This window comes from Afifella marina DSM 2698 (assembly GCF_900102695.1).
Classification (GTDB): Bacteria; Pseudomonadota; Alphaproteobacteria; order Rhizobiales; family Afifellaceae; genus Afifella; species Afifella marina.
On sequence record NZ_FMVW01000003.1, the window covers coordinates 1 to 112,097 of the forward strand.

Here is a 112,097-nt window from a genome sequence, read left to right on the forward strand (position 1 = left end):
CCCTGGGGCAAAGCGATCTACAAGCGGCGCAAGGAGACGGTGGAACGCTCCTTTGCCGATGCAAAGCAGCTCCATGGCCACCGCTACGCCCGGTTCCGAAGTCTGAGCCGCGTCTCCAGCCAGTGCCTGCTCGCCGCCGCCGCTCAGAACATCAAGAAGATGGCCATCGCACTCAGCCGGATGCCGGCTCCGAGCCCCGCATGAGGGCCCCCAGCATCCGCTTCGACGTAGACAGACAAAATCGAGCAGCGATCCGCATCACCACAAAAAACAAACCCCGCCAAAAATGACGGGGTTCGTCAGCAGTCTGACGGGCGCCCGCGGGCGCCCGTTTTTCTTTGTCGGTTATGGCGAACGCGTTCAGAGCCCGAGATAGGCCTCGCGCACCTTCGGATCGTCATGCAGCGCCTTGGCGGATTCAGCCAGAACGATCTCGCCGGATTCCAGCACATAGCCGCGCGAGGCGACCGAGAGGGCGAGCGATGTGTTCTGTTCCACGAGCAGGATGGAGGTTCCCGCTTCGTGGATCTTGACGAGAGCATCGTGGACTTCGTCGACGACGATTGGCGCCAAGCCGTGGCTCGGCTCGTCGAGGATGAGAAGGCGCAGATTGAGCATCATGGCACGGCCGAGGACGACCATCTGCTGCTCACCGCCAGACAAGGTTCCGGCCCATTGCCGCCGCCGCTCCTTGAGGCGCGGAAACAGCGTGAAGGCCTTCTCCAAGCGTTCCTTGTAAACGGGGTCCTGGCGCAGGGTGTAGGCACCGAGCAGCAGGTTCTCCTCCACCGTCATGTCCGGAAAGACATGGCGCCCCTCCGGCACATGGGCGATGCCGAGCTTCGGGATCTCATGCGCCTTCAGCGACATCAGATCCGTGCCGTCGAAGGTGATACGTCCGCGCGACTTCGGCACGAGCCGCGAAATGGTGCGCAGGAGCGTGCTCTTGCCAGCCGTATTCGCGCCGATGACGCAGACGAACTCGCCGGCATGCACGTCGAGGCTGACGCCGTGCAAAACGTCGGAGCCGTCGTAGCCGGCATACACATCCTCAACCGACAGGAGAGTGGGTGTCGTGTCGCTCATTCTGGCGGCCTCATTCATATTCCTGTCCGAGATAGGCCCGCACGACCTCCGGATGTCTCGCAATTTCTTCGGGTGAGCCTTCGGCGATCTTCTTGCCGAAGTTCAAAACGACGATGCGCTCGCACAGCGTCATGATGGCGTGCATGTGATGCTCGACGACGACGACGGCGAGGCCGTCGCGGCTCAAGGAACGGATGAGGTCCATGATCTCTTCCATCTCCACACGGTTGAGCGCCGCCATCACCTCATCGAGAAGGAGCCCTTTCGGCTTCGTCGCCAGAGCCCGCGCCACCTCCACCCGCGCCCTTTCGGGAAAGGATAGGTCTGCCGCCTTCTTGCCGGCGATGTCGGCGAGGCCCACCCGCGCGAGGCAGGTTTTTGCGAGCTCGCGCGCATCGTGGACATTGGCGCGCAGAAGGCCGCCGATCAGCACGTTGTCGAGCACGGTCGCCTCCATGAAGAGGGCGACGTTCTGAAAGGTCTTGGTGAGACCGCGCGCTGCCACCTTGTGCGGCTTCAGACCGGTGATGTCCTCGCCTTCGAGGCGCACCGTGCCGTCCGTCGGCTTGTGTAGGCCAACGAGCGTGCTGAAGAGCGTCGATTTTCCGGCGCCGTTCGGACCGATCAGGCCGACGATCTCGCCGGGAGCGACATCGAAGGACACGCTGTCGAGGGCCGCCAGGCCACCGAAATGCTTGCTGATGCCATCGACTTCGAGGATCGCCTGTCTCATGACGACTTCCTCCTGCGAAGGCGAGAGACGCCGTTGGTGATCAACGCGAGGATGCCGCGCGGTTCGATCAGGATGATGGCGATCAGCATGACCCCGAAAGCGAGCTGCGACAGGCCGGCGCCGCGCGAGGAGAGAAGCACATTCGCCATCTCCTCCATCGGCACGATCAGGAAGGCTCCAATGATCGGCCCGACCACCGTTCCGGCGCCGCCCAGAATGGCGATGATCGCGGCCCGCACCGAGATCGGGATGATGCCGAAAACGGCCTCCGGATCGAAGAAATACGTGAACTGAGCGTAGAGCGTGCCGAGCGTCGCCGTGAGCGCGGCGGAAATGACGGCCGCTGAGATCTTCACCTGCGTGGTGTTGACGCCGACCACTTCGGCGGCCTCCGGATTTTCCTTCAACGCGCGCAGCCGGTAGCCGAGGCTGCTGTGGCGGATCCAAACGAAGACGCCGGAGATGACGACGAGCGCGCCCAGCATGATGTAATAATAGGGCATCGTGCTTTTGAACTGCAGAAGCCAGAAGCTGTCTGGAGAGAACGGCACGGAAAGACCGACAGGCCCGCCCGTCACCGATGTCCAGGAGCCCGCAATCACGCGCAGCACCTCGCTGAAGGCGAGCGTCGCAAGGGCAAAATAATGCCCACGCAGCTTCATCGTCGGAAAGCTCAAGAGATAGGCGGCAACCGCGGCGATCGCCGCGCCCGCCAGCATGCCGATCCACGGCGACAGGCCGAAATTGATCAGAAGGATCGTTGAGGTGTAGGCCCCGAGCCCGAAGAAGGCAGCGTGGCCGAGCGAAATCTGATTGGCGAGACCGCCGACGATGTTCCAGGCCTGACCGAGCGCCGCAAAGAGGAGCGCGAGCGTCAGGACACGGATCGCATAACCGGTCGGATCGAGAAACGTCGGGACAATGGCGGCGGCCACAAGGACCACCGCACCGGTAATCCACCACTTCATCGTGCCGCTCCAATCAATCCGGTCGGCCGCACCGCCAACACCGTCAGGAAGACGATGAACAGGACGAGGTTTTGCAGCTGGATCGGGAAGAACAGGGTGGAGACGGACTGGATGACGCCGACGGCGAAGCCGCCGACGACCGCACCCGCCACGCTGCCGAGGCCGCCCAGCACCACGACCGTGAACATGAGCACGACGAATTGGTGGCCGACGGTCGGATGTACGGTGAAGTAAGGCAGGATCACCGCGCCTCCGAAGGCCGTCATGCCGACGCCGAGGCCGAAAGCGATCTGACGCATGCGATCAGCGTTGATGCCCATCAGGTTCGCCGCCATCGGATCCTGGGCGGTGGCACGCATCGCCCGCCCGTACCAGGTCTTGTTGGTGAAGAGCCAGAGAGCTGCAGCCGACAGAAGCGCCATCAGGAAGGCCGCGAGATAGGGAATGCCGATGAACAGGGGCCCAATCCGCAAGGTCGAGGTCTGATAGCTCGTCGTCACCGAATGGAAGTCGGACCCGAAAACGATCAGCGTCAGGTTCTCAATGACGATGAGCAGGCCGACCGTGACAAAGATCTGTGCCACTGGCGGGGCGTTCAACACCCGTTGGATGAGCGTCATCTGGACGACGACGCCGAGCCCGAAGATCACCACGAAGGATAGAAACGAGCCGATCAGAGGATCGAGCCCCAGGAACTTCCAGGCGAAGTACGCAACGAACATGCCAAGGGTCAAAAACTCCGCCTGCGCGAAGTTGACGATGCCCATGACGCCGAAGACCAGGGTCAGCCCGATGGAGATGACGGCGTAAACGCCGCCGATCATCAACCCATCGAGCACGGCTTGGATGAAGGCCATGCAGCTCTCTAGCGAAATGTTGAACGTTCGGGGCGGAGCCGGCTATTTGCCGGCCCACACAGCATCTTTCGTGGCGACATCGTCCGGCCAGACCGTCGTCAGATCCTCGCCGCGCCATTGCACGATGATCGGCTTGGCGAGCGTGTTGAGGCCGGTTTCGTCGAAATCGACCCCGCCGCCAGGGATGATGCCCGCCCATCCGCCTTCGAAACGGTTGTTGCGCAAGGCCTCGCGCAGCGCATCGGAATCGGTGTCGCCCGAGATCTCGAGAGCCTTCGCAAGCACGTCGAGGCAAACGGCGTGCTCGATCGCTTCGTGCACCATGAAGTAGCCAAAGCGCTCCTTGAACGGGTCCGTCAGTTCGGGGGCGAGATCGTAATTGCTCGGCGCCACCGAGAAGACGTTTTCGGCATATTCGCCGAGTGCCGCCCGGAAGTCCGGGATGACATAGCCGCCGGCCCCGCCGATCACCGGCATGTCGATACCCTGCTGGCGCATCGTGCGGATGATCTGCACGCCATCGTTGAGATAGGAACAGGGGAAGACCGCGTCGGCATTTGTGCCGCGCAACTGGTTGATCAACGGCGTGACATCGGTGATGCCGAGAGGATAGGCCTCATCCATCACCACCTCGATGCCGAGCTCGGCCGCGGTCTCGCGGAGACCGCCGGCCTGCGACGTGCCGAAGGCGGTGTCCTCGTACATGATGGCAATCGACTTCAACGGCTTGCCGGCCTTCTCGGCCACGCCCGCCGGACCCTGCAACTGCGCCGCGCCCATCGTCGTCGCCTTGGAGATCACCTGGAAGACGTTCTTGAAGCCGCGGCCCGTGATCATGTCGGAAAACGACATGGTGAGAAGCGGCACGTCGCGCCGTTCCGTCGCCTCCGACAGAGCGAGAGACAGCGACGACGCATAGGCGCCGAGGATCGCCACGACATTCTGCTGGGCGATCAGGCGCTGGCCGACGGTCGCCGCATTGGTTGGCGTTGAGGTCGAATCGGCGATGATCAGGTTGATCTTGGCGCCACCGAGAGCCTTGATGCCGCCATTGTCGTTGATCTGGTCGGCGGCGAGCTGAATGCCGTTGCGCGAGTTCACACCGAATTGCGCATTGGCGCCCGACAGCGGCACCACCACGCCGACATTGACGTCGGAACCCTGGGCGCGAGCGATCTTCGAAAGATAGGGGGTCGCAAGCGTCGCCGCGCCTGCGGCCAGAAAATGTCGCCGGTTGAGAGCGAAGCGCGAAGGCCCCTTCGCCGAGCTGGCCGGGCTCTTCGTCTCGCACGTCTTCGAAACCGAGTTCTCAAGCGATCCCTGCCTTGCGTCGGCGAAATCGATCGGTCCCTTGCCTTTCCGGTCCATACTTTCCTCCCACTCTATGATTGTCTTATTGAATGAAGTGTTGCGGCATCAAACGCGCTCGTCAAGTTAAAACTGCTCATACAATCATACGTGGACGTTGGCATCGGTTTCTGCCAATTTCGCCGCCAACGATGACACGACGACATGGGAGGTCAGCATGCAGCGCTACGGGCATTTCATCGGCGGGAGCTTTGTCGATCCGGCCGAAGGCGAATGGTTTGAGACGAAAAACCCCTATACGGGAGAGGCCTGGGCGGAGATCGCTCGAGGGACGAAGTCCGATATCGAAAAGGCCGTCGCGGCGGCCGAAGCCGGCTTCGAAGAGTGGAGCGCCATAAAACCCTCGGCACGCGGCAAGGCACTTTACCGGCTCGCAGAACACATCGAAGCGGACGCCGAGCGGCTGGCGGAAATCGAGGTCCGCGACAACGGCAAGCTCTATGCGGAGATGTTCTCGCAGACGAAATATCTCGCCGAATGGTACCGCTATTACGGCGGGCTCGCCGACAAGATCGAGGGCGCCGTCATCCCGACGGACAAGGGCGGGATCTTCAACTTCACCCGCTATGAGCCTCTCGGCGTCGTCGGCATGATCACGCCCTGGAACTCGCCGCTCCTGCTGCTCGCATGGAAGCTCGCGGCGGCGCTTGCCGCGGGCAATACGGCGGTGATCAAGCCGTCGGAATTCACCTCTGCCTCGACACTCGAATTCATGACGCTCTTCGAAAAGGCCGGTTTCCCGGCGGGCGTCGTCAACACGGTCACAGGCTTCGGCGTCGAAGCGGGGGCGCCGCTCGTGGAGCATCCGCGCGTCTCCAAGATCGCTTTCACCGGGTCCGATATTGGCGGGCAGAAGGTCTATGAGACGGCCGCAAAACAGATCAAACACGTCTCGCTCGAACTCGGCGGCAAATCCCCCAACGTCGTGTTCGAAGACGCGGAGATCGACGCCGCGGTGATGGGGGCGATCTCCGGCATCTTCGCCGCCACGGGCCAGACCTGCATCGCGGGTTCGAGGCTTCTTTTGCAGCGCTCGATCCACGATCGCTTCGTGGAGCGGCTCCTGGAGGTGGCCCGCGAGGCGAAGATTGGCGACCCAATGCTGGCAGACACCAATGTCGGCCCGGTCACCACCCCGGCGCAATATCGCAAGGTTCTGGACTACATCGAAATCGCCCGGGCCGAAGGCGCGAAATGCGTCCTCGGCGGCAAACCGGTCGAGGATCAGCCGGGCGGGCAGTTCGTCGAGCCGACGGTCTTCACCGGCGTCAGCAACGAGATGCGCATCGCCCAGGAGGAGGTGTTCGGCCCGGTCCTCGCCGTCATCCCGTTCGAGGATGAAGACGATGCGGTGCGGATCGCCAATGCCGTCGATTTCGGCCTCGCGGCCGGCGTGTGGACGAAGGATATGGGCCGCGCCCTGCGTATGTCGGAGCGGCTGCGCGCCGGCACGGTCTGGGTCAACACCTATCGCGCCATCAGCTACACCTCACCCTTCGGCGGCTTCAAACGCAGCGGTATCGGCCGCGAAAGCGGTCTCGAAGCCATCAAGGAATACCTCCAGGTGAAGTCGGTGTGGATCGCCACGGAAACCTCCGTCGCCAATCCCTTCATCATCCGCTGAGGTCGAAAATCGCTTCGTTTGGATGCGGATCGATTTTCCGTGATTGACCCCATCAGTTATGATTGTATGATCATCATAATAAGAAAATGAGCGGAGGCGCTCTCTGTGAGCGTCTTCGTCACCTCATAGGGAGGAAAGATGGACCGTTCGGCGGCAGCCGCGTTGGAAGACGCGCGGCACGTGTCGAGCCCGCGCGGCGATGCCGCAAAGGCGCGAACCTTCCGGCCGGCGCAATCCGGCGGATCTGCCCGGCAGCATCACTCCCGCACATCAAGACCTGCCCTCACCCAGCGACCAGTCAAGTCGCCGGCGATGAGGCGGGGTCACCATGGCCAAATCTAAAGAGAGCTCAGGAAAGAAGGGACCTTAAAGATGGATCAGAAGATGTTCGAGAAGGGGCTCGCCAAGCGCAAGGGGACGCTCGGGGCGGAATATGTGGAGCGCAACCTCGCCGCGGCCGACGATTTCAGCCTGCCCTTTCAGGAGGCCATGACCGCCTGGTGCTGGGGCTTCGGCTGGGGCGATGAGGCCATCCCGCCGAAAACCCGCAGCCTCATGAATCTCGCCATGCTTGGCGCCCTCGGCCGCTGGCACGAATGGGAAACGCATTGCCGTGGCGCCCTGACGAACGGCGTCTCCAAGGAAGAGATCCGCGCCGCCGTCCATGTCGTGGCGATTTATGCGGGCGTGCCATGCGGTGTGGAATGCTTCCGCATCGCACGCCGCGTTTTGGAAGAAGCCGGCGAACTCTGAGCCCAACGTTGCGGCCCGATCGTGCCCTCAAAGGCGCGGATCGGGCGGTGCCCGCACCCGCCGCCACAAGCGGCTCAGACGAAAATCGCCATGATGATCGACGAGGCCGTCCGTGACACGGGCCGCCTCGTTTCGCATCTCCCTTGAGTGTCAGCCCGCGATCGGCGGATTAAGCCGCGCAAAACCTTCCTGCCGGCGGTAAGGGAAATGCGGATAGGGCGCGATCACGGCACTCGCTTCGTCCAGCGTCGCGATCTGCGCCTCCGTCAGGCTCCAGCCGACGGCGCCGAGATTCTGGCGAAGCTGTTCTTCGTTACGTGCCCCGATGATGACCGAGGAAACGGTCGGGCGCTGCAGCAACCAGTTGAGCGCAATCTGAGGCACCGTCCTGCCGGTCTCCTCGGCGATGGCGTCGAGGGCATCGACGACGCGGTAGAGATGCTCTTCCTCCACCGGCGGCCCGAAGCTCGCGGTCTCATGCAAGCGGCTTCCCTCCGGCAGCGGCGCGCCGCGGCGGACCTTGCCGGTGAGCCGGCCCCAGCCGAGCGGGCTCCAGACCATCGCCCCCAGCCCCTGATCGAGGCTGAGCGGCATCAGATCCCATTCGTAGTCGCGCCCGACCAGGGAGTAATAGACCTGGTTGGCGACATAGCGCGGCCAGCCATGGCGGTCGGCGATGGCGAGCGATTTCATGATCTGCCAGCCGGCGAAGTTGGAGACGCCGACATAGCGGACCTTGCCGGCGCGAACGAGCGTATCGAGCGTCGATAGGACTTCCTCGACCGGGGTGCCGGCATCGAAAGCGTGAAGCTGCAGGAGATCGATATAATCGGTCTGCAAGCGCCGCAGCGCATCCTCCACGGCCCGGATGAGCCGGAAGCGCGAGGAGCCTGCATCATTTGGCCCCTCGCCCATGGGAAGGCTCGTCTTCGTCGAGATCAGCACCTTGTCGCGCCGGCCCTTCAGCGCCTCGCCGAGCACGGTTTCCGACGCGCCGTCGGAATAGACATCGGCCGTATCGAAGAGGTTGACGCACGCCTCCAGGCAGATGTCCACGAGGCGGCGGGCTTCGGTCGCGTCGGAAGTGCCCCAATTGCCGAACAGCGGGCCGGTGCCGCCAAAAGTGCCTGCGCCGAAGCTGAGGACCGGTACCTTGAGGCCGGATTTGCCGAGGGGTCGATATTCCATGCGATTGGTCCTTAATGAACGGGATTGCAGGAAGGCGTCAGAGCCGTGCTCTTGCTTGCCCTGACGGCGGTCAGCGCCGCGGCGATGGCGAGAAGCGGAAACAGAGCGGCGGTCATCGGCACCAGGGCAAGGCCCGGCCGATGTTCGATGACCAGGCCGCCCGCCCAGGCGCCGATGACGTTGCCGAGATTAAAGGCCCCGATATTGAAGCTCGAGGCGAGGCTCTGGCCGGCGCCTTCCGCCTTCGACAGCACCCACATCTGCAAGGGCGCGACCGTGGCAAAACCCGCAGCACCGAGGAGACCGGTGAAGACGATCGTCGCAATCGGGCTGTCGAGGGCAAAGGTCATCGCCGCCAGAACGAGGGCGAGCGCCGCCAGCGTGGCGAGCATGGCGCGGACCAGGTCGCTGTCGGCCAGCCTGCCGCCGAGCAGGTTGCCGACGACCAGCCCGCCGCCGAAGACCAACAAGATCGGCGAAACCGCGGCCTCATGGAAATCGCCGATCTGCGTCAAGAGCGGCGCGATATAAGTGAAGACGGCGAAGACGCCGGCATAGCCGAGAACGGTCGTCAGGAGACCGAGCAGCACGGGACGGCGGACGATGGCGCGCAGATCGGAGCTCCAGCTGGAGGTTTCCGGTCGCGCCCGGTCCTGCGGAACCAGGGCGGCAAGCACGACAAGCGCGACCAGACCCACAAGCGTCACCGCCCAGAAGGTCGCGCGCCAGCCATAATGCTGACCGAGCCAGGTGCCGAAGGGCACCCCGAGAACGGTTGCGACGGTCAGGCCCGTGAACATGATCGAAATAGCGGAACCGCGCTTGTCCTCGGCCACCAGCCCGGTCGCGACCACGGCACCGACGCCGAAGAAGGTGCCGTGCGTCAGCGCGGTCAACACGCGCGCGGCCATCAGCAAGCCATAAGTCGGCGCGAGCGCGCAGGCGGCGTTGCCCAGAACGAAAATGACCATCAGACCGACGAGCACATGCTTGCGCGGCCAGCCCCCGGAAAAAACGGTCAGAACCGGCGCGCCGATGGTCACACCGAGGGCATAGCCGGATATCAAGAGACCGCTCGCAGCGATCGTGACGTCGAGCTCTCGGCCGATCTCAAGCAGGAGGCCCATAATGACGAATTCTGTGACGCCGCTGCCGAAGGCTCCGACCGTCAGGGCGTAGAGCGCCAGCGGCATGACGCGATCTCCATCTTCATCCGCAACGATTTCCCGCAAGGTAGAGATTCAGCGTTGGATGAAATAGAATGCGCCTGAGAACATCACTTATGAGATGAATTCATCGTGGGGCGGCTGGAGGTCAATCGGTCCGGGGAGATGGAGGTGTTCGTCCGCGTGGTCGAGCTCGGCGGCTTCTCGCCCGCTGCGCGCGCCGCAGGGATGACGCCTTCGGCGGTGAGCAAGCTCATGAGCCGCCTGGAAAGCCGGCTCGGCACGAGATTGCTCAACCGCTCGACGCGCCAACACCAGCTCACGCCGGAAGGCTGCGCATTCTATGAACGGGCGACGCGCCTCCTCGCCGATCTGGAGGATGCCGAGAGGGTGGCCGGTCTCGGCGAGCAGGCGGTCGGTCGCGTGCGCCTCAATACCAGCGCCTCCTATGCCCATCACATCCTCGCGCCGCTGCTGCCGGCGTTCCTTCAGCGCTATCCGGGGGTGACGCTCGACCTCGTCCAGACCGATGCGGTCATCGATCTGCTGGCCGAGCGCACTGATGTCGCGATCCGGGCCGGACCGATGAAAAGCTCCCGCCTCGTCGCGCGCAAGCTCGGGGAGACGCCGCTCACCATCGTCGCCGCGCCCTCCTATCTGGCACGCTGCGGCGAGCCACATTCGATCGCCGATCTCGACGCGCACACTTGCATCGACTTCGGCTATCCGCGCGCCGTCGATGGATGGTCATTGCGGGAAAACGGCAAAACCGTCGTGGTGCCGGCGACGGGCCGCGTGCAGGCCAGCGACGGCGAGAGCCTGCGCCGGCTTGCTTTAGCCGGTGTCGGCATCACCCGCCTCGCCGCCTTCACCGTGCGCGAAGACATGAGCGCCGGCCGCCTCGTGCCGGTCCTCGCCCATCTCGATGCAGGCGAGAAGGAAGCCTTCCACGCCGTCTATCTCGGCCAGGGCGGCCCGCTGCCATCGCGGGTGCGGGCACTGCTCGATTTCCTGGCGGAACACGGCAGGGTGACATGAGCGGTGGCGACCAATGTCGTGAGATGGCCGTGTCATGCAACACCTGCGCCCGGTCAGCGGACGAAGGTGCCCTATCAGCCGCCTTGTAGAGCCGCAGGCTCAGACAGAAAAGAAAGGCCGATTCTGAGGCATCTCAGTAATGCCACCGGCTTAGCGTGCATGATCGAGAGGGGAAATGGCGCGCCTCGAAGGAGAGACTTCGAACGCGCTTTTCGAAACGCTGGAGGATTGGAACACTCAACTCAAGCACCGAAGCTATGATCTCCGGGGGCCAAAACCATGACGGCCCGGAAGATCAGCAAATCTGCCGCCTCAAAGCCGTTTCCCGTCCGTTTGACGGATACCGAGCGCGCGGATCTTGAGCACCGCTCCGGCAGCACTCCCGTCGGCACCTACGTCAAGCAGGTTCTCTTCGACGGTTCCGATACGAAGCGCCGCAGCGTTCGTGCTCCTGTTAAAGACCATGCCGCGCTAGCGTCAATGCTGGCGCGTATGGGGGCAAGCCGCTCGGCGGAATGGCTGGCGACGCTTGCGCACGCTGCCGAAAGCGGCACGCTTCCCGTCGACAAGGAAACGACAGAGAAGCTGCGGCAAGCCTGCCATGATGTGCTGGTGATCCGGATGCTGCTCATGCAGGCACTCGGGATGCATGCCGACCATGATGATCATCATCATGACGATGATCGCGATGATGATGGTCAGCGCCCAGGCGGTCCGTTTACTCGTGCCAGCCATCATCGTCGGCGGGACGACGATCAATGATCCTCAAGGGTTCGCAGCGCGGCGGGGCGAAGCAGCTATCGCTGCATCTGATGAATGACCGCGACAACGATCACGTCACGGTGCAAGAGCTGCGCGGCTTTATTGCCCGCGACCTGCATGGTGCGCTTGCCGAGAGCCACGCGATCTCCAAGGGCACGAAATGCGTGCAGTTCATGTTCTCGCTCAGTCTCAATCCACCGAAAGAGGTTGTTGCTGGCGAGGATGATTTCCGGCGCGCCGCCGATGAAGCGGAAAAGCGTCTCGGACTGGAAGGTCAGCCGCGCGCCATTGTCCTTCACGAGAAGGAAGGGCGTCGCCATGCGCACGTCGTATGGTCGCGGATCAATCCGGAGACGATGACGGCGATCAACCTGCCGCACTTCAAGCGCAAGCTGAACGATCTCGCTCGCGAGCTGTACCTCGAACATGACTGGACGTTGCCGGAAGGATTGCGCCGCGACGGCGGCAAGAGCCCGCTCAATTTTACCCTGGCCGAGTGGCAGCAGGCCAAGCGGCTGAAGCTCGATCCACGCGAGATCAAGCAGTCGTTTCAGGACGCGTGGCAGCGTTCCGACGATGCGAAGTCCTTTGCCGCAGCCCTGCGCGAGCGCGGCTATTTCCTCGCACGGGGAGACCGGCGCGGCTTCGTGGCCCTCGACGTCCACGGCGAAGTCTTTGCCGTGGCGAGGTGGGCAGGAGTGCGGACCAAAGAGGTCCGGGAGCGGCTCGGCGACGAGAACGCCCTGCGCCCCCTCCCCGAGGTGCGGGACCGGACCAAAACCCTCGTCTCGGACAAGTTGCAGGAGTTCATCGACGATGTGGATCAGCGGCACATCGAGGAGTTCCACCCTCTTGCCGAAGAGCGGACGCGGATGGTTCGGGCGCATAGAGTCGAACGTCAAAGCCTGCGGGACAGGCAGAAATTGCGCTGGCAAGACGAACAGAAGGAGCGGTCCAACCGCTTCGCCACAGGCCTGCGCGGCTTGTGGGGCCGTCTGACCGGAACGACGGCGGCTGTTCGCAAGCAGAACGAAGCCGAACGATGGCAATGCGTCATCCGGGATCGGGATCAGCGAGACGGTCTGATCATGACGCAGATGAATGAGCGTCGGAATCTGCAGAAGAGGATCGACTCGCTGCGCAGGCGGCACGCTCAGAACCGCCGCATCCTCGCCCGCGAAATCACCCAGGCACTGCACCGGATCGAACAGGAACAGGATCGCAGTGCGCGCGACCAGACGCGCCGCCGCGACCGGTCACTGTCGCCTCCGCGATAGCCGGATTTGGCCATGACCTGACCGGAGATCTACCCTCGGCCTGCCCAATAGATTGCGCCTCCTGATCAACACTTATCTGGAGGTATTTCATGCCACGCTATCTGGTTCAGACCCTGGCTGTCACCGGAACATTGTTCCTGCACTTCATCTTGCTGAATTCCGGGGCCTATACGCCGCACAATGACTACTTTCCAGACCTGACGCCTGCGCGTTTCTTCGCCATCGCCCTGTCGGGCGGGACCGGCTTCGCGATCGGCTGGTTCTTTTCGCCTGGAATGCGCACTGTGCGCCTGTCGATCCTTGCCGCGGCCGGGAGCCTGACGGTGCTGGCCGCCTTGTCTGACCATGGCAGTCTCGGATGGAGTTTGACCGCTCTCGCATCCGCAGCCGCATTTTTCGGTGGGCTGGGCTACTGGGCCGGGACCGCCTTCAAAGCATTGGCCAAACTGCCCAATACCTTTGGTTCGTCCGAATGGGCCGACCTCGATCACCTGCTCGACAACAACATGGTTGGCGATGACGGCTTGCGCCTTGGAGCGTTCGGCGCGGACGCCGCGGCTCACACACTCACCTATCATGGCGATCGCCATCTTCTGACATCGGCTCCGACACGGTCCGGCAAGGGAACGTCGGCGATCATTCCCAACCTGCTCACCTATGAAGGGTCAATGCTGGTCATCGACCCCAAGGGTGAAAATGCCCTGATCACCGCCAAACACCGTGAAGCCATGGGGCAGCGCGTTTTCGTCGTTGATCCGTGGCTGATCTGTCATGCCGCGGGACTGGAACCGGCAAGGTTCAATCCGCTCGACTGGCTGGTCAACGGTGATGTCGACATCACCGAAAACGCCATGCTCCTGGCCGACGCCCTGATCGTGCCGACAGGCGAGCACGACCAGTTCTGGGTCGAGGAAGCCAGATCAATCCTGCAGGGGCTGATCCTGTTTGTCGCCACCGACAAGTCGGAGGCACGGAACCGGCATCTCGGTCGCGTCCGCGATCTGCTGCTGCTCGATGGCGAGGACATGCGCAAGCTGTTTGAGCGCATGTTGCGGTCCCCGCACCATATCGTCGCCAGCACCGGCGCGCGCTGCCTGCAGAAAGAAGAACGTCTCCTCGCGAATGTCATCGCCTCGGCCCAGGCACAGACCCATTTTCTGGACAGTGCCCGTATTCGCGAGAGCCTGTCCGCTTCGGACTTCAGGTTCGAGGATCTGAAAACGACGCCGACGACGATCTATCTGGTTCTGCCCTCCGACCGGTTGAACGCTTTCGGTCGGTGGCTTCGGCTGCTCATTCAGCAGGCCATCACCGTCAATGCCCGCAATATCGAGGTCAGGCCAGCGAAGCCTGTGCTTTTCATCCTCGACGAGATGCCGGCCCTGGGTCGCCTTGCGATGGTCGAGCAGGCCTTCGGCCTGATGGCGGGTTATGGCTTTCAGCTCTGGGGCATTGTTCAGGACCTGAGCCAGCTCAAGCGCATTTATGGCGATGGCTGGGAGACCTTCATCAGCAATGCCGGCGTGCTCCAGTATTTCGGCAGCCGCGATACGATCACGGCGGACTACTTCTCGGCGCTGTGCGGCGTCACGACGGTCTGGAATTTCAGCAGCGCGGTAGCGCGGGTGTTCGGCAGCAGCAGCGGCCAGGGTGGTGGTGGCTCGTCAAGCTCCATCAGCAACACCGACACCACGGCGGCTGCGCAGCGCAAGCTTGCCTATCCGGACGAGTTGATGCGCCTGCCGAAGAGCGAGCAGCTCCTGCTGATTGAAAATCTGAACCCAATCATCGGCCGCAAGCGGCCGTGGTTCGAGGATGACGATTTAAAACCTCTCGGCCGCAATCTGCACGAGTCCGGCTAAACCGCATGGCCGGCACTGTCCGGCCATGCCTTCCATTTGAGCGATAGGAGCGTTCCCGATGAATGAGCGGGAGGTGAAGAAGCGTTTTGCCCTGGCCGCCGACAATCAACGCAAGACCGTCATTCGCGACAAAGACAATGCCTCGCTGCAACCGCGACCGCCGGCACAAGCCAAACGTCCCGCGCCCAACCTCGCCCCGCCGGGGATGTCGGGTATCAAACCGGCCTCAAGGATCGGGCGCTCTCCGGCCCCGCCAAAGCCAAAACGGTTCACACTGGGCAAGGGAAATGATCTGACAGGCACATTCAAGCCGTTGGCAAGGCCGGGCAAGGACAAGAGCCGCGACCACAACCGGTGAGTCGTGTGACGTGCGGCCATCCGAGTACCGGTAAACGCGGTACCTGCTAAAACTGGCTGGATTCCGGAGAATGTCTGCTACCGACTGAGGGCTGCTCTCCAATTCGCGCAAACGCTGCCAGTCTGACCAGACCACTAGAATTGTTCAACCTTGCCCCAGACAATCGGCCATGTTTCACCGAACGCCTTCAAGCCGAGCCATCTATGGCCGGCATAGTCAGTCTCCGTATAGGCAGGATAACCGCGCCCCCGTTCCAATTCCTCAACGACGGGAGCATCAGTCAAGGGAGCTGCATATAGGAGAACCTTCTCCTCTTGGGCGAAACGATTGCCTTCTCGCGTTTTCCAAAGCTGGAGCGGTTCCCTGACGGCAGCCAGAAGTTCCGGCGTCGGCGTTGGCCGATCAAGGCCACTGTCGATAGACGCAACCAACGCCGCCATATCAGGCGGCAAGCCTGTGACAGCTTTGATCCTGCCCTGGGACTTGTAGATGATCGTCGGATAGCCCCATCCGAAGCCTGTCGATGAGCCGCCGCCGCCGGACACGAAAGGTCTGATATATGGCCCGACCGAGGAAATCGTCGTTTCGTTGATACCCGACGTCAGATCAAGCTGTGCCGTCGACACGCCTTCAGTTTTCGGTTCGTTGTTCTGATATGGGATCAGCTGATTGTCGCCATCATGGAAATAGGTGCTGTAGGCAATCTTGATCTGCAATTCCGACCGATCGTTTTGCCAAACAAAACGAAAATCGCAGTCGGGCGCCTGTTCCCGAATGGCCTGATAGAGCGCTCTACAAACGCCGCACCACGGCGCGGCGATCACATAGGCGGCCTTCTGACTCTGACGGTTGGTTGATGCCCAAAGAGCGCGGGAGAGATTGTCATAGACGCTCTCCGGCGAGTGCTTCAGGTCGAACGCGTAGCCGGAGCTGGCGCCCATCATGGTGGCAACGGCCGCACCACCCGATGAAAGGAGAAAATCTCGTCTGTTCATGTTTGCACCCCTTGCAGCGTGAGCGAATCCTGTAGGAATGGCGAGCGGGACGCAAACGCTACTGATGACGCCGTGTGATTTCGTCGTGCCTGCTTCCGCCTATAGCTTGGGGGCTTCACCGACGGCACCGGCTACGCTCTGATAAAGGGCGGCAAGCGTCTGATGCTCGCCGATTGACCAGGTGCGCCAGAAGTTGTCCCATATTTCATCGGGATCCGCGATCCATTGTAAGAGATTGGACGCTAGGCCAGTATTCGGCTTTGTGCCGATGCGCATATTGGTTAATGGGCCGCAATAGAGGTTAATCGTGCTCCTATAGGTTTGACCTTTCTGTAGCCATTCAAACTGTATCTCCTGTAATGACCGGCTTTTACAGGCTCGTCTACGTTCTCTGCTGTCAGTTAGATTATTCCCCTGACGATCATAGGCGCGTTCTTCACTGTTGGATGTTAGGGGCGAACCGTATTTGTCGAGCAACGCCTGTTTGAGCGTCAATTCGCTTAGCTTGGCCGATTCTGGAATCTTCCAGTCTCGGCCGACAATCATCACCTTCGCCGTCTCGGTTTCGGAATAGGCTATGCTTATTGTATCACTCTCGTCGTCTCCCGCGCCTTTGTCGAAATAGTGGGTTTCCAGCGTCCACCCTTCCGAGCCGGTCGCAACGCGCGTCGACTCTTCATCATGCTCGTATCCGGCATCTTTGAGAACGGCTTCCACATCGGCACGGCTCATACCTGTTTTGATGCCGAGGATATCAAGGTTGTCGATTGTCACCCGGCGATCCTCGTCCCGCAGCGGGCGTAATCCCGCGACCAATTCGGCCTCAGCTAGGGGTGTTCCGCCCGTGAAAGTCACTTTCATACTGTCAGGTCCGGCACGTTCCATCTGAAAGGAAAGTGCAGAGGGACATTTATCAGGGGTGCCGTACGAACCGTTCAGATGAACATCATCGACGGCCGGGTTCGGATATTGATAGACATATTGACATCTGCCGTATCCGATTGGCTCCCATCCCTTTAAGTCAACTTCGAGACGGCCGACACCTTCGATATTTGTGAGCTGCAAATTGATCGAATCACGACCCTGCTTGTATCCTCCGAACCAAACACCGCCGGCATTCTGTGCGTGGGCAGACACCCCGCAGATTAAGTATGCCGCAAACGCGCAGACAGTCGTTCGCATGGTTGTCTGCATATCTTGCTTCTCCTAACCGCGGATGCCTGCGCCAAGGCCACTCGGATTCTCTGCTTTGCCCTTCTGTTGGCCCTTCTTGTATGCCTCCACCTGCGCGCGGGTTTGTGCGTTCAGGTATTTGATGAGTCCGGTGTCTTCGGCATGAGCAGAATCGGAGAACACCGCACCAAGTGAAAAAGACGCGGCCAGGGCGAGAACGATCGATCGGATGGGTTTGGGCATAATCTTTCCTCTCATCAACCGCGAATGCCTGCGCCCATGCCGCTCGGATTAGACGACTTCTCCGACTTGTTCTTACCAAGGCTCTTCTTATACGCCTCGACCTGCGCACGGGTTTGAGCATTCAGGTAGTTGACGAGGCCCGCGTCTTCTGCAAAGGCAGGCGCAGCGAACATGCCGCTGATCGCCACGACCACCGCGGCGCGAATGATGATTTGCTTCATTGTCGCCCCCTATTTCAGCGCCAGACGGCGGGTATCGCTGACGGCCTTCTCGACGGTCAGGTCGATGTACTCCTGATTGCTCGCGGCCTGCCGATGGTTGTTAAAGGTCTTGGGGTGCTTGAAAGCCGCAACCCGAACCGCATTGGCAAAGCGGGTGCGATGTGACGTGCAGGAAGCGTCCGAACCGCTTTCGAGCAGGCAGGCGACGTAAGAGTGCCGTGCCTGATCAACCACCGTATCGTCGGGTGCATAGGCTACCGTGCTCGTTCCATCTCCCGTCGTGGAGCAAGCAGCCAGGAACATCATTGCCGCGCCGACGACGGTCAGCATGATAATCTGCTTCATTGCGGGCATGCTCCGCCTTTCTCTTTCTGCCGAATGGAAGAATGGGCCTGGCTGGAGGGCCAGGCCCCTATGATTTGCGCTACTTCCTCTGGCCGTCGCGCAAGCCGGAATTGAACTGCTCCCGCTGCTGATAATTCGGAATCTGCTGCGGCGTGGCCTGCTGCTGGTGCGGGTTCTGCTGACCAACCTGCTTGCCTTGATCGTACGTGCTCATCTGCTTCTCCTGCATCTGGGTTCACGCGATATAAACCCTTGGATTCATTATATATTTCCATATTGATATTCGCGTAGGGGTTGCCTCGCGGGAATCCGGGTGATTCAATGAAAGTGAGCGCGCCGAGACGGCTGTCACGGCTGCGTTCACAAAGGAACCTTTATGAACACATCGACGGCCTTGATTGGCTCCATCAAACAGTTCCGATGTTGGCAGCATTCGAAGTGACGAGAGTTTTCTACCGTGCTTTGTGGGAGTCGGTCAGCGTGGTGCGGCGGAAAAAGCCGAAACGTCCGGAAAAATTTTCCTGTTTGCCTCGTCTTTTCAATACGATGGCGGCAGGATGCACCGCACTCGATTGGTGCCGCTAGAGGACGGAGATGAACGAACAACGCGACTGGTCTGGCTGCCTGACGTGGCATGAGTTGCTGGACGCACTCTGTGCTCGGCAAGGTTATCTCGACAATTTGGCGCTGGCTGATGATTTGTGCGCCGCGAATGGCATCCAAACGCAGGCAGCATTCAATGCCACGTTGAAGAATTTGCAGAACTGGCGCCGGGGCGCCCATATCCCGCAACGTCGAAATTTCGTACTGCTGGGCAAGATCCTGAAGGTCGACCAATTTGATGGTCTGCGAGAGCGCTGGAATCGCCTTTACTCAGAAGCCAAGACGCAACGTACGAACGTCTCTGCCAAGAATGTGGAGGTACCGCCGTCCTCTGACCCGACAGCCATTGCGCCTGCTGCCCGGCTTTCAGTTGCGATTGCGGTGGCGGTTCTCGTTGTCGGTTCGGTAGCCGCCTTCTTTGTCTTGGTGTGGCCGGAGTCAGATATCGCCGATACAAACGTGGTCGTAAGCCCTGAAGAGCTTCGTGCGGACTATGTTCGCAATGTCACGGCAACGGTTGGTGATGCGCTGGTCATTCATGGCGCGCGCGGCACAAATTGCGGGCCGGCGCCTGATTGGGATGACGCGAAAAAGAAACTACCCGAACTCGAAACCGGTATCTTATCTGATGGAGACGTCGGGACGCGGTTCAGCCGCCAATGCGGTAGGCGTGTCCCGGCGCGCGCGATCCTGTTTACGGCCACATCGCCGGGCACCGAGCAGACTGCCCTGTTCGGAGATCGGATTAGCATCACGGTGCAGTGAAAGGCGGCCTATGCGGCCGCCTCCATGGCTTCGAGCGATGCGAGGTAATTGGCGGCCTTGCTCGCCTGACTCGCGGCGGTGAAAATCGCCTTACGGTCGTTTTTCAGGACGGTCAGCCAGTTGGCGATATAGGCGGCGTGATCCTTCCGCGGCTCCTGCGTGATACCGAGGTCACTGCAGATGAAGGCAGCACCAAGCTCGGCGACCAGCTCTTCCATCGCATAGTGCTTGGAACCGAACCGGCCGGAAAGGTCACGGTCGAGTCTCGCTTTCACACCCGACCAGTGCACCAGCTCATGGCAGAGCGTTGAATAGAAGCCTTCGGCCGGCGTTGTGGTGTCGGTACCGACGAAGCGGCGACGCTCCGGCATGCGGATCATGTCGAGTGCTGGGACGTAGCAGGCGCGATCGCCGTCTTCGGTGATTTTGGCGCCGGTAGCAGTGGCAAAGGCCTCGGCTCTGGCGATCGGATCGAATGTCGGTCCTTCGGGCAGGTCTTCGGACGGAAGCCCGTAACCTTCGACCTGGGCGGCGTTGAACACCCAGCTGGCCTTGGCGATCATGCGCTCAGCCTGATCGGTTTCGCCGGTGTCGGGATCGGTCTCGTCATAAGCGACGGTCTTGTAGAAGACGACGAGCGAGGATTTCTCGCCCTTGCGGACCTGGCAGCCACTCTGCTGCCACTGGCGGTACGTGCCCCAGACATTGGACGGGAATTCGGATGCGAGGGCGGACACCCAGAGCGAGACGATATTGATCCCGTTATAGGGGTTGCCCGAGCTGATATTGACCGGACGGGCGAAGCTCCCGCCCTTGGCCTTGATCCAGGGAAGCCGGAACTCCCCTGCGGTTTCGATCGCATCGACGATGCGGTTTGTGATCTCCTGATGGACATCGAATTGTGATGTGCGCGACATGGCTCTTTCTCCTCTTGCCGTTGCCGGCCGCGACCATCGCGGCCTGATGGCGTCCGGAGAGGCGGGGAAAGAGCGACCTTGCACCCCGAAGGGGCGGGCAAAGCGGAAAGACGGCGATGCCGTTGCAAGGGCGCGAACGCCCTGCCAGGACAGCCAATCAATCAGGCCGTGTGTGACGCGGTGGCTTCTGTCGGGAAGAGATGAGAGTCTGTTGCGCTACGGAGATTGATGGCTGAGAGGCCGTCACCGCCTTCGATCCTGCGCTCGCTACGGCGCTATGGGGAAGCGCGCTTCGCTTAGGATCAGTGCGGAACTGGTGGCGGCAGTCTGGCGCGCGGCTATCACAATCGAGCCTCGGATACGTCCGGTTTGCAGCCATATCGAAAAGACGTTTGATGTGACGGCGGCGCGGTGTGGGTGCCACTCAGGTCGGCTCCGGCCACCGCCACATCAAACATCCCCGATGCATTCATCTATTCTGCCTCTTCTGCATCCACAGCCGAACACAGCGCAAAAAATTGTTAACCATCTTTTTTCTTCCGAATACAATATCGTGACGAACTAAATGGTATAGCCGCGCCTGCGCCGGTCGCTGTTGACGTCCAGTACCATATTCCGCCGGACGAAAACCAACCGATCTGAGCGGGATTTTTCTGAAGAAGAAGAAATTCGCTCATGGCAGGCAAATACCACTAAGGACCTTTGGCGTGGCACGCCGCCGCTGCTGTATATCGCCCGCTTGCGCGCTCGAACGACAGAATCTGATCCATGTATTCTTGCCGTCAATGCAGGAATTCGCTCTAGTAAAATGCCGGCTTGACGACTCCTCATACCAGGGAAGAGGTTCCGGCTCTTCTACTGACGCCACATAGATTCGGCGCGCCGGAACTGACCCAGCATAGACGGAGTCATCAACGCATATTGATCCGATATCGTCCATTTCGCGTGAAACGGACTCAATCTCTGAGTGCGCCATCGTCGCGAACAATAAGATAAAAATATTCACAGATAGTGTTATCAAATATTTCTTCATTAGAAACAATTACTATTTTTCATAACACCAGCAATATGCAGTCCAGCCAGTTCCCAGGTGATCGTGTCTCGTACACGTTGTATCCCACGGCTGAGTGTGTCCACCGTTACATGTTGCACACATGCTCGATCCGCAATAGGCTCGGCAACCAGGGCCCCCCGCAGTCATGGCCTCGGCTTGAGAAAAGTTTTCATTATAGAAATTTGAATTCGGACACGTCCCCACTGCTGTACAACTTTGGTTCATGTATGTACCCGAGAGCGTGCCATCAAAACAGCCTCTCGTCTGCGTGTTGCCGCAGGATTGATCTGCATATTGATAAGCCGTCACACCGGATCCATGGCTGATGGTGCCGCCCCATGGCAGGGTACAGGACGCTCCCGGTGCAACAGTGCAGGACGAGTTCGAATAGCTTCCTGAAAGAGTGCCGTTTGAACACGTCCGAATCTGGCTAACACAGTTATTTCCAAACGGGACTGTTGGAGATTGATAAGCCGTCACACTCGATCCATGGCTGATGGTACCGCCCCATGGCAGGGTGCAGTTGGAAGGAGCTTCGGCATTACAGGTCTGATGTGTATAGCTGCCGCTCAGTTCGCCGCCGGTACAGCTTCGCGTCTCGCTAACGCAATTGCTGCCAAATGGCACGGATGCGGTCTGATAGGCGGTGACGTTCTGTCCGTCACTCAGCGTGCTGCCCCATGGCAGATCACAGGCCCAGCCGCTGGCATTGCCGCTAATCGTCGTGACTGCTATCGGTCCACTGGCCGAAGTGCTCAGATGGCCGGTGAACGATCCTGTGCCCGATGCCTTCGGCCGCACTTCCAATACGCACACGTCATCATAGCCGAGCACTACCCCCTGACAGGCGTCGCCGTCGCCGGTAAACTCAAAATTGGTTAGATTATCAAGCATGGCCGCGCTCAATGCAGAGGTCGATTTTTCCCCGGTATTGCGAACGATAAACACCATTGCATCGCCATAGGCCGGATCGCCTGGCCCGGTCACATTCATATCACTCTTGCTTTCCGGCGTAATCGTGAGCTCTGGCGGTGTGCGGTCACGCGTCGTGATCGACCATTGGCGACTGATCGCGCTGACCGAAAGAACAAAACTCGAAACATTTTCCGGTGTCGATGCCGAATACGCGCGAAGACTGATAGTGTCCCCGGCGCTGATTGATGCCATTTCACCCTGGGCGATTCCATTGACCAGAATGGTTGCGCCGCCGGTGACGGTGGCTGTCCGCTCACCGAGAAAGCCGTCAAAGGCAATGGTGTTGGACGTATATTGCGTCGACAATGACGCGTCAGTTACCGGTTCAAACGTGCCTGTGGCAGTAAACGAATCGCCGCTGACTTCGCTCCATTCTTCGCCGTTGCAAATCTGCAGCGTCTCCATGTCATAACGCATCAGGCCGGTTGTGTTTTCGGTGCAGGCCTCATCCGGCAGTTCGCCGATACGGGAAGACGAGGCCGCCGCTTCGTAAGTGAACATACGCACACGGTCATCGCCACCGCCGGACGCTTTTGGGCCGATGATGGTGTTGATATCCTCCGGATCAACACCGGCCTCATTATAGGCATGGCAGCTGGTTTCAAAGATTTTGTCAGCGCCGGCTGAAAGAACAGCGATTAATGGGCCTGACGTCGTGGCTGTCCCGATTAACCGGCCATCCGATCCGGTCGTGTCACCGTGGTCCCATGCACAGTAGCCGTATGGCGTACCCCACGGGTCGGCCTGTGTGGCGCCTATCGTCTGAGGAAGACAGCCGCCACCGGACGGTGCACCAGCGCAATTCACGATGGCGACAGGCTCAACAAAACGATCGAAATCCAAATCGCCGCCATTCGCCTGTTGTCGAATGGCCTGGCCGACCAGATTGGCATTCATCAGCAGATCGTTCTCGGCCATGTTCTGATGCGTCACCTTGGTGACGGTCGTCGCCGGACCGATCACCAGATTCATCATCGACACGCCCAGCACGCCCATCAACGCCGTCGCGGCGAAGATCATTGTAAAGACGTTGCCCGAGCGGTCGGAAAAGAATGCGCGTATCCAGCCTGTCACCGGGAGTCGCCCTCGCGCCGGTGCTTCAACTCCTGCCAGGCCAATGTGCCGAGAGCGCCGACAAAAACACCTGACGCTATGCAGGCGACAAGAACACCTGCGGCAATAAAATCATATCCCGGACACCAGCCGAGATTGCTACACATACTATGATAGTCCATGCTCCAATAACCGTCCTTTGATTATATATCAACATAGACGGATGATTAGTTGCAATCTGATAATATTATTACATCAATACATAGGAGTATATTGCGAAAAGAATCGAAAATGCCGCGCTTCACGATCGTTCAAAAAGGACGCTTTATGAACTTTATTGTGGGTAAAAAGGGAGGCGGCCACGAATGACCATAGCCGCCCAACCAGCGACTCATCACACTGCGCTCATGAAAATCGGTTATGCGCGCGTTTCCACGGATGAACAGAATCTCGACCTGCAATTGCAGGCGCTTGAGGCCGTGGCTTGCGACCGCGTGTTCAAGGATCAGGGCATATCGGGATCGGTGGCCGACCGGCGCGGGTTGAACCGTGCGATCAAGGCGCTCAAGCCCGGCGACGTGTTGGTGGTGTGGAAACTCGACCGTCTGGGACGGTCTTTGCCGCATCTGATTGATACGATCACCGCCCTGCGTGATCGCGGCGTCGGGTTTTTATCACTCCAGGAACAGATCGACACCACAAGCGCCGGTGGGCGGTTCTACCTCCATATCCTCGCCGCACTGGCCGAATTCGAGCGCGAGATGATCCGCGAACGCACCAAGGCCGGCATGGCCGCCGCCAGGAAACGCGGTGTGCAGTTGGGCCGCCCGTTCAAGCTCAGCCACGATGAAATCATGGAAGCCATCCGCATGGTCAAGGACGGCCAGACGCGCAACGCCATCGCGAAGCACTTCAAGGTCAGCGCTTTGACCCTGCGCCGCGCCCTTCATGCCAACGGCATGACCGACTGACCAGAACTCCGGAGCAAGCTCATGACCGCGACGTCCCGTGTCGCCGCCCTGATCGAAGAGCGCATCAACCGCAATAGAGAACTGCCCGATGAGGAGTTTGACGGCAACGAGTGGTGGCAGGTCAATGCGCGAGAAGAACTCGTGTTCGATTTGGCACCCGACCGGGTGCGGCGGCTCGGAGTGGTGTGGGGCGCCTATGAACACGTGGCCGGCGTTGATGAGCATTTTGACGAGCTCGACGGAGATCTGATCGCGGCGTTCTGCCAGGAGCATCCATTCATGGCGCAGGCACGTGGCGGTGATATGCCGGAAATCAGCTGGCGCGACTTTGTCGCCTTCGGCGCGCTGTTCGGATGCCGCCACCGCGATTGTGTCGCGTGGTACTGGAAAAACTTCTTCTGGCACGACCGCCAAGGCCACTACGATTAGCGGCGGCCTGCCTGATGTCGTTGCTGATCGGCCAGACGCCCAATCCCCACCCGATGACTCGGATGGGCTGTGAGGCGAGACGATGCCGACGCTTACTGTTTGTAGGCCGTTGCCGGAAAGGTCATGTAGCGCGGCATCCAGTTGGCTACCTGCGCCTCGCGTGTGCCGTCCAGACAGGCGGCGATGATTGATTTTTGCACCTTGGCGGTCGCCGTCACATAGGCCTTGGCCGTGGTGTCGCCTGCCAGTTCCGCAACCATGGCGTTGATCGCTTCTTTTTCGCGCAGAAGATCAAAGAAGGTCTGATCGGCTGTCCACCAGTCGCGCATGTCGGTGCCGAACTGCGCGCCGAGCGCCTCGATCATCGGCGTGTGCGCCTCAAGGGTTTCGGCCATGACGAAGGCCAGAACCCGCACCACCGCCGCATCGTCCAGTTCCATCAAGACGGCGAAGGTGTCGGACAGCGAATGCCGTGACCTATAGTCCTGACGGCTCGGCACGATGGTGCTGTCGGTTGCTTCGTCATCATCGGTGTTCTCGATGCCAAGCAAACTCCGAACAGCCTGACGCTCGGTGGCAAAGGCCTCATTGGCTTTGGCGGTGGTGACGCTCTCGGCAATCGCTTCGCTGCTGCCGCGCTGCGGCTCGGCTTCGACGTTCCATAGGCCTGACCCTGCAATCATGTGGGCAACCGACAAGCGCAGGGCGATATCGGGACGGGACAGCAATTCCGTCCGCACGGGACCGTGGCGGTGCAAGCCCAGATAGTTCTGCATGGCCTTGGTCAGTTCAGACCGCTCGGCTTTGGCTTCGCCCGTCTCAGCCTGTTTGTCGCGACGGTCGGCTTCCTTGATGGTGAGGTAGCCTTCATGGAAAGTGACCTCGCCGTCTCTGGTGCAGGTGATGAACACCTTGCCGCCGTCCTCCTTGGCGACATTGCGATAATCCCATGACGTCCAATAATTGCCGACCTCCATCAGCACGACATCCGTCCAACCATCCCGCTTGAACGCTTCGCGCGCTTCGGCAACGGCGGTGCTTTGCATCTGCCAGAACAGGTCGCTGTCGCTGAAATACCGATCCTCGCCGAACAAATCGGAGACGATGGGCGCGGTGTAATCGGCAATATCGAACAGGGCATTACTGAGCGGAATATGGGTGCCGCCAAACAGCCAGTCCTTAAGCGCACGGCCAAGCGGTGCGTAGTCGTCATCGCTCTTGTGGAGCCTCCACCATGCTTTCTGCTGGCGCGGTGTCGCCATGGTCAGAATGCGGAGCGTGTCGGGTCTGATTTCGTCACGCCGATAGGCATTGAGGATCGGGTCGATGATGTTGGCAATCGCCAGACGCTGATTGACCAGTCTCTCGGTGACACCAAACCGCGTGGCGATATCGTCAACCGTCTCGCCTTTGGCGGCCAGTGCGGCAAAGGCCTTGTACTGGTCGATTTCATCCATCGGTAGACGGGCAATGTTTTCGGCCAGTGAGGCCTCGATGGCCTTGGCGTCGTCGCCATCATCCATGACGATACAGGGGACGGGATCGATCTCGCCGTCTTCGGCCAAAACGGTCAGCGCGTGATAGCGCCGTTGTCCGGCGACGATCTCATAGCCTTCGCAGTTGGGTCGAACGAGAAGCGGTTGCAGGATGCCGAGACTGCGGATCGAGGGCAGAAGATCGCCGACCGCCTTGCCGTCCTTCTTCCTCACATTGACGGATGAGGGTTTGAGGTCATTGAGATTGAGATGTGTGAGTTGCATGGGCTTATCCTTTCGTGAGCCGTTGAAGTGAACAGGCGAAGCCCTCCAGACGGAGAGCCGCGCTTGCACCTCTGGCCAGCGCCGAGCGTCCATTTTCAAAGCCCGCCGCCTCGCATGACCCCGAAAAGTGGGAACCGGTATTCGCTTCGCGGACCTTCGGTGCGGATCAGGTCATGCGCAAGAAAAGAGGCGGGCATGGACGGAAGGTGCCGAAAGTCCGGGGACGCCAAAGCCCTGCCGCTTGCGGCGGCGCAGCCGGTCCGGCCAACACGGGAGCTGAGCAAAGCGAGAAGCGAACGGAGCGGGCCGGCCGGATCAGGGCTATTGGGTCACGGCCCCGGCGTCGGTGTAAGCTGGACAAAAAGGTGCCAAGCGCGCCCTCGGCGCGCCAACATCAGACCGGGCGGGTGACCTTCAGCCGCCGCCTTGTTCTTTCTGCAAGGGATCGTCACCCGAATGGGCCGAAATCCTGCAAGACAGGAGTTCGGTGGCAACGCCATAGAGCCCGTCCGGCATGGCCGGGGCAGCACGCTGAATGCTTCGCAGCTATGATTGCTGCTTTCAATGCTGGCTTAGGATTCGAGCCGCAGCTTCTTTTCCCACAGGTTAGCCCTCGGCACCGCGCAATTATGAAATTCTAGATAGACTCACCTGAGTCTATCGAGTTGGATTGAGTTATAACTTGATTTCTTAACGTGAAACGAGCATACTGAAGGTATGGCTTCGTATTTGCCCATTTAGGGCGCTTGCGAGGCGCAGAGTAAAGGTATCGTTTAATGACACTTAGAAGCGCTAATATCTTGTTCAAGGATGAATCCGCCGGCACGTTGGTCGAGACGGCTAACGGCGGAACGCGCTTTGCCTATCATCCGGATTGGAACAAGGGCGATATCGCCTGCTGCTTCCCCTCAACCCAACGCGAACATGAATGGAAGGTCGGCCTGCACCCGTTCTTTCAGCACCTTGGTCCGGAAGGATGGCTGCGCGAACAGCAGGCTCGGTCGGCGCATGTCGTTGAAGAAGACGATCTTGGACTGCTCCTTCGCTACGGCGCGGACTGCATCGGCGCTGTTAGCATCCGCCCGCCGGATGATGCCGCCCAGCTTCCGGAAATCACCGAAGCGACGGCCAGCCCCGGACGTACGGTTTCAGGAGTGCAGAAGAAACTGCTCGTCACCAAGGATGACGAAAACAGGTATGTTCCCGCAAATGCGACGGGATTGGCGCCTTATATCGCCAAATTCAACTCCGACCGGATAGACAATCTTGTTAGGAATGAACTCCTGAGCCTGCGATGGACCGCCGCCGTCCTTGGCGAAAGGGAAGTGACGGAATTCACCACCTCGTTCATTGCAGCTGTTGATGAAGCCGCGCTGATCGTAACCCGCTTCGACCGAAAACCGAACGGCGAGAAACTGCGCCTCGAAGATTGCGCTCAGATCCTCCGCAAGCCCAAGGGTCAGGACTACGCAGGCAAATACGATGCGGCCTTTGAGGATATTGCCCTGATCATTCGGCAGCATTCATCGCGCGCGCCAATCGACCTCTTGCGGTTTTTCCATCGCCTGATCGTCTTCACACTGATCGGGAATTGCGATGCTCATTTGAAAAACTTCTCCCTTCTGGAAACACCGACGGGGCTACGGCTATCTCCCGCCTATGATGTGGTGAACACCGCATTTTATGATGGGTTCGACCAGACGCTGGCGTTGTCAATCGGCGGTGAGAGAATCCATCTTGAGGCAGCCAACCAGCCGATTTTCCGTGCCTTCGGTAAGGAAATCGGTCTGCCGGACAGGGCCATCGACCAGACATTCAAACAGCTAAAGCGGCAGGTGGAAAAAGCTGCTCCGATCATCCGGCCGCCCGACGCGGAGCCGCCGGACGGCTTCGTACATAAATTCAAAGAGATCGTGGATAACTCATGCCTGAGAATACTGGAAACATAGCTCCGCTCGCGTGGCAACGGTACGTGGAAGAAGCCTTGCGCCGTCGTAAGGCGGAAGGTCTTACGCAAAAGGATCATTCCGCTTTGGCGGGTGTCAGCCATCCGACAATGGCGGCGTTCGAGCGCGGCGAAACGACCCTGACCTTGGCAAAGGCGCTCGATATCCTGCGTGTCGTGGGTTTGGTAGATGAGCCTGCCGAGCGGGACACGCAAGCCCGGTTCGTGCGCGATGCATTCGAGCGCTGGCGTAATCTGGTTGCGCCGCTTCCGGATGACTCTCCCGCGCGGTTTCCGAATGGCTGGTATCGGTTCGATTACTGGCTTGAGGGCGATTTTAAGACGCCGGAGCTGGCCGCCTTTGAGCGCATTCTGGGAAAGGCAGTCGTTCGCAAAACGGGTTGGCCGCCGTTCTGGCTTCCGACACGCGAAGCTATTCAGCCACATGAAGTTGACGGCCTGATCGAATGTTGGCTCGCGCCGCAAGGCGAGGAAGTTGAGCGCGGCTTCAACGATCCTGCACATTGTGACTTCTGGCGCGGGGCACCTTCGGGGCGCATGTTCCTGATCCGCGGCTATCAGGAGGACGGCGAAGAAACATTCCCTGCCGGAACGATTCTCGACACGACACTTCCCCTATGGCGGATGGGCGAGGTTCTGTTGCACGCGGAAAAGCTCGCATCGCTTTTACACAGAGATGCCGATGCAGCCGTGACGATTCATTTCCGCGCTATGTTCACCGGGCTTCGGGGACGCGTGCTTCGGTCATGGGCGAACCCGTTGAGCGATTTACTCTTGGAAGGCTACGCGGCACGAAGTGATGAAGCTGTGTTGGAAGCAAAGTTTCCCGCCGATGGTGTCGAAAGTCGATTGGCGGAATTTCTGCTGCCGTTGCTCACGTCGCTCTATGACAGGTTTGGTGTGGCGGGGCTTTCGCTCAATCGCGTCGAGGCAGAAGTGCAACGGTTGCTCAACAGCGCGATCAACAAAGAACGCCGCCAGCGCCGATAGCGGTTCCACGAGCTTTTTGCACCGAGCGTAACGCTCCGTCAAAGGCCTGTTGCACTTGATGCGTTCGCTACCTGGTTAAGGAATTGCCTTCACCGTCTGCGGACGGATGCTGCACGGCGCGGGCAGATCGGGCGACCACCGACAGCGCGCTTCGGAAATAATGCTCATTAAGCATCTTACGAAGCGAGGCATTCCTCGCCTGATCGGCATACTCCTTGAGCGCCGTTCCATCGCGCCAGCCCACACTGTAGCCGTGTAAATCGTATGGTTGCCTTTTCAGCCAATCGATCGCGCTGTCAGTGAATGAACCATTTGTCCACAGCTCGTATCGAAAGGGTTTCGAGTCGGTTCGGCCCGCCGTAAGCAATTCGTGAATACGCGGCACACGGTTCTCATACCACCGCTTCACATCCTTTTCACTGACTCTTGCTCCCGGCGCTTTCGATTTGCACTCGATGACGAGCATTCCGGCCTCATCGCCGCGATCAAGCTGAACATCAATCTCCACATCCAGACGCCGCTCCCCTGTCTTCAGAAAGCCGCCTTCGACGTCCTTGACGAGGCTGCCGATGATCAATTCAAACAATGCTCCGCGAAGATTGTCTGCTGCCCCTTCAATCTTCGTAAGACGGGACATCACTTCCATCAGATAATCGGGGTTCGCCGCGGCCGTAGCGCCCGCATCGGTCAGCATCTGGATCAGGGCGCGCATGGACTTCGCGAGCTCGCTGCCAAAAAGATTCTCAAGCGTTACTGCAAGAATTCCCTTCTTCTTGGCTAGTTCCAGACCGGATGCAGAAAAGACATATCCAACCAACATCGGCATGATGGCACCCACTCCGGCAGGAGCTGAGGCCATATCGCATTTCCGAACGAAGGCATCGACCTCGTCAATGTCAACGACGCTCCTCAGATTGATATCGCAAACCAGGAACCCGGGCTTGACCTTACCGCCCGTTGCATTGACCAGAGGACGAAAATAGGACGGAGCCGTCAGATCCCATGAAATCCCCGAGACGATCGGTTGCGGGTCTTCGAGCCGAAGCGCGAACTTGCCGTAACTCCCGAAGCCAATCCGACGAGCCCACTCCTTGATCCCTTGCAAAGCAACGTATTCGGCCAACATAACGGCATTGGTGACTGCAATCGGCTCCTTTGGATAAATGTGAGGCAGAAACTCGACGAATCCGGTTTCGTCCTCACTTTCACTCACTTCGACGAGCAGATTGATTTCCGAAAGACGTTGCAGAATTCGGGTGGGTGAGAGCTGCCTTTGCCGTGCAGCCGGCATTCCTGTTATCCGGGGGAAAAGTGCAATCGGGCAGCGTCCGCCATGCGCTTTCAGGGTAACGATTGTACCCCAGTAGGCTTTTCCTGCCTTGTGGCACGCCTTTTCCAGGCCATCCCAGAAGCTCCTGCCTCCATAATCATCCTGCCGGTAGATGAAGCGTGCATTCTTGTGAAACCTGATTCCGGCAAGCCGCCCCAGGTCGGGAAGTGCCCGCTGGACTCGCTTCCGCGCTGCGCTCTCGGACAGGCCGCGAGAAACCATCACCTCGATCACGTCGGATGTCAGGCAGGGGCCTGTCTGGGCAAGAATGCTGGATACTTCGTTTGGCAAATTAGGGCTCTCAGAGCAATGTCACACTGCTCTATTTATAACATCTTCTCTGTCTCGGCGCTTCCGTTTTCGCTTCTGATCGAATTCCGAAAATTTTACGTTTTAAAACAAATATTTAAAACTTCCCGTCGTGAGCTTCCTGAATACAGAGTGTCCTGTCACAGGATCAACATTGCGTCCTCTCAGCGATATCGAATGCTCAATCTTGCGGCCGGAGGATGGCATTGGACGAGATGACCGTCAGCGTGCGCGCACCGCGCGTGAGCGCCACATAAAGCTCTTTTCTGGGGAGGGATGTCGCATCCAGAACGATAGCGTGATCGAATTCCAGGCCTTTGACCAGAAGCGTCGTGCCAATCAGTCTGCGTCGCCCGACAGGCCGGCCTTTATGCCGAAATTCCCCCTGATATTTTTCGGTAGCCTCTGCCAATGATAGTTCCGGGTGCAGAACATTCTTGGCCAGCACACCCAATGCCCGGTTGAACAGATCGGCACGGACGACCTCAATTCCGGCTGTAGCCTTTAGCGCCAACAAAAATCCGGCCATGGCGCCGCTTGTTGGAGCGGCAAGGTATCCGTTGGCTTTGCGCGCCGCTTCCGGGTTGCGAGTGTTGCCGCGAATATTGACATGCTCCCCACGGACAGTACCGGCGGGAAGGTGCGTCTCAACGGCGGTCATGCATGTCTTCGCAAAGGCTATAACAGCCTCAAGACGAGCAGCATCCGTGCGTGCTTGTTCAATTTTCCCGATGAATGAAAAGAGGGCTTTCCCCTCGACTTCCTCGATTGACGAGAATTTGCCGGAAAGCCCGCGTGACAGCGAGTGGCACTTCGCCTTGTATTCCTGACTGCCTTTGTGAATGGCAATCACCGTGTGGGAGCTGTCGCACTGGAAATATCGGCAGGAATTACCCTGGCATTGAAAAAGCACCTGTGGGTCGGCGTCAGTTCGGACAAACCGTACGGCAGCTGGCCGATCTGCGTTCAGATCAATGGGCTGATCCCGCTCAAGGCGTGTACGGACATTCCGTAGCCATGTGCCGAGCTCGCCGGCACCTGCCTGTATCCAGCGGTGCGGCACGTCGAGAGCGCCAAGGCGCTCAAATGGCCCTTCGACGTCGCGCGTCCAGTCCACCGGATTTTGGCCGCCAAAATCAAAGATGCCTTGCAACGGATCGCCGAGTATCCTGCAAGGCAGGTCACGTGCAAGTTTAAGAATGATAGCATGCTGGGCGGTCGAACAGTCCTGGTACTCATCGACGTAAAGACCATCGTAGGAAACCCCGACGATCCTGCGGATGAATTCCTGATCGAGCAGGCGAGCACAAACTTCGTACAACGCACACCATCGTTCGTTATTGGCGGGACGCTCCTCCCGCCAACCGGATGTGTCCGAATAAGAAAGGGAAAGCCGCAGCGCCCAGCTTGCGATCGTATCAATGCGATAGAGTCTGTCACTCACGCCGAGGGTGCGCATTTTGCGCCGAAGGGCGTTTACGCCCGCATAGGTGTGGGTCAGGATCAATTGCCGCCCAGCGCTTAGGCCCGTGGATTCCGCAATCAGATGTGTTTTGCCGAATCCAGCAGGCGCGACGACATATCCTGCTCCTTCATACCCAGCGAGCCTTGCAGCAAGCTCACACATTGTCGATCCAGTTCCGCAAGCTGGTGAGCTGACGGACCAGATCGCTTTCACGGATTGCATCGTTGCCAAGATGGCCGGAAATCGCCGCCGCCCACTCACGGCCCCAGCTTTGCCGCTTGAACCAGCCGCTGTTGTTGTTCCTGCTTTCCTTTGCAGCTCGACCAAGTGCTGTACGCAGCTCTTGCGAGTCGATCCACACCACGAAATCGCGGTCAAAGCCCGGCCCGAACTGACTTTGCACCTGATCCAAAAGGCGCGCATCGTCGTTCCAGATAGCACGCGCGGCGTCAAAAGATGCCAAAACGCCTTCCCATGGAATATCCGCAAACACGCGTTCTTCTATGGATAGCTCCCCGCCCCACTTGGCGACGGTGATACCGGCTTCGCGCAAAGCCCGCGCATGCGCATCTGAAAATTGTTCGGGTTCGTCGGAATCGACGAGAACCGCAACGTCGTACCCGAGAGCTTTCAGGTTCTCGGCAATTTCTTTGATCTTACTCGCACCGTTCGCATCAAACAGGGAAACGCCGCGATAGGCCAAGCTATCCTCACCTTCGGACTCGACCCAGTGGTCATCTAGTCCGCGCAGAAAACCAACCTCGGTCGCGCCTTCGCAAACGATAATCTTGGGTGCCAAAAAAGCCTCGGCACCCGATCGAATTTTGCCCTGAATCGAGTCGGCAATCGCTGGCTTGTTCGCCGTCACGACGTCGATATGCCCGCTGTCGCAGTGGACGATGTTCAGATCGGCCACGGTCAGCTCGCGCAGCACGACTGGCGAATGGGTAGTCAGGAAGTATTGCCCGGTTCCGTCCTCTTTCAGATGTTGCAGGAGCCGTGCAATGCGATGGGGTTCAAGCCCAATTTCTACCTCATCAAACAGGGTGATATGCGGTGTGCGCAGTGCCTGCTTCTGCAATCCGGTGGTGAGCATACGCCTGGAACCCAATCCGAGCTGCCGTAGCGGCATATCGCCATCATGCAAGGCCAGACCTGCCATCCGTACGTTTATGGCGTCCGTATCCAGATGAGCCTTGTAGGCGGCACCAACATTCACGCCAAGTGCGCGAGCGGTCGTCTCTGCCACGCCCGCAACTTCATCAAAGCCAGTCAAGTCCTCCGCGCGACGGGATTCCAGAGCCGCTTTGGCTGCGCGGGCCGCGCCTGCCAAAGAAGAGCTGATATTCTCAGTCTCGGTGAGCTGACTTAGAATCGACCCGCGTGACCAGGTAAGATGTCGGTCGGACACCGCACCGATAAGGCTGACAGCCACCTTCGCCCGATCGGTTGCCTTGAATGAGACACCCTCATCCTCATCATTCTTGATAACAGACCATGATGGTTCCAAATCGTCGGACACGGCAAGGCGGATGCGCAGCGCATCTTCCAGACCCTCGCCAGGATCATTCGTGCGGGCAAGTGTCCGGGCATTCCAGCCGCAAAGCCAATGGCCATACTTTTCAAGATCGCGGAATGTATCCGGAAGATCGCCCAGAACGACTTCGATCGTGATCGTATTTGCCGGATTACAATGGTAAAAATCGGCGTCATCGAAGGACTGATTCCATTGCGGATGGAACACGCGGCGGAGGGCTTCAAGAATTGTCGATTTGGTAGAATCACCTCGGCCTATTAAGCAAAGGATGCGGCAATCCGGAACCGGCCAATCAAGCTCGCGGATACCCCGAAAATTTCTCACCGAAAGATGACGTATCCGCATGGCGCTGCCTCAACTTCCCGCAGCTTCGGCGCCGATATGTCCAGCGAAGATTGTGATGAAGGTTTTCAGGCTGGCAATGTCGGACCCCGGAGCATTGGCTCCCAGTTTTTCAAATCGCACGACATATCCAGCAACAATCATGTTTTTCGAATCCATGAACAAATTAGGAACCAACGCCCAATTGTAGTCAACCAACAATTGCCTTTCGTGTGTCGGCGGCCTCCCGGAGAATTTTCGGTATTCATTTGGCTTCAATAGGTGAGCAAAACGCTCTGTGACAATGACGGCGGTGCAGCGGCCGGACGCTGCGAGTGATTGAACGGCGATACGTGCCAATGGCGATGCGAGGCTCGATGCCGATGCGCCGCCACACAAGCAGGGTGATCCAACGACCCGATGTTGGCCGGGATGAAACGCCGGACCGTTTCACTGGCGCTGTGCAGGCTCAATGCCTGGGCGGTGCCACAGGCCGGGAGGGATGCAACGGGAGGCGCGCAGCGGGCCTCCCTTGCCAGGATGGTGCTGTATTACAGCACACATCTTGCGGAACGACTTAAGTGAACGGTGCCATGTAATTCCAGGGTCACCAACGGTGCAATTTGAATGCACCGGATCAGCCCTCTCCTTCAATGGTGCGAGCCGGCCACCTTATCTGTCGCCAGCAATCTGTCGATCGCCGCGACGGCTGCTGCCAGCTCGGCTCGCGCATGTACAAGGTCGAGGTCGACGACAACCTGTTCCCGTGCCGCCATCACCAGGAAGGCCTTCAAGACCGCATCTGAGTGGTGCGCCAGCATCACAAGGTGCGGTCCGCTTGGTCCGTTATTGGCAGCAAGCCAGTTGACGGCGGTGCGCTCTCCGGCGCCTGTCCAGCGCCGGATCGTTTTCAAAGCACGGTGGGTACTGCCAAGCTCACCGTGAAGCGCTGCTGCGATCACCGCCGCATAGGCTGCAGCGTCGTATCGACCGGTCAGTCCATCATGCAAAGTCATGCCGGTTTTCGGCAACATGTTGCATCCTCCTAACAGCTATAGTCACGGCCGTCTTCCGTTGCCCGGCGCGAGACTTCGCGACGGGTTTCTGTGCTTCAAGCGCGTCGAATTGATGGCTGGACGAGGTGGTACATCGAAGTGGTGAGCAACAGTTCGATCGCGAACGTGCCGGTTCCCTCCGGGCGGCAGAATACGTGCGCATGTCGACGGAGCATCAACGCTATTCCACCGAGAACCAGTCTGATGTCATCCGGCGCTATGCTGCACACCGCGGTATCGAAATCGTCCGCACCTATGTTGACGCCGGCCGTAGCGGATTGAACATCGAAGGCCGTTCCGGCCTTCAGCAGCTCATCGCCGATATCGAAAGTGGCACTGCCGATTTCTCGGTCGTGCTGGTCTACGACATCAGCCGCTGGGGGCGTTTTCAGGATGCGGATGAAAGCGCCTTTTACGAGTACCGCTGCCGCCGCGCTGGCGTTCGCGTCGAATACTGCGCCGAGCAGTTCGACAATGACGGCAGCATCGGCTCCGACGTGCAAAAGGTCGTCAAGCGGCGGATGGCGGCCGAGTACAGCCGCGAGCTATCGGTCAAGGTGTTTCAGGGACAGTGCCGGCTGATCGAACTCGGGTTTCGTCAGGGCGGGCCGGCAGGATTCGGTCTGCGTCGCGAATTGCGTGACGAGCATGGCCGTCCAAAAGGCCTGCTCGGTGCGGGCGAACATAAAAGCATCCAGACCGATCGCGTCGTTCTCGTTCCGGGTCCGCCGGAGGAAGTGGCGATCGTCCGCTGGATTTATCGGCGCTTCGTCAATGATCGGAAGGATGAGAGTGCAATCGCGGCTGAGTTGAACGCGCGCAGCGTCGTCACCGATCTCGGCCGTCGGTGGACGAAGGGCACGGTCCACCAGATCCTGATTAACGAGAAATATCTCGGCAACAATGTCTGGAACCGCGTCTCATCCAAGCTGAAGCAACGGCGGACTTCGAATGATCCGTCGATGTGGGTTCGGGCTGACGGCGTTTTCGAAGGCATTGTCGACCAGGTGCTCTTCGCTGCCGCGCGCGAAATCATCGATGCGCGATCGCGTCATCTCTCCGATGACGAGATGCTGACGCTCCTCTGCGCCCTGTTCGAAGCCAACGGCCTTCTCTCCGGTCTCATCATTGATGAGGCCGAGAACTGCCCGTCAAGCAGCGCTTTCCGGAGCCGTTTCAGCGGATTGCTCAAGGCCTATGCGCTGGTAGGCTTCTCGCCGGATCGTGACTATCGCTATGTCGAGGTGAACCGGGCATTGCGTCGTCGGCATCCGCAGGTTGTGGCCGATACCATCGCCGGCATCGAACGGATCGGCGGGCGCGTCGAGAAAGACCCGCTCACGGAACTGCTGACCATCAATCGCGAGTTCACGGCGTCCCTGACGATCGTCCGGTGCTTTGAAACCGGAGCCGGATCACTGCGATGGAAGGTGCGACTGGACCGCAGCCTGCTCCCCGACATCACGATCGCCGTGCGCATGAATCGGATGAACAATGAGCCGCAGGATTACCTGCTGCTTCCGAGCCTCGATATGGATGCCGACGTGCTGCGCCTCGGCGAAGAGAACGGCATCTGGATCGACGCCTATCGCTTCGACTCGCTCGCGCCGCTGTTCGAACTGGCAGAGCGGGTTCCCATCCAGGAGGTGGCCTGATGAGTACCGCCCAACACTCACGGCATGTCGAGCTGGTTCCCGTCGATCGGATTACCGTCCTTAATCCGCGTGCCCGCAACAAGAAGATATTTCGGGAAATCGTCGCGAATATCGCAGCGGTCGGTCTCAAGCGCCCGATCACCGTGACGCGGCGCGACGGTCCGGAAGGCCTGCATTACGATCTGGTCTGCGGGCAAGGACGCCTCGAAGCGTTTCAGCAGTTGGGGCAACGCGAAATCCCGGCCTTTGTCATCGAAGCCGACCAGCAGGCCTGTCTGGTCAAGAGCCTGGTCGAGAATTGCGCGCGGCGCCAGCATCGCGCCATCGATCTTGTCCATGACATTGGCGGCATGAAAGAGCGCGGCTATGCCGACGCGGATATCGCGCGCAAAACGGGACTCTCGCTTGAATATGTGAAGGGCGTTGCGCGACTGCTCTCACGCGGCGAACAACGACTACTGCGGGCCGTTGAGTCCGGGCACATTCCTGTCAGCGTTGCGGTCGAGATCGCCGACGCCAATGATGAAGGCGTACAGGAAGCCCTGCATCAGGCTTATGAGAAGAACCTCCTTCGTGGCCGGAAGCTGATTGCCGCGAAGCGCCTTGTCGAGAGCCGTCGGCGTCGCGGCAAGGGTCTCTCCAACAACGCCAAGGCGCGACCGCGGATGTCATCTGACGCTCTGGTCAAGGCGTACCAGGAAGATACCGACCGCAAACGCTTTCTGATCCGCAAGGCCGATGCAACGCGCAGCCGTCTCATCTTCATCGCGCATGCGATGCGGGAGTTGCTGCATGACGATCGCTTTGCCGATCTTCTGAAAACCGAAGGGCTCGACAGTCTGCCGAAAAAGCTTGCGGCGCGGATGGATCGGCAGGAGCTGGCGAGATGAACCGCATGTCGCCGCCGCAGCCAGTCGCGATGGCCTTCGAGCGGAAGACGCGCGTGATCCCGCTGGCGGACATCACGCCGCTACGGCTTGTATCGGACGATCTAAAGAAGACGCAGAAATTCGGCCAGATCCGTTCATCGATCCAGCAGTCCGGTCTCGTTGAGCCGCCCGTCGTTGCGCCGGAACGCGGTAGCGCCGGCAAATACCTTTTGCTCGACGGACACCTTCGGCTGGCGGTGCTGGCCGAAATGGGTACGACGGAGGTGAACTGTCTGATCGCCACCGACGACGAGGCCTACACCTATAACAAGCGCATCAGCCGTCTCGCCATCGTTCAGGAACATCAGATGATCCTCAACGCTATCGAGCGAGGCGTATCGGAAGAGGTCATCGCCAAGGTGCTGAACGTCAATGTCCAGCACATCCGGCTCAAGCGTCGGCTGCTCTCCGGCATATGTCCGGAAGCGATCGAGATGCTGAAAGACAAGCATGTGCCGATCAACACGTTCACCGAACTGCGCAAAATGAAGCCGCTGCGCCAGATCGAGGCGGCGCAGCTGATGGTCGCGATGAACAAATACTCGGTGTCCTACGCAAAATCGCTGCTCGGCGCGACGCCACAGTCACAGTTGATCGATACCGCCAAGCCCAAAAAGATTGATGGGCTGAGCGACGAACAGATCGCGCTGATGGAACAGGAATCGGCCAATCTCGACCGCGAATTCCGGCTGCTCGAAGAGACCTATGGTGACGATCACCTCGATCTGGTTCTCGCGACCGGTTACGTCAAGCGGCTCATTGAGAATGCTCGGCTTGTGCGCTTTCTCGCGCAGCATTATCCGGAGTTGCTGATGGAATTCCAGAAAATCACCGACAGCCCTCAGGCACATAGCTGAACCGTGGCGCCGGCGAGATGCCGCGCCCAGCCCGGCCTCAAGAGCTGTGTGTACCGGCGCGTGAGTCGGGTTCGGAGCCGTCATCGGTGATCGCATTAGTATTCCTCGGCCAGCATGATGGTCAGGACACGGCGCGTAACCGCAGGTTCAGCCGGGTCGGGGCTGAGGTACTGATAATCGGCGTCGTAGTAGTCGATCTTCCAGAAGACCGTCCCGACCTCCTCGATCTCGAACGCCCCGAAATCGTGCTCGCCGTAAGGGTCATCGCCTTCGGTAAAGGCGGAGAATGTGCGCACGGCGGTGATGACCGCCTCGCGCTTGTCGTCCGGCAAGGCCCTGATCCCTTCGGTGAACACCACCCTCCCCGTAAGGAAGGTGGTGCGCAACAGATCATTTAGCTCGGCGATCCGGGCGCTCATTGCGCGCCTCCATCATCATCGCCATTGACTGGAAGGACGAAGATGACGCCCTGGCGCTGGGTCAATTCGACGGGAATGATGTCGAGGCTGAGGATGCCGCCCGTCTTACCGTTCTTGCGAGGCCAGACGGCGCCGATCTCTTTTGGGCGGCCGAGAATGTCGCTGCCCCTCTGATCCTGTCCGACGATGCGGGAGAACGTCACCCGGAATAGCGGACGGTCGTGTTTTTGGTTTCTGTCAGTCATGGTTTTTCCTTTCTGTTGCGGTCGCGCCTATCGCGACCTGATGGCGTCCGACCGACAGGGCGACACAACCCACGCACCCCGAAGGGGCGGGCGAAGCGGAAAGACGGCGCATGCCGTTGCGTGCGGATGGGGCGTTCTGTCAGGACAGCCGGGTAATCAGGTCGCTGCCGGCGTGACCGTTTGAACAGACAAGGATGTGATTGACCGGAAGCCTTCCGGCCGCCGGTTTCGGAAAGTCTGGACCGCCATCCGACACTGATCGGAAAGCTGTTCGATCGGCCGCTCCGGCAATCGGAATGCCTGATCGCGTGAATCGGAAAAGCCCGATGGAGGCCTTCCCTCAACTTGATCATCCCGGTTCGGCCTGTACCCTGACCGGAACCTACTGAAGCTCATTTCCGATCGGGGGATTGATGATCGACCGCAAAGCCGCTGACCACGCTGTGAATGCTCGCACGGCATCTGATCGCTTACGGCTGGAGGTTCTGGCTGAAGGGTTGGGATTGCGGATATTGCCGGCGGCGGTCGGTTCGCAGAACCTGCTCTCGTACATTCTCAACGATCGCGGTGTGATCGCGCGGATCGAGACATGCCAGGTTGGCGGTCTGCGATGGCTCGGCCACTGGATCGCCGGAACCAACGCCGGATGCGGCACGACAGAGGAAGAGCTGCTTCGCGACATTGCACGTCAGTTCGACCGGGCGACGCGACGGACACCGTGGCGATCTCTGGCCTGGCCTGCAGAGATGATCGGGGAATCGGTGTGAGCGCCGCCGCACGTCTGGACGACGCACTCGACCGTGCACTCCGCCACGTCGTGGATGTGATGGAAGAGCCTTACGCGCCTGAAGTCCGATTGAGCGTCGATGACGACGAAGCATTTTGGGCCGTGGCCGAACCGGACGGTGATGGCCTGCATCTCACCATCAGCACCGGGGTTGTCAGCGGTCTGGACGATTTATGGTCGGCGGCCTTTCAGGATGACGGGCTGCTGGTGATCGACGGCAGGCGGATCACCGACGATATCGCGTTCATGACTCAGGTCAGCCTGGTGTTTCTGCTGCTGCATGAAATGGCCCATTCCGATCTCGACCATTTCGGGTTCACCGGTGGCGGGATTACCGAAGCGGGTACATCGCGCGCACGCGGATTGCTGTCACGCACGCCACAAGCGGCCGCACCTGTCGATGAGCTCGGCCACGGGAACCGCTCGGCGGCTGAACGCTGTCTCGAATTGCAAGCCGACCACGAGGCGATTGAATTTCTGCTCGAAGGCTATTCGAACGAACAGTGGGACGTCCTGCGCGTGCGCAGCGCCGCCGTCATGGCGGTGATGGTGCTGATCGAACGCGAGGATGAGGCAAGCGGCTCGGACGGCGCGACACATCCGAGTGCGGCGACACGGATCTTCCAGCTGCTCGGCCACTTGGCGAGCCTGTGGTCGGTCCCGGCACAGACCAAGGCGCAGGAACTCGGCCTTTCAGAAGTGCGCGAAGAAGACCTGCCCTCCGACGCCGAGAGCGAAGCCTATCAAAGCGAGGTCATCATCCCGGCCTTTGCCGATGCCGCAGCGCTGGCGCGAGCCGCGAAGGCGGATAGCGTCGCACGCGAACTTGGCGATCCGGCTGACTTCTTCGCCGATATCGGAACTGTCCAGGAAGGCACGGCAGAGACCGAAGCGGATTTGCGAACGGCAGGCGCGAAGGAACTTTTGGCCCTCATGCCGCTCAATGCTGCGATCATGGCGATGATGGGAGAGCGCGGGCTGTCGCTGTGAGCCACGATGCGTCGCTGCACCACTCAGACCGTCGATCTGCTCGCTCGCCTCAATGAGAGCGGAAGGAAGCAGTCGATTTCTTCAGGGCTGAACGTCAGGTCTTCCTTGTTCTTCAACCGATCCTGAGCGGCCTTGTAGGCCTTGCCGTTGGTTTGCGGCGCCGATTGGTAGATGGCCGCGAGCATCGTCTGCAGTTCGTCGCGCCGGGCTATCGCTGTCCCAGGATTTAGAATTGGGAGATCCGTCAGCAATGACAGATAGCACTCGCGCACGTTCCAGAGCTTCGACGCCGCATCACGATGCTTTTGCGCAATTGCACCCAGATCAAAATTCTTAAGATAGGTGGATACGAAAAGCGTCGAAAAGGAAAGCACGACCGTGCTGATCTCGACCCACAATGCGGTGGTGAATATGACACCCACGGCGCCGGTACTCGTTAGCGCCGTCAGGACAATCTGGGCCACCTTGAACTGGTTGAGCCGTGCTGTGCATTGATCAGCCATCTGCTCGTGCGTCTTATGGGAATAGACAACACGTCCGAAGCACTCGCGAATTTGCTCTTCCAGCGTGACAGTATTTTCCAAGCCAGCCTCCTACGCAGCTGCCGCAACTTCGGCGCTGATCGGAACGAGGACGCTGTCGCGCGCCACGACGACGCCGTTTTGCACGGCGTAGCACTCGACAAGATGGTTGCCACGGAAACTGGTGCGCTCCTGGCGTTCCCAGTGACCGTCGTCTTTTAGAATTTGCCCCCGAATCTCATCGCGCCGCTCTGCCTCTTCGCCACGGTTCAATACCTTCCAATACAGGGCGGCGTCCTCCGGAAGATCGCTTCCATCGGCAACGAAAAAGCGGAGGCTTTTCCTTCGCAGAAGAATGCCGTGCCGCCCGAGGAGATCGAGCAGCATGGTCGGGCGAAAACCATTCTGGGTGACTTCACAGTTGATCTGAAGATCGTAGCGGATATCGATCGGAAAGCGGTTCTCGACAAACTCCTCGGTGTATCGGAATTCCGCCTTGGCTACCGATGTCGCGACCGCATCTTCCGACACTGCTTCGGGAGCAGGATAGCCGTTGCCGAACACTGCCCGCCATTTCTGGCGTTCGTTCTTTTGCCCGCTTGCAGCGATCGCTTTTTTGCAAAGCTCATACGCCTCGGCTGCCTTCTTTTCGAAGCGCTTCTTTACGCGGACGCGTTGACGGCTCCCAAGGGCAGCATATTCAGACTGCTTCGGCTGATCCGCCAGATACTTGAAGAAATCCCGGCACAAATAATCGTACCAGAAATAGCTTTTTGTATCATATTCCTCGGTCGATTCGAGGAAGTTGTAGGCCAGAGTATCGATGAGCAACCCGCCCATCGCGACGCCATGCTTGTTCTTCCAGGCGCGGGTCATTTTGCAGAGGCGGCGGAGGTTTCGGTTCTTCCGCACATTAGCCGCGCGCATTTCATCGAGTTCGGCCTGGGGTTTTGTGATCTTCCACGATCCGCCGCTATTCGTGTCCGGATACTTGTAGCTGCCGTCGTTCTCCCTGAACGCCGGCATCACCTCGATGTGGAAATCCTTGTAGAGCACCCGGACGACAAGACGGTCCACCTTGACGGTGGTGGCAGGGTAACGCGCCTTGATCGCGTCTTTGGTGTCACGCAGAAGCGCATATTGCCCCCCGTTCTTATACGTCTCCCACTTCGATGCAGGTACGATGTAGATCATATCCAGATCAGATATGCCCTTGATAGCCGTCCAACGACCGTAAGAGCCGACTTGCAGGCTGTTGGCCGTCTTCGACTCCGTGTCGCGAAATTCCTTGTTCAATACCGCTGTGATTTCGCCGTACCGCAAAGCGATGGTGTCGGCGTTGGCAACCTGAATATTGCTAAGAAGCGTCTTGAAGTCGTCTGCAATGCTCATCGAAAACACCGTCTGCCAAGCGGGATGACCACCTAACAGAGATTCGATGGCTGGAGTCAATGAATGTTCCGGTTTTGTCCACGGGGCGAAAAGCCGAACAGCCGACATTCAGCCGTTTACAAAGATGATGTTCAACCGGTGCACGGCCATCGTCCCAGCATCCGATTCTATGAAGTCGTGGGCGATCGCGTCCAGGGTTTCGGGCAAGATGGCATGGCCAAGCGTTAGCTGACGCTCGAAGGGTCGGACCAGGCTCTCCGGCCCGACGAGAAATGCAAAGCCGTGTAGTCCAGCATCAGCTCGTTCGCTGAGCATGACCGGCTGCCCCGTATCGATGTTGTACGGTAGCGGCTGCTTTCCGGCCGGACATGGAACCGCCATCGTGACGTCGTCATGCGCGAGCGCCATCGGAAACCAGTCGCCCTCGTATTCCTCCAGCCCCAGAACAAAGCCATCGATCGCGTTGCGGATCAGGAACCAGAAGCTCTGGCCGAGGGGGACGGGGTTGTCGGCGACGGGGTTCTTGTCGGCGCGCTCGACGAGGTTGCGACCATGCTGTGGTCGTACGAGCTGGGCGTCACCATAACGGCCTTGGCTTCCGAGAAAGTGCTGCCAGTCGCTCTTGAGCGACGGATCGAACAGTCTGGGGTCAAGCCGGACCGCCAGATCGAGGTGGTTGGCGACGATCCAGTTGTAGATGCGCAAGGCGCGGCCTCTGGCGATCGTGCCCTTGGCGAAATTGCTCTGATGATACGTGTCCGCGACATGCAGTGGCGGTTTGAGCTCATCGAGAAAGAACTGCTGCCAGCCTAGGCCCTCAGTTTTGAGGATTGCGCTGGTGACGCGGTGTAGCGCCTTGCGCTCTCCGGTCGTCGCCTTCAGCCAGTCCACCGCCAAATTCCTACCCCCTGCCAATCTACCCAGTCTATCCGCCGATCCGCCGTATTTCGACCCGGCGAGGCTCACCTAGAATGAGTCACAAGCAATAGGCGGCGAGCCGACTGCATGCGAAACTGCATGCATATGCACGTCGTTGCCAAAAAGAGACCGGCACCAAAACGAAGCGGCGGCGCCTGAAATATAACGGCTATCGCAAATCTTTGAGGCTGCACTGCACAATTTGCATACCACATGGAAGCCGATTTTATGGAGGGTATCTCTTCATATTTTCTGAAGTTCCGAGAGAATTATTCTGACAATTACGGATGACCTATCCAGAAAGGTAAAGTCAAAAAATGGCTGAGATCGAAGAGAACACCTGCGTCAATAGCGAAAAAGCACCGCGTCTTTCTGTTGACTGGCAGTTATATGCAGACGCTCTCGATAAATCCGACCTCACCGATGACGAAAAGCGTGAATTCATCGAAACGCTCTGGTATATTGTTGTGTCCTTCGTTGATCTCGGCTTTGGCATCGACTCCGTGAGCCATGCCATCGATAGCCAGTCCCGATCGGAACCCTGCGCTCAGGTTCTGCGGTTGGAGAAGGATTCGCCGCTCCGCCAGCGGTTCAAAGGCGCGAACGACCAATCGAATGAAAAGGAGAGACTCCAGAAAGGCAGGAAAGCATGAGATTTGACAACGGGCCAAGCCATAACGTCACGCAGGCGGTTATCTATTGCCGCGTATCGAGCAAGGCCCAAACCAAGCGCGGCGACGGGCTGAACTCGCAGGAAACACGCTGCCGCGAATACGCGAAATACCGCGCCTATGATGTGGTGCGTGTCTTCACCGACGACCTGACAGGGCAGCGCGCCGACCGGCCCGGCCTTCTGTCCATGCTCGCCTTTCTCAAAGCCGACCGCAAAAATCCGCATGTCGTCATCATCGATGATCTGACGCGGTTTGCCCGTAATGTCCGCATTCACTTCGATCTGCGCCAGGCCATCATCGCGGCCGGCGGCATCCTGGAATCGCCCTCCGTCGAACTGCGCGACGATGCTGACGGCGAACTGCACGAATATATCCTCGCTTCGGTCTCCCAGCACCAAAGCCGCAAGAATGCCGAGCAGACGCTGAACCGGATGCAGTCGCGCTGTCTCAACGGCTACTGGGTGTTCCAGCCACCCATCGGCTACCGCTACCAGAAGGCCGACGGGCACGGGAAACTGCTTATCCGCAACGAGCCGCTAGCCTCGATCGTTCAGGAAGCGTTGGAAGGCTACGCCTCGGGACGCTTCGACACACAGGTCGAAGTGAAGCGCTTCCTGGAAGCCCAACCCGACTTTCCCACAGACCTGCCTGATGGACAGATTCGCAATCAGCGGATCACCGACATTCTGACGCGCGTCACCTATGCCGGATATCTCGAAGTGCCCAAATGGGACATTCCCCTGCGCAAGGCGCGGCACGAAGGCCTGATCACCCTGGAGACACACCAGAAGATCCTCGACCGCCTCAAGGGTGGTGCGCGGGTGCCGGCGCGCAAGGACATCAACGCCGATTTTCCGCTTCGCGGCTTCGTCTTGTGCGGCGATTGCGAGCAACCGCTGACCGCGTGCTGGTCAACCAGCAAGACCGGCGTGAAGCACCCGTACTATCTCTGCTACAATCGCGCCTGCGAGAGCCATCGCAAGTCGATCCCGCGCGATCGGCTCGAAGGCGAGTTCGAATCGCTGCTGTGCCGCCTGCAGCCCTCGCCAACGCTGTTCGACATCACCAAGGCGATGTTCCGCAGGGCATGGGACGCGCGTCTGGCGCAGTCTGAAACGCTCAAGGCCACGCTACAGCGCGATATCATCAAGGTGGAAAAGCAGATCGAGCAGCTGGTCGACCGCATCGTCGATTCTGATAGCGCGACAGCCGTCTCGGCCTATGAGCGCCGTATCGCAAAGTTGGAGAAGGATAAGCTGCTGGCCACCGAAAAGCTGGCCAAAGGGGGCGGACCGAAGCGCAGCTTTGAGGATTTGTTCGAACTCGCGATGGCGTTCTTGTCAAACCCCTGGAATCTTTGGGCTTCCGAGCGGCTTGAGGACAAGCGGACTGCCCTCAAACTCACCTTTGCCGACCGTTTGCCGTATCATCGCGCAAGCGGTTTTCGAACCCCGAAAACCACTATACCTTTCAATGTGTTAGGAGGCCTAACTATGCAGAAATGTGAGTTGGCGCACCGGAGAGGATTCGAACCCCTGACCCCCAGATTCGTAGTCTGGTGCTCTATCCAGCTGAGCTACCGGTGCTTGCCGCTGTCGTCGCAAGCCTATCGGCTGCGGCGCGGAGCGACACACCTAATCGCTCAGAAGACGGATTGCAAGCACCTCTCGCAGCCTCTTTCACGGCTTTTATGCTTTGCGGCGATCGCGCATATCGGCCAGCCGCGCTGGACGGTCGGGGATCTCGATCTGAAAGACGGTTCCGGCCCCTGCCCGCTCCAGAAGCGCGATTTCTCCGCCATGAGCGGCCACGATCTCCTGCGCGATCGCCAAACCGAGCCCGACACCGCCGGGCCGCGTGGAGCCCTGGAAGGGCTCGAAAAGCGCCTCGCGCGCCCGCTTCGGAAGGCCCGGTCCCGTGTCACAAACACGCAGGCGCGCAACCGCACCCGTGCGTTCCCCCTCGACCCAAAGACGGCGGATGACGGAGGCATTTTCATCCGACACGAGCGCCTCCTGGGCGTTGCGGCAGAGGTTGAGCATGACGCGGAAGAACTGGTCGGGGTCGGCGTCGATCTCCAGATCGCCCGGGACCCTGTTTTCGAAAACGACCGTGCCGTCCGGCGTCAGGCTCAAGATTTCCGCCACTTCCTCCACCAGCCGCCGTGCGGAGACGAGCCGGCGCACTGGCTCCGCCTCTTCGGCGCGGCCATAGGCGAGAACCGAGCGGGTGTAGCCGATCGCCCGATCGATGGTGCCCACAAGTTTTGGCGCGATGCGGCGCACGAGCGGATCTTGCGCTTCGCCGAGATGGTCTGAGAAGAGCTGGGCGGAGGCCAGGATGTTTCGCAGGTCGTGGTTGATCTTGGAGACCGCGAGACCGAGATTGGCGAGATGCCGGCGCTGATGCAACATGTCGCGCAAGGCCGCCTGCATTTCGGCGAAACGCTCCTCGGCACGGCCGATCTCGTCATGGCGGCCGGTCGGCGTGACCTCACAGCGCACATCCTCCGGATCGGCGGAAAAGTCCTGCATGCTGGCGGCGAGCTTTTGAATGGGCCGCACGATCATGCGTCTCAGCGCCAGATAGACGAAGGAGGCGGTGATGACGGAAATCGCCATGGAGAGGAGCAGGATATTGCGTGAGTAACGCAGCATCGCCTGACGCAGACCATCCTCGCGCAGCACGATTTCGAACATCGCCATGCCGGCCGGAGGTTCTCCCGAAACCCGGATGAGCCGGTCCCCGCCCCCCAAAAAGAGCGTACCGAACGCCGCCGCAATCGCCTCCGCAGGCCCCAGCTCGCGCAGATCCTGATGAACTGCCACTTCCTCCGGCATGTTGCCGGCCGCGATCAGGATATGCTGGCCGTTCTCCATCATCGCGATCGCTTCCATGCCGATCGCCTGCAAGAGACGCTTCTGCAGATCTTCCGGGAAAGGGGTTGCGCCAGGGCTCGACGCGGCAAGGGCCGCGATCGACGCCGCCTCGAGCTTCTCATCGAGCCACATATTGCGGAAATTGGCGATCGAAGGCACGTAGATCAGCACCTCCGCGACCATGACGAAGGTGATCGTCAGCACGAGAAGCTTGCCGGACAGCCCTCGCACCGGCCACAGCTCGGCAAGCCGCGACTTTCTCGTCATCTCCTCCGGGGGCTTTTCCTCAAGCGCCACCAAACACTCCTCAGACGCCTTGCGGGCCTCGCACGCGCCGCATCACAACCGGCCGCCTTCCGCCCTGCCCCGGCCTTTCAGCCAAACCGGCGCAGAAAACGTGCGAGCGCCTTCGCCTTGTTCGGGATCGGGGCATAGAAGCTCGTCGCCGCGCGCTTTCCCACCTCCGAAACGGTCGGATAAGGCAGGATCATACCCATCATATCGCGCACATTGAGGCGTTTCGAGAGCGCCAGCGCATAAGGGGCAATCATCTCGCCCGCATTGCGGGCAACGATGTCGACACCAAGAAGACGACCTCGACGCGTCGTGACGAGGCGGATCAGCCCCTCCGTTTGCCGTTCCGCCCTGGCGCGATCGTTTTCCGCAACGGGCCAGCGCAAGACCCGCACATGGCGATGGCGCCGCTCCGCCTCCTGAAGCGTCAAGCCGACATGGGCGAGTTCCGGATCCGTGTAGGTGACCCAGGGCAGAAGGTCGGGCTTCGGCCGCGCGCCGATACGAAACAGCAGCGGGCGCAGCACGAGCCCCGCCTCATAGCCCGCCCAATGGGTGAAATTGGGTCCGCCCGTCACGTCGCCGACGGCATAGACGCGACGATTGCGGGTGCGCAGGTCGGCGCCCACCTTGATGCCCGTCTCGTCGAAATCGACCCCGGCCTTGTCGAGATCGAGCCGTCCGACATTCGGCCTCCGACCCGTCGCGATCAGGATCTGCGTCCCGTCGACGGCCTCTTCGCTGCCGTCAGCCTTTCTAATATGCACGCGCACACCGTATCGGCCGCGTCGGGCCACGCGCGAAATCTCCGTCTCTTCATGGATGGTGACGCCTTCGGCGACGAGGCGGCGGCGAACGTGATCGGAAAGCTCCGGATCGTCATGAGAAAGGACGTGGCCCCTCTCCAGGACGCTCACCTCCGAGCCCAGACGACGAAACGCCTGCGCCATTTCCATACCGACGGGCCCGCCACCGATGACGATGAGATGGGTCGGCAGTTTCGTCAGATCGAAGAGGCTTTCATTGGTCAGGTAATCGAGACCATCGAGCCCTTCGATGTCGGGCACCTGCGGCGACGAACCCGTGGCGATAACGAAACGGCGCGCGCTGATGCGTGTCTCGCCGGCAATCACGGCGCGCCGGTCCAGGAACGACGCCCTTTCGCGAATGACACGCACGCCGAGGCCGGTGAAACGCTCCTGCGAATCATTGGGCGCGATCGCTGCAATGACGGAGCGAATATGGGCGTGAACGGCCGCAAAATCGACGTCGGCGGACCCCGCTTTGATGCCGAAAGCCGGCGCCTCGCGCAAATGCGCCACGTGGCGCGCCGCCGCAATCAGCGCCTTCGAAGGAACGCAGCCATAGTTCAGACAATCGCCGCCCATCCTGCCGGTTTCGATCAGAACCGTCGGAACGTCGAAAGCGGATGCGGCCGCCGCGAGCGTCAGGCCGGCGGAGCCTGCGCCGATCACGCAAATGTCGGTCTTGATCTCTTCTGTCACGTCAAACGGTCACGTCTTTTCACCGACATTTCGGGCTCTCCAGCGCTTCAACATGATGGGAAGAAGCGCGGCAAGGGCAAGGACGGCGAAGCCGAGAAGAAGCTGCGTCGAAAAGACCGGCCCCTCTTCGTCGAGAGCCGTGCCCACGCCCTCGCCGAAATAGGAATATGCGAAGGTGCCCGGAAGAATGCCGAGGAAGGTCGCAAGCGCATAGGGCCCGAGACGCATGGCGAACAGCGCCGGGGCGAGATTGATCACCCAGAACGGAAAGATCGGCGCGAGGCGCAAAAACAGAAGATAATGAAAGGCGTCTTCCTGGAAGCCCGACTGCAGCCGCTTCAGGCGCGGGCCGGCACGGCGTGCGAGGACCGTGCCGAACGACGTGCGGGCGATGAGAAAGATAATGCAAGCGCCGATCGTGGCGCCCACGGCCGACAATGCTCCGCCCAGGATCCAGCCAAAGAGCAGCCCGCCCGCAATCGTGACGATGCTCGCCCCCGGAAAGGAGACGGCGACGAGGGTTATATAGACAATGACATAGAGGAGACCGGCAAGCGCGAGCCGGTCGTCAACAAAGCCCTTGAGGGCCTCGCTTTCTTCTTGAAGCGCACCCAGGGAGAGAAACTCCTGAAAGCCCCCCGCATAGAACAGGAGGAGCAGGAGCACGACAATCCCGACCGGCAGGAAACGCAGCCAAAGCGCGCGCGGCACTTCACTGGGGGTCGGGTCCTCTATGTTCTCCCCCACCCAGCCTTCGGTTTCGTCTCCAGCATCCGCGCTTTGTTCCCTGACTTCCGTCCCGGCATTATTCTCGGCCATTCGCCTGCGATCCTTCGGCGCTGCCTTGTGCGTGCTCCTCGCCCGCTCGACACCATATTTGATCTCGCGCGCGAAGGAGCCCTCTCCCAGACCCCAGGTAAGCATTCAAGCCGGGAGAAGGTGAGCTTCACTCGGAATTGAACATCACGCGATCGTTCTCTCATACCAACATGACCTTTGGAACGCGCGTTGACTTCGGCCAGGCATTGCCACTATATCGCGCACGCGAAAAGCACCGTGCCGCAATGGCGCACGGTCCGAATTCCGAACATCGAAGCAGCATTTCGGTCAAAGGTGCCGGCTGACTTCCGTTCACCAGCTTGAGGGCTGCCGCAGCCGGCAGAACGATTATGAAACGGACTTTTCAACCGAGCCGCCTCGTGCGCAAGCGTCGCCATGGCTTCCGTGCTCGCATGGCCACCAAGAACGGCCGCAAGGTTCTCGCCCGCAGACGTGCGAAGGGACGCAAGCGCCTGTCTGCGTAAGCTTCGGCGCCATGCAGCGCCTCAAAAAACGAAGGGACTTCCTGGCAGCTCGCAAGGGCTTTCGCCGGGCGGGTCCCTATTTCGTTCTGGAAAGCCGTGATCGCGGCGATTCAGATGAGGGGCGCATTGGCTTTACGGTGTCCAAACGCGTGGCCCGCCAGGCGGTGGTGCGTAACCGTATCCGCAGGCGCCTGAAAGAGGCCGCACGGGAGGCTGTCAGCGATCGACAGCAGACCGGGCGCGACCTCGTCGTTATCACACGTTTGCCGGCACTTCGAGCCGATTTCGCCGATTTGGTCGGCGCATTCTCCACGGCGCTCACAGCCTCGAGCGAGACGGCTCACCACGACCATTCGAGCCGTTCGCGCAGAAAGCGCCGCGGCCCCCATAAAATTCCGCCCGAGCGCGGAGGACGGGACGCTGATGGACAACAACCGTAACGTCATTATCGCCATCGCACTGTCGCTGGCGATCCTGCTCGGCTGGCAGTACTTCGTCGCCGGACCGCGCATCGAAGCGCAGCGCCAGCAACAGCAGGCAGAGGTGCAGCAGGCGACGGACCAGGACACGTCGGTTGCCGGCACGCCAGGTGCGACCGCGCCCGGAGGTGCCGATGCCCCAGCTGGCGCGGCCCCGCAAATTCCGCCGTCCGCGAGCGAGACGGCGCCTGCGACGGGCGGCACGGCCGAGCCTGCCGCCGACACGCCCCGGCTTGCCGTCGACACACCGGCACTTCAAGGCTCCATCAGCCTCGTCGGCGGACGCATCGACGAACTCGACCTGAAGCGCTACCACGCGACGCCCCATCCGAAGAGCCCGATGATCGAGCTCTTCTCGCCGATCGGCAGCGCCGACCCTTATTATGCCGATTTTGGGTGGGTGGCCTCTGCGGGTGGGCCGGCCGTTCCGGACGCCAATACGGTTTGGCAGACCGACGCGGAGACGCTGACGCCGGATAAGCCGGTCACCCTCACCTGGGACAACGGCCAGGGTCTCGTCTTCAAGCGCCAGATCGCGGTCGACGACAATTACATGTTCACGGTGTCGCAAAGCGTGGAGAACTCCTCCGGCGCGCCCGTGACGCTTTATCCTTATGGCCTGATCAGCCGGCACGGCACGCCGGGCGGGCGCAGCTTCTATATTCTTCATGAAGGCCCGATCGGCGTCTTCGGCGACGAGGGCCTCAAGGAAGTCAAATATAGCGATCTCGAAGACGAATCCGTCACGCCAGCAAAGACGAATGACGGCTGGCTCGGCATCACCGACAAATACTGGGCGTCCGCCCTCATCCCACGGGGCGAGTCGCCGTTCCAGGGCCGCTTCCTCAGAACCGAGGACGGAACTGTTCCGACCTATCAGGCGGATTTTCTGGGTGATGCCGTCACCGTCCAGCCCGGCGCTTCGGCCAATCACGAGACGCTGCTTTTTGCCGGCGCCAAGGTCGTCACGCTCCTGAAGCAGTACGAGCAGAGCTTCGATATCGACCGCCTCGACCTCCTGATCGACTGGGGCTGGTTCTATTTCCTGACGAAGCCGATGTTCTTCGTCATCGACTTCCTGTTCCACTTCCTCGGCAATTTCGGCCTCGCCATCCTGGCTGTCACGGTCATCGTCAAAGCCATCTTCTTCCCGCTGGCGAACAAGTCCTACGCCTCGATGTCGAAGATGAAGAAAATGCAGCCGCAGATCAAAAAGCTGCAGGAGCGCTACAAAGACGACAAGCCGGCGATGCAGAAGGAGATGATGGAGCTCTACAGGCGGGAGAAGATCAATCCGCTTGCCGGCTGCTGGCCGGTGCTCATTCAGATCCCGGTGTTCTTCTCGCTGTATAAGGTGCTCTTCGTCACCATCGAGATGCGGCACGCGCCGTTCTTCGGCTGGATTCACGACCTGTCGGCGCCGGATCCCACGAACATCTTCAACCTGTTCGGGCTCCTGCCTTTCGAAGCGAGCTTCCTGCATCTTGGCGTGTGGCCGCTCATCATGGGTCTGACGATGTTCGTGCAGATGCGCATGAACCCGCAGCCACCCGACAAGACCCAGGCGATGATCTTCAACTGGATGCCCTTGATCTTCATGTTCATGCTGGCATCGTTCCCTGCCGGTCTCGTCATCTATTGGGCTTGGAACAACTTCCTCTCGGTCCTCCAGCAGGGCATCATCATGCGGCGCAACGGCGTGAAGATCGAGCTGTGGGACAATGTGAAGGGTCTGTTCGGCCGCAAGTCCGACACGCCCGCCGAATAGTCAAAAGCGGCCGGCAGGGTGCCGGCCGCCCCCGAACAGGTGAGATCAAGCAATGCCGCATGAGCCGCCTGAGGGCCAAAGTGACAGCCAGCGGGACAGCCGCCAGGGCAATCCCTGGGGCTCTCCCTGGCGTTATGTCGCCTCCGCGCCCAACCTCGCGGCGCTTCCTCCGGAAGGCCCCGTGGAGATCGCCTTCGCCGGCCGCTCGAATGTCGGCAAATCGAGCCTGATCAACGCGCTCACGCGGCAGAAAGATCTCGCCCGCACCTCCAAGACGCCGGGGCGTACCCAAGCGCTCAATTTCTTCGTCCCGGACAAACCCGGCGACAGCGGCGAAGAACCTCTCATCGCCCTCGTCGACATGCCGGGCTACGGCTTCGCCAAGGCGCCGAAGGACAAGGTGGAGGACTGGACGAAGCTCATCCACGACTACCTCAAGGGCCGGGCGACGCTTCGGCGCGTCTTCCTTCTCATCGACGCCCGCCATGGGCTGAAAGCGGCGGATCTCACCGTGATGAAGGAACTCGATACGGCGGCCGTCACCTACCAGATCGTGCTGACGAAGGCCGACAAGCCGAAGCCCGGAGAGCTTGCCCGACTGATCGAGGCGACCGCCGAAGCAATCCGCAAACGCCCAGCCGCCTTTCCGGAAATTCTCGCCACATCGAGCTTCAAAGATAGCGGCCTCGACGCCGTGCGCACGACTGCCGCCGCGCTCATTGATTGGCAAGGCGGGCGAGACTTGCTAGACACCGCGCCCTGAAGCGCCGGTTGCCGACGCCCTCCAGATCCTCTCCCTCGGCCGCGCGTCAAAGACGCCTTCCGGCCCTTGATCTTCGGAGCACTCGATGAGCGAAGCCAGCAAGAGCGAAGCGTACGACCAGGCGAGACTTCTGTCTGAGGCCCTGCCCTATATGCAGCGCTACGAGGGGCGAACGGTGGTCGTCAAATATGGTGGCCATGCCATGGGCGATCAGCATCTCGCCACGGCCTTCGCCCGCGATATCGCTCTCTTGAAGCAATCCGGGGTCAACCCCATCGTCGTCCATGGCGGCGGCCCGCAAATCGGCGGCATGCTGGAAAAGATGGGCATCGTCTCGGAATTCAAGGGCGGCCTGCGCGTGACCGATCGCAAGACCGTCGAAGTGGTCGAGATGGTGCTGGCGGGCTCCATCAACAAAGAGATCGTCGCGCTCATCAACGCGCAGGGCGAATGGGCCATCGGGCTTTGCGGCAAGGACGGCAATATGGTCTTCGCCGAAAAGCTGAAGCGCACCGTCGTCGACCCCGATTCCAATATCGAGAAGGTTGTCGATCTCGGCTTCGTCGGCGAGCCGGTGGAAGTCGACCGGACGCTGCTCGACCTTCTGGCGCGCTCCGAGATGATCCCGGTGATCGCCCCGGTGGCACCCGGCCGCGACGGCGAGACCTACAACATCAACGCCGATACCTTTGCCGGCGCCATCGCCGGCGCGCTCGAGGCCAAGCGCCTCCTCTTCCTCACCGACGTCTCCGGCGTGCTCGACAAATCGGGAAAACTGATCGACGAGCTCACCGTCGCCGAAGCGCGCGCCCTCATCGCCGACGGCACCATCAGCGGCGGCATGATCCCGAAGGTGGAAACCTGCATCGAGGCGGTGGAGCGGGGCGTCGAAAGCGTCGTCATCGTCGACGGCAAGGCCCCCCATTCGGTGCTTCTGGAGCTCTTCACGGTGCACGGCGCCGGAACGCGCATCCGCCCCGACGGAGCCCCGGAACGCACGACCTAACCTTCGGCCCTGCACATTGCGCGAAAAGCCCTCCGACGGAGCGCGTCCGTCGGTTCCCCGGTGCGGCCACGGGAGCGTGATCGCGCGCATCGCAGACATGTCAGCCTCAACAAAGCAAGTCGTGCACATGTTTACGAAATCGCGTAAGCAGACGTCATGAACGCACTTGCAGCAGAAGACATTGCGCCCCACAGCCTTGAAGATCTCAGCGTCTTCGCGGCTGTCGAGGCATGGATCTTCGATCTCGACAACACGCTTTATCCGCGTGACTCGAACCTCTTCGTGCAGATCGACGAGCGCATCCGCCGCTATGTCGGTGATCTCTTGAATGTCGACGAGACTGAAGCCCACCGCATCCAGAAAGAATTCTACGAACGGCACGGCACATCGCTGCGCGGGCTGATGCTGGAGCACGATGTCGACGTCGACAGCTTCCTCGAGTTCGTGCACGACATCGACCGCTCCGCGCTCGCCCCGGCCCCCGAACTTGCGGCGGCGATCGCCCGTCTGCCCGGCCGCAAATTCATCTTCACCAACGGCTCGCGCGCGCATGCGGAGCAAACGGCGACGCAGCTCGGTCTCTCGGATCATTTCGAGGACATCTTCGACATCGTCGCCGCCGACCTTCTGCCGAAGCCGCGCGAGGAGACCTATCGGCGCTTCATCGAGCGTTACGATATCGCGCCTTCGAAGGCGGCCATGTTCGAAGATCTGTCGCGCAACCTCCTGGTTCCGAAAGACCTCGGCATGCGCACCGTTCTCGTCGTACCGTCGGGTACGCGCGAAGTCTTCCATGCCGAATGGGAGATGGAGGGTCATGACGGGGCGGAGCATGTCGATTTCGTCACCGACAACCTCGCCGCCTTCGTCTCGGAGATCGTCACAGCACGCGGCGCCTAGAGGCCGCGCCGCCCGTCTTCCGCCTCGGACAAAGCGCCCCATCGTGCAAGTCGTGCGCTCCCCTTGCGGGCGCGGCGCAAAATCGTCATATAGGCACCGGGAGGCTGGCGACGGGCGCGTCCTTCGCCAATCGGGTCAGGTCCGGAAGGAAGCAGCCCCAACGAATTCGGCGCGGGTCGTCGTCCAGTCTCCTTCTTCAATCAGGCCGCCATGCAAGGCGGCCTTTTCGTTGGCGCGGCATCAAAGGGAACATCGTTTGGATCGCTTATCGCGTCCGGCATTCAACCCAAGCCGATCATGCTCTAAAACAGCACAATGAGCGCTGCGCCCGGCTACCAGGTTCTCGCCCGCAAATACCGCCCCTCCGGCTTCGACGATCTGATCGGCCAGGAGGCGATGGTGCGCACCCTGAAGAACGCCTTCAGGGCCGGCCGCATTCCCCATGCCTGGATGCTGACCGGCGTCAGGGGCATCGGCAAAACCACGACGGCGCGCATTCTCGCCCGCGGCCTCAACTATCAGCCCAAAGAGGGCGAAGGCGCGCCGACGGTGGAGTTTTCCGAAGAGGGCGTGCATTGCCGCGCCATCATGGAAGGGCGCCATCCGGACGTCATGGAGATGGATGCCGCCTCCCATACCGGTATCGACGACATCCGCGACATCATCGATTCGGCCCGCTACGCGCCCACCTCGGCGCGCTACAAGGTCTACATCATCGACGAGGTGCACATGCTGTCGAAGGCGGCCTTCAACGGGCTGCTGAAGACGCTCGAAGAGCCGCCTCCGCATGTGAAGTTCATTTTTGCCACGACCGAGATCCGCAAGGTGCCGGTGACGGTGCTGTCGCGCTGCCAGCGTTTCGACCTGAAGCGCGTCGATGCCGCCGAACTCATCGCACATCTCAATTCCATCGCCGGCAAGGAAGGCTTCGAGGTCGAAGCCGAGGCGCTGCGGATGGTTGCCCGCGCCGCCGAAGGCTCGGTGCGCGATGCGCTTTCCATCCTCGATCAGGCGGTCGCCCATGGCGCCGGCCGGGTCGGCGCGGACACTGTGCATGACATGCTGGGTCTGGCGGACCGCGCCCGCATCGTCGACCTTTTCGAAGAGGTGATGAAGGGCGATACGGCCTCGGCACTCGCCGAATTGCGGCTGCAGCACGAGCGCGGCGCCGATCCCGTCACCGTCCTCACCGATCTTGCGGAATTCTGCCATTACGTGACCGTCTCCAAGCTCGCACCTGGGACCGCGCCTTCGAGCGCCATTTCGGAGACGGAGCGGGTACGCGGCGAAGCGCTTGCCGGCACGCTCGCCGTGTCCGTTCTCTCGCGGGCCTGGCAGATCCTCCTGAAAGGCATCCAGGAAGCGCAGCTTGCGGCCCATCCCGAACAGGCCGCCGACATGGTGATCGTGCGGCTCTGCCACGCGGCCAATCTGCCGACACCGGAAGAGGCGCTGAAGGCGCTCGCCGACGAGCAGGACAGGCCCGGCGGCGGAGCACGCCCGGCCGGCAGTGGCGGCAGTGGCGGCTCCGCCCCGCCGCCCCCGCCACAGGCGCGGCTCGTGCAGTCCGGCAATGGTGGGGCACGAACACGCCCGGAGCCCAGCCCCCAAACCGCCGCCGCGGCCCGAGCGGCAGAGGTCCAGGCCGGGCCGCGATTGCAAAGTTTCGCCGACATCGTTGCCGAAGGGCGCGCCCGGCGCGATATCCGCCTCGTCAACGCGCTCGAACGCTTCGTGCGGCCGGTCAAGGTCGAAGACGGGCGGGTGGAGATCGCCCTTGATGAGGGCGCGCTGGCGGATTTGCCGCAACGGCTTTCTGCGGCCCTGTCGCAATGGACCGGCCAGCGCTGGGTCGTGATCGTCAGTCAGGCAAGCGGCGCGCAAACGTTGCGCGAAGTGAAGCAGGCTGAAGATGCACGGCTGATGGCGGAGGCGGAAGCCGACCCCATCGTGCAGAAGGTTCTGGAACGGTTTCCGGGCGCAGAGATCGTCGCCGTACGCTCCCGCCCCGAAGACGACGACAATGACGACGAGGCGGGTGAGGCGCCCGACCCATCAAGAGAGGATGAATGACGCCATGCGCGATCTCATGGGTATGATGAAGCAAGCCAAAGAGCTTCAGGGAAAAATGCAGGAGCTGCAGGAGGAGGTGGCCGCGATGGAGGTCGCGGGCGCTTCCGGCGGTGGGCTCGTTTCCGTCGTGGTCGACGGCAAGGGTATGCTCAAATCGGTCAAGATCGACCCCTCGCTCATGAAAGAGGACGAGACGGAGATTTTGGAAGACCTCATCGTCGCGGCAGTCGCCGACGCACGCGGCAAGGCCGACCAGGTCACGCAGGAGAAAATGTCTGAGCTCACCTCCGGGCTGCCGCTGCCTCCGGGCATGAAGCTGCCGTTCTAGGTCGGGCTTCTCGAAGGATATCATGGCCGCTTCCACTGTCGGGCCCGAGATCGAGAAACTGATCCAGGCCCTCTCTCGCCTGCCGGGGCTCGGGCCGCGTTCGGCCCGACGTGCCGCGCTCGTGCTCATCAAGAAGAAAGAGACGCTGCTCGTGCCGCTCGCCAATGCGGCACGCGAAGCGGCGGAGGCGGCAAAGGTGTGCTCCGTTTGCGGCAATATCGACAGCCGCGACCCCTGCTCGGTGTGCGCCGATCCGGCGCGTGATCCCTCCACCATCGTGGTCGTCGAAGACGTCGGCGACCTCTGGGCGCTGGAACGCGCCGCCGCCACCAAGGCGCGCTATCACGTGCTCGGCGGCGTGCTCGCCCCGCTCGACGGGATCGGGCCGGACGATCTTGCCATCGACAGCCTTCTCGGCCGCGCGGCGGCGCCTGAGGTCACGGAGATCATCCTTGCCGTCAACGCCACGGTGGAGGGCCAGACGACGGCGCATTACCTCACCGACGAGCTCGCCTCGTGTCACGTCAAGGTCACGCGGCTCGCCCATGGCGTGCCCGTCGGCGGCGAGCTCGATTATCTCGACGACGGCACGCTCGCAGCCGCGATGCGGGCGAGAACGGCGTTTTAGCCCCCATTTCAGAAATCTCCTGCAGGAGCCACCATGACGCCTTCGTCCTCGCGCACGCGTATCGCGGTCCTTTTTGGAGGCCGTTCGGCCGAACACGATGTTTCAATCATGTCGGCGACCAACGTCATGCGGGCGCTCGACCCCGAGACTTACGATCTCGTGCCGATCTTCATCACGCGTGACGGACGCTGGATTGAAAGCCGTTTCGAAGCCAGTCGCCCGACGACGCCGGAGACAGGGACAGAGCTCGCCCTTCTGCCTGGCGGCAAAGGCCGCATGCTCGCACTGCCAGCCGAAGGACCGGCCGGAGAGATCGCTGCTATCGACATCCTCTTTCCCGTCCTGCACGGCCTCTTCGGTGAGGACGGCTCGGTTCAGGGTCTGGCGGAGGCGGCGGGCGTTGCCTTCGTCGGCTGCGGCATCCTTGGCTCGGCAACCGCGATCGACAAGGACATCGCCAAACGCCTCCTGACGGAAGCCGGTCTGCCGGTCGCGCGGGCGGTGACGATCGCAGCGGGAGAGGCCCCTTCCTTTGCCGACATCGAAGGCGCACTCGGCCTTCCCCTCTTCCTCAAGCCGGCACGGCAGGGCTCGTCGGTCGGGGTGAGCAAAGTGACGAGCGAAGCAGGCTTTGCCGCCGCCCTCGCGGAGGGCTTTCGGCACGATACCAGGCTTCTAGCCGAGGAATTCATCGCCGGCCGCGAGATCGAATGCGCCGTCCTTGAAGACCCGAAAGGCGAGCTTTTCGTCTCGCGTCCGGGCGAGATCGTGCCGGCGGAACGCCACGGCTTCTACAGCTACGACGCCAAATATATCGACGAGACCGGTGCCGCCTTGAAGGTCCCAGCCGACTTGCCGGCTCATCTCGAAGCCGAGATCCGCACCCTTGCCGCAAAGGCGTTCCGGGCGCTCGGCTGCGACGGCATGGCCCGCGTCGACTTCTTCGTCACGGGCGAAGGCCGCATCCTCGTCAACGAGCTCAACACCATCCCGGGCTTCACAGATATCAGCATGTACTCCAAGGCAATGGCGGCAAGCGGCGTCGGCTACGCCGAGGTCATCGACCGGCTCGTCCAACACGGGCTCGCACGCGCGGCGCGCTCGGCATGATGAGGTGACCTGTGAGATCTTCGGCAGAGCGTCCGCGACACGCGAAAGGATCGGCCTGGATGACCCCCAAAGTCAGGGCCTTCTGAGTCGCGGCTCGACCCGCCGCTCTTCAGGCGGCCACGCTGGACCGGCGACGTTCGTCCTTCGCGACTGAGATCAATGCGCATCTGAGGGATTGGGGGTCGCTCCGCGGGATGATCAGCAACGCCCGGTTGGCCAGGCTGATGATACGTGCTTCGACCGATGCGTCTGGATCCGAGAGCTTGTGGCAGCGGCGCAACCAACCCGCGACATCTCCCCAATCCCAAAGCGGGTTATCGCTCGAAACGCGGGCAAGCGGGGACGGGAAGGGAGGAAAGTTCCCGAGCCGCATGCCCTTGGCGTAATTGGAGATAGCGGCGCGCGTGAGGTTGGTTCGGCGGGCAATGTCGGAAGCGCTCACCAGCGGATCCGGCTCAATCCGCTCGATCCGAGCGCCGGCTGCCTCCGCGCTCTCGACCGCAGAGGCAAGGGCCTGGATGAAGTTCTTTTCCTCGCGTGCAAAGTCGAGAACGACGCGCCCTCTCGAAACGGAAATTGTCGCATCGTCGCAACCCGCGGCGAACAGCCCTTCCTCGAAATCATCGTCTTCGGGAGACAATCCCGATGCGATGAGCGTGAAGTGATGCTCAGCCATTGCGATTGGTCTCCTCGTCATCCCGTTCCGCCGCCTGGTGGGGACAACGCAGGACAGCGCGCCTGATCCCCTCGGCATGGTTGCGCGGATTTCTCGGGGTCGACCAAACCGACACGATGCATCCCTCTCGGCTGGCGAAGGCGCAGAACAACCGGCCCCAACAATGACCCTGTCGCTTCTCGACGCGCCAGCCGCGGACTTCAGCGAAGTGAACCGCAGCCTCGATCTCTCTGTTCGGATGGCGGGGCAGCTGGGTCACTCATTTCCTCAAAATGAGGCGCTCGTTGACATATGTCAACAGATGTAGCGCCCACGTCTTCGGATGGGAAAATGCACCCTGAGCGCCCAGCGCACAAACTCAGGGTTGTCACATCGGATCAACGACGGTTTTTCACGGCCTCTCGCCTCCCGCCGCGAGTTTTTCCTCTTCCGCCTCTTCGCCGAAGCCCAGCCCCTCGATCCGGGCACCGCGCTTTTGCAGCTTGTCGCTCGAAATCAGGATCTGCTCGATGTCGCGGCTCGTCTGACCGAAATGCGTAGCGAGTTTTCGGACACGCTCGTCGAGGCGCCCAAGATCCTCCATCAGCGACATCACCTCTTCCTGGATGACATGTGCCTGCTCGCGCAGCCGCGCATCACGCAGGACGGCCTGCATCACCTGGATCGACAGCATCAGGAGTGAGGGCGAGACGATGACGACGCGCGCCCGGTAGGCGCGCTGCACCACCTCTTCGAAGCGTTCGTGGATTTCGGCGAAGACCGTCTCCGAAGGCACGAACATGAAGGCCGTGTCCTGCGTCTCACCGGGGGTCAGATACCGCTCCTGAATGTCGCGGATATGCTTCAGGAGATCGGTGCGGAACTGCGCCTGCGCCGCCTTCCTGGTCTCCGCCGTCTCCGCGTCCTTGAGGGCGTTGTAACCTTCGAGCGGAAACTTGGCGTCGACGACGAGCGGTGGCACGCCGTTCGGCATGAAAATCAAGCAATCGGGCCGGGCGCCGGATTTCAGGGTCGCCTGGAAGCGGTAGGCGCCCTTCGGCAGACCGTCGGCGACGATCGCCTCCATGCGCGCCTGGCCGAAAGCGCCGCGCGTCTGCTTGTTGCCCAGGATGTTCGACAGGGTCGTCACCTGGCCGGCGAGCTCGGTGATGTTCTTCTGCGCACGGTCGAGCACGGCAAGCCGCTCGTGCAGCTGGCGCAGATTTTCGCCCGTATTCTGCGCCGCCTCACCGACGGAGCGGTTGAGACGGTGGCCGATCCCATCGAGACGCTCAGACAGATGTCGGTTGAGCTCCGATTGGCGGCTGCCGAAAATCTCCGCCATCGACTGCATGCGCCCTGACATTTCGGCCTGGGTCTTGAGAAGAGCCGAAAGCTCGCCACGCATTTCCGCCGCCTGTGCGCTCGCCTCAGCCGCGACCCGGCGGTTCTTCGCGCCGGCACGCAGAGTGATGATGAGCACGAAGAGAAGCACGAGCCCGCCGAAGCCGGCCGCCGAGAGCACAAGCGGGTCGGCGTTTGCAAGTCTGGCAAGCGAATCGGCAAAGACGGGCGACCATGAGTCCATTTCATGAACATAGCTGATTCGCCGCGCGCACTCGGCCGTCACTCGACATTGACCGCAGCCCCCGGAAACCCTAAGTCGCGAGGGCTATGGCCAAACTCGACATCGTCACCCTTCCCGACCCCGTCCTGCGCAAGCTCAGCGATCCCGTGGAGGGAATGAGCGAGCCGATCCAGAAGCTCCTCGACGACATGCTGGAGACGATGTACGAGGCGCCCGGCATCGGCCTTGCCGCCATCCAGGTCGGCGTGCCGAAGCGGATCATTACCATCGATGTCAGCCGCGAAGAGGATAAGCGGGAGCCGCTGTTTCTCGTCAATCCGCAGATCGTTTGGCGTTCCGACGATCCGAACGTGCACGAGGAAGGCTGTCTGTCGATCCCGGAGTATTTCGCCGATGTGGAACGCCCGGCACGGGTGAAGGTCACGTACCGCGACTATGACGGCAAGGAACAGGAGCTCGAGGCCGACGGTCTTCTCGCCACCTGCATCCAGCACGAGGTCGACCATTTGAACGGCGTCCTCTTTATCGATTATCTCTCCAAGCTGAAGCGCGACATGGTCATCCGCCGTTTCACCAAGGCGGCGCGCGAGAAAGAACGCAGCGCCAGTTCGGCCATGTAGCCGTCCCCGGAACGGGGCAAAGGACAGGCGATGACACTCAAAGTGATTTTCATGGGCACGCCGGATTTCGCCGTGCCAACTTTCCTCGAACTCGTCGGCCAGGGCCACGAGGTGGCGGCCGTCTATACGCAACCGCCGCGTCCGGCCGGCCGCGGGATGGCGGAACGCAAAAGCCCGATCCATCTCCACGCCGAACGTTTCGGCATTCCCGTGCGCACGCCCAAAAGCCTCAAGAATGAGGAGGCGCAGGCGGAATTCGCAGCGCTCGAGGCCGACGTCGCCGTCGTTGTCGCGTATGGGCTCATCCTGCCGAAGCCGGTCCTGGATGCGCCGAAAGACGGCTGCCTCAATCTCCACGGCTCGCTTCTGCCGCGCTGGCGCGGAGCGGCACCGATCCAGCGCGCCGTCATGGCGGGCGATCCGGAGACCGGCGTCATGGTCATGCGCATGGACGAAGGTCTCGACACAGGCCCGGTCTGCCTTGCCGAAAAGACGCCAATCGGCCCCGACGAGACGACCGGGCAGCTGCACGACCGGCTCGCGCGCCTCGGCGCCGATTTGATGGTGCGGGCGCTCGGCGCGTTGGAGCGCGGGGCGCTGACCGCCACGCCTCAGGCCGAAGAGGGCATTACCTACGCCTCCAAGATCGACAAGAGTGAAGCGAAGATCGACTGGTCGCATCCCGCTGGCGAGGTGCACAATCTCATCCGCGGGCTTTCGCCTTTCCCCGGCGCCTGGTTCGAGATCGAGGCGGGCGGCAAGCGCGAACGCGTGAAGGTGCTGCGCTCGGAAAAAGCCGAGGGCTCCGGCCAACCGGGCGAACTCCTCGACGGCATGACGATCGCCTGCGGCGAAGGTGCCGTTCGCCTCGTCGAGGTGCAGCGCGCCGGCAAGCAGGCGATGGATGCCAACGCGGCACTGCGCGGCCTGCCCGCCGATTTCCGCATTATCGTCGCGTAAATAGACCGCGCCTCGGCGCCTTTCGGCAGAGCCTCGTGATGCCCCGCTACCGCCTCCTGATCGAATATGACGGCGGCCCTTTCGTCGGCTGGCAACGGCAGACGACGGGTCCGTCCGTGCAGGCGGCGATCGAAGATGCGATTTTTGCCTTCACCGGCGAAGAGATCAGCATTCGCGGCGCCGGCCGCACCGACACCGGCGTCCATGCGCTCGGACAGGTGGCGCATTGCGATCTTCAGAAGGACTGGCGCGACGACACGGTGCGCGACGCCCTCAATGCCCATTTGAGGCCCGCGCCGGTTGCGATCCTCGCCGCAAGTCGAGTGGCCGCCGATTTCGATGCGCGGTTTTCGGCTGAGAAGCGACATTATCTCTACCGCATCGTCAACCGCCGCCCGCCGCTCGCCATCGAGCGCGGGCGCGCCTGGCAGGTGCCTGTTCAGCTCGATGCCGATGCCATGCACGAGGCCGCGCAGTGTCTCGTTGGAAATCACGATTTCACGACCTTCCGGGCGGCCGAATGCCAGGCGAAGAGCCCCGTGAAAACGCTCGACCGGATCAGCGTGCGGCGTGAGCTCGATATGGTCGTGGTCGAGACCTCCGCTCGCTCTTTCCTGCACAGTCAGGTGCGCTCGTTCGTCGGTACGCTGAAACTCGTCGGCGAGGGCAAGTGGCGTCCGCGCGATGTCGCGAATGCGCTTGCCGCATGCGACCGACGCCGCTGCGGGCCACTGGCACCGCCCGACGGGCTTTATCTGGCAAAAGTCGATTATCCGGACGGCATAGCCTGAAGCAGGACAAGGATGGAGGCGACGCGTGATTGATCTTCGCCAATTGCGCCAGTTCATCGCCGTTGCGGAGGAACTGCATTTCCATCGCGCGGCTGAACGGCTCAACATGTCCCAACCGCCCCTCACCGCGACCATTCGCAGGCTGGAGGACGAGATCGGCGCTCAACTGCTGGAGCGGGGCAATCGCGTCGTCCGCCTGACCCCCGCAGGCAGGGCGCTGCTCGAACATGCCCGGCTCACGCTGAGGCAGGCGGACCTTGCGATCACCGCAGCTCGCGATGCCGCGGCCGGACGTGTGGGTACGCTTCGCCTGACCTATGTCGGCAGCGCCATGTACGGACGGTTAGCTGAGACCGTGCGAACCTTCCGGCGCAGCTTCCCGCAGGTACAGATCGAGCTCAAAGAGGCCACCACCGCCGATCAGGTTACGGCCCTGCGCGAGGGAACGAGCGATCTCGCAATCCTCCTGCCGCCCTTGCCGGACGCGTCCGGGCTGCATCTGAGGGAGTTCGACGAAGACAGGCTCGCGATCGCCCTGCCGGCGGCGCATGCCTTGGCGAGAAAGGAGGGCCTTTCTTTGTCCGATCTGGCGGACGAGCCTTTTGTCCTATGGCCTGCAGCCGAAGGCCGCGGCTTCCACCATCAGGTCGTCGAGCTGTGCACATCCGCGGGGTTTGCGCCTCAGGTGGTACAAGAGGCCCACCAGATGCACGGCGTGCTTGCGCTCGTCGCGGTTGAGACGGGCGTCGCCGTCGTGCCGGCCAGCATGGTGGGCTTCCGCTCTGCGGAGATCGTCTACAAACCCCTCGATATTCCGGGTTCCCGCTTCACCCTCTGCCTGTGCCACGGCCCAGAACAGCTCAAGCCAACAGCCCAGAACTTCCTCGACGTTGCCTCACGATAGGCAGCAACTATCGTCACCGTTTCAATTCGATATTGGACGGATCGTGCGGCCGTTTCTAGCTTCCTCCTCGGTCAAACAAGGAGAAGACGATGATCCGTTTCGAAGGCCGCGTTGCACTCGTCACCGGAGCGGGCCGTGGCATCGGCTATGCCTATGCCGAGCTCCTGGCCCGGCGCGGTGCGCGCATCGTCGTCCATGATATCGGTGCAGACGAGTACGGCATGTCGCAAGACGCCTCTGTCGCCGAAGCGGCTGCAGAGCGCCTGCGCGTACAAGGCTTCAACGTCCGCGCCGCAGTTGGAGAGATCAATAGCCGCGCCGGCTGCCGCGCGTTGGTGGAAGACACCGTCGCAACCTTCGGGCGTCTCGATATCCTTATCCACAATGCCGGTTGGGTCGGCTACCAGAAGATCGAGGAGCTTACGCCGGGCTTCCTCGCCCGTATGACAGGGGTGGGCGTGGAGATGCCGCTGTGGCTGGCGCAGTCGGCCTGGCCAACCATGATAGCGCAGGGCTATGGCCGGATCCTTTTCACGACCTCGGATCGGGCACTCTATCCCGAATATGCGCAGCCTGGCCTCACCGCCTATGCTGCGGCCAAGATAGCGACGGTCGGCATCACGAATGTGCTTGCACATGAAGGCGCCCCGCACGGAATCCGCGTCAACGTCATCTCGCCGGTCGCCAAAACCCGAATGTGGGGCTTCAAGGGCGAGCCGGAGGAGCTGCGCCCCGATGCCGTCGCAGCTGGCGCGGTCTTCCTCGTATCGGAAGCTTGTGACGCGAGCGCCTGGGTGCTGCGCGCCAGCAATCGCCAGTTCCATGCGCTGAAGGCATACGAGGCGGCGGGCGTCGACTATCCCCGCAACCTTCGCGCCGTGACGGCCGACACGCCCGAAGCAGTCGCGGCCGCATGGGATCGCATCGCCATGGTCAGAGCGGATGCCAGAGCCTGATCCTCCTCTCGCGAGGCATCCACATTCTGAACAGGAAAGAAGAGACGAATCCCGGGCTGGGGCCTTCACCAAGGCGCCGGCTACATCACGCCGACGAAGATGCGGTCGAGGCTCACCTCGATCAAAATCCCGATCAAGAGCTGCAGCAGAACGACCGGCACCGCCATCATCACCGGCACGGCGAGCGCGGTGCGCACAACGAGATAGGAAAAGCGCAGAGCGACCACGAAGAGCGCCAGCAGCAGGAAGGAGAGGACCGGGAGCGGCACGAAGCCTGTCGCGTGGAGCGCGTGCGGCAGCGCGAACATGCCGGCGATCACCACCGCACTCCAATTGCGCGCCACGATGAACGGCACATAATGCGTGGAAACCCCGAGCGGACGGGCGACCAGCGCGAAGAAGATCGGAAAAGCGATCCAGTCGAGGGCCAGGCCGAACAGCCGCAAGGAGACGAAGCTGCCGGCCAGAACCGTCACAGCCTGATCGGTTGCCGTCAGAGCAATCCTCTCCGAGGAAATCGCAATGAGCGTGAACGGAATGATGAGGATGACCGCACCGAAGGAGCGCCAAAACCCCTCCAACGTCAGATCGAGTTCCTGCAGCCCTTCGGCCCGGCCGTTCATCACCTTCCACGCGCCGGTGACTTGTTGGATGCAGTAAGAGAAGATCATTTCGTGCGGGCGAAGATGCTGTCCAGGAAGGCTTCGTAGATGCGCGTCAGTTCCTCAAGATCGGCTGCCGGCACCCTCTCGTCGGTCTGATGCATGGTGGAGCCGACGAGGCCGAGCTCCACGACCGGGCAATGATCCTTGATGAAGCGCGCATCCGATGTCCCGCCGCCCGTCGACAGACGCGGGCGCGAGCCGACGATGGCGGAAACGGCACCGCTCAGGCTACCGATCAGCGCCTCGTCCCGGGCGAGAAAGGAATCGCTGGGCGGCTGCCCCTCTTCCAGGCTCCATTGGATCTCGCCTTTGGCCGCCTCGCTCAGCCGTCTTTCGACCTCGGCACGCAGGCTCGTCCGCGTCCAGCAATCGTTGAAGCGGCTGTTGAAGCGCGCGCGGGCTTCGCCCGGAATGACGTTCCAGGCGCTGTTGCCGGTCGCGACATCGACGACCTCGAGCGTCGAAGGCTCGAAATGGGCGCTGCCTTCATCGAGCGGCGTCGCCGTCAGGCCCTGGAGCAGCGTCATCAGGCGCATCACCGCATTCTCGGCGAGATGCGGATAGGCGGCGTGACCCTGCCGCCCATGGGCGACGATGGTTGCCGAATAGCTGCCGCGCCGGCCGATCTTGACCTGATCGCCGACCCAATCGGCAGATGTCGGCTCACCGACGAGCGCCCCGGAGAAATCGTGTCCTCGGGCTTTCGCCCAATCGAGAAGCTTGGCCGTGCCGTTGATGCCGGGGCCTTCTTCATCGCCTGTGATGAGGAAGGAAAAGCGGCCTGAGAAATCGCCGCGGCGCGCGCTGAAGCGCGAGAAGGCGGCGACCATCGCCGCGATCGCGCCCTTCATATCGACGGCGCCGCGCCCGTAAATGAGGTTCTCATCGATGGCACCGGAAAAGGGCGGATGCCGCCAGGCGGCTTCCTCTCCGGGTGGCACCACATCGACATGGCCGGCGAAGGTGAGATGGTAATCGCCTTCACCGATGACGGCGAAGAGGTTCTCCACGTCCGGTGTATCGACATCGGAGAAGACGGGCCGATCGACGGAAAAACCGAGCGGCTTCAGCGCAGCTTCGAGAACGTCGAGCGCCGGCGCCGCCTCGGGCGTCACCGAAGGCGCGCGAATGAGATCGCGGGCAAGCTGGACCGGGTCGACCGCACTCACGGGATGAGACGCGTTTCCGGGGGCGGACCCCAGCTGTTGACCTCCTGATCTCCCTCCAGGAGGCCAAGATCGATGATGGCCCAGATCGGTCCGATGACCGGGATCAGAATGATGAGCGACCACCAACCGGAGCGGCCGCGATCGTGAAAACGTTTTACGTGACAGGCGATGCCGGCCAGAAAGAGAAAGACGGAAATCAGAAAGGCGATCAGCCCGTCATTGCCGAAAAGCAGCGTCGCAATGAGAGAAATGATGAACAGGCCGATGACCCCGATCCACCAATCCTTGCGCGCGATGCGCCCTTCGAAACTCGTATAGAGATATTTCCAGTCCATTCTTGGCCTCCCTCACCTCGGCGGCAGGTTGGGCGCTTCGCCAAACCTGTTGCGTCCACCGGTGCCCCGCACGACGCCGAATGCAATGGTAGCGAAAATCGACAGAACGGGAACGAGTAGGATCGCCGCAAAGGCGCCCGTGGCGTTGAAATCGTGCAGCCGCTTCACGCCGATGGCGATGGAGCAGACCATTCCGACAATGAGAGCGAAGCTGGCGAGCGTCGGATTGTGGAAGGTGACATCGCCCGTCTGCGGGTGGACATCCGGCTGCAACAGGAAGGCCAGAACTGCCACCACGCCGAAATTGGCAAGCCAGTAGACTTCGCGGCCGATGCGGCCATCAAAGCGGAAAAAAAGCCAAAGCAGGCTGCGCGCCATCTTGCCTCCAAATGCTGGCGGGACGCGTCAGCTGCGCAAGAGCTCGTTGATCGAGGTCTTGGCGCGAGTGCGCTCGTCGACACGCTTGACGATGACGGCGCAATAAAGCTGCGGCCCCCAGTTTTCACCCGGCAGGTTCTTGCTGGGCATCGTGCCCGGCACGACCACAGAATATGGGGGCACTTCGCCGATAAACACCTCACCGGTGTTGCGATCGACGATTTTTGTCGACGCACCGAGATAGACACCCATCGACAAAACCGAGCCCTGGCGCACGATGACGCCTTCGGCGACTTCGGCACGCGCGCCGATGAAGCAATCATCCTCGATGACGACCGGTCCGGCCTGCAACGGCTCCAGCACACCGCCGATGCCTGCACCGCCCGAAAGATGCACGTTCTTGCCGATCTGCGCGCAGGAGCCGACGGTCGCCCAGGTGTCGATCATCGCCCCCTCGCCGACATGGGCGCCGAGATTGACGAAGGACGGCATCAAGACCGCGCCCGGCGCGATGAAGGCGGAGCGACGCACCACACAACTGGGCACGGCCCGAAAGCCAGCGCTCTCGAAATCCGCGGCGCCCCAGCCGGTGAACTTAGAAGGCACCTTGTCCCACCACACGGATCCGCCCGGCCCGCCCTCGATCACCGACATCGGCGTCAGGCGGAAAGAAAGCAGCACCGCCTTCTTCAGCCATTGATTGACGTGCCAGTTGCCATCAGGTCCCGGCGCGGCCACACGCTCCTCGCCGCTGTCGAGAAGGTCGAGCGCCGCATCGACGGCATCGCGCACGGGTCCTTGCGTCTCCGGGCTGAGCTCACTGCGCTTTTCGAAGGCCTCGTCGATGGTCGCCGCGAGTTCGGTGTGATCGGCCATTTTCTTTGTCTTCCCCTGCCGGTGAGTTGCTGCCGGTCTTGCCCATATCAATCCTGCGGTGGCGTAAGCCGGGGCGGGCGCCGCGTCAATTGCCACAGATCCTCCCTTCGCGCCGGCCCTGGCAGGTGTTAGAGCCTCACACAGGCTCTAGGTTCTAAGGTCATGTCCGGCTTTTCTCTCCATCACCGGCTCGCCGCCGATACGTTTCCGCTCGCCGAATTCCCTCTTTGCCATTTCCGGTTGATGAACGACGCCACCTATCCGTGGCTCATCCTGGTGCCGACGCGGCCGGATCTTGCCGACATCATCGATCTCGACGCCGCGCAGCAGAACGTTCTGATCAGTGAGATCGACGCGGCAGCGCGGTCGCTCCGGCAGGTGACCGGCTGCGACAAGCTCAATATCGCCACTCTCGGCAACGAGGTGCGCCAGCTTCACATCCACGTCATCGCCCGCTTCGTCGGCGACCCGGCCTGGCCGAAGCCCGTCTGGGGCGCCGTTCCTGCAACGCCTTATGCGATCGAGGCGAAAGACGAGCTCATCCGCCGCCTGCAAGACGCTTTCGCGGCCGCTTCGGCCTGAGATCGTCATGTCCTCAAACTTCTTCGACCGCCCTTTTCGCGAGGCAAGCGCCGCAAACGGTTTTGCCGGCAACATCGTCGACCGCCAGAGCGAGCATCGTGCCGAAGATGCGGTCGAGGCGGCGCTCCGTGCGCCGGACGCGCAGATTTACCTCTTTTGCGACGACCGCGCACTTGTGGCCGTTGGCGCAACTCCCCGAGCCGGGCTTTCACTGAAGGATGCCGAGGCGCTCGGCCTTGAGCGGCCAAGCCTCGTTCTTCTTGGTTTTGCCGGCCGTTCGCCCCGTCTCGCCGGGCTGGCACCTGCGCGTGAGGAATGGCCGGAGCCGCTGCGGGCGATCGATCTGCGCTCGCTCGCCGTCCAGGGGCTTCTGTCGGCGGAAGATCTCGGTGCGCTCGCGCAGGCGCGGTCACTGCTTGCCTGGCATCAAAACCATCGCTTCTGCGCCAGATGCGGGAGCGAGACGGAAATGCGGGCAGGCGGCGTGAAGCGACACTGTCCATCCTGTGAGAGGGAGCATTTTCCGCGCACCGATCCCGTCGTCATCATGCTCGTCATCGACCCGGCACAGGGCAACGAGGCTTGCCTTCTCGGCCGGCAGCATCGCTTTCAGCCCGGCATGTATTCCGCGCTTGCGGGATTTCTGGAACCCGGGGAGACGATCGAAGCGGCGGTTCGCCGGGAAATCGCCGAGGAGGCGGGGATCCGGACGGGGCGTGTGCGCTACCATTCCAGCCAGCCCTGGCCTTTCGTCTCCTCGCTGATGATCGGGTGCCATGCGGAGGCCGCGTCCAACGACATCACCCGCGACGAGAGCGAGCTTGAGGATTGCCGCTGGTTCGCCCGCGACGAGGTGCGCCGCATGCTGGCCGGCACGCATCCGGACGGTTTGACGGCACCGCCCGAAATGGCGATCGCGCACCGCCTCATTGCTGATTGGGCTGATTGGGCGGAGGCGAAGTAAAGAGCGCCGAGCGCCCTCGCCTTCCCTCCTCCCGGTCGCCTTAAGCCCCGCGCGAAGGCCGGAGCGCGCGGTTGGCTTCCGGCTCGGCCTGATGGGCACGAAACGGATCTGCCGGATAGACGCCGACCACCCGGAACTCGGCGGAGAAGAATTGCAGCTCTTCGAGAGCGAGCGCCACCATCGGATCGTCCGGATGGCCTTCGACATCGGCATAGAACTGCGTGGCGAAGAAGGTGCCGCCGAGCTGATAGCTCTCCAGCTTCGTCATGTTCACGCCGTTGGTCGCAAAGCCGCCCAGCGCCTTGTAGAGCGCGGCCGGAACGTTGCGGACTCGGAAAATGAAGGTGGTGACGGCCGGCCCCGCCTCGATCACCGGCTGCTGCGGCTCGCGCGACAGGATGATGAAGCGTGTGGTGTTGTGCGCCTCGTCCTCGATATCCTCGGCCAGAATGTCGAGGCCGTAGACTTCGGCCGCAAGCCGTGTCGCGATCGCCGCGCGGCTCTTGTCACCGAGGTCCGCCACCTGATGGGCTGAGCCCGCGGTGTCGGCGGCCACTTCCGCCTTCAGCCCATTGGCGCGCAGGAATTTGCGGCACTGGCCGAGCGCCATGACATGACTTTGCACCGTCTTCACGTCCTCAAGACGCGTCCCCTTGAGGCCGAGAAGCTGGTGGCGGATCGGCAGGAAATATTCGCCGATGATGGAGAGCGTCGAGGACGGCAGAAGATGATGAATGTCGGCGACGCGGCCAGCGACGGAATTCTCGATCGGGATCATGCCGAGATCGGCTTCCCCCGTCTCGATCGCCTGAAAGCAATCCTCAAACGTTGCGAGCGGCACCGCTTCGGCCGCCGGAAACACGTCCTGGCAGGCAATGTGGGAGTTGGCGCCGGGCTCTCCCTGAAAGACGACCCGTCTCGCCTCGGCCATGTTCATTCCGCTTCTCCTGCAAGGATGGTGCGTGCGCGCTCCAGATCCGCCATCGTGTCGACGCCGAGCGGGACGGTCTCGACGATCATGGCATCGATGCGCATGCCGTTTTCGAGCGCCCGCAGCTGCTCCAATTTTTCGCGGCGTTCCAAAATGCCCGGCGGCAATGCGACGAAACGTTGCAGAGCGGCGCGCCGATAGACATAAAGTCCGATGTGATGAAACAGCGGTCCTTCCCCATACGGCGCCGTCGCGCGGGTGAAATAAAGCGCACGCAGCCGATCTGCCGCGACCGGCGTGCCGACGACTTTGACGACATTGGGGTTCGTCCGCTCACCGTCCTCCGACATCTCGGCCGTGAGTGTCGAAATCGCCACGTCCTCGTCCTCGATAGGTCTGAGAGCCGCGACGAGTGTGGCCGGATCGAGGGTCGGAAGATCGCCCTGCATATTGACGACGACATCGTGTCGGCCTTCCGGGTCGAACGTCTCGAGCGCTTCGGCGATGCGGTCGGAGCCCGAGGGGTGGTCACCGCGCGTCATGATGGCGACCGCACCGGCCGCTTCGGCCGCCTCGGCGATGCGCTTCTCGTCGGTCGCCACGACGACGGGGCCGAGCCCGGCCTCGCGCCCACGATCCACGACATGGGCGATCATCGGACGGCCGGCGATATCGGCGAGTGGTTTTTCCGGCAGCCGCGTGGCGGCAAGCCGTGCCGGGATAACGATGAGAGGATTCATCGAAAATTCATCGAGATACACTGGAAAGGAACTTCGGCGGCGGGCTTATACGCCCGCGATGGAACCGTCAAACCGAGAGCTTCGACGCTCTCAACCTTGCCTCCCGGGTGTGGTGCGCCCTATTTGCAGCCCGGCCAATAAAGCGGAGTAGAGATTTCAATGCATTCGCCCGCCTGGAACACCTACGCAATGGCGATCCTGGGGACGCTGCTGGTCGCCTTCGGCCTGTCTGTTCTCGGAGATATGCTGTTTGAATCGCCAGAACTGGACGAGCCCGGCTACGTCATCGCGACAGCCGAAGAGAGCAGCGGCGGCGACACGGCTGCCGAGCCCGCAGGCCCGGAACCTCTGCCGGTTCGCCTTGCCAATGCCGACACGGATGCCGGACAGCGCACCGCCAAGCAATGCGTGGCCTGCCACAATTTCCAGAAGGGCGAAGGCAACAAGATCGGTCCGCTTCTCTGGGACGTCGTCGGACGTCCCGTCGCGTCGGAGGAAGGCTTCAGCTACACCGACGCCATGAAGGAATTCGCCAAGACCGAAGGCGAATGGACGTTTGAACATCTCGACAATTACCTGACCAATCCGAAGGACGTGGTGCCCGGAACGGCGATGAATTTCGCCGGCATCAAGGACGATCAGGACCGCGCCAACGTCGTCGCCTATCTGCACACGCTCTCCGACGATCCTCTGCCTTTGCCCGAGCCGGAAGCCGCGCCGGCCGAACGCGGCGACGAAGCCGCCGCATCTGAAGGCGAAGCTGGAGGAGCGCAGACCGAGGCGACGCCGGAAGAGACGCCGGAGCCCGCAGCCGCCACAGGTGGCGGGACGGCCGCTCCGGAAGGCGAAGTCATGGAAGAGACGGCCCAATCGGCAACCGAACAGGGCGCCTCGGACGTGCCGGGCGGCGATGCCGGCCAAGAGCAGGCTCAAGGTGAGCAGGCCCAGGGTGAGCAATCAGGCCAGCAGGCAGCACCGCAGCCGGAGAACGCGCAACAGGCTCCCGACCAGGCACAGCCGGCAAGCCCCGCAACGCCCGGGCCTTCGACGGCTCAGGGCCTCGCTTCGGGAACCACCGACGCCCAGCAGCCGCCGACGGGCAACCAACCGGCCGCCGCAACGGCGGAAGGCGCGCAGACGGCCAAGGGCGGCGGCGAACAGGCCGCCGAGACCTCGCGCCATCAGGAAAGCCGCGATCTCGATGAGAACGCCGCTCAGCAGCAGGGGCAGGCGCAGCAACAGGCTCAGAACCAGCAGCCGGCCGAGGGTCAGCAGCAGGCGCAGGCGCCTGCCGGGAATCAGGAGCCGCCGAGCCCCACGGTCGCCATGATCGCCGATGCCTCGCCGGAGGCTGGCGAGAAGGTCGCCGCGCAGTGCCGCGCCTGCCATACCTTCGACAAGGGCGGCGCCAACCGGATCGGCCCGAACCTCTGGGAGATCGTCAACCGCCAGGCCGCGGCGCATGAAGGCTTCAAGTACACCGATGCGATGAAGAAGCATGCGCAGGAGATCGGGACCTGGACCTACAACCACCTCGACACCTACCTCGCCGATCCGCGCGGCGTGGTGCCGGGAACGAAGATGATCTTCGCCGGCGTCAAGAAGGACGAGGACCGCGCAGCGCTGCTCGCCTATCTGCGCACGCTCTCGGACAATCCAGCACCGTTGCCCGGGCAATGAGCCCTTGCAGCCGGACAAAATGACCCTGTTGACGCCGCGGCTTTGCCGCGGCGTTCTTTTGTCTGACGAAACAACGGGTTAAATTTTCGTCAGGTCGCGTCTCGGCGGGTGAAACGCGATCCGTCGGCGTTTATCATGATGTTTCGACACAGCGAGATCCGGTCTCTTTCATGACAGCACGCTTCCTCCAGCTTTCTCTCGTCTGCCTGCTCGCGCTCAGCGGCTTTGTGAGCGCCCAGGCGCAGGATGCGGGCCAGCCGCGCGACGAGAAGACTTGGCGCCATGCGACGTCGCTGATCCATGAGCCGAAATACGGGCCGGATTTCCCCCATTACGATTACGTCAATGTCGATGCGCCGAAGGGCGGCACGCTCAACCAGGTCGCGATCGGCACCTTCGACAGCCTCAATCCCTTCATCATTCGCGGCACCGTTGCGGCGGGTCTCGGCTCCATCGTCAATGCGCGCGGCGGCATCGGCTACGACAGCCTGATGGAGCCGTCCGAAGAAGAACCGAGCACCAGCTACGCGCTCATCGCCGAGGCGATGAGCTATCCGGAAGATTATTCCTCGGCGACCTTCCGGCTCAATCCGAAGGCGCGCTGGCATGACGGCGAGCCGATCACGGCGGAGGACGTGGTCTGGTCCTTCAATACGCTCAAAGAGATCAACCCGCAGTACAATCAGTACTACCACAACGTCGTCAAAGCCGAGATCACCGGCGAGCGCGAGGTCACGTTCACCTTCGACCAGAAGGGCAATCGCGAACTCCCCAACATCATGGGCGATCTTGTCATCGTGCCGAAGCATTGGTGGACGGGCACCGACAAGAACGGCAACAAGCGCGATATCACGCAGCCGACCTTGGAGCCGCCGCTCTCCTCCGGCCCCTACCGGATCAAATCCTTCATCCCCGGGCGCAGCGTGGTCTGGGAGCGCGTGCCGGATTACTGGGGCAAGGATCATCCCCTGCGGGTCGGCCGCTACAATTTCGACGAGATCCGCTACGAGTATTTCCGCGACGCCAATGCGGTCTGGGAAGCGTTCACCAAAGGCGGCATCTACGACTTCCGAGCGGAAAACCGCGCCCAGCGCTGGGCTCAGAGCTATGATTTTCCTGCCGTAGAGCGCGGCGACGTCAAGAAGGAAGAATTTCAGACGACATCGGGCGAGCCCATGCAGGCTTATGTGCTCAACACCCGCCGCGACAAGTTTGCCGACCGGCGCGTGCGCCACGCCCTGACGCTCGCCTTCGATTTCGAGAGCCTCAACAAGAACCTGTTCTTCGGGCTCTATAGCCGAACCGACAGCTATTTTGAGGGAACTGAGCTCGAAGAAACCGGGCTGCCGGAAGGCCAGGAACTCGAATATCTCGAAAAGGTGCGCGACAAGGTTCCGCCCGAGGTCTTCTCCGAAGAGTTCAAGCTTCCCGTCTTCGACAGCCGCGAGGCGATGCGCGACCATCTGCGCGAGGCGGTCAAGCTCCTGCGTGAGGCCGGCTGGGAGCAGCGCGACGGCGGTCTCTTCAACAAGGAGACGGGCGAGCGCTTCACCATCCAGTTTCTCGGCAACGACCCGAACGACGAGAAGATCTTCTCACCTTATGCCAACACGCTGCGCCGGCTCGGCATCGATACGTCTATCCGCATCGTCGATGCGGCCCAATATCAGGCGCTGACCGACGATTTCGATTACGACGTCATCGCCGGGGTCTTCGGACAATCGCAGTCGCCGGGCAACGAACAGCGCGAATATTGGGGCTCTTATGCCGCAGATCAGCGCGGCAGCCGCAACGCGGCCGGGATCAAAAACGAGGCAGTCGACGAGCTCATCAACGACATCGTCTACGCGTCGGATCGCAAGAGCCTGGTCGCGGCGACACGCGCCCTCGACCGCGTGCTCCTGTGGAACTACTACATGGTGCCACAGTGGAACCTGCCGAAAATCTGGCTCGCATATTGGAACAAGTTCGGCATCCCGGACAAGCAGCCCTCGTATGCGGGCGTCGACGTCTACTCCTGGTGGATCGACCCTGAAAAAGAAAAGAAATTGAGGATGGCAGAGTGATTTCATTCACCCGCCGCGGCGCTCTTTTCGGCGCTGCATCGCTTGCGATTGTGCCGAAGCTGATCGGCGCGTCAGGGTTCGCCGAAGCGGCCCATGCCGCGACGCCCGCAGGCCCCCGCCACGGAATGTCGCTCTTCGGCGATCTCAAATACGGCGCCGATTTTGCGCATCTGGACTACGTCAATCCGGAGGCGCCGCGCGGCGGCCGGCTCGTCATGGTGCCGAGCCAGGCCTACTACAATCAGAGCTTTCTCACCTTCAACACGCTCTCCTCTTTCGTCATCCGCGGCGACGCCCCGCCGCTCATGGAGCTCACCTTCGACAGCCTGATGAAGTGGGCCTCCGACGAGCCGGACGCCTGTTACGGTCTGGTGGCGGAAAGCGTCGAGGTCTCCGAAGACGGTCTCACGCTGCATTTTCGTCTTCGCCCGGAAGCCCGTTTCAACGATGGTACGCCGCTCGTCGCCGACGACGTCGTCTATTCGATGAATATCCTGAAGGAGAAGGGCCATCCGGACCTGCTTCTGCCGTTGAAGGAAATGGTTTCTGTCGAGGCGGACGGCGAGCACGATGTCATCGTCAAACTGTCGGGTAAGCATTCTCCGGAACTGAAGCTCGTCGTCGCGCAGCTGCCGATATTCTCGCGCGCCTGGTATCAAGGCCGCGCATTCGATGCGTCGACGCTCGACGCGCCTCTCGGTTCCGGCCCCTATGAGGTGGGCGAGCTGCAGCAGGGGCGCTTCATCGAGTATCGGCGGGTGGAGGATTACTGGGCCAAGGATCTTCCCATCAATCGCGGCTTTCACAATTTCGACGTGATCCGGCTCGAATTCTTCCGCGACCGTCAGGCGGGATTCGAGGCCTTCAAGAAGGGCGCCGTGACCTTCCGTGAGGAATTCTCCTCAAAGAGTTGGGCGACCGAGTACGACTTTCCGGCTGTCGTGAGCGGCAAGGTGGCGACGGAATTGATGCCCGACGAAAGGCTTCCGGACTTCCAGGCGTGGTATTTCAACACCCGCCGCGGGAAATTCGCCGATCCGGCGACGCGCCAGGCGATCGGTCTCGCCTTCGATTTCGAATGGCTCAACACCAATCTCTTCTACGATTCCTATCGCCGCACGGCGTCCTGGTTTGAAAAATCCGTCTATGCCGCGGAAGGCGAGCCTTCGGATGCGGAACTTGCGCTCCTTGAACCTTTCCGGGACGAGTTGCCGGAGGAGGTCTTCGGGCCCGCGGTGGTACCGCCGACCTCGGATGGCTCAGGCGTCGACCGAGACAATCTCCGCAGGGCGGACGAGCTTCTTCGGCAGGCCGGCTGGAGCCGCAACGGCGGTCAGCTCATTAACAATCAGGGCGACGTCCTCTCGGTCGAATTCCTCATTCAGAACGACCCGGTGTCTGAACGCGTCCTTGGGAAATTCGTCGATTCGCTCCGCCGCCTCGGCGTCGACGCATCGATCCGCCCTGTCGATTCGGCGCAATACCAGGCACGCGCCTCGGAGTTCAATTTCGACGTTCTCGGGCTGCGGTTGCGCTCCACGCCCACGCCCCTGGAATCGCTGCGCGCATCCTATGGCAGCGCCTCTGCGGATCTGCCGGGCTCGCGCAATTATGCGGGCATTCACCTCAAAGCGGTCGACGCCCTTATCGATCAGGCGCTCGTGGCCAACGACCGCGACACCCACCGCAACATTTTGCGGGCACTCGACCGGATCTTGCGCGCCCATTATTTCGTCGTGCCGCAATGGTACCAGGATGCACATCGCGTGGCGCGCTGGGACATGTTCTCTCGCCCCGAGACAAAGCCGGACTACAATTTTCCTTTCGAGACCACCTGGTGGTACGACGACGAGAAGGCCAAGCGAATCGGCGTGGCCGGCTGAGCTGAGACCGACGAGCCGACGGAGACGGATTGGCAGCCTATATCCTGAGACGCCTCTTGTTGATGATCCCGACCATCCTCGGGATCATGGCGATCAGCTTCGTCGTCGTGCAGTTTGCCCCGGGCGGGCCCGTGGAGCGCGTGATCGCGCAGATCCAGGGCACCGACGTCTCGGCGACGGCGCGTATCGGCGGCTCGAGCGGCGGCGATTTCTCCGCCGCCGGCAACACCAATCAAAGCGGCTCGGATGCCGCCATCACCTCGAAATATCGAGGCGCCCAGGGGCTCGACCCGGAGTTCATCCGCCAGCTTGAAAAGCAATTCGGCTTCGACAAGCCGCCGCTCACCCGCTTCGGCCTGATGCTGTGGAACTATGCCCGCTTCGATTTCGGCGAGAGCTATTTCCGCGACATCTCCGTCATCGACCTCATCAAAGAAAAGCTGCCCGTCTCGATCTCGCTCGGGCTTTGGATGACGCTTCTCTCCTACGCCATCTCCATCCCGCTCGGGATCCGCAAGGCGGTCAGCGACGGCTCGGTATTCGATGTGTGGACCTCAGCCGTCGTCATCATCGCCTATGCGGTGCCAGGCTTCCTCTTCGCCATCTTCCTGATCGTGTTCTTCGCCGGCGGCTCCTTCTTCGACTGGTTTCCGCTGCGTGGCCTCTGGTCTGAGCAATATGCGCGCATGGGCTTTTGGGAATGGATCACCGACCCGGAGGCGCTCGTCGATTATTTCTGGCATCTGGCGTTGCCGCTCATTTCGATGGCGCTTGCGGCCTTCGCCACGACGACCCTTCTCACGAAGAATTCGTTCCTCGACGAGATCCGCAAGCAATATGTCGTGACGGCGCGGGCGAAAGGCCTGACGGAACGCCAGGTGCTCTACGGCCATGTCTTCCGCAATGCCATGCTGATCGTGATTTCGGGCTTTCCGGCGGCCTTCGTCTCGGCCTTCTTCGCCGGCTCGCTCCTGATCGAAACGATCTTCTCGCTCGACGGGCTCGGGCTCCTCTCATTCGAGAGCGTCATCAACCGCGACTATCCAGTCGTTTTCGCGACGCTCTACATCTTCTCGCTGATGGGCCTCATCGTGCAGCTCGTCTCCGACCTCACCTACACCTGGATCGATCCTCGGATCGATTTTGAGAGCCGGGAGGTCTGAGCGATGGAGGCAGAGACCGATCCGAAAAAGAAGGCGGACGCACCGGGGACAGACGGGCCGGCGACGCCCGCGCCGCCGCATGCACCGGATCCCGGTGAGCCGGCAGCACCCACGCCGCTCCCCGGCCAGGAAGCAGCCCCCGGGCGCCGGCTTTTCACCCTGTCGCCGATCAACAAGCGGCGCTGGGACAATTTCAAGAAGAACCGCCGCGGCTTCTGGTCTTTGTGGCTCTTCCTCTTCCTCTTCGGCCTGTCGCTGATCGCCGAAGTGCTCGTCAACGACAAGCCGATCGTGCTCTCCTACAAGGGCGAGCTCTATTACCCGATCCTGGTCGATTATCCGGAAGAGACGTTTGGCGGTTTCCTGGCGACGACGGACTACCGCGACCCGTTCATCTCCGATGAGATCAACGCCAATGGCTGGATGATCTGGCCACCGATCCATTATTCCTATCGCACGGTCAATCGGGATTTCCCGACCGAGGAACTGCGGGAAGCACTTGGGCGACCGATCGGCTTTCCGGCACCGCCGACCTGGCGGATCGCGGGCTCCGTCTGTCCGGGCGACACGGAACAGCTTGAGCGGTTCTGCGACAAGTCGAACTGGAACTGGCTCGGCACCGACGATCAGGGCCGCGATGTCGTCGCCCGGCTCGTCTACGGCTTTCGTATATCCGTGCTCTTCGGGCTCGTGCTCACCGTGTTTTCCTCCATCGTCGGCGTCGCGGCCGGTGCCGTGCAGGGCTATTTCGGCGGGCGCGTCGATCTCTTCTTCCAGCGCTTCATCGAAATCTGGACGGCGATCCCGGCGCTTTATCTCCTCCTGATCATCTCCTCGATCCTGCCGCCGGGTTTCTGGGTGCTCCTCGGCATCCTTCTCCTCTTCTCCTGGGTGGCACTCGTCGGCGTGGTCCGGGCGGAGTTCCTCAGGGCGCGCAATTTCGAATATGTGAAGGCGGCCCGCGCACTCGGCGTCTCCAATCTCACCATCATGTTCCGCCACCTGTTGCCGAACGCGATGGTGGCGACCTTGACCTTCATGCCGTTCATCCTGAACGGCTCGATCACGACGCTGACCTCGCTCGACTTTCTCGGTTTCGGCATGCCGCCGGGCTCGCCGTCGCTCGGCGAGCTCCTTGCGCAGGGCAAGGCCAATCTGCAGGCACCCTGGCTCGGCATCACCGGCTTCATCGTCATCTCGCTGATGCTCTCGCTCCTCATCTTCGTCGGCGAGGCGGTGCGCGACGCCTTCGACCCGCGCAAGACTTTTGCGTAAGGCTACGCAAAGGTATATATTTAATTTTCTCTACCCCTGAGAGCGGCTATGGGACTGAACATCAAGAGCGACGAGGTTCACCGCTTGGCGCGCCAGCTTGCCCAGCGCACCGGCACGACGATGACCAAGGCGATCGAAGCGGCGTTGCGTGAAAAGATAGTGGCGCTTGATCGCGAGCAGGATGTGGAAGCGACGGTGGCGCGCGTGATGACAATCGTGCATGACCTCGGACCGCCTCCTGCGGGCGCGACCAGCGATCATTCCGACCTCTACGATGAAGGAGGGCTTCCCCAATGATCGTCGATGCCTCCGCGCTGCTAGCAATCCTCTTCGGCGAGCCGGAAGCGGAAGATTTCTCGAGCGCCATCGGATCCGCATCGGCCAGGGCCATTTCAGCCGTCAACTACGTCGAGGCGGGAATAAGGGTGGACCGGACCGGCAGCACACGGCACGCCAACGCGCTCGACGAGATCATCGACGCCTTTCGGCTCGACATTGCCAGCGTGACATCCGAACAGGGCATCCTCGCCCGCCAAGCCTATCGTTTCTTCGGCAAAGGCCACCACCCGGCCGGCCTCAATCTCGGCGATTGCTTCGCCTACGCTCTGGCCAAGACTCGCGCAGAGCCCCTTCTATTCAAAGGCAACGATTTCATTCACACAGACATCGAGCCCGCACTTTGACCGCGATGCAGGCCACAACCGTTCGGCGGGGCCCTTTCGCGCTGGGCAGAGTTTTCCCTTAGGGTGAGCGCCATGGACGAAAGAAAGCGCCATATCGTCGAAGACTATCCGGCCGAGCAACTGCCGCCGGAGCTCCGCGGGGACATCGATCCGAGCCATCATGCGCGGGTGATCGTGGAGGATACGGGAAGTGAGGTCCCGGCGAAAAGTGGATGGCGCAAGCACTTTGGAGCCGCCGCTTATCGAAACACCTCGATCGAGGAAGCGGTCGCGCGGATCCGCGAGCTGCGTGACGAATGGGAAAAATGAGCGACAAGGCCCGCTGGCGTGCCTATCTCGATTCGAACTTCTTCATCCGTTTCGTCGAGAGCGAGGACGAGCGTCTCGCGCCTTTGTTTGCACATTTGGAGGCAGGGTTGCTGACCCTTCATACCAGCGAACTCACCCTGGCGGAGCTTCTCGTGGGACCACTGAGAACAGCCAATGCCGACCTCAGCGAGCGGTACGAGGATATCATCGGCGCCTCGGATTGGTTGCAGGCCTCGCCGGTCAGCCGAGAGATCCTGAAGCGGAGCGCTGAAATCCGCGCCACCATCGGGAATAAGCAGCCGGACGCCAATCATGTGGCGACTGCAATGGCTGAGGCATGCAACGTCTTTGTCTCCTCCGACAAGCGGCTGAAGATGCCCGAGACAATGAAGCGTATCGGCCTCGACGAGGTCGCTATCGAGGAAGTCTGGCCATGACCTCCCCTATCCTCTCGGTTCGCGATCTCTCTGTCGACTTCACGCAAGGCGGGCGCACGACGCATGCGGTGCGCCATGTCTCTTTCGACATTGCGGAGAAGGAGACCGTGGCGCTCGTGGGTGAATCGGGTTCCGGCAAATCGGTGACGGCGCTTTCCGTCTTGCGGCTCCTCACCTATCCGCCGGCGAGCCATCCCTCCGGCGAAATCTTCTTCCGCGACAGCGAGCTTCTGAAAGCCGGCGATCGCACCTTGCGGGAGGTGCGCGGCAACAAGATCTCCATGGTCTTCCAGGAGCCGATGTCATCGCTCAACCCGCTGCACACGGTGGAGCGCCAGATTGGTGAAGTGCTCGACGTGCACCGGGGCATGAGCGGCAAGGCGGCACGGGTCAGGGTTCTGGAACTTCTTCATCAGGTCGGCATCCGCGAGCCGGAAAGCCGCCTCAGATCCTATCCGCACCAGCTTTCGGGCGGCCAACGGCAGCGCGTGATGATCGCCATGGCGCTCGCCAACGAGCCCGATCTCCTGATCGCAGACGAACCGACGACGGCGCTCGACGTCACCGTACAGGCGCAGATCCTGGAGCTCCTCGCCCGCCTCAAGCAGGAGCAGAACATGGCGCTCCTGTTCATCACCCACGATCTCGGCATCGTGCGCAAGGTGGCGGACCGGGTCTGCGTCATGACCGATGGCGAGATCGTCGAGCGCGGCCAGACGGAAGAGATCTTCACCAACCCGCAGCACAGCTACACACGCCACCTTCTCGCCGCCGAACCTAAGGGCGTGGCCCCAACCACGGACCGGGACGCGCCTTTCGTCATGGAGGCCGACGACCTGAAGGTCTGGTTCCCGATCAAACGCGGCTTCCTGCGTCGCACCGTCGGCCATATCAAAGCCGTCGACGGTATCGACGTCAAAGTGCGCGAGGGTGAAACGCTCGGTGTCGTCGGCGAATCCGGCTCCGGCAAGACGACGCTCGGGCTCGCACTTCTCAGGTTGATCTCCTCCAACGGCCGCATCGCCTTTCTCGGGCGCGATATCCAGGCGGCACGCTTCAAGGACACGCGCGCGCTTCGCGCCGATATGCAGATCGTCTTCCAGGATCCCTATGGCTCGCTGTCGCCGCGCATGATCATCCGCGACATCGTCGGCGAAGGTCTTTCCGTGCACGAGCCGAACCTCAAGGCGTCGGAGCGCGACCAGCGCGTCGTCAAGGCGCTCGCGGAAGTGGGCATCGATCCGGAAACCCGGTTTCGCTATCCGCACGAATTCTCCGGTGGCCAGCGCCAGCGCATCGCCATCGCACGCGCCATGGTTCTGGAGCCGAAATTCGTCATGCTCGACGAACCGACCTCGGCTCTCGACATGAGCGTGCAGGCACAGGTCGTCGATCTCCTGCGCGATCTGCAGAAGCGCCACGACCTCACCTATCTTTTCATCTCGCACGACCTCAAGGTGGTGCGCGCACTCGCCAACGAGATCATCGTCATGCGCGACGGCAAGGTGGTGGAAGCCGGGCCTGCCGCGCAGATCTTCGACCATCCGCAGACCGATTATACCAAAGCGCTGATGGCCGCCGCCTTCGATCTGGAAGTCGCCTATCGGGGAGCCATCAGCACGTGACCACTCTTCTTCTTTCCCTCGCAGATTGGGATCCCCGCCGCTGGCTTGAAAACCTCAAGGCCGCACTCCCCGAAGACGAGGTCGTTGCCACGACGCCCGAGGGCGGCTTTGCCGGCGATCCCGCGACTTTGGAACGGGTGGAGTATCTTCTCACCTGGAAGCCGCGCCCCGAGCTTTTCGACAGCCTGCCCAATCTCAAGGCCATTCTTTCGGTCGGCGCCGGCGTGGATCATCTCGTCGACCTGCCCAACCTTCCCGATGTTCCGATCGCACGCATCGTCGACCCCGACCTCACCACGCGGATGACCGAATATGTCGTCTGGCAGGTGCTGCATCACGTGCGCCTCGGGCCCGATTACGCAGCACTGCAGAAGGAAAAGCGCTGGCGGCCGCTCTACCAGCCGCCCGCCGGCAAGGTGACGGTCGGGATCATGGGGCTCGGCGTGCTCGGCACGGCGTCAGCGAAGATGCTCATGCAGCTCGGCTTCCGCGTGGTCGGGTGGAGCCGGCGCCCGAAGATCGTCGCCGGCGTCACTGCCTTTGCCGGTGAAGGCGAGCGCGATGCCTTTCTGGCAGAAACGGACATCCTCGTCTGCCTTCTGCCCGACACGCCACAGACGCGCGGGATCATTGACGGAGCGCTCATCTCGAAACTGCGCAAGGATGGCCCGCTCGGCGGCCCGGTCCTCATCAATGCCGGGCGCGGACAGTCTCAAAACGAGGCGGATATTCTCTCGGCCTTGCGCGAAGGCACGCTGCGCGGCGCGAGCCTCGACGTTTTCCGCACGGAGCCTCTGCCTGCCGACAGCCCGATGTGGAACGCGCCCAATCTCGTGATCACGCCGCATATGGCCTCGATCTCCAATCCGCATGGCCTGTCGCCGCTGATCGCCCGACAGGTGCGCCGTGGCAAAGCCGGCAAGCCGCTTCAGTATGTGGTGGACCGGGACGCCGGGTACTGAGGCACAGCCGGGGTGAAGGCCATATTGGCGGCGACGATGGTGTTTTCGTCGGTGTGCTCGAGCATCTGAAATCCCATCACCTCCAAGGCGCGCTCGACCTTGTCCCAGGCGCCGGCGCGTCCGTGCGCCGGATTCATGTCGATGGCGAGGAGCCGCGTCCGCTTCAGGGTGCGCACGGCTCCGGCCAGAATCTCCGGCTCCACCCCCTCCGCATCGACTTTCATGAAGTCGATCGCAGGCAAGGCGGCAACGGCTGGCAGAGCATCGAGAGGCCAGGCTTCGACGGAGGCGAAAGCGCGCTTCTGCTCTGGCCGGCGGATGAGCGAGCTCGTCGCGCCGTCGGGGGCGAGATGCAATTTCAGAGCTTCCCGCCCCTTCCACATCGCGCAGGAAACGAGACGGACATTGTCGAGCCCCCTGACGTTCTGGGCGAGGCAGGCATAGGCGCGCGGATCCGGTTCGATCGCAATGATTGTCGCACCCGCATCGGCGCATAGCAGCGTCAGCTCGCCGACATTGGCGCCGATATCGATGACGACATCGCCTTCGCGTGGGAAGTAGATGTTGCCGACGGCGTATTTTTCGCCCGTCAGATGCAGCCGCGCCCCGATGCCGCTGCGATAGCGGGGGACGCGGTTGAGGCTCGGTAAAGCGAGGCGGCGCAGGCCGTCATCAATAATAACGCGTTCGGCATCAGGTATGATTTCGACGGGCCGTCCGCGGCCGTGCCGATGAGCCTGGAAGCTCAAATGCCACTGGTAGTACCGGCGCAGCAACGTCTGCGGGCACACCGAAAGAATGGCATTGCCGAATTGCCGGGTAGGCAGATGCATGGAGTAATACGCCACGGATGTCGCCAATTCTTTGCCGACGAAGGGACACGTTTGATAGCCTCATTGCAAGCGTCGAATTGCGGTGATCTTGAGACCTTTGGCGGCAAAACGCGATCGTGCCGCAACCAGCGGCTCGCTCGCTGAACACATGTGGAAAGCGTTGGCGTGCAGAAGGGTTTCGCCGTCGCGCATCAGGCCGACATGGCCCTCCCAGAAAATGAGATCGCCGCGGCGAAGCGGCGGCAGATCATCGCCAATTTCGAGCGCCTCGCCGATCTCGGCCGCCTGCATATCGGCATCCCTCGGTGCCTGTCTCCCGGCCGTGTGAAGTGCGACCTGGACGAGGCCCGAGCAGTCGATACCGGCATCCGTCTTGCCGCCCCAGAGATAGGGGACGCCCAGAAAACTCTCCGCCACGGCAGTCCAGTCGGGCTCACGCGGGGCGTCCACGGGAGACAGATGCTGCATGACGACGGCACCGGCGGGTTCGATGAGACCGTAACGGGCGTTCTTATCCTGCGCCTCCCCCGTCACCGCCACTTCGGCGCCGAGAGGCAAGGTCATGAGCGGCGGCAGTTTGATATCGGGGCCCGGAAACAGAAAGGTGCTTCGCGCGGCAACGCGATGGGTGGGTCCCGTTACCTCTGCCCGCAGCGAGGCGGTCGGCAGCCAGCCGACATAGCCGTCGCCTTCGAGCTGGCCCCAGGCCCAGCCCTCGCCGGTCTCTTCGAAGACGCGGACAATTTCGCCATAGAGGGCCTGCGTCTCGAGTGCGCCCATCGGGTTCGGCTCGCGTCTCACCGGCGCCGTTCCTTCGACCACCTGATAGAGACTGCCTTCGACGTAGCGTGGGGCCTCTACTTGTCCCTTGAGGCGCGCATCCGCGAGGTCGCGCCGGAAAGCGTTGCGGCGCGGATCAAGCTTCGTCATCGTGTCACATCCTCGGTCTTGGCCACCACGAGGTCGGCGAAGCGCTCCAGAAAGAGCGCCCCGTCCACCGTTCGCTGCACCAGAACATTGCGCATGTCTTTGGGATCGCGCTTGCGGGTCAGAAGGCCGTGCCGGCCGAGCGTATCGAGCGCGCGGGTGATGACGGCCTTGGTGACGCCGAGTTTTGCGGCAAGCCCGCGGACCGTATGCGGCGGCGCCTCCAGATAGACGATCAAGAGGACCGTCATCTGGCGCGCCGTCAGATCCGGCTCGTCGGCACGCACCAGCGACAGCGTCACCTCGTGCCACAGACGCAGAGCCTGGCTCGACCGCAGGATCGTCATGAGAGGCCGAATTCGGGCACGTCAGCCCCGGCCGTAGCGCTCGGCGCAATAGGCGAAGAGCGCCCGAATCCCTTGCGCCTCGCCGCCTTTGGGTCCGAGAGCCCGTGCCTTCGGCGCCCAGCCGAAAATGTCGAAGTGCAGATAGGCCGGGCTTTCGGTCACGAAACGCGACAGAAACAGCGCGGCCGTGGTCGCCCCGGCGAAGCTGTTGCTCGAAATATGGTTCACATCGGCAATTTCGGAGGAGAGCCACGCATCGTAGGGCTTCCACAAGGGCAGCCGCCAGACGGGATCATGCTCCGTTTCGGCCGCAGCCTGAACGCCTCCCACGACGGCCTCGTCGTCGGTGAAGAAGGGCGCGATATCGGGTCCGACGGCGACGCGTGCGGCACCCGTCAAGGTCGCCATCGAGACGATGAGCTCGGGCTTTTCCTCATCAGCCAAAGCCAGAGCGTCGGCCAGAACCAGCCGGCCCTCCGCGTCGGTGTTGCCAATCTCGACCGTCAGGCCCTTGCGGCTCGGGAAGACATCGCCGGGGCGGAAGGCACGACCAGATATGGAGTTCTCCACGGCCGGGATGAGAACACGAAGGCGCACCTTCAGGCCCGCGAGCATGATCATGCGGGCAAGCCCCAAGACATTTGCCGCCCCGCCCATGTCTTTCTTCATCAGAAGCATCGAGGACGGCGGCTTGATGTCGAGGCCACCCGTGTCGAAGACGACGCCCTTGCCGACGAGCGTCAGCTTGGGATCGGCCTCGTCACCCCATCTCATATCGATCAGACAGGGTGCGCGGTCACTGCCGTGACCGACGGCATGGATGAGCGGATAGTTGCGCGCCAGCTCCTCGCCTTCGGTCAGCGTAAAATCAGCTCCCGTCTCTTCCGCCAGTTGCCGCGCCGCTGAGGCAAGCTCGGCAGGACCGAAATCGTTGGCCGGCGTGTTGATGAGATCGCGCGTGAGGCTGACGCTCTCCGCCGTGCGCCGCAGCGCTTCGATATCGAAATCATCCGGCAGGACGAGGCACGGCCGTTCCACGTTCGCTTCGCCATGATAGCGGGTGAAACGGTAGCCGCCGAGCGCGAAGCCGAGGGCGGCAAGGCGCAATTCGCCCAGCGCACCTTCGAGACGGTAATGTCCGTCCGGAAGCTTTTGCGCGAGCTTGCCGGTGAGAAACGGATTTCTGCCTAGACCGCCACGACCGGCTCCGAAGAGCACGCGTTCGAGCCCTCCGTCCGCTCCTGGAAGAAGTGCGATATCGCCGCTATGGGCGCAAAAGCCGCTGACATCCGCGAACTTGCGGTGCTGATCGCTGAGCCCGGCAAGGGCTTCGTCGAGCCCCGCTTCTTCGATGACCGTGACGGGCGTCACGCCCATTTCGGCGCCGACTTCGCCGGCCCTGACGAAAACTGGATGATTGCTCAAGATATCCTCCGATCGGCCCACCCCTAGGCGCGGGCGTCGGCCTTTGCAACGAGGACGATCCTGGAAGATGCATGACCTGCCGCATTTAGCGTTAACGAATGCTTAGCCAGTGAGGCCTACATCTTGGCGCATAACGTGCCAGAACGGGACAGCCTCCATGCGGATGCGGCCAAGTCAGAAATCAGGTGCGGCGCTTCTTCGAACCGCTGCCATTCTTTCGCTCGTGGCCTTTGCGGCGGGATGCCAGAGCCGGCAGGCCGATGCGCCTCGCACCACCGGCTCGATCGGCGCGACACAGACGCTCGAAGTGTCCAATCTCAGCCACGACCAGGCGCTGCGCGCCGTCCAGGCCTGGGGCGCGCGGTACAGCAGCGATGAAAAAGACAGAGTCGCGGCGCTCAATTATGCGGCAGCGTTGCGGGCGGCCGGCCAGCCGTCTCAGGCCGTGGCCGTTTTGCGCAAAGCCATCATCTTCCATCCGAAAGACCGGCAGGTGCTTGCCGCCTTCGGCAAGGCGCTTGCCGAGAACGGAGAGTTCCAGGAAGCGTTGGCGACCGTGCAGCGGGCTCAGCATCGCGACAATCCGGATTGGCGCCTGCTCGCGACGGAAGGGGGTATCCTCGATTCCGTCGGCCAGAACGAACAGGCGCGTCAGGCCTACCGTCAGGCGCTCGTGCTCGCCCCCGGCGAGCCGCAGATCCTCAACAATCTCGGCATGTCCTACACGCTGACCGGCGAGCTCGACGAGGCCGAGAAAGTGCTCCGCCAGGCGGCCGCCAACCCCACCGCATCAGCGAAGGTGCGCCAGAACCTGGCGCTCGTCCTCGGGCTTCAGGGGAATTTCCGCGAGGCGGAGGCGGTCGCTTCGCAGGATCTCTCGCTTGAAGAAGCACAAGCAAACATCGCCTATCTGCGGGCGATGCTGGCCCAGAAAGACACCTGGAAGGACATCAAGCAGGCGGGCTGAGGGGCATCGCCGCAACGCCAGCGATCCTGCGTTTTCGGCCCCACCCGCAGCATCTGGCCTCGCGCGCGCAAAATGCCGCCGCGCCTCAATTCATCGCCATCACCTGGATCGCCGCCGGCGTGATGATCACGGCGAACAGGACCGGCAGAAAGAACAGGATCATCGGCACGGTGAGCTTCGGCGGCAGCGAAGCCGCCTTCTTTTCGGCCTCCGCCATGCGCATGTCACGGTTTTCTTGGGCCAGTACGCGCAGGGACTGGCCGAGCGGCGTGCCGTATTTTTCCGCCTGAACGAGGCTCGTCACGACCGCGCGCACACCCTCGACACCGGTGCGCTTGCCGAGATTCTCATACGCCTTGCGCCGATCCTGGAGATAGGAGAGCTCCGCCGTCGTCAGCGACAGTTCCTCCGCCAGTTCCACCGATTGATGGCCGATCTCCTCCGACACCTTTCGGAAGGCCGATTCGATACCCATGCCCGATTCGACGCAGATGAGGAGGAGGTCGAGCGCATCCGGCCAGGCCTGCTTGATGGCCGTCTGGCGCTTCGTCGTGCGGTTCTTCACGTAGAGCCCGGGCAGATAATAGCCGAGATAGGCGGCTGCCACGACGATCACGAGCTTGATCGTGGGAGGCTGATCGATTGGATCGAGACCGAAGAGATAAAGCGCCGAGGCGATGAACATCCCGAGCGGCGCGAGAAGGCGAGCCGCGAGAAAGAAGAGAACCGGATTCTGGCCGCGCAGGCCCGCCATTCTGAGCTTGTTGACGATCTCGCCGTCTTCCGCCTGCTTCAGAAGGTTGAAGCGGTCGACGAAGTTTTTGACCCAGCGCGTCGGTTCGGGCTTCAGCGTCGCCTGTTTCTTGGCGGCATCCAGCTTGGCACGCTCGCGCGCGCGGATACGCTCACGCTCACTCGACACCTGCTTCATACGCGCGGAAAGATTGTCGCCGGCAAGATAGGGCCAGGCGAGAACGACGATCGCCGAGAACACCGACAGCGCCGAGGCAAGGGCGATGAAGAGATCGGCATTTTGCTGAATGAGGTTCATGGCCGGGCGCTAGAAATCAAAGTTGATCATTTTGCGCATCACGAGGATGCCGGTCATCATCCAGAACGCAGACGCCGCCAGGACGATATGGCCGAGCGTCGTTGTAAAGAGCAGAGCGATGTAATCGGGGCTCGTCAGATAGACGATCGACCCGACGATGATCGGCAGGCTACCGATGATCATCGCCGAGGACTTCGCCTCCGAGCTCATCGCCTTGATCTTTCCGGCCATCTTCTTGCGCTCGCGTAGAACCTTGGAGAGGTTCGACAGCGCCTCGGCGAGACTGCCGCCCGTGCGCGATTGGATGGCGATGACGATGGCGAAGAAATTCGCTTCCTGCAGCGGGATGCGTTCGGGCAGCTTGGAAACCGCCTCATCGAGCGGCATACCGAGCGTCTGGTCCTCGATGATCTCGCGGAATTCAGTCGAAACCGGCGGCGAGGCTTCGGCGGCGATGATTTTCATGCAATCGATCAACGGCAGACCCGCCTTGACCCCGCGCACCACCACGTCGAGCGCGTTCGGGAATTCGGCCGTAAACTGCTTGAAGCGGCGCTTGCGCAGGAAATTCACATATCCATAGGGCAGAAGAATGCCGAGGCCGATGCCGAAACCCACTGCAGGCACAAGGGGCAGAATGCCCAAGAGCACCAGAAGCGTAATCGCCAAAAGCGCGGTGACGGCGCAAATCACGGTGAAAGTCCTGGCCGACCAGGAAAGGCCGGCCTGACGCATACGCAAGACAAGGGTCGGTTTGCGGCTGCGTTTCGATTTCTGCTGCTCTTCGATCTCGCGCAGCGTTTCTTCCACGCTGCGGCGCCGGCGGCCTTCTTCGCCACCCTTGCGCTCCGTGGTGAGAGGACGAGCGGTGACCCCTTCGACACGCTTTTGACTGCGCGAGCCGCCTCCGAGCCCCGACGAAAAGAGCGCGAAGATCACGCCCCCGACCGAGAGGATTATGACGCCGACAAGGGCGAGCTTGATCATCTCGGGCGTCAGCACGGCCGCGCCCTCTCACACCTGCGACGATCTCTGGCCCGGGCTCCGCTCATGCGCGCATCGGCTCGTCCGCCTCGGCAGCATCGAGAGCCGCGGCAAGGCGCTGTTCTTCGTTGAAATAGCGCGCCCGGTCCCAGAAGGCGGGACGGCCGATGCCGGTCGAGCGATGGCGGCCGAGAACGCGCCCATCCTTGTCTTCGCCTACGATGTCATAGACGAAGAGATCCTGCGTGATGATGACGTCGCCTTCCATCCCGAGCACCTCGGTGATGTGGGTGATGCGGCGCGAACCGTCGCGCAGACGCGCGGCCTGGACGATGACGTCGATCGAGGAGACCATCATTTCGCGGATGGTGCGCGAGGGCAGCGCGTAGCCGCCCATGGTGATCATCGATTCAATACGGCTCAGCGCCTCACGCGGCGAGTTGGCGTGCAAGGTGCCCATCGAGCCGTCATGGCCCGTATTCATAGCCTGTAGGAGGTCGAAGGCTTCCGGTCCGCGCACCTCGCCGACGATGATACGTTCCGGGCGCATACGCAGGCAGTTCTTGACGAGATCACGCATCGTCACCTCACCCTCGCCTTCGAGGTTCGGCGGACGGGTCTCCAGGCGCACGACATGCGGCTGCTGCAATTGCAGTTCGGCCGCGTCCTCGCAGGTGACGATACGCTCGTCGTGATCGATGTAGCGGGTCAGGCAGTTCAACAGCGTGGTCTTGCCCGAACCAGTGCCGCCGGACACCAGCACGTTGCAGCGAACCCGGCCGATGATCTGCAGAATGGTCGCGCCTTCCGGCGTGATCGTGCCGAAGCGGACGAGCTGATCGAGGGTGAGCTTGTCCTTCTTGAACTTTCGAATGGTGAGAGCGGGCCCGTCGATCGACAAAGGCGGAGCAATGACGTTGACGCGCGATCCATCGGGCAGGCGCGCGTCGCAGATCGGGCTCGATTCGTCGACCCGGCGGCCGACCTGGCTGACGATACGCTGGCAGATATTCAGAAGCTGCGCGTTGTCGCGGAAGCGGATGTCCGTCTCCTCGACCTTGCCCAGAACTTCGATGAAGACCTGCTCGAAACCGTTGACCATGATGTCGGCGATGTCGTCGCGCGCCAGCAGCGGCTCGAGCGGCCCATAGCCGAGAACATCGTTGCAGATATCTTCAAGCAGCTCCTCCTGCTCGGAGATCGACATCACCAGGTTCTTCACCGTGATGATGTCGTTGACGATATCGCGGATTTCCTCGCGCGCCTGCTCGGCATCCATCTTGGCAAGCTGCGACAGGTCGATCGTGTCGATCAGCGCGCCGAAGATCTGCGTTTTGACGCGGTAATATTCTTCCGACTTGCGCGGCCGCGCTGCGATTTTCGCGGACTTCGCCGGCACAGGCGGCGGTGTCAGGCTGGGGGCAGCCGGGGCCGCCGCCTTCACCGCACTCTCCGATACGGCAGGCTTCTTCTGCGCCTCGGACGATGGCTTCGGTCGTTGCCCTTGTTCGAGCTCGGTGACGCTGCGCTTGCCGAACATACACTCTTCCCTGGGTTACGCGGCCCGCTTCGATTTGGGTTTCGACTTCAGCTTTTCGAGCAAAGGTCCCAAGAGGAGGCTCGATTTACGCCCGTGCTTGGTCTCTTTGCGGCCGGTGACAACCTGGGCCAGGTCCATGAAGATCTCATTGACATTGGATTTCGCCGAGGCTTCGGCAATCATCTGGCCGTTGTTGGCTGCCGTCCCGAAAAGAAGCGGATCAAAGGGGATCACGGCACTCGTCGGCAATTGCAGCGCGGCGGCAAAATCGTCCGCCTTGATCTCCGGCTGGCGCGGCACGCCGACCTTGTTCAGAACGAGCCTCGGAGGCGCATCGTTGGGCCGCGCCTGTTTGAGGAAGTCGACCAGATTTTTGGTGTTGCGCAGATTGGCGAGATCGGGGGTCGCGGTGATGATGATTTCATCGGCCGCAAGCAACGTCTTGCGCGCCCAAGCGGTCCAAAGGTGCGGCAGGTCGAGCACCACCATCGGCACATTCGACTGCACGAGATCAAGGACGTGGTCGAAGGCCTCTTCGTCGAAATCGTAGGTCTTGTCGAGCGTCGCGGGGGCAGCGAGCAGGCTCAGATGCTCCTGGCACTTGGTCAGGAGGCGGTCGAGGAGGACCTCGTCGAGACGGTCGGAGCCGAAGACGGCGTCCGCCATGCCCTGCGGCGGATCCTCGTTAAAGTCGAGGCCCGCAGTCCCGAATGCCAGGTCGAGATCGGCGAGGATGACGTCAGAGGCGAAGACGGAGGCCATCGTCGAGGCGAGATTATGGGCGACTGTTGAAGATCCCACGCCGCCTTTGGCGCCGATGAAGGCGAAGACCTGTCCGAGCTTCGCGCTGCCTTCGTCGCTATAGATATCGGCGATGGCACGGATCACGGCCATAACGTCGATCGGCGCGACGAGATATTCGCTGACGCCGCGCCTGATCAGTTCACGATAGGTTGCCACATCGTTGGAATGGCCGATGACGAGAACCTTCGTGCCGGCGTCGCAGACTTCCGCGAGCTCATCTAGGCGCGCCAGAAGATCTTCTTTCTCCAGGCGGCTTTCGACCACGATCAGATTGGGGGTCGGCGCGGAGCGATAGAACTCGCAGGCCGCACCAAGACCGCCGGTATGCACCTTGCAATGCGCGCGCGCCATGCGCCGGTCGGAGCAGGCCATATCGAAAGTGGCAGCGACTTCCGGCGTATCGCAAAATGCCTGGATGGTGACGCGCGGGACCGGCTTGATATCGGCCTTCTCCGTCGTCTCCGGCTCGGACATTCCCTCCGCAAAGGGGTCGTCGAAATCATTGCTGCTCATCGGGCTATCAATCTCCCAAATCGCTGCTGATCAGGGTTATGCCGGACTTGGTCTCTGAACCCGAAGCATAGTCCTGAAGAACCTTCGCGCGCCGTGTCGCGTTCGCCGGAGACATCTGGCGCGGCTGCAGCAGATCAGCAGGATTGGCCACCATAGCGGCAAGATTGTGCTGCGAAGCACAGCCGAAGTTGTAGTATTCGCGATTGTCCGTCGTGGCGGTCACGTCGTCCGGCCAGACACCGCATTTCGGTGTCACCGCCTTGACCTTCAAATAGGACAGACGCACGGGGGCCGCGCGGCTCGCATTGCTGCGATAGGGCGCAACGCGCACGAGTTCCGGCTCAACCCCCGCCTCCAAGACGGCTGCTCGGATGGCGCGCGAGGCCGCCGCGGCTGCGATGTCATTGCCGGAGCCGCTCGGCACCTGAACGGTCACCGAACCGATGCCTGTGTCACGATAGCCGAGAGCGTAATCGTAAATCGCATCCTTGATCTCAGGCGACAAATGCCCGCCACGCATCCCGATCGGGATATCGAGCGTCTCAGCCTCCTCCGAAACCATAATGGGATGTCTCAGGCGATAATCCTGCCGCTCGAGTCCGGCTTGGTTAATATTTTGTGACTGGCAACCGGCCAGGAGCCAGGCAGAGAGGACGAGCGCGAACGCTGCCTTCGCCCCACCCCTGCGGCCATGACATGCGAAGGATTGCATGAAGTCGTTCCCCTTATCCGATCAGTCGAACGAAAATCCGACCTGACCGGCGTAAACACCCGTCGGGCGGTCTCCCTGGGCGCCATAGCGCTTGACCAAACTGCCAAGAAAATAAGCCTCGGCGTCATTGGCCATCGCCATATTGTCGTCGGGACGAGCGAGTTTCTGCGGCGACACCGGTTTGACCACGTAGGGTGTGATGATGACGACAAGCTCCGTTTGGGAGCGCAGGAAATCCTTGGAGGAGAACAGAGCCCCGAGAATTGGCAAGTGCTGCAATCCCGGCAGGCCCGAAACCGCACGACGGGTTTCGTCCTGGATGAGGCCGGCAATGGCGAAAGCTCCGCCAGAGGGGAGCTCGACCGTCGTCTCTGCGCGGCGCACGGTAATTCCGGGAATGGTGATACCGGCAGCCGTCGAAAAGGAGCCTTCGGTCGCGAGGTCGCTCACTTCGGTGCGCACCTTGAGGCTGATGCGACCTGCGTCGAGAACGACGGGCGTGAAAGCGAGATTGACGCCGAACTGCTTGAACGCCACCGAAATGTTGCCGTCGTCATCGACTGCAACCGGCACCGGGAATTCGCCACCTACCAAAAAATTGGCTGTCTCGCCGGACACGGCCGTCAGATTGGGTTCGGCGAGGTTGCGCAGCATGCTCGCCTCTTCCAAGGCCTTGATGCTCGCTGAGAGCTTATTGCCATTGTTGTTCCAGGCAAACCCGCCCGAGGCGGGATCGGTGTTGGTGTTGATCGGAAAATTGAACGGCGAGAGGCTGCTCACCCCAGTGACAGCACCGCCGCTGATGGCGCCAAAACCTAGATTGCCGTCTTGCAGCATTGCCTGGGTGTTGATGCCGAGCTGTTTGACGATCTCGCGATTCACCTCCGCAATCGTGACACGCAGATTGACCTGCTCCTGGCCCGTGATCTTGAGGAGGTTGATGATGCCAGGGCCGTCGTCGGAAGAGCCCCCGTTGCCGCCACCCGTAGTGATGGTGATGGAGCCGGCACTCGTGCCCCCACCGCCACCGGACGATTGAATGAGGCTTCTGGCGATCTGTTCGGCTTTCTGAGAGGCGCTGGAGGACGGGACATAGCCCGTTAGAACGATCGACCCATTGATGACTTCGGCATTGATCTGGGCGTCGGGAATCGCCGTGCGGAGAAGCCGGTTCAGCGGTGTCAGATCCGTTTCAACGTAAAGGTCGAGGCTGGCGATCTGCCTTCCGGCGGCATCGAAGAGAAAGACGTTCGCCTGGCCGGTTTTGACGCCGATCAGATAAAGCCTGGTGGAGGTGCGCAACACCGCATCTGCGATCTCCGGGTTCGAGACGAGGACGTCCCCCGCCGCGCGGGGAAGCTCCACGACCATGGATTTGTTGACGCCGAGGCGTAGAGGCTGGTTCTGCGAGGCCCCAGTCGCGCTCAGCGTCACGCTGCGAGGAAAGTCGGACGCGGCCTTGCTCGCCCCTGCCAAGGGCAAGGAAAGAGCAACAAAAGTCAGCATCGCCAGCGCCCATCTGTGCGCATGCCCGATCATCTTCACTCTCCTTTTGGGGGCAAGGCGCGCAATCATTGCGTCTTCACCAGCTGTTCGTCGCCAAAGCGGATCACCTTGACGGTGCTTGAACGGTTGCGGTCGATGGCGGTATCCGCATCGTCGGCATCCGCCATGCTCCGCAGCGCGAGCGACAAGGTCCCGCTGCTTGCGGCCGCCGTCACGACCTCGGCTTCGCGCGGGGTCACTTCCAGCGTCGCCGTCTTACCGATGACGACCGGCTCGCCCTCGCGCTCCTGCACGGTCTGATCGACGGCCAGAACGCGAATATTGCGGAGGATTGTGCGGGTGACCTGAGAGCGGGATTCGCCGCCTTCCTCAGAGGACGTCAGAAGAATATCGACGCGGTCATTGGGAAGGACGAAACCACCGGCCGCACTTTCGGCCGAAACGCGAACGGCAATGGCACGCTGTCCTTCTGGGAGGATCGCCGACATGAAGCCGGACTCGGCGGTGGCGAGCTTGCCGTCGCGGATCGGTTCGCCGTTCAGGAATTGATTACGGACGACGACGCCTGAGAGCTTTTCAATCGCATCCGGCCGTGCCGTCTTCTTGATGAAGGCAGGATTGATGCTGTCTTCGGGCCAGGGTTGCCAACGCATGTTCGAAACGCTGAGCGTGACGCCTTGCGGAAGATCTGCGGAGGCGACCAGGATGTCGCGCATCGCGACCTGCGGAGCGGGCGTGGCGGCGGGCTCGTTCGCCGGCCCGCTATCGAGGTTGAGCGCCAGATAGGCGGCCGCACCTCCGGCAAGGAGGGCAACAACCAGGACGATCAATCGGATTGGGGCCATCGCGTGGAGAACCTCGGCTGACGCAATTCACGCCTAAGGGCGCTCAAGCCGGAGTTTCTTCGGGAATGGTCAAGGTATGGTTAATACGCCGGGCCATCTGTCCCTTTCTGGGACGCAATCAAAAATTGCCTCGGCCGATCAATCCGTATCCAGAGGTAGAAGTTACCTCGATGATCATGCGAGCCGGGGGAGCCAATCGGTCTGATGAAACAGAATCAAGGCCGCGGCAGCAAAAGCCACGCCATAGGGCACGCCGCTCTCTCCGTCGCGGAAACGGCCGAGGCAGTTAGGCCAATAATTGGGAAAGGGGACGCGGCCCATTCGCAGTTGCAGAACGAGGAGGGTCAACAGCCCTCCCAGCACGGAGGCCAGAGCAAAATACGGCAGCACATCGTCCCAGCCGAACCACAAGGCGGCTACACTGGCAAGCTTGGCATCACCTCCACCGATCCAGCCGGCAGCAAAAAACGCGAAGGTCACGCAAAAGGTGGCGAGCCCGACAGCGAGGCTCAGCCCCATTTCATGCAGCGTCAATCCTGCAAGCGGCGCAGCAATCAGCCACAAAATGAGGAGAAATAGGACCAGGACGTTGCGAATCTTGAACGTCAAAAGGTCCATGATTCCCGCATAGGTCATCAGCAGCGGGAAAAGAAGTAGAACGGCGTATTTGAGAAGAGCGATTGCGGACACGCCATTCTCCCGGAAGGCATTGGCCCCGATAATTTCTTGGTCGTCACGGTCCCCAAAAGAGAAACGGAGGGCGACAGCCCTCCGTTGCATTTACGCCCGCTGCGAAGGCCAAATCTCGTGTTTAGCCCTCAGCTCGCGCCGAGCCCGCTCGCCACCGAGCTGAAGGTCGTCTTCAGACTGGTGCCCAGCGTCGTCAGCACGGCGATGATCACGACCGAAACCAGCGCGGCAATCAGGCCATATTCGATGGCGGTCGCACCGGATTCGTCCTTCATGAAGCGGTTCACAAGCTTCTTCATCTCTCTGCTCCTTCTGTCGTCACCCCGAACGCCCGCCGTTGCGGTCTTTGGTGCCCGGGAACTAGGGACAATGCCTAGCAACAATTGTTTGCGGCAATCTTAATCCAATCATCCAGAGAGCCAGGGCAATGCTGCACGAGGAAGCTTGCGCGAAGCATGTGCCGAGATCTCTTCAAATTACGGAATTGGGCTAAGCCCGCCACAATTCCAGAACTTTATATCGAAAAATCATGCACTTACGAGACCCAATGTTCTCCAAACAAATTTTAGCGACGCGGAACAGCGAGGAGCCTTTGCGCGAAGTTCTTTGCAATTCGTTCACCCTTCTTACGTATTGTGCTGACGAATTTAGTAAGGAAGACCTCATGCCAAGCATGCGCACCAGGACGAATCGAGCCGCTTCCGCTCGCATCCTGGGAGGGCTGCTGCCCCTTCTCCTTCTTGTCGCGACGAGCCTTCCCGCGCGTGCGGACACGATCGCACTCACCATCGATTTCGCCAAGGTGATGAAGCTCGACAAGCCGGTGTCGACGATCGTGATCGGCAATCCGGGGATCGCGGACGCAACGGTGGAGGATGAACAAACCCTCGTCCTCACGGGCAAGGCGGCCGGCACGACCAACTTGATCGCACTTGATCAGGATGGACACGAGGTTGCGAACGCCACCTTGCAGGTGGTGTCGAACGACCGGCAGCTCACGACAATCTTCTATGGATCCAACCGCCAGACACTGTCCTGCTCACCAATCTGCGAGAAGGTGATTTCCGTCGGCGACGCGGCGACGAATTTCGAGCAGGCGAGCAGCCAGATTCAGCAACGCCAAAGTTTCGCTCGCGGTCGTTGACCTCTGCGGTCGGGCAAAGCCCGGCATGCCTCGTCATCGCGCCTGCTCCTGCGGCAGAATCCAAGACCCGCGCCGACGCCTTGTCGTCCGGCGCCGATCAGATTCGCCTTGATTGCGACCGATGGCGACAACACCCATAACGACCTTTAAGGGAGCCTAGATGCTGAAGGAGTTCCGTGAGTTCGCCCTCAAAGGCAATGTCCTCGACATGGCCGTCGGCATCATCATCGGCGCGGCCTTCGGCGCGATCGTCTCCTCTCTCGTCGATGACATCCTGATGCCGCCGATCGGTCTTCTTCTGGGCGGAGTGGACTTCTCGCAGTTCTTCGTCGTGCTGAAGGGCGAGGGCACCTTCAACACCATCACGCAGGCAAAGCAGGCCGGCGCCGTCACGTGGAACATCGGTCTTTTCATCAATGCGCTCGTCAAATTCCTGATTGTCGCCTTTGCCGTCTTCCTGCTGATCAAGGTCGTGAACCGGCTGATGCGCAAGCGTGAGGAAAAGCCAGCGGCGGCTCCCGAAGTGCCGGAAGACATCCGGTTGCTTCGCGAAATCCGGGATGCGCTACAGACACGCAATCCGGCGGCAAAAGAGGGAAATCCGACCTTTTGAACCCACCAAAGCGCTAGACGCGCTCGGTGAACGGGCGCTACAAATTGCGCATGAGCGCCCTTCCCACCGATCTCCCCGAACCCGGAACGCAACTTCTTTCCACGCTTCGCCAGGAGGCGCTCGCAGCGCCCGATTCCGGCATCGTGGAGGTGATGAATTACGGCCGCGAAAGGCCGGGCATGATCCCGCTTTGGGCCGGGGAAGGCGACCTTCCGACCCCCGGCTTCATCTGCGAGGCGGCGGCACGCTCGCTCGCCGCTGGTGAGACTTTCTATACTTGGCAGCGCGGCATCCCGCCTCTGCGGGAAGCGCTCGCGCGCTACCATCAGCATCTTTATGGGCGAGATTTTTCCGCCGAGCGTTTCTTCGTAACGGGCTCCGGAATGCAGGCGATCCAGATCGCCATCGCGGCCGTTGCTGGCACCGGTGACGAGGTGGTGATCCCGACACCCGCCTGGCCGAACTGCGCGGCGGCGACTGGACTTGCGGGCGCCACGGCCGTGCATGTGCCGATGCATTTCACCGACAATGCCGGCTGGCGTCTCGATATCGACGAGCTTCTTGCCGCAACGGGCGAGAAGACGAAGGCGATCTTCCTCAATTCGCCATCGAACCCGACCGGCTGGACCGCGACGCGGGAGGAATTGCAGGCCATCCTCGATTTCGCCCGCAAGCGTCAGCTCTGGATCATCGCCGACGAGGTCTATAACCGCTTCTTCTTCGCGGGCGAGCGCGCACCGTCTTTCTATGACATCGCGCGGGACGACGACCCGATCCTTTTCGTCAACACTTTCTCCAAAAACTGGGCGATGACGGGCTGGCGCGTCGGCTGGATCGGGGCGCCGCCGGCGCTCGGCCGGGTGCTTGAGAATCTCATCCAGTATTCGACTTCCGGCGTCGCCGTCTTCATGCAGCGCGCGGCGACCGTTGCCGTCGACGAAGGCGAACCCTTCATCGCCGAACAGGTGGAACGTGCCCGCCAGAGCCGGGACGTGATCTGCGGGGCGCTGCAATCCTCCCCGCGCACACGCTTCACCTGGCCCGACGGTGCCTTCTATCTCTTCTTCTCCATCAAAGGCGAAGAGGAAACGGGAAAGCTCGGCTTGCGTCTCGTTGACGAGGCAAATGTCGGCGTGGCGCCCGGCACGGCCTTCGGAGCGGCGGGCGAGGCTTTCATGCGGCTTTGCTTTGCGCGCAAGCCCGAGGACATGGCCGAAGCCGGGCGGCAGCTCGCAAACTGGCTCGCGAGGTGAGTGGCCAGACCGGCGGCTTCGCCCTTCCTCCTCGCGAAACCCTCGTTCGGGTCGCAGCCACCCTTGCCCTGTCGACGGCGGGGGGAGGTCTGTTTGCTCTGATCGGCCTGCCGGCCGCGTGGATTTCCGGCGGCATGCTCTTCGTCGCCGCGTCCAGTCTCGGGGGCTTCCAGACGGAGATCCCGAGCGGACTGCGCAATGTCGTCTTCCTCGTTCTCGGCGTGATTTCCGGAACCGGGGTAACGCCCGCAACGCTCAACGAGGTGTCGAGCTGGCCGGTCAGCTTTTTCGCCCTTGCGATCACTGTGATCCTGGTCACCGTCGGAAGCTACCTTCTCCTTGTGCGCATGTTCCGGTGGGACCGCCACAGCGCGCTTTTCGCAGCTCTGCCCGGGGCGCTTTCCTTCGTGCTGGCAGCCGCCGAAATGACCTCTGCCGATCTTCGACGCGTCGCCATCGCTCAGAGCCTTCGGCTCATCATCCTGCTCGAGGCGCTGCCGCTTGCCGCCTTCCTGGCTGGCGTTCATCCGAGTGCGGTTAGCGCCCGCGGCGTCGCCTCCGTCGATTGGGGCGAGCTTTTTCTGCTCTTCGCCGCCGGGGCCGTTTGCGGATTTCTTCTCTACAAGCTGCGCATCCCGGGCGGGCAGATGCTCGGCGGCCTCCTTGCGGCAGCCGTGCTGTGCGTCTCCGGCGTGGTCGAGACGGCGATCCCCGCCTTCATCCTCATCCCGAGCCTGATCGGCATCGGTGCCATTGCCGGCTGCAGGCTGAGACCTGAAGACCGGTCCCTTTTGCCGAAGATCCTGACCGCCGCAGGCGCTTCCTTCGCCATCGCCGTCGTCATTTCCGCGATCGGCGCGGCGATCACGAGCATGATCCTCGATATTTCGCTGTTGCAGACGTTCATGGCCTTCGCGCCGGGGGCGCTCGAGGCGCTGACCATCCTCGCCTTCACGATGAATGTGGACCCGGCCTATGTCGCGGCCCACCACGTGGTGCGGTTCGCAGCCCTTGCCCTCGCAGTGCCTCTTCTGGCGCGCTGGCTGATGCGGCAGGAGGGACACGCCGCTCCCGATCCCGAAGAACCTTGGCAGCGCGGGCGCAGCGAACGCGCGAAGAAGAAGTAGCGGCCGCGGCACCTCGGCACATCCATCCTGAAAAAGGCGCGGCTTTGCGCTTGCAGCCATCCCAAACAAAAACGCGGACCTTTCGGCCCGCGTTCTGATGCGACGTCAGACGTCGCGCTATTCGTTGCGCTCAGCGGCTGCAGTCAGCCGCAGCGCTCAGCCACCCGAAGCCGCGAAGATCTGGGCGCGCGCCGGCGCCGTGTCTACGACGTCGGGCCGATTGAGCGGGAGATCGAGAGCCAGCCACGTCTCCACCAAGGCTTCGGCCAGCTGATCGATGAGCTGATCGTCGTGCATCGGGGTCGGCGTGATGCGGAGGCGTTCAGTCCCGCGCGGCACGGTCGGATAATTGATCGGCTGAATGTAGATGCGGTGCTTTTCCATCAGCCGGTCGCTCGCCGCCTTGCAGGCTTCCGGCTCACCGACGAGAACGGGAACGATGTGCGTCTCGCTCGGCATGACCGGCAGGCCGGCCCTGCGCAGCACTTCCTTGGTGCGCGCAGCCTGGCGCTGCTGGCCGGCGCGCTCTTCCTGCGAGGTCTTGAGATGGCGGATCGATGCGCAGGCAGCCGCGGCGATCGCCGGCGGCAGGGCCGTCGTAAAGATGAAGCCCGGCGCGTAGGAGCGGACCGCATCCATGATCGCGGCAGGTCCGGTGACGTAACCGCCGAGCGTGCCGAAAGCCTTCGCCAGCGTGCCCTCAATGATATCGATACGGTCCATGACGCCGTCGCGTTCGCAAATGCCCGCGCCGCGTTCGCCGTACATGCCAACGGCATGCACTTCGTCGATATAGGTGAGCGCGCCATATTCGTCGGCGAGATCGGCGATCTTCTCGATCGGCGCGACGTCACCATCCATCGAATATACCGATTCAAAGACGATCAGCTTGGCGCGATCCTTGCCGGCAGCCTTCAGAAGCTCTTCCAGATGCGCAAGATCGTTGTGGCGCCAGATCTGTTTCTGCGTGCCGGCATGCTTGACGCCTTCGATCATCGACGCGTGATTGAGCTGGTCGGACAGGATGAGGCAGTCCGGCAGAAGCCGGGCGATCGTCGAGATCGCCGCCTCGTTGGAAACGAAGCCCGAGGTGAAGACGAGCGCCGATTCCTTGTGATGCAGATCGCAGAGCTCGTTTTCGAGCTCGACCAGCGGCCGATTGGTGCCGGAAATGTTTCGCGTGCCGCCAGCGCCTGCGCCCATCGTCAGTGCCGCGTTACGCATCGCCTCGACGACCTTGGGATGGTGGCCCATCGCGAGGTAATCATTCGAACACCAGATGGAGACTTCCTCCTCCTGGCCGTCGCGCCGCCAGATGGCTCGCGGGAACCGCCCGACTTGCCGCTGCAGATCGGCGAAGACGCGGTAACGCCGCTCGTTGCGCAAGGCCGCGATGGCGGCTTCGAAATGAGAATGATAATCGAACATAGCGTTCCCCGGTCGATGCCGCTCGAACAATAATCAGCCCGAACCGTGCTTGGCTAGCGGCGCTTCGCCGCGTCACCGTCAAGCAGGCCTGACACTGACGATACGTCCATCAGATTGACACACCCGTGATCTGGATCAAAGAGCGGGCACTTTCCTGCGGCGAGTGGCCGCTTTTTTTGGCCACTCGCCCTTTTTAGCGGCAGCCCTAAAGCACACTCAGCGTCTGGCGCAGAATGTCAACTATCTCGTCGACATGGCTTTTTTCGGCGATCAGTGCGGGCGCGACGATCGCGGTATCGCCCGTGAACTTCACGTGCAGACCCTTCCAGAAAAGCTCTTTCTGCAGCCTGTTGCCGCGCACACCCGGCTTTCCGTCTTCCGGCCAGGCTTCCACGCCCGCCATCATTCCATAGCCGCGGATGTCGCGCACGGCGGGAATGTCTTTCAGCGAGTAGATGGCATCGAGGAAGTAGCCCGAGAGATCGGCCGCCCGGTCAAACAGCCCTTCGCGCTCATAGATGTCGAGCGTCGCCAGCCCCGCGGCGCACGCCACCGGATGGGCGGAATAGGTGTAGCCGTGGAAGAACTCGATGGCGTTCTCCGGCGCGGAATTGGTGATCGTCTCGTAGATCTCGTCACGCGCGGCGACGGCGCCCATCGGGATGGTGCCGTTGGTGATCGCCTTCGCCATCGTCATGATGTCGGGGGTGACGCCAAAGGCCTGAGCGGCAAAAGGCGCGCCGAGGCGTCCGAACCCGGTGATCACCTCGTCGAAGACGAGCAGAATGCCGTTTTCGTCGCAGATCTCACGCAGGCGTTCCAGATAGCCCTTCGGCGGTACGAGCGTGCCGGTGGAACCTGCGACCGGCTCCACGAAGACCGCCGCAATGGTCGAAGCGCCGTACATATCACAAAAGCGCTGCAGATCGTCGGCGAGCTCTGCGCCTGTTTCCGCCTGCCCCCGCACGAAAGTGTTTTCAGAATCCCAGGTATGGCGCATCGCTACGACATTCGGGATCACGCCCGGAAAAGCCTCGCGGTTCTTCATCAGGCCCGAGAGCGACACGCCGCCGATATTGACGCCATGATAGGCTCGCTCCCGCGAGACGAAGCGCAGACGCTGCCCCTCCCCGCGGGCGCGATGATAGGCCATGACGATCTTCAGGGCCGTGTCGATCGCCTCCGAACCGGAATTCACGAAGAAGATGTGATTGAACGGCTCAGGAAGGATCTGCGAGAGCTTGGCGGACAGGGCGAAAGACCCCGGATGGCCGAGTTGGAAATGCGGCGAGTAATCGTTCTGCAGCATCTGGGCGTGGACCGCCTCGATGATCTCCTTGCGGCCATGGCCCGCCGCCACGTTGAACAGCGCCGAGGACCCGTCGATGATTTTGCCGCCCTTGTGGTCCCACAGATACATGCCCTCGCTCTTCACCACGAGGCGCGGCTCGGCCTTGAAATCGCGGCTTGCCGTAAACGGCAGCCAATGGCTCTCCAGCGAATTGGTGGCGAATTTCTGCAAAGGCTCGGCCAGCATGTTCATCGAGGCACCTCCAAGGTTTGGCGACCGCCGGACATGGATGTTCATGGCCGGCCCAGAACTTCGTTCAGCGGACCATTGAGCTGAACGCCGTCTCAGATGCTTGTCATGGCGATTTGTCGAGAGATTGTCCATCCAGGCGATATTCGTTCGATATGTCGCGCATAAACTTCGCTCTTTCGCTCAAAGCGTGAGCAACGCTCTTCGGTCTTCTACGTTTTGCGACAGTCACGAGCGGAGACGGCGACAGCCCCCATCGCCCCGCCCATATCCAGGAGACCCCATCAATGGACATCGTCCTCATTCAGCCCGCCGTCGCTCTCATCGCCGGCATTCTCATTCTTATCTTTCCGCAGATCCTGAATTACGTGATCGCCTTCTACCTGATCATCGTCGGCCTCGTCGGGCTCTTTCCGCAGCTTGCCGGGTGAAGCGAGCGATCGGGCAGCCGTTAGGATCGCACGAGGTGTCCCAGACGGGCGCCGTCGCGACACAATGCAGGCTCGGTCCCCTCGACCCGAAGAGCGCGATCGCCTAAGAGCTTTTCCCCAGCGTCTTTCTTTGCCAGGGCGCCTCGTCGCGCCCTGAAGCAAGGCTGGCGTGCGCTTGCACGCGCGGCCTACCTATCCTAGACGCCTGTGGACTTTTCAGCAGAGGTATAGCCATGCGGGGGATCATTCTGGCGGGCGGAAGCGGCACGCGGCTTTATCCGCTCACCATTTCCGTCTCCAAGCAATTGCTGCCGATCTATGACAAGCCGATGATCTATTATCCGCTCGGCGTGCTCATGCTGGCGGGAATTCGCGATATCCTGATCATCACCACGCCACGCGACCTGCCGATGTTCCAGGAATGCCTGGGCGACGGCAGCGCCTTCGGCGTGTCTTTGTCTTACGCCGAACAGGCGCATCCGAACGGCCTTGCCGAAGCCTTCATCATCGGCCGCAATTTCGTCGGCAACGATCCAGCCGCCCTCATCCTCGGTGACAACATCTTTTATGGCGCCGGGCTTTCGGGTCTCCTCAAGCGCGCCGCCAGCAAAGACCAGGGCGCCACCGTCTTCGCCTATCACGTCGACGATCCGGAGCGGTATGGCGTCGTCGCCTTCGACCGCGAAACCGGGATGGCGCAATCGATTGAGGAAAAGCCGGAAAAGCCGAAATCCTCCTGGGCGGTGACCGGGCTTTATTTCTACGACAACGACGTCGTCGACATCGCAGCCGACGTGAAACCTTCGGCCCGTGGCGAACTCGAAATCACCGACGTCAACCGCGCTTATCTCGAGCGCGGCGATCTCGAAGTCTCCCGGCTTGGACGCGGCTATGCCTGGCTCGACACCGGCACACATGACAGCCTTCACGAAGCCGCCGCTTTCGTGCGCACGATCGAACACCGGCAGGGAACCATGGTGATGTGCCCGGAAGAGATCGCCTTCGAGCTCGGCTATCTCGATGCGGCGGCCGTCACCGCCCGCGCCGAAAAGCTCGGCAAAACCCATTACGCGCAATATTTGATGCGCCGCATTCAGGAGCGCAGCCAATGATCGAGGTCAGGCCTCTCGGCCTCGAAGGCGTCGTCGAAATCGTCCCGAAAAAATTCGGCGACGATCGCGGCTTCTTTTCCGAGACCTACAATGCCGACCGCTTCGCGGAAGCCGGCATCCCGCTCACCTTCGTGCAGGACAACCATTCCTATTCGAAGGCGGTCGGGGTTCTGCGCGGGCTGCATTATCAATTGCCGCCTCGGGCGCAGGACAAGCTGGTGCGCGTCACGCGCGGGCGCATCCTCGACGTCGCCGTCGACATCCGCCGCTCTTCGCCGACCTTCCGACGATGGGTGAGCCTCGAAGTCTCCGCCGAAAAGTGGAACCAGATCCTGATCCCGGTCGGCTTCGCGCATGGATTTCTGACGCTCGAGCCGGATACGGAGGTCGTCTACAAGGTGACGGACGTCTATTCGCCCGAGCACGACCGCTCGCTGCGCTTCGATGACCCCGAAATCGGCGTCGACTGGCCGATTGCCAGGGACGCGCTCACCCTATCGGCGAAGGATCAGGCAGCGCCCCTTCTCGCCGAGGCGGATATCTTCGATTAATCGGCCGGAGGCCAAGAGATGAGAATACTCGTGACGGGCGGGGCGGGCTTCATCGGCTCTGCGGTCTGCCGCCATCTCGTGCAGGAGGGCGTGGAGCGCGTCGTCAATGTCGACAAGCTCACCTATGCCGGCAACCGGCAGTCTCTGCGCGCGATCGAGAATGCCCCCAACCACGTTTTCGTTCAGGCCGATATCTGCGACGACACGGCGCTCCTCGACATCATGAAGGCGGAGCGTATCGACGCCGTCATGCATCTCGCCGCCGAAAGCCATGTCGACCGTTCCATCGATGGCCCGGCAGCCTTCGTGGAAACCAATGTCGTCGGCACGTTCCGGCTTCTCAACGCGACGCTCGCTTATTGGCGCGAACTCTCTTCAGAGGCGCAGGAGAAATTCCGCTTTCATCACGTTTCCACCGACGAGGTTTTCGGCGACCTGCCCTTCGACAGCGGCATCTTCACCGAAGAGACACCCTACGCGCCCTCTTCGCCCTATTCGGCCTCGAAGGCTGCGTCCGATCATTTCGTGCGCGCCTGGCACGAGACTTACGGGCTGCCTGTCGTTCTGTCGAACTGCTCCAACAATTACGGGCCCTATCACTTCCCGGAAAAGCTCATCCCGCTCGTCATCCTGAACGCGCTCGACGAGAAAGAGCTGCCGGTCTACGGCCAGGGCGCCAATGTCCGCGACTGGCTCTATGTGGAGGACCATGCGCGGGCACTCGCCCTGGTCGTCGGCAAGGGCGAGATCGGCGAGAGCTACAATATCGGCGGACGCGCGGAACGCACCAACCTTTCGGTCGTGGAGACGATCTGCGATCTTTTGGACGAGCGGCGACCGCGCGACGGCGGCAAAAGCTACCGTGACCTCATCACGTTCGTCACCGATCGCCCGGGCCACGACCGGCGCTATGCGATCGATCCCTCCAAGATCGAGCGCGATCTCGGCTGGCATGCGCAAGAGAGTTTCGAGACGGGTATCGCCCGCACCATCGACTGGTATCTCGAAAACGAGTGGTGGTGGGGCCCTCTCCGCGCCGAACGCTACAAGGGCGAACGTCTCGGCCACGGCCATCAGAAGGCCAAGGCCGGATGAGGATCGTCGTCACCGGCAAGGACGGGCAGGTCGCGCGCGCCCTCATCGCAGCAGGCGCCCGATCCGATGCGGTCGAGATCGTGGCCGTCGGCCGCCCCGAGCTCGACCTGGCGCGGCCTGAGACGATCGGGCCGGCAATCGCCGCCGCACGGCCGGATCTCGTCGTCTCCGCCGCCGCCTATACCGCGGTCGATCAGGCCGAGGACGAGCCGGACCAGGCCTTTCTCATCAACGAGAAAGGTGCGGGCGAAGTGGCGCAAGCCGCGCGCGAGCTCGGTGTTCCGATCATCCATCTGTCGACGGATTACGTCTTTTCCGGCGATGGCGCCGAGCCTTACGACGAGGCGATGCCGACGGGCCCGAAAAGCGTCTATGGCGCCAGCAAGCTTGCCGGCGAAGAGGCGGTTGCCGCGGCCAATCCGAACCACCTCATCCTGCGTGTCGCCTGGGTCTACAGCCCCTATGGCAAGAACTTCGTCAAGACCATGCTGCGACTTGCCGAAAGCCGCGATCAACTTTCCGTCGTCGACGACCAGATCGGCAATCCGACCTCGGCCGAGGACATCGCCGAGGCCATTCTTGCGATTGCCCGGCACTGGCAGACGGCCGGCGCCGCACGCCCGAACGGGCTTTATCATTTTGTCGGCAGCGGCGAGACGAGCTGGTGCCGGCTCGCCCGCGAGATATTCCGTGTGAGCGGAGCGCTCTCCGGTCCGACGGCCGAGGTTGCGGCAATTACGACGGCGGAGTTTCCAACGAAGGCCGCGCGGCCCAAGAACTCCCGCCTCGACTGCCGCCGTTTCGCCACGGATTTCGGCCATGCGGCCCCCCCCTGGCAGGAGAGCGTCGCCCGCGTCGTGAACACCCTCTTGCGCGACCGAGATAGCTCGCCGAGCTGAGAGACGAGCAGGCGCCCCGCACGAGAGCGGACCGGCGCAAGATGATCAAAGCGAGGAACCGAAAAAGTGCGCGCTGTTGACCTTCGACAGGATTGTGCGGCGTGCGAATACGTAAACGTTGCGGGTGCCCACGGCGCCTACACCGCGACCTCCGACGACCCGCAGATCCGCTTTCGCCCGGTCAGTCCGCTCGAGCCCGGCTGGTATCATTGCGCCTTTGAAATCTCGGGCAATTCCATCGTCACACCGCAAATCGTCATCGACACCGGCAAGGGCTTTCTCGCGACCTATCGGGTGAGCCTCAAGAGCGGCCGGCGACGAAACCGCTTCACGGCCGATTTTTTCCTGCCGGAGCCGGCGCACGAGCTTTGCCTTTATCCTGCGGACGGCGCCGGCAAATTCGAAATCGGCCGCCTCCGCATCAAGCGCCGCAACCGGGCGGAAACGCTTCTCTTCTTTGCCGGCCACGCACTCCAGATTCTCTGGCGAGATCCGATGCGCCTTGTGCGCCGGTTTCGGCAATACTGGCATTATCTGCGCCGCCCGCATTTCGTCGGCGTACGCACGCCGTCGCGACTCAGCCCGGGTGGCGGCAGCTATCCCGACTGGATCAAGCGCTACGATTACCAGCCAGAGCGCGATCGCAAGAGGCTCGAGACGCAGATCAAGGCGCTCGAAAAGCGCCCGGTCATCAGCGTTTTGATGCCGGTCTACAATCCTCCGGCCGATCTTCTCGACGATGCCATCCGCTCCGTTGTGGAACAGATTTATCCAGACTGGGAATTGTGCATCGCCGACGATGCCTCTCCGGATCCGGAGATCGGCCGTCACCTCGAGACATGGGCGGAGCGGGATCCCCGCATCAAGCTCGTCCGACGCGAGATCAACGGGCATATCTCGGCCGCCACCAATTCCGCTTTCGCGCTCGCAACGGGCGACTGGATCGCCCTCCTCGACCATGACGATGTCCTGCGGGAAAATGCGCTCGGTGAGGTCGCCGTCGAAATCGGGCGCCACCCGGACGCGGAGATCGTCTATTCCGACGAGGACAAGCTCGGTTCCGACGGCTCGCGCTACGATCCCTATTTCAAGCCGGATTATTCGCGCGAACTCCTGCGCTCGCAGAACTATTTCAACCATCTGACGGTGCATCGGGCAGAAAATATCCGTCGCGTCGGCGGATGGCGCGCGGGGTTCGAGGGCAGTCAGGATTACGATCTCAACCTCCGTGTCACCGAAATCGTGGAGCCCGGAAAAATCCGGCATATCCCCAAAGTGCTCTATCACTGGCGCGCGGTGGAAGGCTCAACCGCCATGGCCGGCGGGGAGAAGAACTATGCCTATCTTGCCGGCCAGCGCGCCCTTGAAGATCATGTCACACGCACGGGACTGCCGGCGAAGGTCGAGCCGGCGCCTGGCGTGCCCTTCTACCGGCTGAAGCTCTCAGTGCCGGAGCCCCGTCCCCTCGTCAGTCTCATCATCCCGACGCGCGATCACGCGAAGCTCCTGCGCGGCTGTATCGAATCCATCCTGACGAAGACGACCTACGACGCCTATGAGATCCTCATCGTCGACAACGGTTCCGTCGAACCGGAGACACATCGCTATTTCGAGGAGCTGCGCGCGGATCCGAAAATCCGCGTCCTTTCCTACGACAAGCCCTTCAACTATGCGGCGATCAACAATTTCGCCGCCGCCCAAGCGAACGGCGCTCTTTTAGGCCTCGTCAACAACGACATCGAAGTGATCTCGCCCGACTGGCTCGCGGAAATGGTGTCCTGGGCCGTTCAGCCGGATATCGGCTGCGTCGGAGCCAAACTCTACTATGCCGACGATACGATCCAGCATGCCGGCGTGATCCTCGGCATTGGCGGCGTTGCCGGTCATTCCCACAAATATTTCCCACGCGAGGAGCCCGGCTATTTCGGGCGGCTCAAAGTTTTGCAGAACGTTTCGGCGGTCACGGCCGCCTGCCTTATCGTGCGCAAAGAGGTCTATGAGGCGGTGGGCGGGCTGGACGAAGAGCATCTCGCCATCGCCTTCAACGATGTCGATTTCTGCCTCAGTGTTCAAAAGCTCGGCTTTGCGAACGTCTTCACGCCCTATGCGGAGATGTATCACCTTGAAAGCATCTCGCGCGGCCATGAGGACAATTCGGAGAAACAGGCCCGATTTTTCGAAGAGTCGCTCTACATGCAGAAAAAATGGCAACGCCTGTTGGCGCGCGATCCTTTTTATTCTCCCAATTTGAGCCGGGAGCACGAAGATTTCTCACTTCGCAGCTGATTGAGCCGATGCGCAAGCTCCAGGACCTAAAGAACGCTCTTCCGCTCTCACGCAGCGACGTGAAGAACAGGCAGAAGAAGACGATCGACAAGATCTTCTTCCTGCATATTCCGAAGACGGCAGGTTCGGCTTTCAACCTCGCCTTCCAGCAAGCCGTGCCCGCCGGACGACATTTCGAGCACATGGAGAGCCAGCGAGAGCTCTTCTATTCCATCATAAGCGACGGCAAACCTTTTTACGCGTCCGGACATTTCCCTTTTTCAAGGGTACGCGAACTCGTGATGCGGCCCGACGTCTTCACCATCACGATCTTCCGCGAGCCGCTTAAGCAGCTCC

Annotated in this window: 112 protein-coding genes, 1 tRNA gene, 1 other RNA gene and 2 pseudogenes (1 of these 116 running past the window's edge); 61 read left to right on the top strand and 55 right to left on the bottom strand. The window is 61.6% G+C overall.

All coding sequences use genetic code 11. From position 1 onward, the window contains the following. On the top strand, window positions 1-204 hold a 204-nt coding region (locus tag BLP76_RS07920; protein WP_171904379.1), incomplete at its 5' end, for a transposase. Window positions 205-360: 156 nt separating this feature from the next. Here the strand turns inward: BLP76_RS07920 and BLP76_RS07925 are convergent. The 5 genes from BLP76_RS07925 to BLP76_RS07945 are packed head-to-tail and all read right to left on the bottom strand — an operon-like array spanning window position 361 to window position 5,012. Then, the gene (locus tag BLP76_RS07925; RefSeq protein WP_092811418.1) at window positions 361-1,086 is read right to left on the bottom strand and encodes an ABC transporter ATP-binding protein; all 726 of its coding nucleotides are present in this window, start codon (window positions 1,084-1,086) and stop codon (window positions 361-363) included. A gap of 10 nt (window positions 1,087-1,096) precedes the next feature. Next, window positions 1,097-1,819: an ABC transporter ATP-binding protein gene (locus BLP76_RS07930; RefSeq protein ID WP_092811420.1), complete on the bottom strand. Its 723-nt coding sequence runs from the start codon at window positions 1,817-1,819 to the stop codon at window positions 1,097-1,099. Then, on the bottom strand, window positions 1,816-2,787 hold the full coding sequence (locus BLP76_RS07935) for a branched-chain amino acid ABC transporter permease (RefSeq protein ID WP_092811422.1): 972 nt from the start codon (window positions 2,785-2,787) through the stop codon (window positions 1,816-1,818). Before BLP76_RS07935 ends, BLP76_RS07930 begins: the two co-directional genes overlap by 4 nt. Then, window positions 2,784-3,644: a branched-chain amino acid ABC transporter permease gene (locus BLP76_RS07940; RefSeq protein ID WP_092811423.1), complete on the bottom strand. Its 861-nt coding sequence runs from the start codon at window positions 3,642-3,644 to the stop codon at window positions 2,784-2,786. The genes BLP76_RS07935 and BLP76_RS07940 overlap by 4 nt, the downstream gene beginning before the upstream one ends. Window positions 3,645-3,686: 42 nt before the next feature. Continuing rightward, window positions 3,687-5,012 carry an ABC transporter substrate-binding protein gene (locus BLP76_RS07945; protein ID WP_092811425.1) on the bottom strand — a complete coding sequence of 442 codons (1,326 nt, stop codon included), beginning with the start codon at window positions 5,010-5,012 and terminating at the stop codon, window positions 3,687-3,689. A 157-nt stretch (window positions 5,013-5,169) separates the two neighbouring features. On the opposite strand from BLP76_RS07945, the gene BLP76_RS07950 reads away from it, so the two are divergent. Next, complete coding sequence (locus BLP76_RS07950) at window positions 5,170-6,636, top strand: aldehyde dehydrogenase (protein WP_092812055.1); 1,467 nt, start codon at window positions 5,170-5,172, stop codon at window positions 6,634-6,636. Window positions 6,637-7,008: 372 nt separating this feature from the next. Further along, window positions 7,009-7,389 (top strand): carboxymuconolactone decarboxylase family protein, encoded by a 381-nt coding sequence (locus tag BLP76_RS07955; RefSeq protein ID WP_092811427.1) that lies wholly within the window; start codon window positions 7,009-7,011, stop codon window positions 7,387-7,389. A gap of 150 nt (window positions 7,390-7,539) precedes the next feature. On the opposite strand, the gene BLP76_RS07960 is transcribed toward BLP76_RS07955, so the two are convergent. Together BLP76_RS07960 and BLP76_RS07965 are read right to left on the bottom strand one after the other, a co-directional pair. Beyond that, window positions 7,540-8,577 carry an aldo/keto reductase gene (locus tag BLP76_RS07960; RefSeq protein WP_092811429.1) on the bottom strand — a complete coding sequence of 346 codons (1,038 nt, stop codon included), beginning with the start codon at window positions 8,575-8,577 and terminating at the stop codon, window positions 7,540-7,542. Window positions 8,578-8,588: 11 nt separating this feature from the next. Then, window positions 8,589-9,770, bottom strand: coding sequence for an MFS transporter (locus tag BLP76_RS07965; protein WP_092811431.1), 1,182 nt, complete (start codon window positions 9,768-9,770; stop codon window positions 8,589-8,591). Window positions 9,771-9,875: 105 nt separating this feature from the next. Between BLP76_RS07965 and BLP76_RS07970 the strand changes: the two genes are divergently transcribed. The 5 genes from BLP76_RS07970 to BLP76_RS07990 all read left to right on the top strand — a co-directional run bounded on the left by BLP76_RS07970 (window position 9,876) and on the right by BLP76_RS07990 (window position 15,040). Beyond that, window positions 9,876-10,781 (top strand): LysR family transcriptional regulator, encoded by a 906-nt coding sequence (locus BLP76_RS07970; RefSeq protein WP_092811433.1) that lies wholly within the window; start codon window positions 9,876-9,878, stop codon window positions 10,779-10,781. Between the two features lie 279 nt (window positions 10,782-11,060). Next, window positions 11,061-11,543, top strand: coding sequence for a hypothetical protein (locus BLP76_RS07975; RefSeq protein WP_092811435.1), 483 nt, complete (start codon window positions 11,061-11,063; stop codon window positions 11,541-11,543). Beyond that, window positions 11,540-12,820 carry a relaxase/mobilization nuclease domain-containing protein gene (locus BLP76_RS07980; RefSeq protein WP_092811437.1) on the top strand — a complete coding sequence of 427 codons (1,281 nt, stop codon included), beginning with the start codon at window positions 11,540-11,542 and terminating at the stop codon, window positions 12,818-12,820. The genes BLP76_RS07975 and BLP76_RS07980 overlap by 4 nt, the downstream gene beginning before the upstream one ends. Window positions 12,821-12,909: 89 nt before the next feature. Further along, window positions 12,910-14,682 (top strand): type IV secretory system conjugative DNA transfer family protein, encoded by a 1,773-nt coding sequence (locus BLP76_RS07985; protein ID WP_092811439.1) that lies wholly within the window; start codon window positions 12,910-12,912, stop codon window positions 14,680-14,682. A 58-nt stretch (window positions 14,683-14,740) separates the two neighbouring features. Continuing rightward, window positions 14,741-15,040: a hypothetical protein gene (locus BLP76_RS07990; protein WP_092811441.1), complete on the top strand. Its 300-nt coding sequence runs from the start codon at window positions 14,741-14,743 to the stop codon at window positions 15,038-15,040. A gap of 134 nt (window positions 15,041-15,174) precedes the next feature. Here BLP76_RS07990 and BLP76_RS07995 read toward each other — a convergent pair whose 3' ends face one another. The 6 genes from BLP76_RS07995 to BLP76_RS19165 form a co-directional block, all read right to left on the bottom strand. Further along, window positions 15,175-16,035, bottom strand: a complete 861-nt coding sequence (locus BLP76_RS07995) for a twin-arginine translocation signal domain-containing protein (RefSeq protein WP_092811443.1) — start codon at window positions 16,033-16,035, stop codon at window positions 15,175-15,177. Window positions 16,036-16,134: 99 nt separating this feature from the next. Next, the gene (locus BLP76_RS08000) at window positions 16,135-17,229 is read right to left on the bottom strand and encodes a hypothetical protein (RefSeq protein ID WP_092811445.1); all 1,095 of its coding nucleotides are present in this window, start codon (window positions 17,227-17,229) and stop codon (window positions 16,135-16,137) included. 12 nt (window positions 17,230-17,241) lie between these two features. After that, window positions 17,242-17,451: a hypothetical protein gene (locus tag BLP76_RS08005; protein ID WP_092811447.1), complete on the bottom strand. Its 210-nt coding sequence runs from the start codon at window positions 17,449-17,451 to the stop codon at window positions 17,242-17,244. A 14-nt stretch (window positions 17,452-17,465) separates the two neighbouring features. After that, complete coding sequence (locus BLP76_RS08010) at window positions 17,466-17,672, bottom strand: hypothetical protein (protein WP_092811449.1); 207 nt, start codon at window positions 17,670-17,672, stop codon at window positions 17,466-17,468. A gap of 9 nt (window positions 17,673-17,681) precedes the next feature. Continuing rightward, window positions 17,682-18,017 carry a hypothetical protein gene (locus BLP76_RS08015; RefSeq protein WP_092811451.1) on the bottom strand — a complete coding sequence of 112 codons (336 nt, stop codon included), beginning with the start codon at window positions 18,015-18,017 and terminating at the stop codon, window positions 17,682-17,684. Window positions 18,018-18,096: 79 nt separating this feature from the next. Continuing rightward, window positions 18,097-18,231: a hypothetical protein gene (locus tag BLP76_RS19165; protein WP_274605684.1), complete on the bottom strand. Its 135-nt coding sequence runs from the start codon at window positions 18,229-18,231 to the stop codon at window positions 18,097-18,099. 380 nt (window positions 18,232-18,611) lie between these two features. On the opposite strand from BLP76_RS19165, the gene BLP76_RS08020 reads away from it, so the two are divergent. After that, window positions 18,612-19,385 (top strand): hypothetical protein, encoded by a 774-nt coding sequence (locus tag BLP76_RS08020; RefSeq protein WP_092811453.1) that lies wholly within the window; start codon window positions 18,612-18,614, stop codon window positions 19,383-19,385. A gap of 8 nt (window positions 19,386-19,393) precedes the next feature. Here BLP76_RS08020 and BLP76_RS08025 read toward each other — a convergent pair whose 3' ends face one another. Continuing rightward, window positions 19,394-20,302, bottom strand: a complete 909-nt coding sequence (locus tag BLP76_RS08025; protein ID WP_092811455.1) for an ArdC family protein — start codon at window positions 20,300-20,302, stop codon at window positions 19,394-19,396. 1,045 nt (window positions 20,303-21,347) lie between these two features. After that, the gene (locus tag BLP76_RS18570; protein ID WP_139163720.1) at window positions 21,348-23,405 is read right to left on the bottom strand and encodes a hypothetical protein; all 2,058 of its coding nucleotides are present in this window, start codon (window positions 23,403-23,405) and stop codon (window positions 21,348-21,350) included. A 344-nt stretch (window positions 23,406-23,749) separates the two neighbouring features. On the opposite strand from BLP76_RS18570, the gene BLP76_RS08030 reads away from it, so the two are divergent. Both BLP76_RS08030 and BLP76_RS08035 read left to right on the top strand, forming a co-directional pair. Further along, the gene (locus BLP76_RS08030) at window positions 23,750-24,355 is read left to right on the top strand and encodes a recombinase family protein (RefSeq protein ID WP_244514507.1); all 606 of its coding nucleotides are present in this window, start codon (window positions 23,750-23,752) and stop codon (window positions 24,353-24,355) included. Window positions 24,356-24,376: 21 nt separating this feature from the next. Then, window positions 24,377-24,784: a hypothetical protein gene (locus BLP76_RS08035; RefSeq protein WP_092811459.1), complete on the top strand. Its 408-nt coding sequence runs from the start codon at window positions 24,377-24,379 to the stop codon at window positions 24,782-24,784. A 92-nt stretch (window positions 24,785-24,876) separates the two neighbouring features. On the opposite strand, the gene BLP76_RS08040 is transcribed toward BLP76_RS08035, so the two are convergent. Beyond that, on the bottom strand, window positions 24,877-26,637 hold the full coding sequence (locus tag BLP76_RS08040) for a ParB/RepB/Spo0J family partition protein (protein ID WP_092811461.1): 1,761 nt from the start codon (window positions 26,635-26,637) through the stop codon (window positions 24,877-24,879). A gap of 707 nt (window positions 26,638-27,344) precedes the next feature. On the opposite strand from BLP76_RS08040, the gene BLP76_RS08045 reads away from it, so the two are divergent. Then, on the top strand, window positions 27,345-28,493 hold the full coding sequence (locus BLP76_RS08045; protein ID WP_244514508.1) for a type II toxin-antitoxin system HipA family toxin: 1,149 nt from the start codon (window positions 27,345-27,347) through the stop codon (window positions 28,491-28,493). Further along, window positions 28,469-29,500, top strand: a complete 1,032-nt coding sequence (locus BLP76_RS08050) for a helix-turn-helix domain-containing protein (protein WP_092811465.1) — start codon at window positions 28,469-28,471, stop codon at window positions 29,498-29,500. The genes BLP76_RS08045 and BLP76_RS08050 overlap by 25 nt, the downstream gene beginning before the upstream one ends. A gap of 67 nt (window positions 29,501-29,567) precedes the next feature. Here the strand turns inward: BLP76_RS08050 and BLP76_RS08055 are convergent, their stop codons facing one another. From BLP76_RS08055 to BLP76_RS08070, 5 genes are all read right to left on the bottom strand, one after another. Then, window positions 29,568-31,121 carry a hypothetical protein gene (locus BLP76_RS08055; RefSeq protein WP_092811467.1) on the bottom strand — a complete coding sequence of 518 codons (1,554 nt, stop codon included), beginning with the start codon at window positions 31,119-31,121 and terminating at the stop codon, window positions 29,568-29,570. Between the two features lie 199 nt (window positions 31,122-31,320). Beyond that, the gene (locus BLP76_RS08060) at window positions 31,321-32,766 is read right to left on the bottom strand and encodes a UvrD-helicase domain-containing protein (RefSeq protein WP_092811469.1); all 1,446 of its coding nucleotides are present in this window, start codon (window positions 32,764-32,766) and stop codon (window positions 31,321-31,323) included. After that, a complete protein-coding gene (locus BLP76_RS08065) occupies window positions 32,759-34,486 on the bottom strand; it encodes an ATP-dependent nuclease (RefSeq protein WP_092811471.1) in 1,728 nt (575 codons plus the stop codon). Before BLP76_RS08065 ends, BLP76_RS08060 begins: the two co-directional genes overlap by 8 nt. Window positions 34,487-34,495: 9 nt before the next feature. Continuing rightward, the gene (locus tag BLP76_RS18575) at window positions 34,496-34,822 is read right to left on the bottom strand and encodes a hypothetical protein (protein WP_139163721.1); all 327 of its coding nucleotides are present in this window, start codon (window positions 34,820-34,822) and stop codon (window positions 34,496-34,498) included. A gap of 290 nt (window positions 34,823-35,112) precedes the next feature. Continuing rightward, window positions 35,113-35,496, bottom strand: a complete 384-nt coding sequence (locus BLP76_RS08070; protein WP_244514509.1) for a hypothetical protein — start codon at window positions 35,494-35,496, stop codon at window positions 35,113-35,115. Window positions 35,497-35,603: 107 nt separating this feature from the next. On the opposite strand from BLP76_RS08070, the gene BLP76_RS08075 reads away from it, so the two are divergent. From BLP76_RS08075 to BLP76_RS08085, 3 genes are read left to right on the top strand one after another with little or no spacing between them, the layout of a single operon-like run. After that, entirely contained in the window at window positions 35,604-37,172 is a 1,569-nt protein-coding gene (locus tag BLP76_RS08075; protein WP_338081414.1) for a recombinase family protein, read from the top strand. Next, window positions 37,172-38,062, top strand: coding sequence for a plasmid partitioning protein RepB C-terminal domain-containing protein (locus BLP76_RS08080; RefSeq protein ID WP_092811475.1), 891 nt, complete (start codon window positions 37,172-37,174; stop codon window positions 38,060-38,062). The genes BLP76_RS08075 and BLP76_RS08080 overlap by 1 nt, the downstream gene beginning before the upstream one ends. Next, window positions 38,059-38,958: a plasmid partitioning protein RepB C-terminal domain-containing protein gene (locus BLP76_RS08085; RefSeq protein WP_092811478.1), complete on the top strand. Its 900-nt coding sequence runs from the start codon at window positions 38,059-38,061 to the stop codon at window positions 38,956-38,958. Before BLP76_RS08080 ends, BLP76_RS08085 begins: the two co-directional genes overlap by 4 nt. A gap of 95 nt (window positions 38,959-39,053) precedes the next feature. On the opposite strand, the gene BLP76_RS08090 is transcribed toward BLP76_RS08085, so the two are convergent. Next, window positions 39,054-39,377, bottom strand: coding sequence for a DUF3768 domain-containing protein (locus tag BLP76_RS08090; RefSeq protein ID WP_092811480.1), 324 nt, complete (start codon window positions 39,375-39,377; stop codon window positions 39,054-39,056). Then, window positions 39,374-39,622 carry a hypothetical protein gene (locus tag BLP76_RS08095; RefSeq protein ID WP_111328813.1) on the bottom strand — a complete coding sequence of 83 codons (249 nt, stop codon included), beginning with the start codon at window positions 39,620-39,622 and terminating at the stop codon, window positions 39,374-39,376. Before BLP76_RS08095 ends, BLP76_RS08090 begins: the two co-directional genes overlap by 4 nt. A gap of 413 nt (window positions 39,623-40,035) precedes the next feature. Here BLP76_RS08095 and BLP76_RS08100 point away from each other — a divergent pair, with 413 nt between their 5' ends. After that, window positions 40,036-40,389 (top strand): hypothetical protein, encoded by a 354-nt coding sequence (locus BLP76_RS08100; RefSeq protein WP_139163722.1) that lies wholly within the window; start codon window positions 40,036-40,038, stop codon window positions 40,387-40,389. Next, a complete protein-coding gene (locus tag BLP76_RS08105; RefSeq protein WP_092811486.1) occupies window positions 40,386-41,399 on the top strand; it encodes a hypothetical protein in 1,014 nt (337 codons plus the stop codon). Before BLP76_RS08100 ends, BLP76_RS08105 begins: the two co-directional genes overlap by 4 nt. Window positions 41,400-41,422: 23 nt before the next feature. On the opposite strand, the gene BLP76_RS08110 is transcribed toward BLP76_RS08105, so the two are convergent. The 3 genes from BLP76_RS08110 to BLP76_RS08120 all read right to left on the bottom strand — a co-directional run bounded on the left by BLP76_RS08110 (window position 41,423) and on the right by BLP76_RS08120 (window position 44,203). Then, the gene (locus BLP76_RS08110; protein WP_092811488.1) at window positions 41,423-41,983 is read right to left on the bottom strand and encodes an SLATT domain-containing protein; all 561 of its coding nucleotides are present in this window, start codon (window positions 41,981-41,983) and stop codon (window positions 41,423-41,425) included. 9 nt (window positions 41,984-41,992) lie between these two features. Next, complete coding sequence (locus BLP76_RS08115) at window positions 41,993-43,312, bottom strand: SMODS domain-containing nucleotidyltransferase (RefSeq protein WP_092811490.1); 1,320 nt, start codon at window positions 43,310-43,312, stop codon at window positions 41,993-41,995. Between the two features lie 108 nt (window positions 43,313-43,420). After that, a complete protein-coding gene (locus tag BLP76_RS08120; protein WP_139163723.1) occupies window positions 43,421-44,203 on the bottom strand; it encodes a hypothetical protein in 783 nt (260 codons plus the stop codon). A 676-nt stretch (window positions 44,204-44,879) separates the two neighbouring features. Here BLP76_RS08120 and BLP76_RS19065 point away from each other — a divergent pair. Then, window positions 44,880-45,299, top strand: a pseudogene (locus BLP76_RS19065) (recombinase family protein); the annotation flags it as partial. Window positions 45,300-45,440: 141 nt separating this feature from the next. On the opposite strand, the gene BLP76_RS19070 reads toward BLP76_RS19065, so the two are convergent. Next, entirely contained in the window at window positions 45,441-45,797 is a 357-nt protein-coding gene (locus tag BLP76_RS19070; RefSeq protein WP_244514510.1) for a hypothetical protein, read from the bottom strand. On the opposite strand from BLP76_RS19070, the pseudogene BLP76_RS19075 reads away from it, so the two are divergent. Beyond that, window positions 45,777-45,866 (top strand): annotated as a pseudogene (locus tag BLP76_RS19075) (hypothetical protein); the annotation flags it as partial. The gene BLP76_RS19070 and the pseudogene BLP76_RS19075 overlap by 21 nt on opposite strands. Window positions 45,867-46,413: 547 nt before the next feature. Here BLP76_RS19075 and BLP76_RS08130 read toward each other — a convergent pair. The 4 genes from BLP76_RS08130 to BLP76_RS08145 all read right to left on the bottom strand — a co-directional run bounded on the left by BLP76_RS08130 (window position 46,414) and on the right by BLP76_RS08145 (window position 50,401). Then, a tRNA-Arg gene (locus tag BLP76_RS08130) sits at window positions 46,414-46,490 on the bottom strand. A gap of 102 nt (window positions 46,491-46,592) precedes the next feature. After that, complete coding sequence (locus BLP76_RS08135) at window positions 46,593-48,080, bottom strand: sensor histidine kinase (protein WP_139163724.1); 1,488 nt, start codon at window positions 48,078-48,080, stop codon at window positions 46,593-46,595. Window positions 48,081-48,157: 77 nt separating this feature from the next. Continuing rightward, a complete protein-coding gene (locus tag BLP76_RS08140) occupies window positions 48,158-49,582 on the bottom strand; it encodes a dihydrolipoyl dehydrogenase family protein (RefSeq protein ID WP_092811496.1) in 1,425 nt (474 codons plus the stop codon). A 9-nt stretch (window positions 49,583-49,591) separates the two neighbouring features. Then, window positions 49,592-50,401, bottom strand: a complete 810-nt coding sequence (locus BLP76_RS08145) for a TVP38/TMEM64 family protein (RefSeq protein ID WP_244514511.1) — start codon at window positions 50,399-50,401, stop codon at window positions 49,592-49,594. A 350-nt stretch (window positions 50,402-50,751) separates the two neighbouring features. Here BLP76_RS08145 and rpmH point away from each other — a divergent pair, with 350 nt between their 5' ends. The 11 genes from rpmH to BLP76_RS08200 all read left to right on the top strand — a co-directional run bounded on the left by rpmH (window position 50,752) and on the right by BLP76_RS08200 (window position 59,941). Then, complete coding sequence (gene rpmH, locus BLP76_RS08150) at window positions 50,752-50,886, top strand: 50S ribosomal protein L34 (protein ID WP_092811498.1); 135 nt, start codon at window positions 50,752-50,754, stop codon at window positions 50,884-50,886. 11 nt (window positions 50,887-50,897) lie between these two features. After that, window positions 50,898-51,326, top strand: coding sequence for a ribonuclease P protein component (rnpA, locus tag BLP76_RS08155; RefSeq protein ID WP_092811500.1), 429 nt, complete (start codon window positions 50,898-50,900; stop codon window positions 51,324-51,326). Beyond that, entirely contained in the window at window positions 51,310-53,133 is a 1,824-nt protein-coding gene (yidC, locus tag BLP76_RS08160) for a membrane protein insertase YidC (protein ID WP_092811502.1), read from the top strand. The genes rnpA and yidC overlap by 17 nt, the downstream gene beginning before the upstream one ends. A gap of 52 nt (window positions 53,134-53,185) precedes the next feature. Further along, window positions 53,186-53,896 carry a ribosome biogenesis GTP-binding protein YihA/YsxC gene (gene yihA / locus BLP76_RS08165; protein ID WP_092811504.1) on the top strand — a complete coding sequence of 237 codons (711 nt, stop codon included), beginning with the start codon at window positions 53,186-53,188 and terminating at the stop codon, window positions 53,894-53,896. Window positions 53,897-53,981: 85 nt separating this feature from the next. Next, a complete protein-coding gene (argB, locus tag BLP76_RS08170; RefSeq protein ID WP_092811506.1) occupies window positions 53,982-54,902 on the top strand; it encodes an acetylglutamate kinase in 921 nt (306 codons plus the stop codon). Window positions 54,903-55,058: 156 nt separating this feature from the next. Next, on the top strand, window positions 55,059-55,802 hold the full coding sequence (locus BLP76_RS08175; RefSeq protein WP_092811508.1) for a pyrimidine 5'-nucleotidase: 744 nt from the start codon (window positions 55,059-55,061) through the stop codon (window positions 55,800-55,802). 99 nt (window positions 55,803-55,901) lie between these two features. After that, window positions 55,902-55,997, top strand: an RNA gene (gene ffs / locus BLP76_RS08180) — signal recognition particle sRNA small type. 120 nt (window positions 55,998-56,117) lie between these two features. Continuing rightward, the gene (locus BLP76_RS08185; RefSeq protein ID WP_092811510.1) at window positions 56,118-57,875 is read left to right on the top strand and encodes a DNA polymerase III subunit gamma/tau; all 1,758 of its coding nucleotides are present in this window, start codon (window positions 56,118-56,120) and stop codon (window positions 57,873-57,875) included. 4 nt (window positions 57,876-57,879) lie between these two features. Continuing rightward, window positions 57,880-58,203 carry a YbaB/EbfC family nucleoid-associated protein gene (locus BLP76_RS08190; RefSeq protein ID WP_092812061.1) on the top strand — a complete coding sequence of 108 codons (324 nt, stop codon included), beginning with the start codon at window positions 57,880-57,882 and terminating at the stop codon, window positions 58,201-58,203. Between the two features lie 22 nt (window positions 58,204-58,225). Continuing rightward, window positions 58,226-58,831, top strand: a complete 606-nt coding sequence (gene recR / locus BLP76_RS08195) for a recombination mediator RecR (RefSeq protein ID WP_092811512.1) — start codon at window positions 58,226-58,228, stop codon at window positions 58,829-58,831. A gap of 33 nt (window positions 58,832-58,864) precedes the next feature. After that, window positions 58,865-59,941 carry a D-alanine--D-alanine ligase family protein gene (locus BLP76_RS08200; protein WP_092811514.1) on the top strand — a complete coding sequence of 359 codons (1,077 nt, stop codon included), beginning with the start codon at window positions 58,865-58,867 and terminating at the stop codon, window positions 59,939-59,941. A 109-nt stretch (window positions 59,942-60,050) separates the two neighbouring features. On the opposite strand, the gene BLP76_RS08205 is transcribed toward BLP76_RS08200, so the two are convergent. Then, window positions 60,051-60,617: a hypothetical protein gene (locus BLP76_RS08205; protein ID WP_174549443.1), complete on the bottom strand. Its 567-nt coding sequence runs from the start codon at window positions 60,615-60,617 to the stop codon at window positions 60,051-60,053. Between the two features lie 391 nt (window positions 60,618-61,008). Continuing rightward, window positions 61,009-62,184, bottom strand: a complete 1,176-nt coding sequence (locus BLP76_RS08215; RefSeq protein ID WP_092811518.1) for a DNA recombination protein RmuC — start codon at window positions 62,182-62,184, stop codon at window positions 61,009-61,011. An 86-nt stretch (window positions 62,185-62,270) separates the two neighbouring features. Between BLP76_RS08215 and def the strand changes: the two genes are divergently transcribed. From def to BLP76_RS08240, 5 genes are all read left to right on the top strand, one after another. Further along, window positions 62,271-62,804 carry a peptide deformylase gene (gene def, locus BLP76_RS08220; protein WP_092811520.1) on the top strand — a complete coding sequence of 178 codons (534 nt, stop codon included), beginning with the start codon at window positions 62,271-62,273 and terminating at the stop codon, window positions 62,802-62,804. 30 nt (window positions 62,805-62,834) lie between these two features. Next, window positions 62,835-63,764, top strand: coding sequence for a methionyl-tRNA formyltransferase (gene fmt, locus BLP76_RS08225; protein ID WP_092811522.1), 930 nt, complete (start codon window positions 62,835-62,837; stop codon window positions 63,762-63,764). 38 nt (window positions 63,765-63,802) lie between these two features. Next, the gene (truA, locus tag BLP76_RS08230; protein ID WP_092811524.1) at window positions 63,803-64,555 is read left to right on the top strand and encodes a tRNA pseudouridine(38-40) synthase TruA; all 753 of its coding nucleotides are present in this window, start codon (window positions 63,803-63,805) and stop codon (window positions 64,553-64,555) included. A 25-nt stretch (window positions 64,556-64,580) separates the two neighbouring features. Then, window positions 64,581-65,459 (top strand): LysR family transcriptional regulator, encoded by an 879-nt coding sequence (locus tag BLP76_RS08235; RefSeq protein WP_092811526.1) that lies wholly within the window; start codon window positions 64,581-64,583, stop codon window positions 65,457-65,459. A gap of 89 nt (window positions 65,460-65,548) precedes the next feature. Beyond that, entirely contained in the window at window positions 65,549-66,415 is an 867-nt protein-coding gene (locus tag BLP76_RS08240) for an SDR family NAD(P)-dependent oxidoreductase (RefSeq protein WP_092811529.1), read from the top strand. A gap of 80 nt (window positions 66,416-66,495) precedes the next feature. On the opposite strand, the gene BLP76_RS08245 is transcribed toward BLP76_RS08240, so the two are convergent. Genes BLP76_RS08245 through dapD form a run of 5 tightly spaced genes read right to left on the bottom strand, consistent with a single transcriptional unit; the run spans window position 66,496 to window position 69,838 of the window. Then, window positions 66,496-67,038, bottom strand: coding sequence for a hypothetical protein (locus tag BLP76_RS08245; RefSeq protein WP_139163725.1), 543 nt, complete (start codon window positions 67,036-67,038; stop codon window positions 66,496-66,498). A gap of 44 nt (window positions 67,039-67,082) precedes the next feature. Next, window positions 67,083-68,249 carry a succinyl-diaminopimelate desuccinylase gene (gene dapE / locus BLP76_RS08250; RefSeq protein ID WP_092811533.1) on the bottom strand — a complete coding sequence of 389 codons (1,167 nt, stop codon included), beginning with the start codon at window positions 68,247-68,249 and terminating at the stop codon, window positions 67,083-67,085. Next, complete coding sequence (locus BLP76_RS08255; protein ID WP_092811535.1) at window positions 68,246-68,584, bottom strand: DUF805 domain-containing protein; 339 nt, start codon at window positions 68,582-68,584, stop codon at window positions 68,246-68,248. Before BLP76_RS08255 ends, dapE begins: the two co-directional genes overlap by 4 nt. Window positions 68,585-68,596: 12 nt before the next feature. After that, window positions 68,597-68,962 carry a DUF805 domain-containing protein gene (locus BLP76_RS08260; RefSeq protein ID WP_092811537.1) on the bottom strand — a complete coding sequence of 122 codons (366 nt, stop codon included), beginning with the start codon at window positions 68,960-68,962 and terminating at the stop codon, window positions 68,597-68,599. A 27-nt stretch (window positions 68,963-68,989) separates the two neighbouring features. Beyond that, window positions 68,990-69,838 carry a 2,3,4,5-tetrahydropyridine-2,6-dicarboxylate N-succinyltransferase gene (gene dapD / locus BLP76_RS08265; protein WP_092811539.1) on the bottom strand — a complete coding sequence of 283 codons (849 nt, stop codon included), beginning with the start codon at window positions 69,836-69,838 and terminating at the stop codon, window positions 68,990-68,992. Between the two features lie 162 nt (window positions 69,839-70,000). On the opposite strand from dapD, the gene BLP76_RS08270 reads away from it, so the two are divergent. Together BLP76_RS08270 and nudC are read left to right on the top strand one after the other, a co-directional pair. Beyond that, complete coding sequence (locus BLP76_RS08270; protein ID WP_092811541.1) at window positions 70,001-70,420, top strand: HIT domain-containing protein; 420 nt, start codon at window positions 70,001-70,003, stop codon at window positions 70,418-70,420. 7 nt (window positions 70,421-70,427) lie between these two features. Next, the gene (gene nudC / locus BLP76_RS08275; protein WP_092811543.1) at window positions 70,428-71,384 is read left to right on the top strand and encodes an NAD(+) diphosphatase; all 957 of its coding nucleotides are present in this window, start codon (window positions 70,428-70,430) and stop codon (window positions 71,382-71,384) included. 40 nt (window positions 71,385-71,424) lie between these two features. On the opposite strand, the gene BLP76_RS08280 is transcribed toward nudC, so the two are convergent. Then, window positions 71,425-72,315, bottom strand: coding sequence for a prephenate dehydratase (locus tag BLP76_RS08280; protein WP_092812063.1), 891 nt, complete (start codon window positions 72,313-72,315; stop codon window positions 71,425-71,427). Window positions 72,316-72,317: 2 nt separating this feature from the next. Next, window positions 72,318-73,055, bottom strand: coding sequence for a 3-deoxy-manno-octulosonate cytidylyltransferase (locus BLP76_RS08285; protein ID WP_092812065.1), 738 nt, complete (start codon window positions 73,053-73,055; stop codon window positions 72,318-72,320). 159 nt (window positions 73,056-73,214) lie between these two features. Here BLP76_RS08285 and BLP76_RS18925 point away from each other — a divergent pair, with 159 nt between their 5' ends. From BLP76_RS18925 to BLP76_RS08340, 11 genes are all read left to right on the top strand, one after another. Further along, on the top strand, window positions 73,215-74,735 hold the full coding sequence (locus tag BLP76_RS18925) for a c-type cytochrome (RefSeq protein ID WP_092811545.1): 1,521 nt from the start codon (window positions 73,215-73,217) through the stop codon (window positions 74,733-74,735). Window positions 74,736-74,905: 170 nt separating this feature from the next. Then, window positions 74,906-76,801, top strand: coding sequence for an extracellular solute-binding protein (locus BLP76_RS08295; RefSeq protein ID WP_092811547.1), 1,896 nt, complete (start codon window positions 74,906-74,908; stop codon window positions 76,799-76,801). After that, window positions 76,798-78,684: an extracellular solute-binding protein gene (locus BLP76_RS08300; protein WP_244514512.1), complete on the top strand. Its 1,887-nt coding sequence runs from the start codon at window positions 76,798-76,800 to the stop codon at window positions 78,682-78,684. The genes BLP76_RS08295 and BLP76_RS08300 overlap by 4 nt, the downstream gene beginning before the upstream one ends. A gap of 29 nt (window positions 78,685-78,713) precedes the next feature. Continuing rightward, window positions 78,714-79,847: a microcin C ABC transporter permease YejB gene (locus BLP76_RS08305; protein ID WP_092811549.1), complete on the top strand. Its 1,134-nt coding sequence runs from the start codon at window positions 78,714-78,716 to the stop codon at window positions 79,845-79,847. A gap of 3 nt (window positions 79,848-79,850) precedes the next feature. Then, a complete protein-coding gene (locus BLP76_RS08310; protein WP_092811551.1) occupies window positions 79,851-81,122 on the top strand; it encodes an ABC transporter permease in 1,272 nt (423 codons plus the stop codon). A gap of 48 nt (window positions 81,123-81,170) precedes the next feature. Next, on the top strand, window positions 81,171-81,419 hold the full coding sequence (locus BLP76_RS08315; protein ID WP_092811553.1) for a type II toxin-antitoxin system VapB family antitoxin: 249 nt from the start codon (window positions 81,171-81,173) through the stop codon (window positions 81,417-81,419). Continuing rightward, on the top strand, window positions 81,416-81,805 hold the full coding sequence (locus BLP76_RS08320) for a type II toxin-antitoxin system VapC family toxin (protein WP_092811554.1): 390 nt from the start codon (window positions 81,416-81,418) through the stop codon (window positions 81,803-81,805). The genes BLP76_RS08315 and BLP76_RS08320 overlap by 4 nt, the downstream gene beginning before the upstream one ends. 72 nt (window positions 81,806-81,877) lie before the next feature. Further along, window positions 81,878-82,114 (top strand): hypothetical protein, encoded by a 237-nt coding sequence (locus tag BLP76_RS08325; RefSeq protein ID WP_092811556.1) that lies wholly within the window; start codon window positions 81,878-81,880, stop codon window positions 82,112-82,114. Next, entirely contained in the window at window positions 82,111-82,551 is a 441-nt protein-coding gene (locus BLP76_RS08330) for a type II toxin-antitoxin system VapC family toxin (RefSeq protein WP_170130409.1), read from the top strand. The genes BLP76_RS08325 and BLP76_RS08330 overlap by 4 nt, the downstream gene beginning before the upstream one ends. Continuing rightward, entirely contained in the window at window positions 82,548-84,176 is a 1,629-nt protein-coding gene (locus BLP76_RS08335) for an ABC transporter ATP-binding protein (RefSeq protein ID WP_092811560.1), read from the top strand. Before BLP76_RS08330 ends, BLP76_RS08335 begins: the two co-directional genes overlap by 4 nt. Next, the gene (locus BLP76_RS08340) at window positions 84,173-85,138 is read left to right on the top strand and encodes a 2-hydroxyacid dehydrogenase (RefSeq protein WP_092811562.1); all 966 of its coding nucleotides are present in this window, start codon (window positions 84,173-84,175) and stop codon (window positions 85,136-85,138) included. Before BLP76_RS08335 ends, BLP76_RS08340 begins: the two co-directional genes overlap by 4 nt. Here BLP76_RS08340 and BLP76_RS08345 read toward each other — a convergent pair. From BLP76_RS08345 to BLP76_RS08360, 4 genes are read right to left on the bottom strand one after another with little or no spacing between them, the layout of a single operon-like run. Next, complete coding sequence (locus tag BLP76_RS08345) at window positions 85,105-85,986, bottom strand: FkbM family methyltransferase (RefSeq protein WP_139163726.1); 882 nt, start codon at window positions 85,984-85,986, stop codon at window positions 85,105-85,107. The two genes, BLP76_RS08340 and BLP76_RS08345, sit on opposite strands and share 34 nt — an antisense overlap. 45 nt (window positions 85,987-86,031) lie before the next feature. After that, window positions 86,032-86,901: a C40 family peptidase gene (locus tag BLP76_RS08350; RefSeq protein ID WP_092811566.1), complete on the bottom strand. Its 870-nt coding sequence runs from the start codon at window positions 86,899-86,901 to the stop codon at window positions 86,032-86,034. Then, complete coding sequence (locus BLP76_RS08355; protein ID WP_092811568.1) at window positions 86,898-87,245, bottom strand: MarR family transcriptional regulator; 348 nt, start codon at window positions 87,243-87,245, stop codon at window positions 86,898-86,900. Before BLP76_RS08355 ends, BLP76_RS08350 begins: the two co-directional genes overlap by 4 nt. Window positions 87,246-87,266: 21 nt before the next feature. Next, the gene (locus BLP76_RS08360) at window positions 87,267-88,622 is read right to left on the bottom strand and encodes a leucyl aminopeptidase family protein (protein ID WP_092812069.1); all 1,356 of its coding nucleotides are present in this window, start codon (window positions 88,620-88,622) and stop codon (window positions 87,267-87,269) included. A gap of 205 nt (window positions 88,623-88,827) precedes the next feature. Here BLP76_RS08360 and BLP76_RS08365 point away from each other — a divergent pair, with 205 nt between their 5' ends. Continuing rightward, window positions 88,828-89,637, top strand: coding sequence for a tetratricopeptide repeat protein (locus tag BLP76_RS08365; RefSeq protein WP_092811570.1), 810 nt, complete (start codon window positions 88,828-88,830; stop codon window positions 89,635-89,637). Between the two features lie 85 nt (window positions 89,638-89,722). Here BLP76_RS08365 and BLP76_RS08370 read toward each other — a convergent pair whose 3' ends face one another. From BLP76_RS08370 to BLP76_RS08410, 9 genes are all read right to left on the bottom strand, one after another. Beyond that, entirely contained in the window at window positions 89,723-90,688 is a 966-nt protein-coding gene (locus BLP76_RS08370) for a type II secretion system F family protein (protein WP_092811572.1), read from the bottom strand. A gap of 9 nt (window positions 90,689-90,697) precedes the next feature. Further along, window positions 90,698-91,675 carry a type II secretion system F family protein gene (locus BLP76_RS08375; protein WP_092812071.1) on the bottom strand — a complete coding sequence of 326 codons (978 nt, stop codon included), beginning with the start codon at window positions 91,673-91,675 and terminating at the stop codon, window positions 90,698-90,700. A 61-nt stretch (window positions 91,676-91,736) separates the two neighbouring features. After that, on the bottom strand, window positions 91,737-93,212 hold the full coding sequence (locus tag BLP76_RS08380; RefSeq protein WP_092811574.1) for a TadA family conjugal transfer-associated ATPase: 1,476 nt from the start codon (window positions 93,210-93,212) through the stop codon (window positions 91,737-91,739). 15 nt (window positions 93,213-93,227) lie between these two features. Then, complete coding sequence (locus tag BLP76_RS08385; RefSeq protein ID WP_244514513.1) at window positions 93,228-94,529, bottom strand: AAA family ATPase; 1,302 nt, start codon at window positions 94,527-94,529, stop codon at window positions 93,228-93,230. 7 nt (window positions 94,530-94,536) lie between these two features. Continuing rightward, complete coding sequence (locus BLP76_RS08390; protein ID WP_092811576.1) at window positions 94,537-95,241, bottom strand: CpaD family pilus assembly protein; 705 nt, start codon at window positions 95,239-95,241, stop codon at window positions 94,537-94,539. Window positions 95,242-95,262: 21 nt separating this feature from the next. Then, complete coding sequence (locus BLP76_RS08395) at window positions 95,263-96,780, bottom strand: type II and III secretion system protein family protein (RefSeq protein ID WP_170130410.1); 1,518 nt, start codon at window positions 96,778-96,780, stop codon at window positions 95,263-95,265. Window positions 96,781-96,812: 32 nt separating this feature from the next. Beyond that, on the bottom strand, window positions 96,813-97,592 hold the full coding sequence (cpaB, locus tag BLP76_RS08400) for a Flp pilus assembly protein CpaB (RefSeq protein ID WP_092811580.1): 780 nt from the start codon (window positions 97,590-97,592) through the stop codon (window positions 96,813-96,815). Between the two features lie 174 nt (window positions 97,593-97,766). After that, on the bottom strand, window positions 97,767-98,282 hold the full coding sequence (locus BLP76_RS08405; protein WP_170130411.1) for an A24 family peptidase: 516 nt from the start codon (window positions 98,280-98,282) through the stop codon (window positions 97,767-97,769). A 128-nt stretch (window positions 98,283-98,410) separates the two neighbouring features. Beyond that, entirely contained in the window at window positions 98,411-98,581 is a 171-nt protein-coding gene (locus BLP76_RS08410; protein WP_092811584.1) for a Flp family type IVb pilin, read from the bottom strand. Window positions 98,582-98,829: 248 nt separating this feature from the next. Here BLP76_RS08410 and BLP76_RS08415 point away from each other — a divergent pair, with 248 nt between their 5' ends. The 4 genes from BLP76_RS08415 to BLP76_RS08430 all read left to right on the top strand — a co-directional run bounded on the left by BLP76_RS08415 (window position 98,830) and on the right by BLP76_RS08430 (window position 102,419). Further along, entirely contained in the window at window positions 98,830-99,426 is a 597-nt protein-coding gene (locus BLP76_RS08415) for a pilus assembly protein N-terminal domain-containing protein (RefSeq protein WP_170130412.1), read from the top strand. Between the two features lie 160 nt (window positions 99,427-99,586). Next, window positions 99,587-100,039, top strand: coding sequence for a large conductance mechanosensitive channel protein MscL (mscL, locus tag BLP76_RS08420; protein WP_092811588.1), 453 nt, complete (start codon window positions 99,587-99,589; stop codon window positions 100,037-100,039). Window positions 100,040-100,089: 50 nt separating this feature from the next. Next, complete coding sequence (locus tag BLP76_RS08425) at window positions 100,090-101,292, top strand: pyridoxal phosphate-dependent aminotransferase (RefSeq protein ID WP_092811590.1); 1,203 nt, start codon at window positions 100,090-100,092, stop codon at window positions 101,290-101,292. Further along, the gene (locus tag BLP76_RS08430; RefSeq protein ID WP_170130413.1) at window positions 101,289-102,419 is read left to right on the top strand and encodes an AbrB family transcriptional regulator; all 1,131 of its coding nucleotides are present in this window, start codon (window positions 101,289-101,291) and stop codon (window positions 102,417-102,419) included. The genes BLP76_RS08425 and BLP76_RS08430 overlap by 4 nt, the downstream gene beginning before the upstream one ends. Window positions 102,420-102,575: 156 nt before the next feature. Here the strand turns inward: BLP76_RS08430 and hemA are convergent, their stop codons facing one another. Together hemA and aptA are read right to left on the bottom strand one after the other, a co-directional pair. Continuing rightward, window positions 102,576-103,847: a 5-aminolevulinate synthase gene (gene hemA, locus BLP76_RS08435; RefSeq protein WP_092811594.1), complete on the bottom strand. Its 1,272-nt coding sequence runs from the start codon at window positions 103,845-103,847 to the stop codon at window positions 102,576-102,578. Between the two features lie 205 nt (window positions 103,848-104,052). Next, complete coding sequence (aptA, locus tag BLP76_RS08440) at window positions 104,053-105,390, bottom strand: omega-aminotransferase AptA (protein ID WP_092811596.1); 1,338 nt, start codon at window positions 105,388-105,390, stop codon at window positions 104,053-104,055. A gap of 284 nt (window positions 105,391-105,674) precedes the next feature. Here aptA and BLP76_RS08445 point away from each other — a divergent pair, with 284 nt between their 5' ends. From BLP76_RS08445 to BLP76_RS08475, 7 genes are all read left to right on the top strand, one after another. Continuing rightward, window positions 105,675-105,818 carry a DUF3096 domain-containing protein gene (locus BLP76_RS08445; protein ID WP_092811598.1) on the top strand — a complete coding sequence of 48 codons (144 nt, stop codon included), beginning with the start codon at window positions 105,675-105,677 and terminating at the stop codon, window positions 105,816-105,818. A gap of 233 nt (window positions 105,819-106,051) precedes the next feature. Further along, window positions 106,052-106,930 carry a glucose-1-phosphate thymidylyltransferase RfbA gene (gene rfbA, locus BLP76_RS08450; protein WP_092811600.1) on the top strand — a complete coding sequence of 293 codons (879 nt, stop codon included), beginning with the start codon at window positions 106,052-106,054 and terminating at the stop codon, window positions 106,928-106,930. Continuing rightward, a complete protein-coding gene (rfbC, locus tag BLP76_RS08455) occupies window positions 106,927-107,481 on the top strand; it encodes a dTDP-4-dehydrorhamnose 3,5-epimerase (protein WP_170130414.1) in 555 nt (184 codons plus the stop codon). The genes rfbA and rfbC overlap by 4 nt, the downstream gene beginning before the upstream one ends. 18 nt (window positions 107,482-107,499) lie before the next feature. Continuing rightward, window positions 107,500-108,576 carry a dTDP-glucose 4,6-dehydratase gene (gene rfbB, locus BLP76_RS08460; RefSeq protein WP_092811602.1) on the top strand — a complete coding sequence of 359 codons (1,077 nt, stop codon included), beginning with the start codon at window positions 107,500-107,502 and terminating at the stop codon, window positions 108,574-108,576. After that, window positions 108,573-109,475, top strand: coding sequence for a dTDP-4-dehydrorhamnose reductase (gene rfbD / locus BLP76_RS08465; RefSeq protein WP_092811604.1), 903 nt, complete (start codon window positions 108,573-108,575; stop codon window positions 109,473-109,475). The genes rfbB and rfbD overlap by 4 nt, the downstream gene beginning before the upstream one ends. Window positions 109,476-109,541: 66 nt before the next feature. Beyond that, window positions 109,542-111,761 (top strand): glycosyltransferase family 2 protein, encoded by a 2,220-nt coding sequence (locus BLP76_RS08470; RefSeq protein WP_200170496.1) that lies wholly within the window; start codon window positions 109,542-109,544, stop codon window positions 111,759-111,761. An 8-nt stretch (window positions 111,762-111,769) separates the two neighbouring features. Then, window positions 111,770-112,097 carry the 5' portion of a hypothetical protein gene (locus BLP76_RS08475; protein WP_092811606.1) on the top strand. It continues 512 nt past the right edge of the window, so only the first 328 of its 840 coding nucleotides appear in the window; its start codon is at window positions 111,770-111,772; its stop codon lies off the right edge, out of view.

Bases quoted from the DNA above. Each gene is read 5' to 3' on its own strand.
- BLP76_RS07925 (WP_092811418.1), bottom strand. From the start codon at position 1,086: ATGAGCGACACGACACCCACTCTCCTGTCGGTTGAGGATGTGTATGCC.
- BLP76_RS07930 (WP_092811420.1), bottom strand. From the start codon at position 1,819: ATGAGACAGGCGATCCTCGAAGTCGATGGCATCAGCAAGCATTTCGGT.
- BLP76_RS07935 (WP_092811422.1), bottom strand. From the start codon at position 2,787: ATGAAGTGGTGGATTACCGGTGCGGTGGTCCTTGTGGCCGCCGCCATT.
- BLP76_RS07940 (WP_092811423.1), bottom strand. From the start codon at position 3,644: ATGGCCTTCATCCAAGCCGTGCTCGATGGGTTGATGATCGGCGGCGTT.
- BLP76_RS07945 (WP_092811425.1), bottom strand. From the start codon at position 5,012: ATGGACCGGAAAGGCAAGGGACCGATCGATTTCGCCGACGCAAGGCAG.
- BLP76_RS07950 (WP_092812055.1), top strand. From the start codon at position 5,170: ATGCAGCGCTACGGGCATTTCATCGGCGGGAGCTTTGTCGATCCGGCC.
- BLP76_RS07955 (WP_092811427.1), top strand. From the start codon at position 7,009: ATGGATCAGAAGATGTTCGAGAAGGGGCTCGCCAAGCGCAAGGGGACG.
- BLP76_RS07960 (WP_092811429.1), bottom strand. From the start codon at position 8,577: ATGGAATATCGACCCCTCGGCAAATCCGGCCTCAAGGTACCGGTCCTC.
- BLP76_RS07965 (WP_092811431.1), bottom strand. From the start codon at position 9,770: ATGCCGCTGGCGCTCTACGCCCTGACGGTCGGAGCCTTCGGCAGCGGC.
- BLP76_RS07975 (WP_092811435.1), top strand. From the start codon at position 11,061: ATGACGGCCCGGAAGATCAGCAAATCTGCCGCCTCAAAGCCGTTTCCC.
- BLP76_RS07980 (WP_092811437.1), top strand. From the start codon at position 11,540: ATGATCCTCAAGGGTTCGCAGCGCGGCGGGGCGAAGCAGCTATCGCTG.
- BLP76_RS07985 (WP_092811439.1), top strand. From the start codon at position 12,910: ATGCCACGCTATCTGGTTCAGACCCTGGCTGTCACCGGAACATTGTTC.
- BLP76_RS07990 (WP_092811441.1), top strand. From the start codon at position 14,741: ATGAATGAGCGGGAGGTGAAGAAGCGTTTTGCCCTGGCCGCCGACAAT.
- BLP76_RS07995 (WP_092811443.1), bottom strand. From the start codon at position 16,035: ATGAACAGACGAGATTTTCTCCTTTCATCGGGTGGTGCGGCCGTTGCC.
- BLP76_RS08000 (WP_092811445.1), bottom strand. From the start codon at position 17,229: ATGCAGACAACCATGCGAACGACTGTCTGCGCGTTTGCGGCATACTTA.
- BLP76_RS08005 (WP_092811447.1), bottom strand. From the start codon at position 17,451: ATGCCCAAACCCATCCGATCGATCGTTCTCGCCCTGGCCGCGTCTTTT.
- BLP76_RS08010 (WP_092811449.1), bottom strand. From the start codon at position 17,672: ATGAAGCAAATCATCATTCGCGCCGCGGTGGTCGTGGCGATCAGCGGC.
- BLP76_RS08015 (WP_092811451.1), bottom strand. From the start codon at position 18,017: ATGAAGCAGATTATCATGCTGACCGTCGTCGGCGCGGCAATGATGTTC.
- BLP76_RS19165 (WP_274605684.1), bottom strand. From the start codon at position 18,231: ATGAGCACGTACGATCAAGGCAAGCAGGTTGGTCAGCAGAACCCGCAC.
- BLP76_RS08020 (WP_092811453.1), top strand. From the start codon at position 18,612: ATGAACGAACAACGCGACTGGTCTGGCTGCCTGACGTGGCATGAGTTG.
- BLP76_RS08025 (WP_092811455.1), bottom strand. From the start codon at position 20,302: ATGTCGCGCACATCACAATTCGATGTCCATCAGGAGATCACAAACCGC.
- BLP76_RS08030 (WP_244514507.1), top strand. From the start codon at position 23,750: ATGACCATAGCCGCCCAACCAGCGACTCATCACACTGCGCTCATGAAA.
- BLP76_RS08035 (WP_092811459.1), top strand. From the start codon at position 24,377: ATGACCGCGACGTCCCGTGTCGCCGCCCTGATCGAAGAGCGCATCAAC.
- BLP76_RS08040 (WP_092811461.1), bottom strand. From the start codon at position 26,637: ATGGACGCTCGGCGCTGGCCAGAGGTGCAAGCGCGGCTCTCCGTCTGG.
- BLP76_RS08050 (WP_092811465.1), top strand. From the start codon at position 28,469: ATGCCTGAGAATACTGGAAACATAGCTCCGCTCGCGTGGCAACGGTAC.
- BLP76_RS08060 (WP_092811469.1), bottom strand. From the start codon at position 32,766: ATGTGTGAGCTTGCTGCAAGGCTCGCTGGGTATGAAGGAGCAGGATAT.
- BLP76_RS08065 (WP_092811471.1), bottom strand. From the start codon at position 34,486: ATGCGGATACGTCATCTTTCGGTGAGAAATTTTCGGGGTATCCGCGAG.
- BLP76_RS08070 (WP_244514509.1), bottom strand. From the start codon at position 35,496: ATGTTGCCGAAAACCGGCATGACTTTGCATGATGGACTGACCGGTCGA.
- BLP76_RS08080 (WP_092811475.1), top strand. From the start codon at position 37,172: ATGAGTACCGCCCAACACTCACGGCATGTCGAGCTGGTTCCCGTCGAT.
- BLP76_RS08085 (WP_092811478.1), top strand. From the start codon at position 38,059: ATGAACCGCATGTCGCCGCCGCAGCCAGTCGCGATGGCCTTCGAGCGG.
- BLP76_RS08090 (WP_092811480.1), bottom strand. From the start codon at position 39,377: ATGAGCGCCCGGATCGCCGAGCTAAATGATCTGTTGCGCACCACCTTC.
- BLP76_RS08095 (WP_111328813.1), bottom strand. From the start codon at position 39,622: ATGACTGACAGAAACCAAAAACACGACCGTCCGCTATTCCGGGTGACG.
- BLP76_RS08100 (WP_139163722.1), top strand. From the start codon at position 40,036: ATGATCGACCGCAAAGCCGCTGACCACGCTGTGAATGCTCGCACGGCA.
- BLP76_RS08115 (WP_092811490.1), bottom strand. From the start codon at position 43,312: ATGAGCATTGCAGACGACTTCAAGACGCTTCTTAGCAATATTCAGGTT.
- BLP76_RS08145 (WP_244514511.1), bottom strand. From the start codon at position 50,401: ATGGCCGAGAATAATGCCGGGACGGAAGTCAGGGAACAAAGCGCGGAT.
- rpmH (WP_092811498.1), top strand. From the start codon at position 50,752: ATGAAACGGACTTTTCAACCGAGCCGCCTCGTGCGCAAGCGTCGCCAT.
- rnpA (WP_092811500.1), top strand. From the start codon at position 50,898: ATGCAGCGCCTCAAAAAACGAAGGGACTTCCTGGCAGCTCGCAAGGGC.
- yidC (WP_092811502.1), top strand. From the start codon at position 51,310: ATGGACAACAACCGTAACGTCATTATCGCCATCGCACTGTCGCTGGCG.
- yihA (WP_092811504.1), top strand. From the start codon at position 53,186: ATGCCGCATGAGCCGCCTGAGGGCCAAAGTGACAGCCAGCGGGACAGC.
- argB (WP_092811506.1), top strand. From the start codon at position 53,982: ATGAGCGAAGCCAGCAAGAGCGAAGCGTACGACCAGGCGAGACTTCTG.
- BLP76_RS08175 (WP_092811508.1), top strand. From the start codon at position 55,059: ATGAACGCACTTGCAGCAGAAGACATTGCGCCCCACAGCCTTGAAGAT.
- BLP76_RS08185 (WP_092811510.1), top strand. From the start codon at position 56,118: ATGAGCGCTGCGCCCGGCTACCAGGTTCTCGCCCGCAAATACCGCCCC.
- BLP76_RS08190 (WP_092812061.1), top strand. From the start codon at position 57,880: ATGCGCGATCTCATGGGTATGATGAAGCAAGCCAAAGAGCTTCAGGGA.
- recR (WP_092811512.1), top strand. From the start codon at position 58,226: ATGGCCGCTTCCACTGTCGGGCCCGAGATCGAGAAACTGATCCAGGCC.
- BLP76_RS08200 (WP_092811514.1), top strand. From the start codon at position 58,865: ATGACGCCTTCGTCCTCGCGCACGCGTATCGCGGTCCTTTTTGGAGGC.
- BLP76_RS08205 (WP_174549443.1), bottom strand. From the start codon at position 60,617: ATGGCTGAGCATCACTTCACGCTCATCGCATCGGGATTGTCTCCCGAA.
- BLP76_RS08215 (WP_092811518.1), bottom strand. From the start codon at position 62,184: ATGGACTCATGGTCGCCCGTCTTTGCCGATTCGCTTGCCAGACTTGCA.
- def (WP_092811520.1), top strand. From the start codon at position 62,271: ATGGCCAAACTCGACATCGTCACCCTTCCCGACCCCGTCCTGCGCAAG.
- fmt (WP_092811522.1), top strand. From the start codon at position 62,835: ATGACACTCAAAGTGATTTTCATGGGCACGCCGGATTTCGCCGTGCCA.
- truA (WP_092811524.1), top strand. From the start codon at position 63,803: ATGCCCCGCTACCGCCTCCTGATCGAATATGACGGCGGCCCTTTCGTC.
- BLP76_RS08240 (WP_092811529.1), top strand. From the start codon at position 65,549: ATGATCCGTTTCGAAGGCCGCGTTGCACTCGTCACCGGAGCGGGCCGT.
- BLP76_RS08245 (WP_139163725.1), bottom strand. From the start codon at position 67,038: ATGAACGGCCGGGCCGAAGGGCTGCAGGAACTCGATCTGACGTTGGAG.
- BLP76_RS08255 (WP_092811535.1), bottom strand. From the start codon at position 68,584: ATGGACTGGAAATATCTCTATACGAGTTTCGAAGGGCGCATCGCGCGC.
- BLP76_RS08260 (WP_092811537.1), bottom strand. From the start codon at position 68,962: ATGGCGCGCAGCCTGCTTTGGCTTTTTTTCCGCTTTGATGGCCGCATC.
- dapD (WP_092811539.1), bottom strand. From the start codon at position 69,838: ATGGCCGATCACACCGAACTCGCGGCGACCATCGACGAGGCCTTCGAA.
- BLP76_RS08270 (WP_092811541.1), top strand. From the start codon at position 70,001: ATGTCCGGCTTTTCTCTCCATCACCGGCTCGCCGCCGATACGTTTCCG.
- nudC (WP_092811543.1), top strand. From the start codon at position 70,428: ATGTCCTCAAACTTCTTCGACCGCCCTTTTCGCGAGGCAAGCGCCGCA.
- BLP76_RS08280 (WP_092812063.1), bottom strand. From the start codon at position 72,315: ATGGCCGAGGCGAGACGGGTCGTCTTTCAGGGAGAGCCCGGCGCCAAC.
- BLP76_RS08285 (WP_092812065.1), bottom strand. From the start codon at position 73,055: ATGAATCCTCTCATCGTTATCCCGGCACGGCTTGCCGCCACGCGGCTG.
- BLP76_RS18925 (WP_092811545.1), top strand. From the start codon at position 73,215: ATGCATTCGCCCGCCTGGAACACCTACGCAATGGCGATCCTGGGGACG.
- BLP76_RS08295 (WP_092811547.1), top strand. From the start codon at position 74,906: ATGACAGCACGCTTCCTCCAGCTTTCTCTCGTCTGCCTGCTCGCGCTC.
- BLP76_RS08310 (WP_092811551.1), top strand. From the start codon at position 79,851: ATGGAGGCAGAGACCGATCCGAAAAAGAAGGCGGACGCACCGGGGACA.
- BLP76_RS08315 (WP_092811553.1), top strand. From the start codon at position 81,171: ATGGGACTGAACATCAAGAGCGACGAGGTTCACCGCTTGGCGCGCCAG.
- BLP76_RS08320 (WP_092811554.1), top strand. From the start codon at position 81,416: ATGATCGTCGATGCCTCCGCGCTGCTAGCAATCCTCTTCGGCGAGCCG.
- BLP76_RS08325 (WP_092811556.1), top strand. From the start codon at position 81,878: ATGGACGAAAGAAAGCGCCATATCGTCGAAGACTATCCGGCCGAGCAA.
- BLP76_RS08330 (WP_170130409.1), top strand. From the start codon at position 82,111: ATGAGCGACAAGGCCCGCTGGCGTGCCTATCTCGATTCGAACTTCTTC.
- BLP76_RS08335 (WP_092811560.1), top strand. From the start codon at position 82,548: ATGACCTCCCCTATCCTCTCGGTTCGCGATCTCTCTGTCGACTTCACG.
- BLP76_RS08350 (WP_092811566.1), bottom strand. From the start codon at position 86,901: ATGACGAAGCTTGATCCGCGCCGCAACGCTTTCCGGCGCGACCTCGCG.
- BLP76_RS08355 (WP_092811568.1), bottom strand. From the start codon at position 87,245: ATGACGATCCTGCGGTCGAGCCAGGCTCTGCGTCTGTGGCACGAGGTG.
- BLP76_RS08360 (WP_092812069.1), bottom strand. From the start codon at position 88,622: ATGGGCGTGACGCCCGTCACGGTCATCGAAGAAGCGGGGCTCGACGAA.
- BLP76_RS08365 (WP_092811570.1), top strand. From the start codon at position 88,828: ATGCGGATGCGGCCAAGTCAGAAATCAGGTGCGGCGCTTCTTCGAACC.
- BLP76_RS08370 (WP_092811572.1), bottom strand. From the start codon at position 90,688: ATGAACCTCATTCAGCAAAATGCCGATCTCTTCATCGCCCTTGCCTCG.
- BLP76_RS08375 (WP_092812071.1), bottom strand. From the start codon at position 91,675: ATGATCAAGCTCGCCCTTGTCGGCGTCATAATCCTCTCGGTCGGGGGC.
- BLP76_RS08380 (WP_092811574.1), bottom strand. From the start codon at position 93,212: ATGTTCGGCAAGCGCAGCGTCACCGAGCTCGAACAAGGGCAACGACCG.
- BLP76_RS08385 (WP_244514513.1), bottom strand. From the start codon at position 94,529: ATGAGCAGCAATGATTTCGACGACCCCTTTGCGGAGGGAATGTCCGAG.
- BLP76_RS08390 (WP_092811576.1), bottom strand. From the start codon at position 95,241: ATGCAATCCTTCGCATGTCATGGCCGCAGGGGTGGGGCGAAGGCAGCG.
- BLP76_RS08395 (WP_170130410.1), bottom strand. From the start codon at position 96,780: ATGATCGGGCATGCGCACAGATGGGCGCTGGCGATGCTGACTTTTGTT.
- cpaB (WP_092811580.1), bottom strand. From the start codon at position 97,592: ATGGCCCCAATCCGATTGATCGTCCTGGTTGTTGCCCTCCTTGCCGGA.
- BLP76_RS08410 (WP_092811584.1), bottom strand. From the start codon at position 98,581: ATGAAGAAGCTTGTGAACCGCTTCATGAAGGACGAATCCGGTGCGACC.
- BLP76_RS08415 (WP_170130412.1), top strand. From the start codon at position 98,830: ATGTTCTCCAAACAAATTTTAGCGACGCGGAACAGCGAGGAGCCTTTG.
- mscL (WP_092811588.1), top strand. From the start codon at position 99,587: ATGCTGAAGGAGTTCCGTGAGTTCGCCCTCAAAGGCAATGTCCTCGAC.
- BLP76_RS08425 (WP_092811590.1), top strand. From the start codon at position 100,090: ATGAGCGCCCTTCCCACCGATCTCCCCGAACCCGGAACGCAACTTCTT.
- hemA (WP_092811594.1), bottom strand. From the start codon at position 103,847: ATGTTCGATTATCATTCTCATTTCGAAGCCGCCATCGCGGCCTTGCGC.
- aptA (WP_092811596.1), bottom strand. From the start codon at position 105,390: ATGAACATGCTGGCCGAGCCTTTGCAGAAATTCGCCACCAATTCGCTG.
- BLP76_RS08445 (WP_092811598.1), top strand. From the start codon at position 105,675: ATGGACATCGTCCTCATTCAGCCCGCCGTCGCTCTCATCGCCGGCATT.
- rfbA (WP_092811600.1), top strand. From the start codon at position 106,052: ATGCGGGGGATCATTCTGGCGGGCGGAAGCGGCACGCGGCTTTATCCG.
- rfbC (WP_170130414.1), top strand. From the start codon at position 106,927: ATGATCGAGGTCAGGCCTCTCGGCCTCGAAGGCGTCGTCGAAATCGTC.
- rfbB (WP_092811602.1), top strand. From the start codon at position 107,500: ATGAGAATACTCGTGACGGGCGGGGCGGGCTTCATCGGCTCTGCGGTC.
- rfbD (WP_092811604.1), top strand. From the start codon at position 108,573: ATGAGGATCGTCGTCACCGGCAAGGACGGGCAGGTCGCGCGCGCCCTC.